The organism is Patulibacter ginsengiterrae, assembly GCF_056269115.1.
In genome coordinates, this window is the sequence record NZ_JBWDOG010000004.1 from 115,344 (window position 1) to 228,713 (window position 113,370).

Here is a 113,370-nt window from a genome sequence, read left to right on the forward strand (position 1 = left end):
TGAGGGCGTCCACCCCGTCGGGATGCAGGGCGAGCGCCTGGTCCGCGACGGCACCGGCGGTGTAGTCGACGACGTCGGTGGCGCCCAGTTCGCGCACGCGGTCAGCGCTCACCGGAGAGGCCGTCGCCACCACCCGTGCACCTCGCTGCGCCAGCAGCTGCACCGCGAACCGGCCGACGCCACCCGACGCCCCGTTGACCAGGACGACCTGTCCGGGCTGCGGATCGACCCCGTCGACGAGCGCCAGCGCCGCCCCGGCGGCCAACGGCAGCGCCGCCGCCGCCACGAAGCTCAGGCCCTGGGGCTTCGGCGCCACCCCGGTCGCAGGCAGGACCGCGTACTCCGCGAGCGTCCCGGCCTCGAAGGGCGGCGTGAAGGGGACGTGGGCCAGGACCTCGTCGCCGACCGCGACGTCTTCGACGCCGTCGCCGACCGCCTCGACCACGCCCGAGACGTCGCGCCCGAGCACCAACGGATACCGATGCTCCATGAACGGCTCGAGCATGCCGGCCGCGATGTGGTTGTCGAAGGGGTTGAGGCCGGCGGCCCGGACGCGGATCAGGACCTCACCGACTGCGGGGGTCGGGACGGGCAGGTCGGCGAGGGTCGCCGCCGAGCCCGAGGCGGGAACGAAGTAGGCGCGCAAGAGAGGCTCCGGTAGTCGCGAGGGGGGACGGGTCAACCGTAGCAGTACTTGAAACTTCAACAACAGAATGGTGCCTTACCTTGTCGTCATGGAACCCACGACGAGCGCCGGGGCCGAGGGCCGGCCGAGCCGGACGCCGGTGGACGCTGCGGACGACGACAACGCACCGCGGCTGCTGAACGCCGAGGAACGCGCGGCCTGGCGGTCCGTGGTGGAGATCATGTGCGCCCTGCCACGCGCGCTCGACCAGCAGCTCCAGCAGGACGCCGACCTGACGTTCTTCGAATACATGGTGCTCTCCGTGCTGGCGCAGCGCGAGGACCGGACCATGCAGATGAGCGACATCGCCTTCGGCGTCTCGGCCTCGCTCTCCCGCCTGTCCCACGTCGTCGCCAAGCTCGAACGGCGAGGCCTACTGCGCCGGGCCCGGATGCCGGGTGCGGGTCGACGGACGAGCGCCACGTTGACCGACGCCGGCCACGAAGCGGTCGTCGCCGCCGCGCCGGGACACGTCGCCACCGTACGGAACCTCTTCATGGACGCCACCGAGACCGACGACCTGGCGATGCTCAGCCGGATCGGCGACGGGGTCGCCCGACGCATCGATCCCGGGCGCCCGGGCATCCACGACGCCCCGCGCTGATACCGGGAGTCGCGCCCCAGGCGTCCCCCGGTGGCCCGACGACACGCGGTCCCTCCGGCCACGCTGCGACGTGCGGCGAGTCTCGCCGGCAGCGGGGCCGCTCACCCGATGCGGAAGCTGACCTTCTTCGCCGCACTGCGGTTGCCGGCGGCGTCGGCCGCGCGGAGCGTCAGCGCGTAGGACCCCGACCGCAGGGCCTTCTTGCCGATCCGCCCGCTGAAGGCGACGCGGTTGGCTCCCTTGACGCTGCGGCGCGTGAGCGTGCCGACGGCCCGGGCGCTGCCGGAGCGTGCGACCGAGATCGTGACGGTCGCCGGTTCGCTGAGCGTGTACCGCACGGTCGTGCCGCTCGACCGCTTCTTGCCTGCGCCCGCCGACGCCTTCGCGCGGCCGACGGTGAACCGCTTCGCGCTCAGGCCGACACGGCTCAAGGCCGGCTTGGTCGTGTCCGCGACGCGCGGGGGGACGACGGCCGGAGGATCGACCGACGGCGGGAGGACGACCGGCGGGACGAGGACCGGCGGGTCGAGGACCGGCGGAACGAGGACCGGCGGGTCGACCTGCGGCACGGCGATCTCGAACGTCCGGGCGCTTGCCCCGACGTGGCCGATGTCGTCGTTCTGCGTGGCGACCGCGGTGTAGGTGCCGGCGGCGAGCGGGAACGGCGCCGTGGCCGTGAAGGCGCCGCTCTGCCCGTCGCGGGTCGCGTCGATCGCCGTGATCAGCTGACCGGCCGCGGAGCTCCCCGCGTGGACGGCGATCGTCACGGTCGGATCGTCCCCGACCGCCGTGCCGGCGCTCCCGGCGAACGTCGAGAGCGCCGGCGCCACCGCACCACGCACGGCGGCGAGCGTCACGGCGGGCGCCGTCGTGTCGACGGTGAACGTCCGCGGCGCCGACCGGCCGACGTGCCCCACGTCGTCCGACTGCGATACCTGCGCCGTGTAGACCCCGTCGCCCAGCGGCGCGGCGTCGACCGAGTACGCGCCGGCGCCGTCGAGGGTCCCGTGCAGCGTCCGCAGCACGGACCCCGAGGCCGATTCGCCGGCGTAGATGCGCACGTCGACCGCGGCCGCGTCGCCCTCCGCCTTGGTGCCGGTGCCGGCGAACGTCGGCGTGGTGTCGTCGGAGCGTGCCGCGCTCGGCGCGGTGAGCGTGGGCGCGGGGGCCTGCCGGTCGATGCGGATCCAGATGGCCGAGGTCGCGGCCACGTTGCCGACGTCGTCGGGCTGTTGAGCGGCGATCCGGTACCGCCCGTCGCCGAACGGCAGCGCCGCCGCGAACGAGAAGGCGCCGGTCGTGCCGTTGCGTGAGCCGCTGAGCGTCGTGACCAGGGCGTAGTTCTCGTTGCGCACCTCGACTTCGACGGTCGCGGCGTCGCCGGTCGCCGTCCCGGCGACGCCCGCGAAGGTGGTCGCGGCGTCGGTCAACAGGAGCCCGTCGGCCGGCGACGTGAGCGACAGGCTCGGAGCGGTGTGGTCGATCGCGATCGTCCGCGCGGTGCTGAGGCCGACGTTCCCCGCCCCGTCGACCTGCGATGCCTGCAGCGTGTAGGTGCCGTCTCCCAGGCTCCCGATCCTCGTCTCCTGCCATGCGCCGGTGGCCGCGTCGCGGGTCGGTGTCAAGGTCGAGACGGGTGTACCGCTGGCCGCCGCTCCGGCGTAGACCTTGATCGTCAGGGCGCCGTCACCGAGGGCGGTGCCGCTGGTTCCGCTGACGGTGAACGGGTCCTTGACCCGCGACGGCACCGAAACGCTCACGGCCGGCGCGACCGAGTCGTTGAACGACACCGCGACGCTGGCCGCGCCGGAGGTGTCCGTCCCGGCGGTGCCGCCCGACGGCACGAGGTTGGATCCGCCGCCGCCACCGGCGCCACCGCCCCAATCGGTCACACGCGTCAGCCCGCCTCCGCCACCTCCGCCGTTCAGTCCTCCTCCTCCGCCACCACCACCGGCATAGAGGTAGCCGCCGGTCTGCACCAAGTTGTATCCGCCGCCGAGTCCGCCGCCGTTGTATCCGCCGTAGCCCTTCACGACGACTCCGGGTGCTTCCCAGTAGGCGCCCGCCCCGCCGATGCCGAGCCCGCCGGCCTGACCGGCCTCCCCGTTGGTCGGGGTCACGCGCGGATAGCCGGCGGTCCCGCCGGCGCCGGTGCCCGCGGGCACACCCGCGGCACCGCCGCCCGAGGCCGTCCCCCGGGGGTCCGACACCGCCGCCTGACCCGGCTGCGCACCGGCGCCGCCGTTGCCCATCATCGGATCGCTGTCGCCGATGACCCCCCGCCCTGCACCGCCACCGCCGCCCGCGACCAGCACCCGCCGATCGGGCGAGAGCCCGGCGGAGACCGGGGCCGTGCGGACGTCCGACGCGCCGCCGCCACCGTTGCCGTAGTCGCCGGGGCTGCCGTTGCCCCCGACCACCAGGTACCGGATATCGCCCGGCTGCACCGCGAGGCTGCCGGACACCCGCGCACCGAAGCCGCCGAAGTTGCGGGAGGTTCCTCCGCCCTTGCCCCCGACGGCGACCACCTGCAGCGAGGTGACCCCGTTGGGGACGGTGATCGCGTGTTCGCCTACCTGCTGGAACGTGACGGTGTTCGTCCCGGCCGAGGCCTGTCCGGCGCCGCAGAGCAGCAGGATCGCGGTCGCGGCGGCGATCGGCGTGACAAGAATCGTCGTGCGCACGACAGGGGTCCTTCGGGCCATGGGGCGGATCCGTGAACCCTACGCACGCCCCCGCTCAACACAAGGGGCCTGGGCCCCCTGTTCGCCAGGCCGCGACGAACCGCCGTTCGCGCACGATCCCGACGGGAGCCGGTCCTGCGGAACGCGCTTCGTGCTCGGCGAGCGCAGCGTGGGCGAGCTCCGTGCGCCGCGGTGAGAGGCCCGCAGGAAGAGGGACCCCCGGACCGCCTCGCGTACGCTGTCCTCGTGGCTGCACCCGCACGAGCATCGAGCGCGCCAGCCGTATGAGCTGGCCCCGTTCCGAGGAGGCGAAGACCGCATGCTGCTCGAGGACTACGGATTGATCGGCGATACGCAGGCAGCGGCGTTGGTCGGCCGCAACGGCTCGATCGACTGGCTCTGCCTGCCGCGCTTCGACTCCGCGTCGTGCTTCTCGGCCCTGCTGGGCGACGCGCGGCACGGGCGCTGGCTGCTGGCTCCGGCCGGCGAGGTCCGCGGCTCGCGACGCCGCTACCGGCCCGGCACGCTGGTGCTGGAGACCGAGCTCGAGGTCGAGGGCGGCGTCGTCCGCCTGATCGACTTCATGCCGCGGCGCCTGGACGGCCCGCCCCGGGTGATGCGGATCGTGGAGGGCGTGCGCGGCCGCGTTCCGATGCGGATGGAGCTCGCCCTTCGCCCCGACTACGGGTCGCTCGTGCCGTGGGTCGAGCCCGCCGCCGACGGCGCCGTCGCGACCGCCGGACCCGACGGCTTCCGCCTCAGCACGCCGCTGCCGCTGCGGATCGACGACGGAATGGTCGTCGCCGAGTTCACCCTCGTCGAGGGCGCACGCGAGCGGCTGACCCTGACCTGGCACCTCTCGTACGAGCCCACCCCACCGGTCGAGGACGCCGACTCCGCCCTCGCCCGGACCGCCGCGTGGTGGCGCGAGTGGAGCGGCCGCTGCGGCTACGAGGGGGCCTACCGCGACGAGGTCCTGACCTCGCTGATCGCGCTGAAGGCGATGACGTCCGAGACGACCGGCGCGCTGATCGCCGCGCCGACCACCTCCCTGCCCGAGGAGCTCGGCGGGGTGCGCAACTGGGACTACCGCTACTGCTGGCTGCGCGACTCGGTGCTTGCGCTGGAGGCCCTGCTCGACGCCGGCTACCGCGACGAGGCGCTCGCCTTCCGCGACTTCCTGCTGCGAGTCGGCACGGGCGAGCCGGGTGCCCTCCAGATCATGTACGGGATCGGTGGCGAGCGGCGGCTGAGCGAGTTCGAGCTGCCGCACCTGCCGGGCTACGAGGGGTCGCGGCCGGTGCGCGTCGGCAACGCCGCGTCCGAGCAGTTCCAACTCGACGTCTACGGCGAGGTCGCGCACGTGATGATGGTCGGCGCCGAGGCGCTGGGCCGGGTCGAGCCGCGACTCTGGCCGCGCTGGCAGGCGACCGTCGAGCACGTCGCGAAGATCTGGCGCGAGCCCGACGACGGGATCTGGGAATCCCGCGGCGAGCGCCGCCACTACACCTACTCGAAGGTGATGGCGTGGGTCGTCCTCGACCGCGTCCTGCGGATCGCGGAGCGGTTCGGACTCGATGCCCCGATCGACCACTGGACACAGGTCCGGGACGAGATCCACCGCGAGGTCTGCGAACGCGGGTACGACTCGCAGCGGCGCACGTTCACCCAGTACTACGGCTCGCGCGAGTTGGACGCGAGCGTCCTGAACATCCCGCTCGTCGGCTTCCTGCCCGGCGACGACGAACGCGTGACGGGGACGATCGACGCGGTCACGCAGGAGTTGGGCCGCGACGGCTTCGTGTCGCGCTACTCGACCGCGCAGACCGACGATGGCCTGCCCGGCGGCGAGGGCCAGTTCCTCGCCTGCTCGTTCTGGCTCGTCAGCGCGCTCGCCCTCAACGGCCGCGTCACCGAGGCGCGCGCCCTGTTCGAGCGGCTGCTCCGCTTGGCCAACGACCTCGGCCTGCTCGCCGAGGAGTACGACGTCGCGCGACAGCGGCAGGTCGGCAACTTCCCGCAGGCGTTCAGCCATCTAACGCTGGTCCTCGCCGCGCGGGCCATCACCCGCGCGGAAGCCGGCGCCCGGCAGCCCCCGGGCACGCTCACATGAGCCCACCGACACGCCCACGCGCCTTGGCGTTCGGCATCGTCAGCGGGCCGCCCGGCCGATGACGCTGCTACTCGGCGATCGTCTCGCCGGAGCCACCCAACTCCGCGGGGAAGTCCTTGAACTTGGGGAGGCCATCCTTCATGGGCAGCACCGTCGACTCGTAGTTGACGTGCACCCCGGCGACGAACGGAAACTCGGGGATCGTCGCCGCGTAGAGGTCGACCAAGCCCCACTGGGGGTGCCGCGTCATCAGGTGGCCGCCGCAGGCCTTGCACCACTGCCGATAGCTGCGCTCGTTGTTGTGGTATTCGCCGATCTGGTCCTCTCCCGCGGTCACCTTGATCGCCTCGGGCTTCCAGAGCGTGAACGCGTTGACCGGGCTGGCGGACCAGCTCCTGCAGTTGGCGCAATGGCAGTAGCCGACCCCTTCGGGATCGCCGGTGGCCTCGATCGTGACAGCGCCGCAGAAGCACTGCCCGTTGAAGGTCTCTTCGTTCTGACTCATCGGTGCCCCATCCGCTCGAGGTCTCGTGGCGCTAACGTGCACGCCGTACGCGAGACTCCTCGTCGGCGACCAGCAAGTCAAGTCGAACTTCGTGGTGCAGTTCACGAGGTGCCGTAGTCAGGGCCCTCATCGTGCTGACGAGGATGATGAGGACTGCGACGCTGTCGACGACAGCGTCGAGCATCGTGACCGATGCAACGCACGCCGATGCCTCGCCGCCCAACCACCCCCAACTCGCCACCGCGCAACCGCCGGACATCCTCGGACCCGAAGGGCGTCCGGGCTCGCCTCTCTGCCCCCGAGCACGGTGCGCATCGAGCAGCTTCGCATGCCTGCCACGGAGCCCTGGTGGTCGGCGGCTTGGGTCTCGGACTTGTCGCGCGTGGACCCCTCGAACAGCTCGGCACGGGAACGGCCGACGCGCCCGACATCGGCCTCGTGCTCGCGGCGCTCCCACTTCTAGCGCTGGCGGTGTACTTCGTTGCCTACGGGATGCGCCTGGACCGCTCGCTCAGCGAGGCACCGAAGTGGCGCTGGACCGCGGCCTTCCTGCTCGTCTGCGCGTTGGCTCCCTTCGATCAGCTTGGCTCGTACGGGCTGGCGATCAACCTGGCGATCGGATCGGCAGCAGCAGGTGCGATCTACGCGGCTCAGCTGGCGGGACCGGTGAGGCGTCGTCGTCGCGGCGACGCGCCGGGGTCGGCGGCCGGGGACGATGAGCGCTGACCAGGCCCGCCAGTCGAGAGCCCGGCGGCCGCGTCGGCGATGTGGCGCCGGTCGAGCGCCCGCCGCTGTCCCTCCGCCTCCGGTCCTCGCGCCCGCCCCGGATCGGGCGGGCGCGCCGCAGGTGGAGGAGCCAGCGACCCCGGTGTCAGAGCACCTTGGCCAGGAACGATCGGGTTCGTGGATGCTTCGGTCCGTCGAGCACGTCCGCCGGCCGCCCGCGCTCGACCACGATCCCGCCGTCGATGAAGACCACGCTGTCGGCCACCTCACGCGCGAAGCCGATCTCGTGCGTGACGACGAGCATCGTCATGCCGTCGGCGGCGAGCCCGCGCATCACGTCGAGGACCTCCCCCACCAGCTCGGGATCGAGCGCCGAGGTCGGCTCGTCGAACAGCATCAGCTTCGGCTTCATCGCCAACGCCCGGGCGATCGCCACCCGCTGCTGCTGACCGCCGGAGAGCTGCGACGGATAGGCGTCGACCTTGTCGCCGAGACCGACCCGCTCCAGGAGCTCCCGCCCCTGCTCGGCCGCCGCGGCCCGGCGCGTGCCGCGGACGCGGATCGGCGCTTCGATCACGTTCTCCAACGCCGTCATGTGCGCGAACAGGTTGAAGCGCTGGAAGACCATCCCGATCTCCGCCCGGTGGGCGGCGACCTCGTGCTCGCGAAGCTCGTGCAGTCGCCCACCCTGCTCGCGGTAGCCGACGAGGACGTCGTCGACCGAGAGCCGCCCCCCGTCGATGGTCTCCAGGTGGTTGACGCAGCGCAGGAACGTCGACTTGCCCGAGCCCGACGGGCCGATGATGCAGCAGACCTCGCCGGCGGCGACCTCCAGGTCGATGCCCCGCAGGACCTGGGTCGACCCGTACGACTTGACCACGCCCGCGGCGCGAACGCTGCCGGTCATCGGACCGGCTCCGGCGAGCTGGACGTCCGGGAGAGCGCTCGGCGCAACGGCCCTGGCGGTCGTGCGTTCCGCGTCGTGCGCCCGAAGCGCTGCTCGAGGACGTGCTGGCCGACGCTGAAGATCGTCGTCAGCAGCAGGTACCAGAGGCTCGCCGCGATCAGCAGATCGACGACGAGGAAGTTGCGGGAGTAGATCGACTGGGACTGCGTGAGGAGGTCGTGCGCGCCGATCACCGACACCAGCGACGTGTTCTTGAGCATGTTGATGACCTCGTTGCCGGTCGGCGGGACGATCACGCGCATCGCCTGCGGGAGCACGATCCGGCGGAGGATCGTGGTCCGGCGCATCCCGAGCGCCTGCGCCGCCTCGGTCTGGCCCTCGTCGACGGCACCGATGCCGCTGCGCACGATCTCCGACATGTACGCCCCCTCGTTCAGCGCGAGGCCGAGCAGGGCGGCGACGAACGGCGTGATCGCGGCGTTCGTCGAGACGCTGAGCCCCCCGATGCCGAGGTGCGGGAAGACGAGCGCGAGGTTGAACCAGAGGATGATCTGGACCAGCAGCGGCGTGCCGCGGAACAGCCACACGTAGAGCTGCGAGATCCGGCGCAGGACGTAGTTCTCCGACAGGCCCATGACCGCCGACACCACGCCCAGCACGATCCCGAGCGTCATCGCCGCGACGGTCAGGCCGATCGTGATCCAGACGCCGGAGATGATCCCCTCGTAGGTGAAGGCCTGCCGGACGACGCTCCAGTGGATGTTGTCGTTGGTGACGATCGCCATCACCAACGCGACGAGGACGGAGACGGCGACGAGCGCGCCGACCATCCGCCCCCAGTGCCGGACCGGCACGGCGGCGATCTGGTCGGCGGCTGGGACCGGGGGCGGCGGGCCGTCGCCGGGGGCGACCGGCGCCACGTAGTGCTGCTGGATCGACATGCTCATTCCGTCCCCTCGTTCACGGTCGCCCGCGAGAGCGCGACCTTTTCGATCCCGTAGCGCGCCAGCAGGTGGCGGTAGCCGCCGTTGTCCATCAGGCGCTGGAGCGCCGCGCGAACCGCCTCGCGCAGCTGCCGCTGCGACTTGTCCACGGCGATGCCGTGGAGCGAGTGCTGGAACGGGGTGGGCAGGATGTCGAACCCGGCCCCGCCCGAGGTACGCGCCGTGTAGACGGCCACCGGGTAGTCGGTCACGTCGGCGGCGGCCCGGCGGGTGCGCACCTGCAGCTGGACGTCGGCCTCGGCCGGAAGCGCACTGATCCGCATCGGCCGGCTGCCGCACTCGCGGCTCTTGCGCCGCACCCAGTCGAGCTGCGCCGTGCCCTTCTGGGCCGCGACGGTCCGTCCGCAGAGGTCGCTGATCTGCTTGATGCCGTCGGGGTTGCCCTTGGGCACGAGCATCCCGAGCTGGTGGACCTGGAAGTAGTCGATGAAGTCGACCGAGCGTTGACGTTCGACGGTGTCGTTCATCCCCGCCATGACCAGGTCGAACCGCCCGGACTGCAGCGCCGGCACGAGGCCGTCGAACGCGACCTGGGAGAACCCGGTCCGCAGGCCCAGCAGCTCGCCGATCGCCTGGCCGACGTCGGGGTCGAAGCCCTCGATCGACGAGCCGTCGTCGCCGATGAACTCGAAGGGCGCGTAGCTCGCGTCGGTCGCGACCCGCAGCGTGCCGCGCTTGCGGACGTCGGCGGGGACCATCGCGGCCAGCTTCGGGTCGAGCTGCTGGCGGACGAGGGCCTTGCCGGGACCGGCGTCGTCCTTGGTCCCGAGGTTCGCGCCGGGGAACGTCGACGTGCCGCAGGCGGCCAGCGAGACCGCGAGCACAGCGCCGATCGCGCCCGTGAACGTTCGTCGGACGAGGCGCCCGGGGAGCTGCTGCGAGCGCGGCTTCTGGTCGCGTCGGGGCCCCGGTGCGAGGCGTGTCGGGCTCATCGTCGACCCCCGATCGCCGGCGCCGTCGACGGCTGCCGGTTGCGCGTCAGTAGGTCGTCGATCGTCTCCCGGCGGACCACCGGGCGGACCCGACCGTCCCCGACCAGCAGGACCGGCGGCCGGCAGGCGCCGTTGTAGTTGTTGGACAGCGAGTAGCAGTAGGCCCCGGTGACCGGGACGACGACCACGTCGTCGCGCCGGGGGCGCGACAGGAGCGCGTCGCGGACCAGCAGGTCGCCGGACTCGCAGTGGCGGCCAACGAGGTCGAACAGCTCCTCCGGACCGTCGGAGTCGAGCACCGACGGGGTGAAGCGGGTGCCGTACAGCATCGGCTCGAGGTTGTCGCCCATGCCGCCGTCGACGGCGACGAACGACCGGGGGCCGTCCTTGACCACGACCACGGAGTAGAGCGTCAGGCCCGCACGGGCGACCAGCGAGCGCCCCGGCTCGATCATCAGCCGGACGTCACGACCCAGATGCCGGTGCACGGCCTTGGTCAGGTGCTCGGCGTAGGCCTCGATGCTCGGCGGATGCTCGCCGGTCGCGTAGGAGACGCCGAGCCCGCCGCCGAGGTCGTAGACGTCGAAGCGCCCCAGGCCAGCGATCGCCGCCACCGCCTGCTCGAAGGGCTCCAGCTCCAGGAGCTGCGAGCCGATGTGCGCGTGCAGGCCGTCCAGCCGCAGCAGCGACTGCCGACGGATCCGCGCGATCGCCTCCGGGGCCTGGGCCAGCGGCACGCCGAACTTCGACGCCGCCTGGCCGGTCGCCACGGCCTCGTGGGTGGAGACCGAGACCTCCGGGATGACCCGCAGGAGGACCGGCTGGGGACGTTCGACGAGCCGCGCCAGCGCGTCGATCTCGTCGAGCGAGTCGATCACGATCCAGCCGACCCCGGCCTCCAGGGCCGCGATCAGGTCGGCATCGGTCTTCGCGTTGCCGTGCAGCAGCACGTGCGCCGGGTCCGCCCCGCCCGCCAGGGCGATCGCCAGCTCGCCGGCCGACGCGACGTCGCAGCCGAGGCCTTCCTCGCCGAAGAGCCCGATCACCGCCGAGCACGGAAGCGCCTTGGAGGCGAAGTGGATCGCGGTCTCGGCGTGGTGCGCGGCGAAGGCGTCGCGGTACTCGCGAGCGGTCGTCCGCAGCTCCAGCTCGTCGAGGACCAACGCCGGGGTCCCGTGGTCGCGGGCGATGTCGGCCAGCGCGCAGCCGCCGACGAGCAGACGCCCGTTGGCGTCGTGCTCGGCGCTGCGCGGATAGAAGTCGATCGCCTGGGTCACCGTGCGCCTTCCGCCTGATCGCCCACGACGCGGCCGTGGGCCGATGGGCCAAGATCGCTTCTCATTGGAGACTTCATCAACACCATGTCGCTCGTCGACCACCTGTCGTCCTGAGGCCCGAAACTCCGATTGAGATTCGAGATTTGGGGCAGTATCTGCCCCCGATCGACCGGACGCAACGGAGGAACGTGAATCGATTGTCGACCGGTCATTAGAGGAACCTCTAACCAGATCTGGGGTCGTCGAGCGCACCGGCGTCAGCGCGTGGCGATGGCGTACGCCTTGGCCAGCTCCTCCCAGATCGCCACCCCGGGGCTCCCCTCGACCGCCTCGCGGTTGGTCACGACCATCAGCGTCACGCCTCGCGCCCTGTCGGTCGCCCCCATCGACGTGAAGCCGCCGTAGGTCCCCGCGTGGCCCTGCCAGACGCGGCCAGCGACCGGGGTTCGGTAGGTCGCCATCCCGTAGGTGCTGTCGTCGGAAGCGCCGCGCAAGGCCATCGACTGGGGCGTCGGCGTGATCATCTTCCTGACGGTGGCGGGCCGCAGGAGCCGGTGCTCGACGAACAACGCGTCCAGGAACCGGGCGCCACCCAACGCGGTGCCGGCGAACATCCCGTCCCCGAACGGCAGGCCAGCCACGTCGGTCGGGATTCCGGTGGCGCCGGAGCTGGTGAAGTAGTCGGTCAGCCCGCCATCGCGCTCCGCGGTGTAGCCGTGGGCGAAGCGGCGGAAGGTTCCCGGGGATCGCTCGGCGGTCACCAGGCCCTTCGCCGCCGATCGACCCGCGCCCTGCCGCTGGAGGACCCGCCGGAGGTCGCGCTCGAGCGCCCGGTCTCCTCCGGCCACGTTGCTGAGCACGCGCGCCAGGATGATGAACCCGGTGTTGGAGTACTCGTAGCGCTTGCCCGGGTCCACCGGCATCCGAATGCCCGGCGCCAGCATCGCGAAGGTGAACGGCCGGTTCGGATCGTAGTGCGGCTCCTCGAACAGGGGAGCGGTCTCGCGCTCGCCGTACAGATCGGGGTAGCCCGCGGTGTGCGTCAGCAGCATCCGGAGCGTGACGACGTCCGAGCCCGGCACCTGCTTGCCGAGATAGGCCGAGATCGGCTTGTCCAGGGCCAGCGCTCCCCGCTCGACCTGACGCAGGGCGTACGTGGTCAGGATCGTCTTGCCGAAGCTGGCGTAGGAGAACACCGTCGCATCGGTGACCGGCGCGGCCGGCTTCTCGACCGCCTTGCCGGAGCTCGCCGACCAGATCACCTTGCCCTTGCGCATCGCGACGGCCTGGGCGCCGGGGCGACCAGCCTTCGCTGCCGCGGCGGCGAACGCCGCATCCAGGGCCCCCGCAACCGAGCGCCCGCTGTTCGAGGGCGCCATCGTGGCCCCAGCGGGGGCGCTCGATGCGCCCGCCGCGATCCCGAGCGCCACCAGGGGCACGGCCATTCGGAGTCGTTTGATCATCGCTGTTCCTTCTGTCTGGGAGTTCGGGGTGATGCGTTCGGCAGGCCGGGGATCTGGCGCTCTCCGTTGACGGGGAGCGCCTTCGAGCGGAGCTCCGGCACCCGCATCGCTCCCGCCCGCCCTGAGCGGGCGGGAGCAGGTGGTCCTGGTGGTGGGTCGCCGACCGAGGTCAGCGGACGAGCACGACCGACTTCGCGGCGGCACGCAGGCGGGGATCGCCGCTCACCCGCACCTCGATCGCCCCGCGCGCCCCGCGCTTGGCGCTGGCCTTGACGCGCACGCCGACGAGCCGCTCGGCCCTGCCCCCGGGCGAGAGCCGCCCGATCCGGACGCAGGTCCCGGAGAGGAACGTCGCCGCGCGCCGCGAGGGCCGTGTGCAGACGCGCACGTTCGTCGCCACCGCGGTCCCCCGGTTGCGGACCACGACGCGCAGCTTCGCGGTTCCGCTACGGCGAGCAGCGACCGTGCTCGACGGGCGCGAGACCGACAGCTTCGCCGTCGCCTGCTTCGGCGAGCCGGGGCTGGGTCGGGCGGCAGGGGCCGGCGGACCGGCGGGGCCGGGAGGGCCGGCCGGGCCCGCGGGCCCCGTCGTCGTGGGCGTCCCGGGAGTCTCGACGACGTCCTTGGCGTAGGCGCCGCGCAAGGCGACCTGCTCGCCGACGCGCAGGGTGACGGTCGTCTGCCCGTCGGCGGCGAGCGGGTCGTGGTCGTCGATGGTCAGGACGAACGGCTGCTCGGCGCCGTCGGCGGTCCGGCCGAGGCCGGTCACGCTCGTCCAGCCCTTCGCCGTCTGGAGCCGACCGAGCGCCGTCGACGTGAGCGTGAAGCCGCCCTCGCGGGACACGTGCACCTCGCCTCGCGCCGCTGCGGCTCCCGCCGGCTGCTCGAGGGAGAGACGCAGCCGGGCCGGGCCCGCGCCACCGGCCGCGACCGTGCCGTTCGCCTGCGCCGAGAGCACCTCGCTCGCGGCGTTCATCGGCCGGTTCGGCATGTTCGACTCGCGCTTCAGGGCGAGGCCCGAGTGGGCGTTGGTCGGCTCACCGCCGGCCAGCGCCAGCGTGCCGTTGACGAAGACCCACTCGACGCCCTTCGCGTACTGCTTCGGCGCGACGAAGGTGGCCGTGTCGATGATGGTCTCCGGATCGAAGACGGTCACGTCGGCCCGCATCCCGGGGGCCAGGAAGCCGCGATCGACCATCCCCACCATGGTCGCGGGCAGGCCCGTCATCTTGCGGATGCCTTCCGCCCAGGTCACGTAGCCGGCGTCCCGCACGTAGCGGCCCAGGAAGCGCGGGTACGTCCCGTATGCCCGGGGATGGGTCTCCGTCTCCTCCGTGACCCCGCCGTCCGAGGAGATCGCGAGGTACGGATCCTGGAGGAACGCCTTGAGATCCGCCTCGCTGCCGATGTGCATGACCGCACTGACCGCGCCATGGTCCTCGAGGACGCGCATGACGGCCTCGCCGATCGAGACATCGCCGTACTCGGCCATGAAGTCGGCGATCGTCTTGTTGCTCAGGGTCGGCATCGCGACGTTCGTGGGCACGCCCACGTCGGCCTTCACGAAGTCCGAGACCTCCTTGTTGATCTTCGGGCGCAGCGCCGGATCGGCGAACCGATCGAGCATCGCGGCGAAGCCACCGTCCTGCGCCCACGCCGGCACGTAGAAGGCGAGGCCGGTCTGCGCGGCCGTGTACGGATAGACGTCGCCGCCGGCGTGCGTCCCGGACTCCCGGGCCTGCGCGAGCAGGCGGAGCGTGCTCTCGCCCTTCCCCCAGTTGAGCGGACCGGCCACCTTCATGTGGGTGACCTCCGGCATCAGGCCGGACTGCCGACCGATGTTGAGCACCTCGTTCGTGGAGTGCATGACGTAGTCGGTCTCGTCACGGATGTGATCGCTGAACATGGTGCGCCAGGGGCCGGCGGCCTTCACCACGTCGATGACCTCGTCGGTGCGCGAGTAGAACGCCGGCGTGTACCCGAGCCCGCTCGAGACGCCCCAGGCGCCCTGCTCCATCGCGGACGAGATCCGGGAGCGCATCGCGCGCTTCTGGCTCTCGGTCGGCCGTTCGTCGCTCTCGCCGACGACGTCCTCCCAGACCGTGTTGAACCCGACGTACGGCGCGACGTTGATGCCCTTGTCGGCCGTGCCGAGCCGCGCGAGCTGCGCGGCGATCTTGTCGGTGCCGCCGCCGTCGGGACCGAGCGTCTCGGTGGTCACGCCCTGCGTCAGCGCGCTCTTCGCCGCCGCCAACGGAGCACCGGTGTCGGTATGGGCGTGGACGTCGATGAACCCGGGCGTCACGTAGGAGCCCGCGGCGTCATAGCGCCGCTTGGCCGAGACGCCGTCGAGGTCGCCGATCGAGCGGATGTACCCGTCCTTGATGCCGACGTCAGCGCGACGACCGGGCGCTCCGGAGCCGTCGAACACGGTGCCGCCGTGGATGATCACGTCGAGGCCCGGTCCACCGTCCGCGTTGGACGCCGCCGTCCCGACGCCGATCGAGACCGTGGCGAGGGCGGCGCACAGGACGCCTCCCAACAACCGTCTGTCGTGTAGCAATCGCATCTCTAACTGCACTCCCTCGTCGTGCACCGTCGCTCGCGCCCCAGGGGGCGGCACGCGGTGCCGGTGTGTACTGCCCAACCCCGTTGGCGGGCTGACTCGCGCATCCGGAGCGGTCTCCCCTGCTGCCAGATGCCGAGCACATGCCGGACGCTCGGCGACGCGAGCCGGGGGCCGCGCACGCGCGACCCCTGGTTGGAGGAAGATCCAAGTGCTCGCACGGAACCATCGGCCGACATTGGCCGACCATCGCCCCTTCCCGTTCGCGGGTCAACGTGGAAAGATGCAGACCTCGCGTCAGTATCTTTAGAGGATCCTCTAGTGCCACTCACCGTCGCCGACATCGTCACGACCCCCGCGCTCGCGCTCGAAGTGCTCGCCGCAGGGGACCAGCAGCGCGTGGTGCGCTGGGTGCACGCGACCGAGCAGCTCGACCCGACCCCGTACCTGCACGGCGGCGAGGTCGTCCTCACCGACGGCCTGTGGCTCGAGGGCGCCGACTGCGCGGCGTACGTCCATCGGCTCGCGGAGGCGGGCGCGGCGGCGCTCGGCTTCGGCCTGATCGACGGGCGGCCACCGCCGCCGGCCGTGCTCGTCGACGCCTGCAGGGCCCACGGGCTCACGCTCTTCGCCGTCCCCGTCCAGGTCCCGTTCCTCGCGATCTCGGAGCAGTTCGTCGAGAACGTGGTCCACGAGCGGGAGGAGCCGCTCCGCCGGACCGTTCGCCGAAGCGAGCTGCTCCTCGACGCCGTCTCGGGCGACGGCGGTGCGGGACGCGTCCTCGAGGTCCTCCGCGCCGAGTTCGAGACCGACGCCTGGCTGTGCGACCGAAGCGACCTCGTGCTCGCGGGCGCCGCCGGCAACCGCGAGGCGCCCCCGTCCGACCCGACGCCGATCACCGGCGGCTGGCGGCGCTTCGACGTGCCGGTGCCGACCGGCACCACGCCGGCGACTCTGGTCCTGCGGACCGGCCCGCACCCGGCGGCCGTCGACGAGGACGCGGCGATCCAGCAGACGCTCGCCGTCCTCGGGATCGACGCCGCCCACCGCGAAGCGCTGCGGCAGACCCACCGGCGGTTCGCCGCCGAGCTCTTCGACCTCGCCCGCGAAGGCGAGTCGGAGGCACCGCGCATCGCCCGGCGCCTCCGCGACCTCGGAATCGACCCCGACGCCGGACTCGTCGCGATCGTCGGCGACGGACCGGGGGCCGAGGCCGCGCTGCCCGCGTTCGAGCACGCGCTCGAACGGATCATCTCGCCGGCCGTCGCGACCGTACGCGGTGGCCGGCTGCTCGCCGTCGCGCAATGCGACCCCACAGGACCGCCCCCGGGCCTCGGGGCCGCGCTCTCCGCCGCCCTCGGACCGCACGCCGCGATCGGGATCGGGACGCCGGTCGCCCACTGCGCGCTGCTCGACGCGAGCCTCGGCGATGCCCGTCGTGCCTGCCGTCTCGCGCACCTCCGCCAGGACGGCCGCAGCGACGCCGTGGCCGCCGAGCTCACCTCCCACGCGGGCCTGCTGGCCCAGCAGGATCCCGATGTGCTCGCGCAGTTCTGCGCGGGCCTGCTCGATCCACTCGTGGAGCACGACGCCGCTCGCGGCTCGGAGCTGCTGCCGACCCTAGCCGCGTTCCTCGCCTCCGGCGGCCACTGGCAGGAGACCGCCGACCGGCTCCACGTCCACGTGAACACGCTGCGCCATCGCCTCTCCCGGGTCGAGGCGATCACCGGCCGCCGGCTCGGCGACCCCGACGACCGCGTCGACTTCCACCTCGCGCTCCGCGCACGCCGCTGACCGCACGCGAAGGCCCGTTCGGGTCGGCACGGACGCCTTCGGGCGGCACCCCGACGGGGTCGCGTGGCCACGTTCAGGGCTCGAAGAGGCGGAAGAGCCGGAGCCCGGCGCTTGCCTCGCGCAGGCGACCCCAGCGGTGGTGGAAGCGGCGGCGCGTGCGGGCGGGCGGCCAATCCTCGTCGAGGAGCTCGGGCGGGAGCAGCGGGTCGGCGTGCATCGCGCGGGTGAAGAGCTCGGCGAGCTGGAGCGCGATCGCGACGTCGTCGACGACGGGCGAATCGTCACGGGCCTCGCGTGCGTCGAGCTCGTCGAGGGCCGCCGCCAGGGGCTCGTACCCGGCGCGGATCTCCGCCAGCGGCCACAGGGTCGCCGCGATCGCCGGCGCGCTCTCGGCCCCGGGAACGCTGAGCGTGCTGGTCTCGACCAGGGTGTGCTCCGGCACCGTGCCGAGGATCGCGGTGAGATCCTCGCGAAGGTCGTGGGGGCTGAGGTAGGCGCCGGGAATCAGCGCGACCGCGCCGAGCGCGGTGAGGGCCTGGCGGAGCGCGTCGCGCTCGGCGCGTCTGCTCTCGGCGATCGAGAACAGGACCACGCGCCAGTGCCCGTCCCAGCGGATCAGCCCCTCGTCCTGGGCCTGGGAGAAGCCGACGTAGCCACGCTCACGCGCACTGCCCGCCCGCGCGTTGGCGCTGAGGGCCAGGCGGCCCTTGCGACCGCGCCCGGTCTGCGTCAGCTCGTCGGCCGCCTCCATCCGGCGGATGGCCAGGCGCACGGGCTGGTCGGACAGGCCGACGGCTCGGCCGACCGCGTAGACGAGGTCGAGGTCGGCGGTGCCCGCCGCGTCGAAGCACGCCTCGATCACGGTCCTCGGGGCGACGGTGGTCGTCTCCAGGACGCTCATGCTCTTCCCCATTCGTCAGTCCGCCCCGTGATCTCGCGTGTCGGTGCGGAAGCGTACGACCCAGCACGCGCCGCCATCGCAGCGCCGCCGATGACGCTCATCGCGGACGCTCAGCGACTCTCCCACGGGTAGCCGTGCGCGGTGAACGCCGATCCGATCGCGTCCTTCCCGCCCTCGACATCCTCCGCGAAGAGCGTCCGCCCCTCCGGCGACTCGATCACGACCTTGCCCTTCTTCCGGTAGACCCCGCCGACCTGTGCCCGGGCGATCACCCGGGTGTCGTCGCCCTCGACGATCGTGATCTCCTCGTCCGTGATCCGCAGGTCCGGGCTCTCGTAGGTGATCACGAAGGCGACCACGAAGCCCACGGCGGCAAGCACCAACGGGCGACCCACGACCATGATCGGCGCGTCGAAGGAGGCGAGGAAGTCGACCACGCCGGAATAGGGGAACGAACGGCCTTCCGCTAGCTGGCCGATCCACGGAATCACGAACCCGAGCACCGCGCCCACCACGCTGCCGAACAGCCAGACGACCAGCTTGGTGCTCTGGGGCATGTAGAGGCGGGACTCGCGCACGGTCGCGGCGGTCGAGCCCCCATCCGCCTCTTCTCTCGTGTTGCTCACGCTCGTATCATAGGCGATCGCAATCGTCGCCGCCCAGGCTGCTGCCGGCGTCGCCGCAGACGTCAGTCCTCGTCGCGCGAGGCCTCCGCGACGGGCGCGGCCTCGGCGGCGAGGCCGGTGTTGAGCGTCTCGGTCACCATCCGGGCGACGGCCTGGGCGCCGCCGACGCCGGGGAAGAACGTGTCCAGGGTGCCCTCGCGCCAGAGCGTGACGGCACCGTGGACGGTCGACCAGCACGTCAGCGCGAGCGCGGTCTCGGAGTGGTGCCGGCCCCAGCCGGTCGCGCGCGCGGCGACGATCTCGTCGAGCAGGACCCCGAAGGCACCCGCGCGCGCCTCGGCGAGGTCCGGATCATCCGCATCGAGCAGCTCGGGCCGGAACATCACCGCGAACAGCGCGGGACGTTCCTTGGCGAAGACCATGTAGCCCACACCGTGCGCGGCGACGCGCTCGGCGGGCGTCGCATCGGAGGGGATCCGCCGGCGCGCCGCGAGCATCCGTCGCTCGAGCGCACGGAAGCCCTTCGCCGCCAGTGCCGTGAAGAGGCCGTTGCGGTCGCCGAAGTGGTGCCCCGGCGCCTGGTGCGAGACGCCGGCGCGCCGGGCGATCGCGCGGAGGCTGACCGAGCCGACGCCGTGCTCGTCGACCTCCGCCTCGGCGGCGACCAGGAGCGCTTCGCGCAGCGGCGTGGGCGTGCGCGGCTCCGACATCGCGAACGATCGTACCCGGGCGTGACTTGACAGTGTCACATCCCTGCGACTAGCTTGACACTGTCAAGTCGACGGCGGCGCCGAGCGTTCCTCGGACCGCCGACGTTCATCCGAGAAGGAGCGTCCCGATGTCCCTCAGCCAGCTGTTCGAACGCTACGACGACGCCTGGGCGCGTCGCGACCTCGACGCGATCGTGTCGCTGCACAGCGACGACGGCGTCTTCCACCTCCACGCCGCGGGCGAGCCGGCGAGGGGCCGGGAAGCGGTGCGCGCGACGTTCGCCGCGGTGCTCGAGCAGTACCCGGACCTGCGCTTCGAGCGCCGCGACGTCCGCTTCGGCGACGACTTCATCGTCTTCGAGTACGTGATGCACGTGCGGGGCATGAGCATGGACGCGATCGACCTCTTCGTCGTCGCCGAAGGGCTCGTGGCCCGCAAGGACACCTACCTCGACGCCACCGTCCTCGCTGCGCTCCAGGCCGCCGCCTGAGACCGGCGCGCCGATCTCTCGACACCGATCCACGAAAGGTCACTCATGAAGACCCTCAAGCACGGCGCAGTCGCAGCCGCGATGGCAGCGGCGTCCCTCGCGATGCCGGCGGCCTCCGCGTCCGCGTCGGTCACGCCGGACCCCTACGCAACCGCCGTGGGCAGCGGCAGCTTCACGGGGGACTCCGACGTCGGCTCCTCCACCTGCACGCTCGCGAACCTCGTCGCGGAGGCCCACGGCACCCGGCGCGGCGCCAACGTGAAGATCCGCGGATTCGACGCCTCGTGCGTCGGCGTCATCACCGCGGCGAGCTACGACAGGAGGATCCGCCTTCGCATCCGGAACGGCGCGGTCACGGGCACGATCTCGATCGTGATCACGAACGTCCTCGGCGGGCAGTGCCGCTACGCAGGGCCGGTGGCCGGGACGATCGCGCGAGGCGCCGACACCGTGTCGGCGGCGGGCACCGTCAGCTTGCGCCGAACGCTGATCGACCCGTGCGCACCGGACTCGAACGCCAGCCTGATCGTGACCTTCCCCGGCGCCAGCTTCAACTGGTGATCCCCCGGCTCGCCCGCCGCTCGCGCTCCCCTCGTCAGCGGCGGCGAAAGCCGCGGTCCGGCGCGGGGTCGAGCGGGCTCGGCGGCAGGCCCGACGGCGGGTCCACGAGGTTGTAGTCCGACGGTGCGATGTCGTTGGGCGCGTCGGGATGGAAGAGCGCCGCGAGCAGCTGGGCCTGGCCGCGGCCGACGCCGAGCTCGCCCATGCCGCCGTTGTACATCCGGATGCCGGCGGACTCGCAGTGCGCGTACAGGCGGCTGAGCTCCTGCAGGCGCCCGACGCGGCAGGGCTTGACGTTGACGATCCGCACCTCGACGGGCAGGGCGCCGATCGACTCGACGCTCGTGATCGGCGCGTCGTAGGAGACGCGGTCGGCGACCGGCGCGAGCAGCTCGAGCACCGCCGGGTGGTCGTGCGGGTCCTCGAAGACGGCCTGGGTGAACGTGGCCAGCGTGCGTTCGTACATCGCCAGCAGCGCCGCCTCGTCCTCGACCTCGAGGCCGTACTGGCCCTTGAAGTCGATCGTCGCGACGCCCTCGACGGCCGCCACGCGGTCCATGATCTCCTGCGTCCACGACGGCACGACGTCGAGCTTGAAACCGACCGTCGGCTGCGCCGCCCGCCGGTTCGCGACCTTGTCGATCTCCGGCGGATCGCCGAGCCCGAACGAGTTGACGAACGTCACCGGCCGCGGCGTGCGGCCGAGGACCTCGGGCAGGCTCGTGCCCGCCTGCCGCAGCGCGAGGTCGAGCGCCGCGGACTCGAACGTCCAGCGCCGCCAGTTGCGCTCCAGCTCGAACTCGGGCGGCTCGGGCCACATCTCGATCGCGCCGACGTGGGCGAGGAAGCCCGCGAGCGTCTCCCACTCGCCGGTCAGCGGGAAGTCGGTCGCGCGCAAGCTCTTCTGGGCCTCGGGCATGCCGACCTGCTCGCCGATGCCCTCCTCGCCCCGGCCCCGCAGCCGCAGCTGCGTCGTCGAGTAGTCCTCCATCCCGGTCGGGCCGCTCGGCACGAGCGCCTCGAACGAGGACGACTCGATCGCGATCGGCAGGTTCTTGACGGCGGTCCAGAGGTCGGTCATGAGCAAGTCCCGGTAGGTCTCGGTGATCGGCTGCACGGGTGACCCTATGCGGTCGCGGGCGGTTGGTTCCGGGTTCGCGGCAGGGCGGGGCCAGATCTCGCCACGGTGAACGTCACGCGCATGACGCCGCTCGGCGAGGAGACGGCCTCGACCTCGCCGTCCTGCTCGAGGCCCTCCAGTCCGTCCCAGAGGCGTACGCCTCGGCCGAGCAGGATCGGGACCACCACGACCTGGATGGCGTCGATCAGCCCGGCCGCGAGGGGCGTCGGCTCGCGCTAGTCCTCCCGCTGCGACATGTCGCCGGTGGCGGGCGTGCCGTCGGCGAGCGCGTAGCGCAGCCGCACGATGCCGTTCGGTGAGGTCACGGCAGGCTCGCTGAGCGTCAGGTTGGCCGGCGTGGCGCCGCCGGCGAAGACCTTCTTGCCGGTGCCGAGCACCAGCGGGTGGACCCAGAGCGTGAGCTGGTCGAAGAGTCGCTCGGCGAGCAGCGTCTGGACGAGGTCGAGGCTGCCGATCACGTGCACGGCCTCGTGGCGGTCGCGAACCCCGCGCACGGCGCTGGCGAGGTCCGGGCCCAGCAGCGTGGAGCCCGCCCAGTCGAGCTTCGGGTCGCGGCGCGAGGCGACGTACTTCGGCACCCGGTTGAAGAGCGTGGCGATCGGGCCGTCCTGATAGGGCCAGTACGCGGCGAAGATGTCGTAGGTCTTGCGGCCGAGCAGCAGCGCGTCGAGGCCGACCATGCCGGCGAGGACCTGCTCGCCGGCGACCTCGTCGAGCAGCGGCGCCTGCCAGCCACCGAAGCGGAAGCCGCCCTCGGGGTCCTCCTCCGGCCCGCCCGGCGCCTGCCCGACGCCGTCGAGCGTCGTGAACAGATCGATGTGGATTCGTCCCACGATGGTTCCCCTTCGGTCGGTGGCGCGTCGCGGCCTCAACGCACGGGTCTCGTGCCGCTCAGACGCTTGGCGCGCCGAACTCATCGCGATCCGCCCCGGGAATTCGCAGCGCGACCGGCAAGCGACTCCCGGGGAAGCCTGAGACCCCCGTTGGCTCGAGCCCGGCTCGCCCCGCGACCCGAGCCAGGGCCTTCAGCGGCCGCCGCTCACGCAAGCCATCCGGCGCTCGATGCGGAGGTCGCGGACGCCCCGTAGCGGGCCACGCGCATCAGCCGAACCAGTCCACGAGCAGGGGCGCGCCATCGCGCCAGTTCCGGATCGGTTCCTCGGAGGAGCGCTCGATCAGCTCGATCAGCAGGCCGCCGGGGCCGCGGTAGTAGCCGAACCCCCGCTCCCCGTCGGCCGTCAGCAGCACCTCGGGCTCGTAGCCGCCGGCACGGGCGCGGGCGGACGCGGCGGCGAGGTCGTCGACCCAGTAGCCGATGTGATGGATGCGGTGCTCGCCGGGCGCCACGCCCCACAGCGTCTCCTCCCCGCCCGCGATCAGCTCGAGCGGCGGGTTGGAGTCGACCGACCACGCGACCTGGAGGTCTACCGGTAGGAGCCCGGAGGGCTCGCCGGGAGCGTGCAGCTCCAGCGGGCCCATCCGCAGCATCTCCGAGAAGCGCCAACCGAAGGCGCTCGCGTAGTGCTCGATCGCGCGCTCGAGATCATCGACCACGACGCCGATGTGCGAGATGTCGTCGAACATCGCTACTGCAGCTCCTGCGTCGGCGCCGTCGCGTAGTCGACGACCATCGTCTGGGCGGTCGCGTTGTTCTCGCGCGCCATGTAGTAGTGCAGCCGGGCGTCGGCGACCAAGGCGAACTCGCCGTCGTCGGTGTAGCCGGCGACCGGGCCGTCCATCATCGCGAACATCGTCGTGCCGTTCGGCGAGTACGGCGTGTGGATCTCGCCCGCGGTCTCGCAGGTGTAGGAGCCGGCGTGCCCCTGGTCGCTCTCGTCGTAGTAGAAGCCGCCCTCGATGATGTATGCCTGCACGTTCGAGACGTGCCAGTGCGGCGACGCCTGGGCGCCCGGATCGACCTGGAGGATCAGCGTGAAGGCGCCGCTGACGAGGTTCACGTAGAGCAGCTTGTAGCGCGTGCCCGGCATCAGCCAGTCGGTCCAGGGGATCGTGTCCGGATCGATGAACTCCTTGCGCGTGCCCTTCGGCGTGATGCCGGGGTTGGTCATCCAGAACAGCGGGTCGTACTTCGTAGGGGTCGACATGCTGCGGTCCTTTCGTTGGGGTGTGGGGTGCGGTTGATCAGGCGGCGGCGGTGCCGCCGTCGACGGTGCAGAGGCCGCCGTTGCCGAACGACGCCTCGGAGCCGAGCAGCGAGGCGACGATCGATCCGACCTCGTCCAGCCGGCCGTCGTGGCGCACGAGCTCTCGGAGGTGGCGGCGAACGTGAGGGATCGGCAACGCGAACGGGGCCGACTCGCCCGCAGCTGCGTTGGGCGCGAAGCACGCGCCGGCTCCCGTTGCCGTGCGTGCACGGCGACTCGTCCTGTTGGCCATCGTCCCTCTCTCCTCCCTGCTTGGACCCGACCGACGCTAGGCGCCGGAGGAGGGGCCGCGCAATGGCCCGAAGGTGGAAGCAGGCGGCTCTCAGCTACGGAGCGATCGGCTTCTCAGCCGCGTTCCACGCGATCGCGAGCTGGGTGCGGCTGCTGCAGCCGTAGGCGGCCAGCGCCTTCGTGATGTGCTTCTTGACCGTGTCCGGGCTGATGAAGAGCGTCTCGGCGATGGCGCGATTGGGGTATCCGGCGGCGACCAGGCCGGCAACCTCCGCCTCGCGCTTGGAGAGCTCGTGGCGCGGCGCCCCGCGGCGCGCAGCCTGCAGATGGAGGCGCAGGACGCCGGCGAGCGGACCGCTCAGCAGCTGTGCCGCCAGCACGTCGTGGGCGTCGAAGCGGCCGGCCCGATCGGCGAGCAGGCCGATCAACGCGTAGCCGCCGGGACCGGCGTCGAGGGCGATCGCCAGTTCGTCGTGGATCCCTTGCTGGGTCAGGAACTCGCGCACGTAGCGCACGTCCTCTGGGCCTGCCGGCGCTGGCAGCTCGCAGAGGCGCACCGCCGTGCGGTCGCGATAGAGCGGCGCCACGCTCCCTCGCGCGAAGATGTCGTTGCGCCAGTAGCGGCCGCAGTAGGCGTCGACCATCTTCGCGGCTCTCCCCGTCACGACCGGGTCGCGGTCCTGAAAGGCGTCCTCCAGCGAAGCGCCGACGAAGAACGTGAGGTCGCGACAACCGAACGCCTCCGAGATCGCGTCGAGCGTCACCTCTCGCAGCTCCCGGAGATGGTTGGCCCGCGCCGCCGCCTCGACGACCGCAAGGGCGCGACGGTAGTCCCCGAGATCGGGGACGAGAGCGGTGGCCCGCGGTCGAGGACCCGAGACCTTCATGACGGCACCGTACTCCCGCACCAACCGCAGAGCAACAGGGCGACGGCCCGGTGCGGGTCCGCCCAGCGACGGCTAGGGTCGATCGAATGCCGCGCACCACTCGACCGGGTCGACGTCCTTGAAGGGCGAGCGACTGCTGGCCAGCCGCACCGAGGAGCTCAGGATCGCGATGGAGGGCGTGCCCCGCGCGTTCGCGTGCTGCGAAGCGCTCAACCGCCTGCCCTACGCCGACCAGGACGCGATCCGCAGCGCCTGGTCGGACCTGACAGGCCGACCGGCCCCCGAGGGCTTCCGCCTGGTGCCCCCGGTCCACAGCGATCAAGGCGTCCGGCTCCGCCTCGGCACCAACGTGTTCATCAACCACGGGTGCACGCTGAACGACATCGGGGGGATCGAGATCGGCGACGACACCATGATCGGGCCGAACGTCAGCCTGCTCACGAGCGGCCATCCCACGGCGGTCGCCGAGCGTCGTGCCGGCATCACGGTCGCGCCGATCTCGATCGGCGCCAACGTCTGGATCGGCGCAGGCGCGATCGTGCTGGGCGGGGTCACCGTCGGGGACGGTGCCGTCGTGGCCGCCGGCGCCGTCGTCAGCCACGACGTCCCGCCAGCGACCCTCGTCGCCGGCGTGCCCGCTCGAGTGCTGCGCTCCCTGAGCTGATCGCTCGCGCCCGACGCGGTCATCGCCGAGACGTTCGCGCTGGTCCAGGCGAAACGGCACGAGCTCCCGTCGGCGATTCCTGAAACACCATGTTCAATAGACTTTTGGAGGATCGAGGGAGAGCGAGACGTGAGCAGTCCGAGACACGACAGCGAGCTGTTCGAGCAGTTCGCGCGAATTGGCAAGGCACTGGGGAACCCGAAGCGACTCGAGCTGCTGTACCTGCTCGCACAGGGCGAGCGGACCGTCGAAGCGCTCGCCGCGACGGCCGACCTCGGCATCACCACGACGTCGGCGAACCTGCAGATCCTCAAGCAGGCCCGCCTCGTCACGACCCGCCGCGAGGGCGTGCGGATTCACTACTCGTTGGCGGGCGATGACGTGGGCCAGCTCTTCGTGCTGCTGCGCCGCGTCGCCGGTGCGCATCTCGCCGAGGTCGAGCCGGCCTGGCTCGCGCTGCTCGGGATGGACCGGGCCGAGGCGGCCGAGCTCGAGGCTCCGGAACGCGAACGGGAGGAACTGCTCGAGCGGGTCCGCGACGGGGCGACGGTCCTCCTCGACGTCCGCCCCGGAGCCGAGTACGCCGCCGGGCACATCCCCGGCGCGCTGTCGATGCCGGTCGGCGAGCTGCCCGGCCGGCTGGAGGAGCTGCCCGCCGACGCCGAGGTCATCGCCTACTGCCGGGGCGAGTACTGCGTGATGGCGTACGAGGCCGTCGTGCTGCTGCGCCGGCACGGGCGCCGTGCCTTCCTGCTCGAGGACGGGCCGCTCGAATGGCGACTCGCGGGCCTTCCGGTCGCCGACGCGTCGGACTGAGCGACCACTCCGACGCGCGAGCGACCCGCTCTCAGCGGTGCGTCTCGGCGAACGTCACCCGCACGCTCCCGAGCCCCTCGAACCGGGCAACGACCCGCTCGCCCGGCTCCGCGGCGAACGGCGGGGCCGCCGCGCCCGTGAGCAGCACGTCCCCGGCGCGCAGGCGCTCGCCCGCGGCGTCCAGCAGGTCCGCGATCGACCGGACGACGTCGACGACCTCGCCGACGACCGCCGCCGGGTCCGCGTCGCGGGCGTGGCAGCGCGTCTGGCTCTCCACGCTCAGCCGCACGCCGTCGGTCGCCCCGCCCGCGTACGCGGTGTCGAAGCTCCCCAGCACGGCGTGCCGGTGGAAGAAGCCGTTGGCCAGGAAGTCCTCGACGTCATCCGGGCCGTGGGGCCCGTCGAGGTCGACGAGCTCGATCGCCGGCGCGAGCGCGTCGATCGCCGCCGCTGCCGCCGCCGCGTCCTGTCCGCCCGGCAGGTCCGCCCCCATCCGGGCGGCGATCTCGACCTCGACCAGCGGAGCGCCCCATCCAGCGACCGAGACCTCCGCCCCGGAGGCGAGCAGCGAGTCGTCGTTGAGGTACCCCGCCAGCGGGCCGCTCGTGCCGATCGCCTGCATCGCGGCCGCGCTGCCGAAGCCGGCCTTCCAGCCGAACGACCGCGCTCCGGCGGCATGCGCCTCCCGGCGCGCCGCCAGCTGACGCTCGAGTCCGCGGCGGACCCGCGGGTCGCCGTAGGGGCTCGAGAGGCTGGACCGGCTAGGCACGAGCGATCACGTCGAGCTCGACGCGGGCCCCGAGCGGGAGGGCGGAGACCTCGACGGTCGTGCGTGCCGGGAACGGCGCGTCCAGGTGCTCGCGGTACGCCTCGTTCATCGCCGCGAAGTCGCTGAGATCGTCCAGGAAGACGGTGATCTTGAGCACGTTGGCCATCGCCGACCCCGCCTCCTCCAGGATCGCGCGGAGGTTCCGCATCGCCTGGTGGGTCTGGGCGGCGACGTCGGCGGCCACGAGCGTCCCGGAGGCCGGGTCCAGCCCGAGCTGCCCGGCGACGTAGACCACGTCCCCGCCGATCACCGCCTGCGAGTAGGGCGCTCCCTGCACGGGTGCCGGCGCGGCCTCCGTCTGAACGACGCGAAGCGTCGACTTCTCGGTCATGAACGATCCTTCCGGTGGTGACGGTGGTGTCGATGCTGCCGCGACCGCCGGTACCTCGGCGGTCGCGCGCACGACGTGGAGCGAGCATTCCAGCGTCCCGCGCCGCCGGCCATCGCACGTTCGGAGGAGCCCGACGCGCTCAGCCGAGGACGCCCTGCCGGCGAGCCTCGCGGACCGCCTCCGCGCGCGAGCTGGCCCCCAGCTTGCGGAAGACGTTGCGGGCGTGGGTCTTGGCCGTCGTCTCGGAGATCCCGAGGGTCAGGGCGACCTGCTTCATGCGCGGACCCTGCTCCATCAGGCCGAGCACCTCCCGCTCGCGCGTCGTGAGCGTCTCTCCGGGCCCGAGGCCGGCGTCGCACGGCGCCCGCAGCGTACGTCCCCCGTGCAGCGTCGAGAGGACGATCGGCAGCCAGCGGGTCGCGTCCACCCGCGGGACGTACCCGGCGACCTCGGCCCGCGCGGCCGCCGCCCGGTTCTCGACCGTGTCGTGGCTGGCGACGACCAGCAGCGGAGCGCCCGGGTCGCGAGTCCGGAGCGCTCCGGCGAAGCCGTCGATCCGCACCCCGCCGAGGTGGTCGTCGCAGATCACGACGTCCGGGGGCTCGGCATCGAGCGCGGCCCCCGCCTCGGCCAGCGTCGAGACGACCCGCGTCGCCGCGCGCGTCGTCCTCTCCGCGATCCGAGCGAGGCCGTGCCCGATCAGGGGGTCCTCGTGGCAGAGCAGCACCCGGGGGCCCGCAGCCGACGGGGCGCTCAGCAGCAGCTCGGCCACGGTCCGCTCCGCCCGTTGGAGGGCGGCGAGCGTCGCTCGCGGCTCCGCGTCGCCCGCGTGCGACGAGAGCGTGACCGCGCCGACGACGATCTCGCCGAGGTGGATCGGCACCGCCGAGCCGGAGCGGAAGCCGGCGGCGAGCAGCACCTCGTCGACCGGCCGTTCGAACCCGGGCACGGCGGCCAGCCGCGCGGAGGGGAACGCACGACCTTCGGCGGCCGCGAGCATGCGCGAGGACGATTCGAGCGGCAGCCGCGTCCCCGCGACGAGCAGGCTGGCGCCCGCGCTCGCCATGACCTCGAACGTGCGATCGCGATGGTCCACGCGACAGATCGAGAGGCGCTCGACGCGGAGCCCGCGCCGCAGCACCTCCGCCAGCAGCGCGATGTCCCCGGCGAAGGGCCCGCCGATGCCGCCGAGCTCGATCGCGGCCTCGACGTTCCCCGCGGTCGAGGCACGTCCGTCGACCCTGACGGGGCACGAGGCCGGTACCGGCGCGGACGTCCAGGCCGGCCGGCTGGAGATCGCCGTTATCCCTTTATCCAAGTATTTCAAGAATAACCTGTGGCGTGGTCGCCGTCAGTCGGTTGGCGGGCCCGCTGCGCACGCAGCGACGTCCGCCCTCTATCCCAAGCCCGAGGGCCCTCCGAGGAAGGCGACCGAGACGAGCAGGTAGGCGGCGACGACGGTCACCAACCCCGAGAACCCGCGTGCCAGCGCCCGCTGCGGCAGGCGGCCCGCGATCGCCGACCCGACGAGCGCGCCGACGACGCACGTGCCGGTCATCGCCAGGACGACCTCCGCGTTGACGCCACGGCCTGCCGCGAGGTGCGTGACGAAGCCGAAGACCGCCACGCCGGTGACGATGGCCAGCGACGTCCCGACCGCCGCGCGCATGCTGAAGGCGAGCCCGAGCGCGAGCGTCGGCACCACCAGGAAGCCGCCGCCGACGCCGAAGAAGCCCGTCGCCACGCCGACGGCGGCCCCCGCGAGCAGGTTCCGTCGCCACTGGAGCGGCGGGCAGTTCGTGCCGCCGGCCGTCGGGCCCGCGTCGACCGCGGCCGCATCCGGCTTGCGCCAGGTGGCGCGCGCCGCGGCGAGCATCACCAGCGCGAAGCCGGCCAGCAGCAGCGAGCCGCTGACGGCCCCGGAGGCCAGCGTGCCGACCACGATCCCCGGCACCGCCGCGGCGACGAAGAAGCCGACGTGGCGCCAGCAGACGCGGCCGGCTCGAGCGTGCCCGAACGTCCCGGCGATCGCGCCGGCGGCGACGACCAGCAGGGCACCGGTCGTCGCCTCCGGCACGCTCTCGCCGAGGACGTACACGAGCACGGGGACCGCCAGCACCGAGCCGCCGCCCCCGAGGGCCCCGACGGCCAGGCCGATGGCCAGGCCGAAGGGCAGCGCCAGCAGCGTCACCGCGAGTCCTCGGGAGTTCCCGGCCGCTCGATCGGCCAACCCTGCTCCGTCCACAGGGGAACGCCGCCGTCGACCACGTGGAGGACCTCGCGGACACCGAGCCGCCGGAGGAGGCCGGTGGCCACCGCCGCGCGCTGGCCCGAGCCGCAGATGACCGCCACCGGCCGGCTGGGATCGAGCCCCGCGGGCAGCGCGTCGATGTCGTGGTACGGCCGGTGGATCGCTCCCGGCAGGTGGCCGGCGTCCCACTCCTGCTGCTCCCGGACGTCGAGCACCTGCAGCTCGTCGTCGTCCCGCGACCAGCGCTGGTGCAGCTCGTCCACGGCCACCCGCTCGACCCGCTCGACGTCGAGTCGCTCCTCGCGCCAGGTGGTCATCCCGCCGGCGAGGAACCCGGCGATCGAGTACAGGCCGACCGCCCCCGCGAGGCGGGCCGCCGCGCGGGCCTCCTCGTCGTCGCGGCCGACGAAGACCAGCGGCCGGAGCGGCTTGGTCAGCCACGCGAGCTTGGAGCCGAAGCCGGCCCGGCGGACGGTCACGCAGAGCGCCCCCGGGATGTGGGCGTCGTCGAACTCCAGCTCGGTCCGCACGTCGATCACGAGCGCCCCGTCGGCCGCGGCCCGCACGACCTCGCGCGGGGTCAGCGGAGGAGCGTCGACGACGTTCCCCGCCAGCGGCCCCCGATTGAGCGCGACGATGTTCTGGAAGTTCGGCGGCTGCGGCCCCAGCGTCGACGTCGTCCGCCGCACGAACTCGTCCTCGTCGGTGATCTGCAGCAGCTCCTGGTTGGCGCGCTCGAAGCCGATCGTCGAGGAGACCTTGAGGTCCATCCCGGGGCCGCCGCAGAGCGAGCCTCCGAGATGCCCGGGCCAGACCTCGGTCGTGTCCGGCAGCGCGAGCAGCTTGTCGTGCAGCGAGCGGAAGATCCCCCGCGCGCCCTCCGCCTTCTCGACCGCCAGGTCGGGGCGCGCGATGTCGCCGACGAACAGCGTGTCACCGGTCAGCACCGCCCACGGCTGCTCGTCGCGCGCCGTGTCCACCAGGGCGAAGGCCGTGTGCTCGGGCCGGTGGCCGGGGGCGTGCAGGGCGCGGACGACCAGCCGGCCGAGCCGCAGCTCCCAGCCGTCGTCGAACGGCTCGTGCGGGTAGTCCGGCGCCGCGAGCCGGTGGACGTGGACCGTCGCCCCGGTCGCCTCGACCAGTCGGCCGTGCCCGGAGACGTGGTCGGCATGGTTGTGCGTCTCGAGCACGTGCCGGATCTCGACGCCGAGATAGCGGGCGAGCCGCAGGTACTCGTCGATCTCGAGCTTGGGATCGACGACGGCGGCGACTCCGGCCTGCTCGTCGCCGATCAGATAGGACGCGCAGCCGAGGTCGTCGTGCGTCACCTGTCGGAAGATCATCGGATCGTCAGCTCCTTGGTCCTGCTTCGAACGGTCATCGGCTAGCGCTCGACGGGGAGTCCGCGGGTCGCCCACTCGCTCCAGGACCCGGGGTAGAGCCGGGCGTCCTCGCGTCCGAGCCGCGCCAGCGCGAACAGGACGACGCACGCCGAGACGCCCGAGCCGCAGTAGACGGCGATCTCCTTGGCGCCGAGGATGTCGTCGCCGAACGTCAGGTCGCCGAGGAACGGCACGTTGATCGCGCCGGGGATGTGCCCGGCGACCGGATCGATCGGCTCGTTCTCGCCGCGGTAGCGCTCGGGGGCGCGCGCGTCGATCAGCACCAGGCCGGGATCTCCGATCCGCGAGAGGACCTCGTCCGCCTGGATCGTGTCGTTCGGGCGCAGCGCCGGCTCGAACGGCACGGCGAGCGGCCGCTCGTCGCCCTCCCGGAGGTCGCCCGCCCACCGCTCGAGCCCACCGTCGAGCACCGCGCAGTCGCGGTGCCCGAAGTGGCGCAGCAGCCACCACAGGCGCGCGGGCCCGGCGTTGGCTCCGCCGTCGTAGGCGGTGACCGTGATCCCGTCGCCGATCCCCGCCGCCGACGCGTCGCGAGCGAAGTCCTCGGCGGTGGGCAGGGGGTGGCGGCCGTTGTCCCCCGTCTTCGTCCCCGAGAGCTGCGTCTCGAGGTCCAGGAACGACGCGCCGGGGACGTGGCCGCGCTGATAGGCCGCCCGTCCGTAGCTGCCGTCGGCGAGATCGAAGCGGCAGTCGACGAACCGGTGGACCACCTCGGGCGCCCCGTCGACGGGGCTGGACGACGGCTCGTTCCGGCTGGGCTCAGCGGATTCGCGTGTCGGACGCAATTTTCTTCTTCCTTGGATCTATGGAATAGTCGCCACGATGGTCGCTCATCGACGCGTCATGCGGAAGGCCGCTGCCCCCACCGACTGTCATCACGGAACGTGATGTCGATGCTCGATCCCGAGCAGCTGCGCTCGTTCGTCGCCGTCGCCCGGCACGGCAGCTTCACCTCCGCGGCCCGGGCGCTCTCCGTCCGGCAGTCGACGGTCAGCCAGCGCGTACGGCGCCTGGAGGCGGCCGTCGCCCGGCAGCTGTTCGTGCGCGACACGCACTCCGTCACGCTGACCGCCGACGGTGAGGCGATGCTGGGCTTCGCGAGCTCGCTGCTGGAGATGCAGGAGACCGCGATCGACTACTTCGCGGCCTCCCAGCTACGCGGCAGCCTGCGTCTGGGCGCCTCGGAGGACTTCGTCGCCACCGAGCTGCCGGAGATCCTGCGCCGGTTCCGCCGGAGCCATCCGCTCATCGACCTCCAGCTGACCGTCGCCCTCAGCGGCATGCTGCACGAGCAGCTCGAGCGGCACGAGCTGGACGTCGTCCTCGCCAAGCGTCGCGGCGGCGGCACCGACGGGCAACGGCTCTGGCGCGAGCAGCTGACCTGGATCGGCGCCCCCGGCATCGAGCTGCCGGTCGCGGAGCCGCTTCCGCTGGTGTGCCTGCCTCCGCCGAGCGTCACCCGCGAGCTCGCCCTGGCGGCACTGGCCGACGCGCGCCGGCCGTGGCGCGCGGTCTGCACGAGCACGAGCCTCAGCGGCATCACCGCGGCGCTCACGGCCGGCCTGGGGGTCACCGCGTTCGTTCGCGGCCTGGTGCCGCCGGGCACCGAGGACCTCGCGGGCCGCCCGGGGCTGCCGCCGCTGGAACCGGTCGAGTTCGTGCTCCGGCGCCATCCCGCCACCGACCGCAGCGCCCAGCGGGAGGTCGTCGACGCCCTGGTCAACGCGATCGTCGCGAACGCCCACGAGCTGCGCTAGCCCGCCTCCGACGGGGCCGCCTCGTCCGAACGTGGTATTGCGGCAGGACCCCGACTCGGACGACGATCGATCGCACAGTCACCGAAACGAGGAGTGAGTATGGGACTTGAAGTGAAGGTGCTCGATCTGGGCGACTTCGTGCTCGACGCGGGCGCGCTCGTGCTGGGGCACGAGATGGGCCGTCCGACGACGATCCCGACGTTCGGCTTCCTGATCCTGGGCGGCGAGAAGCCGATCGTGGTCGACACCGGGTTCCGCAGTCCCGAGACCATGACCGAGAAGCTGGGCATGGAGTCCTGGTGGCGCGACGGGCAGGGCCTGGAGCCCCAGCTGGCCAAGTACGGCCTGACGGTGGAGGACATCGGCATGGTCCTCCTGACCCACCTCCACATCGACCACTCGGGACGGGTCGAGGCGTTCCCGATGTCGACGCCGGTGGTCGCCAACCGCCGCGAGATGGAGCACTCGGTCTCGGGCCTCTCGATGATGGGCTCGATGTACCCCGCCGACGCGATCAAGCATCTCGTCGATCGCCTGCACACGCAGGACGCGCTGCGCCTGCTGGACCTCGAGATCACGGGCCCGGTCGAGGTCGCCCCCGGCGTGTGGTGCGAGGCGGCCGGCGGACACACCGAGGGCTCGATGAACGTCCTGGTCGACACCGACGCCGGACGGGCCGTGATCTGCGGCGACGTGCTGCAGTCGATCCACCACCAGCTGATCGAGCCGCACCTGCAGACCATGTACATGGACCCCGCACCGATCGGCCTGGCGCACAACTCGAAGCGCCAGGAGAAGGCCGCGATGACCAAGACGCTCGGCTCCGGACGGTTCATGCTGCCCGGCCACGACCGCGGCGCGGTGATCGAGGGCGGGCGCGTCGTCGGGCGCCTGTTCGACTCGGTGCCCGGTCCGACGATCGCGAACGAGGACTTCCCGGGGCCGCTGAGCAGCGACTTCGCCGAGGGCGTCCAGGGGAACCCGACCCCCGCCTGAGCCGTCGGGCTCGTCCGACCCCGGGACGGCCACGGCCGCGACGGTCGGACAGCGAGCAGTTCTCTGGTGCCGGCCGGCCGACCGAACGTCGGCCGGCCGGCCCAGCCAGGTCATCACCCGTCTACGAGGGAGCTTTCGTGACCCGTTCCACCGAAGGACCGCCGATCCACGAGGCGCCGCTGACGCGGCGTGCCGTGCTCGGCGGAGCAGCCGCCGGCGTCGCCGCCGGCGTCCTCGCGACGTCGACCCCGGCGTCCGCACGAACCAGACGTCCCTCCGCGGAGGTGCGGACCGAGCAGGGCCGGCTCGCCGGACGGCGAACCGAGGACGGCCTCGCCTTCCTCGGCGTCCCGTACGCGGCGCCGCCCGTCGGCAAGCGTCGCTTCCGCTCGCCGGAGCGGCCGCTCGGGTGGCGCGGCGTGCGCGACGCGCTGCACCCAGGACCGGCGGCGCCGCAGATGATCCCCGCACCGGTGTCGTGGATCTACGACCCCGGGTCGCTGGTGTCGACGAGCGAGGACTGCCTGACCCTGAACGTGTGGACGCCGGGCACGCGCGGCCGGCGACCGGTGATCGCCTTCGTCCACGGCGGGGCCGGTCGCTTCGGCAGCGGCACGGTCCGCGGCGTCGACGGCGCGCGCATGGCTCGCGACGGCGACGTGGTCGTGGTCACCATGAACTACCGCCTCGGGGCGCTGGGCATGCTCTCGCACCCCACCTGGAAGGACCCGCGCACGGGACTGACCGGCAACTGGAGCTGGCAGGACCTGCAGGCCTCGCTCGAGTGGATCAAGCGCAACATCGCGGCGTTCGGCGGCGACCCCGGCAACGTCACGATCTCGGGCGAGTCGTGGGGCGCGATCGCGGCGCGCGACATCTCGATCCAGCCGAGCTCCCGTCACCTGGTCGACAAGGCGATCGCGTCGAGCGGCCACCTCAGCTTCGCGCAGTCTCCGGAGCAGGCCGCGCGCTACACGGAGCTGCTGGCCCGCCGCCTGGGCGTGAGCGTCGCCGGCCTGCGCCAGGTGCCGGCGACCACGCTCCACGCCGCCGAGCTGGCCCTGGCCGGAGACCGTGCCGCGACCGGAGACGCGCGGCTCGGGCTGATCGTCGACGGCAAGACCGTGCTGGGACCGCAGTTCGGGACTCCGTCGCGGTCGATGCCGCTGCTGATCGGCACCACCCGCAACGAGTCCTACTGGGACTACAAGCTGTTCGACCCGTCCGGCCCCCAGATCAACACGTCCGTCGCCCCGGCGGACGAGGCCGCGCTGCTGCCCGCGATCGCCGCCGCCCTCGCCGCGAACTACCCGCCCGGCGTGCCGGTTCCCGAGCCCGCGGCGGTCCGCGACATCTACCGGTCGGCGATGGATGCTCGGCGCCAGAGCAGCGTGGCGCCCGAGCTCATGATGGAGGTCAGCACCGACGTGGTCCGCCGCGCGCAGTCGCTCGACTGGGCGGCGCGCCACACCCGCGACAGTCGCGCGTCCGCCTACGTCTACGAGTTCGCGGAGCCCCTGGCCGCGCCCGGATTCGGAACGCCGCACGCGATCGACGTCCCGTTCGTCTTCGGCACCTACGGCAGCCGCTTCATGCGCGCGCGCCTGGGAAGCGGTCCGCAGGTCGCCGCGGCGTCGCGGAACCTGATGCGGGCGTGGACCCGGTTCGCGCACACCGGCGACCCGAGCGGGGGCCGGCTTCCGAAGTGGCGCCCCTACGACGTCAAGCGGCGGGAGGTCGCGGTGATCGGCGGCCCGGAGGCGAACACCATCGCCCACGGTCCGCGTCACGATCAGCTGCGGGCGATGGCGGTCTTCCTCGAGTCCTGAGCCGGACGCGGGCGCACGACGGCCCGCGTCCGCCCGGCGCCCCGGGCCCTACCGCACCGACGGCTTCCTGGGCTGGAGCACCCAGAAGTACGCGGGCTTCTGGGCCTTCGCACCCGTGGTGCTGACCGCCTGCACGAGGACCCGGTAGCGCCCCGGCTCGAGGGTCGCGGAGCCGATCAGCTGCTTCAGGCTGAACGTGCGGGCCCCCGCCCCGACCGAGACGGTGGTGGCGAGCACGCGTCCCTTGGCCGCCGCCGTTGGCGCGGCGGCCCGGGCCGCGGGAGCACCCGCACCGCGCACGCTCACGTAGTCGCCACCAGCCGGCACCGCTCTCGGGCACGTCTTCCGGGTGCTGCTCGACTGCTGGCCCCGCCGCTGTTGCAACGTGAACGTGACGCGCGACGGCGCGCTGACGGTGTAGCCGACGGTGACGTTCCTCCGGGCGCCCTTCACGGCACCCAGGCAGTGCGTCGCGGTCAGCTTCGAGAGCGTCACGATCGACGGAGGCGCGGGTGCGACAGGCGGGGCAACGACGGGCCCGGCCGGCGCGACGGGCGCGACGACGGCCACGTTCTGGCTCGTGCTCACGGATCCCGCGTAGGTGTTCGCCGCGCCGTCACCGGAGTAGGTCGCGGTGACCGGATAGGCCCCCGTGCTCGCGTACGCGACCGTGCAGGTCGCCGTGCCGTTCGAGAGACGCTGGGCCGCGCACTGGGCGGTGGCCGGGCTGCCGGCTCCGTCGTCGAACGCCACCGTCCCCCCGTCCGGGGCGGGCGACACCGTCGCCGTGTAGGTCACCGATGCGTGCTGCCCGACCGCTTCCGCCGACGTGACGAGTGCGGTCTTCGTCGCCTGCAACAGGTAGGCGCCGATGCCGCAGTTGCCCCCCGCCGCGGGCACCAGGCCGCGCTGGTCGGAGATCGAGCAGGCCGCGGACACGCCGCCGACGGCCACGGGCAGGTCGAAGTCCGGCGGCACGACGGCGAAGGCCGGGTTCGCCAGGGTCGTCAGCGGGTTCGAGCTGTTCAGCAGCGCGAGCGTCCTGCTCGGCCCGCCGTTGTTGGCGAGCCCATGGGCGAGATACGCGTCGAGCGCCGCGCCGTAGGTGGACGCTCCGTAGGCGGTCGTTCCGCTGTGACTCCCGGTCCCCGGCGAGCTGGACGAGACGCAGGTCCCGTCGCGGTCGAGGTTGTAGCCGCCGTCGACGATCGCCGCGTCGACCGGATTGCACGCGTCACCGGAGGACTGCGCGGCGATGATGCTGGCCGCAAACGTCACGTTCGCGTTTCCGGTGGCGAGCGCCGCACCGCTACTGCCGGTGTTGCTCGCGATCGTCGAGGCCTGAACGGTGAGGGTCCCGAGGTTCGCGAACCCCCCGCCCAGGGCTCCGGAGGTGTTGCCCGCGATCGTCGAGCTGCTGACCGTCACCGTCCCGGTCGGCTGCACGTTGATCCCGCCGCCGTTGATCGGCGCATCGTTGTTGTAGAGCGCCGAGCGCAGGATCGTGGCGGGCCCGCTGCTGATGATCGCGCCGCCACCGACACCGGTGGCGGTGTTGTGCGAGAACGTCGAATCCTCGACGGCGAGCGTGGCACCGTAGAGGTTCGCGATCGCCCCGCCGTTTCCCGCGGTGTTGCTCGAGAACGTCGAGTTCTTGACGGTGAGCGTGCCACCGTTCTCGATCGCGCCCCCGAGCCCGGCGGTCGATCCGAACTCGAGCTCGAGCCCGTCGATCGTCACGTTCGACGCCGGGCCGACCGACAGCAACCTCACGGCCTTCTTCCCGTTGAGGGTCGGGGTGCCGCTCTCGGCTTCGAGCGTGAGGCTCGGGCCGGCAAACGTGATGCTGAGGGCCGTCGGGCTCGGCGCAGGCAGCAGGTAGTTGCCTCGCGCGAGCCTGATCCGCACGCTGTCGGTGACCGGCGCCGCGTTCGCGTTCGTCACCGCGGTCGCGATCGCGCAGGCGTCAGCCGGCGAGCTGCAGTCGGCGATGCCGGTGTTCGAAGGTGCGGCGTACAGGCTGGTGGTCGCCGCCTGGGCCGGCGTCGCCAACCCGGCGAGCAGACCGAAGCCGCCGAGAGCGGCGATGCCGACGACACGGACAACGCGTCCCTGCGCCCTCCTCGGTATGCGCTGCACCTCTGGTCGCCAAGACCAACGGTCGCTCGTCGACATCCCGGATTCGTGCCCCATAAGACTCCTCGTAGACGGCGCAGCGCACGGTATCAGTGGGCAGGAGAGCCCCAGTGAATCCGGTCGGCGAACCCGGTGCGCGATCGCGGAGGAGCACGCAAGCGACACCGGCGACCTCAGCGTGGCTGCCCGACGCTCTCGAGGATCCGTCGGAGCGTGTCGAGGTCCGCGGCGTCGAGCGCGCTGAGCCCCGGCGGCGGGGTGCTGAGGATCGCGTCGGCGCGCCGCGCCATCTGCTCGCCCTTGCGTGTCACCTCGACGAGCTTGGCGCGCCGGTCGGTGGGGTGCGGCCGCCGGCGCACGAGCTCCAGGGATTCGAGGTCGTCGACGAGCACGGTCGCGTTCGGGGGGTCGATTCCCAGCGCCGCGGCGAGCTCGCCCATCGCCATCGGCTGGCGCGCGAGCCGCCGCAGGGCCCGGGAGCGGCCGAAGCTGATCCCGAGCTCCTCCGCGACCTCGCGCTTCCTCCCGTGGTCGAGCACGAGATCGCTGACGAGCAGCCAGACCTCGCGCGCAACGTCCTCCGAGGCGGATCCGCTCATACCGGCCCGAGTCTACGCGGGCAGTGCTTCCGGATTGAGCGCCGCCGCGGTCCGCCGGGCCGACGCCTGGGCTCGGCGGGTGGTGGCCGTCAGTCCGAGGACGATCACGATCGCCCCGGCCGCGGCGAGGGTCCACCACCCCGGGTGGCTGGCCGACGGCAGGTCGGCCCGGACCGACGCCCCGAGGTGGGAGGTCACGATCGCCCCGACGACGGCGACGCCGAGCGTCTGACCGAACTGCCGGGAGGTGGTGGCGATCGCCGAGGCGACGCCCGCCTGCGCACGGGGCATCCCGGACACGGCCGCGTTGGTGATCGGGGCGTTGATGGCCCCGAAGCCGATCCCGAAGATCGCGTACGCCGCGATCAGCCACGCGAACGGGGTCTCCGCGTCGGTCGTGGTCAGCATCGCGCAGGCGATCGCGATGCAGACGCCGGACGCCACGAGCGGCAGCCGGGGACCGCGACGACCGACGATCCGCCCCGACAGGGGCGACGCCAGCACCGTCATCGCCGCCATCGGCACGGTCGCCAGCCCCGCGCGCATCGGCGAGAGGCCGCGGACCTCCTGGAGGTAGAGCGTGTTGAGGAAGAGGAACCCGCCGAACGCCGCGAAGCCGGCCACGGCGATCGCGATCGAGGACGTGAAGGGGATCGACCGGAAGAACCGCAGGTCGACGAGCGGCTCGTCGCGGCGGGGCTCGTAGCGGAGGAGCGCCAGGAGCGCCGCGGCGGAGGCCGCGAAGGCGCCGACGATCACCGGCGAGAGCCATCCGCGGCTCGGCGCTTCGATGATGCCGAACGTGAGCGTGGCCAGCAGCACGATCACCAGCAGCTGACCGACCGGATCGAACCGGCGCGGCCGTGGCGCTCGGGACTCGGGGACGAAGCGGAGGGTCAGGAGGATCGTGGCCAGCCCGATCGGGAGGTTGATCAGGAAGATCGCCCGCCAGCCGATCGCGGACACGAGCGTGCCCCCGACGATCGGGCCGAGCGCCATCGAGACGCCGAACACGGCTCCCCACACGCCGACCGCCTGGGCGCGCTCGCGCGGCTCGGTGAAGGTGTTGGTGATGATCGCCATCGCGACCGGGTTCATCATCGAGCCGCCGACCGCCTGGAGGACCCGCGCCAGCACCAGGACCTCGACGCTCGGCGCCAGGCTGCACAACAGCGACGCCAGCGAGAACACGGCGAGGCCTGTGACGAAGGTGCGCTTCCGGCCGAAGCGGTCCGCGGTCGACCCCGCCAGCATCAGCAGGCTCGCCATCACGACGGTGTAGCCGCCGACCGTCCATTGCAGCCCGGAGAGGCTGGCGTCGAGATCCGCCTCGATCGAGGGCAACGCCACGTTCACCGCGGTGATGTCGAGCCCGACGATGAACAGGCTCAGGCAGCAGATCAGCAGGACGCCGGTCTTGCGTCTCCCGCCGAGCTGCTCCGCGCTGGCCGCGGGCCCGCTCGGCGGTCGGCCCTGGAGATTTCCTTGCCACTTCATAACTATTATGATGACATAAGCAAACCGGGCCGCGAACGATCCCGGCGTCGAGGCGACGCCCGTCAGGCCACGACCCGAATCGACTCACCGGCGCAGGCGGCGAAATCCAGGGTGCACGCCGGGGGCCAGGCCCTGCTCGTCGGCGAGCTGCCCCAGCAGCGCCACGAGCCGTTCGCGCTCGCCGGCGTCGATCCCGGCCGTGAACGCCCGCTCGTGCTCGGCGGCGACCGCGGCGAGCCGAGCCAGCAGCTCGCGGCCCGCCGCGGTCAGCGAGAGCGCGTAGTTGCGCCGGTCCGCCGGATCGCGCTGACGTTCGACGAGCCCGCGACCCTCGAGGTCGTCGATCAGGGCGACCAGCCGCGGGGCGTGCATGCCGAGCGCGTCGGCGACCGCACGCTGACTCTCCCCCGGCGTCTGCGCGAGGCGGCGCAGCACCCCCGCCTGCGGCGGGGTGAGGTCGAGCGGCTTCAGTCGCTCGGCGAAGGCCGCCGCCGCATGGGCGCCGAGCTGGGCGAGGAGGAACGCCACTCCGCCGATCCGGGCGGGCCGCTGGTCGTGGGAATCGGCCGGGTCGGTCACCGCCCGAGGATACCGTTCGGTGTAATCGATACAGGTTGTAATCATTACTGCTAGGCTCGATCTATGAGCACCTCACTGACTGGCCGCGTCGCGATCGTCACCGGCGCCAGCCGGGGCATCGGCGCCGCCACTGCCCGCACCCTCGCCGACGCCGGCGCGGCCGTCGCGCTCGCCGCCCGCGACGCGTCGGCCCTCGAGCGACTCGCCGCCGAGATCAACGCCGCCGGCGGCACCGCCCTGGCCGTCCCGACCGACGTCGGCGATCCGGCCGCGGTCGAACGGATGGTCGCCCGCACCGTCGCGGAGCTCGGCCGCCTGGACATCGCGATCAACAACGCCGCCGGCGGCGGGCACCCGCCGACCCCGCTGACCGACGTCGCCGTGGAGGACTTCGACAGCGCGATCGCGATCAACCTCCGCGGGACGTTCCTCTGCCTCAAGTACGAGATCGCCGCGATGCTCGAGCACGGCGCGGGCGCGATCGTGAACATGACCTCGACCGCCGGACTCGAGGCCGTCGGCGGCCTCGCCGGCTACGTGTCGAGCAAGCACGGCATCGTCGGCCTCACCAAGGTCGCCGCGCTCGAGTACGCCGCCCGGGGCATCCGCGTCAACGCCGTCGCACCCGGCCCGATCCTCACCGAGCAGCTCGAGCGCGCCGGCGAGGCCGCGCAACAGGGAGCAGCGCAGGCGATGCCGATGCGACGGGTCGGCCGCCCCGACGAGGTCGCCGCCGTCGTCGCCTGGCTCAGCAGCGACGCCGCGTCCTTCGTCACCGGCACCGTCGTCCCGATCGACGGCGGCAAGCTCGCCGGCATGGCCCCGTTCGCGCGCCAGAGGCCCAGCGCCACCTGAGCCGGCAGATCGCCCCAGCCCGAAGCGGACCACGGTCCACTTCGGGTGCTAGGATCGCTCCATGGACCGCATCGGCTTCCTCTCCTTCGGCCACTGGGGGCGCAGCCCGGGCTCGATGACGCCGACCGCCGGCGACGCGCTGAAGCAGTCGGTCGAGCTGGCCGTCGCCGCCGAGGCGCTGGGGATCGACGGGGCGTACGTGCGCGTCCACCACTTCGCCCGGCAGATCTCCTCGCCGTTCCCGCTGCTGGCCGCGATGGCCGCCCGCACCAGCCGGATCGAGCTCGGCACCGGGATCATCGACATGCGGTACGAGAACCCGCTGTACATGGCCGAGGCCGCGGCGACGACCGACCTGCTGGCCGACCAGCGGCTCCAGCTCGGCATCAGCCGCGGGTCGCCGGAGCCGGCCCTGCGCGGCGCCGAGGCGTTCGACCACGTTCCCGCCGCCGGCCAGAGCGACGCCGACCTCGCCCGCGAGCACACCGACCGCTTCCGCGCCGCGATCGCCGGCGCGGGCGTCGTCGACTCCAACCCCGAGATGGCCGGCACCGGGATGCGGCTCGCGATCCAACCGCAGGCGCCCGGCCTCGCCGACCGGATCTGGTGGGGCTCGGGCAGCCGCGACACCGCCGTCTGGGCCGCCCGGCAGGGCATGAACCTGATGAGCTCGACCCTCCTGCTGGAGGACACGGGCGTGCCGTTCGACCAGCTCCAGCTCGAGCAGATCCTGCTCTTCCGCGAGGCCTGGGGCGAGGCCGGCTGGGAGCGCACGCCGCGCGTCTCGGTCAGCCGCAGCGTGCTGCCGATCACCACCGACGAGGACCGTCGCTACTTCGGACGCAGCGGTGGCAGCGACCAGGTCGGCGTGCTCGACGGCGCACTCTCCCGCTTCGGCAAGACCTACTCCGGCGAGCCCGACGCGATCGCGGAGGAGCTGCGCCGCGACGTCGCCGTCCGCGCCGCCGACACGCTGCTGCTGACCGTCCCCAACCAGCTCGGCGTGGAGTACAACGCGCGGATGCTGGAGACCATCGCCCGCGACATCGCCCCCGCGCTGGGGTGGACGCCGAACCTCGTGGGGTAGGAACGGGCTCCCTGCGCGACCGCGCCCGGGGGCATGCCCCCGGGCGCACGTCAGGCGGCGAGCAGCCGCTGGGCGGTGAGCGAGCCGGCGACCCCGCTGGGCTCCAGCCCGCACGCGGCCTGGTAGCGGCGGACCGCGTCGGCGGTCGGCGGGTTCCAGGCGCCGGTCGCGGCGGCCGCGGGCAGCAGCCCGAGCCCGACGAGCCGGGCCTGGGCGTCGGCGGCCGGGATCGCCGGGACGGCGTCGGCCGACGACGCGGCGCCCGGCAGGAGCGCGACGGCGAGCAGGCGCGCCGACCCGCGGGGGCGCCGACGGTGCAGGTGGAGCGGTTGGGCGATGGTGCTCATGGTGCGCTCCATCCTTCGCCCCGGCCCGGACGCCATGCAAGCGAACGTGCGTTCGTGTCGCGATCGCCGTCGTGAACGGCTGGCCGGCAGTCCGCTGACGAGGCCCGCGCCGAGCCGCCACGGGCCCGACGCGCCCCACGAGGGCCGCCCTCCGACCCCGCGCCTATCTTGTGGCCATGGAGGCCCCGTGACCGTCGCCACCCGACCGCTCGCCGACGCGCGGGTGCTCGCCGTCCACGTCGGCACGGTCGGCAACCTGCCCTACCGCGACCGCACGATCCGCAGCGCCTTCCGCAAGCGCGAGGTCGTGGGCCCGATCGAGGCCACCGCGGAGGGGCTCCGCGGTGACGAGCAGGGCGACCGCCTCAAGCACGGCGGTCCCGACAAGGCCGTCTGCGTCTTCCCAACCGAGCACTACGCCGACTACGAGGCGCTCCTCGAACGGGCCCTGGAGCGGCCGGCGTTCGGCGAGAACCTGACCGTCTGCGGACTCCGCGAGGAGGACGTCTGCCTCGGCGACCGGCTGCTCGTCGGGACCTCCGTCTGCGAGGTCAGCCTGCCGCGCAACCCCTGCTACCGCCTGGGTGCCCGCCACGGCACCACGGAGATCGTGCTGGCGATGGAGCGGAGCGGCCGGACCGGCTTCTACCTCCGCGTGCTCGAGGCCGGCCAGGTCAGCGCGGGCGCCGAGATCTGCCTGATCGACCGTCCACACCCCCACGCGACCGTGGCCGAGGCCAACCGGGTCATGCACCGCGACAAGCGGGACGGGCCGGCGATCGACGCCCTGCTCGCCGTCCCCTCGCTCGGTGGCAGCTGGCGCCGGACCTTCGAGCGCCGGCGCACCGCCGGCGAGGTCGAGGATCCGGCCCGCCGCCGCTACGGCCCGCTGGGCGAGCCCCCGCGGGACCCGCCGCGACCGGCCTGACGCCGGGAGCGCCTGGGGGCAACCCTCCTCCGCGAGCGGAGCGACTCAGCCGCGCGGGACGTGGCGGCCGTGCAGCATCAGCGGGTTGCCGTCGGGGTCGACGAAGAAGGCCATGTGGCAGACGCCGGTGTCGGTGATCGGGCCGAAGAACGTCACGCCCTTGCCCTCTAGCTGCGCGCGCATACCGGCGACGTCGTCGGTGTGCAGCGCGACCGCGTTGGTGTTGGCCTGGAACTCGCGACCGACGGAGACGGGGTCCCAGATGCTCAGCGTCGTGCCGCCGAGGTCGAACTCCGAGAACGGCTTGCCGACGGTGTGCGGGGACTCCTCGAGGCCGAGCGTGTCGCGGTAGAACGCCCTCGCGCGGTCGTTGTCCTGGGTCGGGATGGGGACGAAGTCGATGCGGGTGATGGAAGGCATGCTGGGAACCTATGGCGCAATGCGGCCGACACCTGTCCGCATTGACGCTCGTTCCCACGACCTTCCCCACAACGTCACGCCGGGGTCACAGCGCGGCCACCGCCCGGACCTAGCGTGACCCAGACGATGATTCCCCCTCTGTTCCGCGCCTCGCCGAGACGGCTGATCGCGCTCCTCGTCCTCGCCTGCGTCCTGCTCTTCGCCCCGGGCGCCGCCACCGCCACCGCCGCCGACCCGCCGGCCGACCGGTCGAGCTTCCTGCTCCCGGTCCTCCCCGACACCCAGTTCTACTCCCGCTACGCGACCGCGGAGTACGAGAACCTCTTCGCCCAGCGCTACGGCAGCGAGCCGTTCGACACGCAGACCACGTGGCTGGCCGCGAACCAGAAGACGCTGAAGATGCCGTTCGTGACCCATCTCGGCGACATCGTCGACCGCACCAGCAAGGTCGACGAGTGGAAGGTCGCCGATGCGGCGATGAAGCGGCTCGAGGCCGCGAAGCTGCCGTACTCGATCCTCGCCGGCAACCACGACGTCGGCCCGAACTACACGACCTGGTTCCCGACCTCGCGCGCCGCCGCGCAGGCGAGCTTCGGCGGCCGCGACGCCAGCGGCTACAACGAGTGGCACACCTTCACCGCCGAGGGACGGACGTTCCTCGTGCTCGCGCTCTCGTGGGCCGCCTCCGACCAGGCGGTCCAGTGGGCCCGGCAGGTCATCGCCGACCATCCGACGCTGCCGGTGGTCCTGACCGGCCACGAGTTCATCGGCGTCGCCGGTGACGGGGTCTCCGCCGAGGAGACCGACTACGGCAAGCGGATCTGGAACGACCTGATCCGCGACAACGACCAGATCTTCCTGACGCTCAACGGGCACTTCCACGGAGCGACGCACCTGCGGAAGACCAACGACTTCGGCCACAGCGTCGACCAGATCCTGCTCGACTACCAGATGGCGTACCAGGGCGGCAACGGCTACCTCGGGCTGCTCGAGTTCGACTTCACGCACGATCGCCTCGAGTCGACCGTCGTCTCTCCGTGGGTCCGGTTGAAGCCGAAGGACACGCTGATCCCCCGCTACGACCTCGCCGTCCGTCCCGGCACGCACGAGAACCTGCGCCTGCCGATCGCCTGGAACGAGCGCTTCTCCCGCTTCGCACCGCCGGTCACGCCGGCCGCGCCGTCGCACGGGTCGCTGCTCGACCGCGCGAAGGCGATCGTCCGCGACGGCTACGAGGAGTCGGGCGAGGAGAGCTCGGCCCCGGCCCACGACGCCGACGACTACCCGAAGGTCGCGGGCACCCGCGCGCACTGGCGGTTCGGGGCCGGGAGCGGCCCGGTCCGTCCCGGCGAGACGGTCCGCGACATCGCCGCGGGCAACGACATGACCCGCGTCGCGCTCGACGCAGACGGGGCCAACGGCGCCCAGGTCGAGGACGTGCGCCGCAGCGACGACCACGCGTTCCTCTCCTCCGACCCCGGCAGCATCTGCTTCGACAACACGAAGAAGAGCCCGGCGCGGATCAGCTACCTCCGGACCGCGGCCGGCGCACCGGTCAACGCCCAGACCTTCCCCAACGGCTACACGATCGAGTCGTTCGTGAAGATCGACGACAGCTGGACGCCGGGCGGCAACGCCTGGATGGGCGCGCTCACCCGCGACGGCCGCCGCGGCGACGTCGCCGGGCTGAACCCGGGCGATCCGGACGAGCCGGTCTTCACCTTCGCGATCTCGAACCTGCGCGAGGTCCAGTGGAACGCGGCTTCGATCGACCCGCCGCGGGAGTCGAGCAACTGGTCGGGCGAGATCATGACCGGACGCTGGCTGCACGTGGCCACGGTCAACGACCCGAAGACGAAGACGACGACGCTGTACGTCGACGGGGCACCGGTCCTGCGCAACGCGATCGGCAGCGTCGGGCTCGCGTCGGCGGGCAAGCCGTGGCGGATCGGCTCGGCGACGTGGGAGGGCAAGACCGCCGACGGCTGGCTCGGCTGCATCGGCGAGACCCGGATCGTCGACCGGCCGCTGGCCAGCGACCAGTGGCTGACCGCGCGGACGTACGTCGCGCCGCCGGTCGACCCTGCGCCGCCGGTCGGCCCGGAGCCGGAGTCCCCGAAGCCGCAGGATCCCTCGGTGCTCGCCCCGGCGCCGCTGCCCGGTCCGACGCTGCCGAGCCGGAAGCTCCCGGCGGCGAAGGCGAAGACGGTCCGCGCCACCAGCGTCACGCTGCGCGACCGGGCGATCCGGGTCCGCGTCACCGGTGGCGGGACGGTCCGGGTGGCCCTGCGCCGCTGCACCGCGGGCAAGAAGTGCGCCACGCGCTCGACCCGGAGCTTCTCGCGCAAGCTCAGCCGGGCGGGCACGGTCCGGATCGCCGTCCCGCCCAGCGTGCGGGCCGGGCGCTACCGCGTCGACGTGACCGTCCGCGCCGGCGGCACCACGACGAAGCGCTCGCGGATCGTCCGGATCACGCCCCGCCGGGCCGCCTAGCCGCGCCGCCCCGGATCACGCCGAAGGGCGGACCGGGGCCGGCACGACCGGAACGGAGCCCCTGCGCGAGCGGGGGCTCCTGCGTTCCGGAGGCCGACGACGCGGGCGGGGAGCACGGTCGCGCCCGTCTCTCCCCCGCCCTACTCCGTCGGAGCGACCTTCGTCGCGGGGTCCCCGTCGACCGCCGCCGCGAGCCGCGGCTCGGCCTGCTTCAGCAGGTAGGGGCGGCTCAGCGGGCTGTTGAAGCCGAGGGCGCCGGCGAACGCGTCGGAGGACGTGACGGGGATCACGCGCCCCTCCTTGACCGCATCGAGCTTCGCGTAGAGCGGGTCCTTCAGCAGCCGCTGGGGGTCGTCGGAGATCAGCACGAGCACGTCCTGGTCGAGCACGTCGAGCCGCTCGCGGCTGATGTTCTCGATCCCCGCGCCCTTCGGCGTGTTGAACCCGAGGTCGGAGAAGAACTGCTGGCGCAGGTCGCTCTCGGCCAGGTTGAAGAGGTTGCCGCCGCCCTCGAACGCGACGGTCAGGGTCTTGCCGTTGAACTCCGGGTGCCGCTGCCTGGCCGCGTCGAACTGCCCGTTGACGTCGGCGAGGATCTGCTTCGCCTGGGCCTCGCGTCCGAGCGCCCGGCCCGTCTGCAGCAGCTGGAGGCCCCACGGGGTCCCGCCGGCCGGCGCGTTGCCGGCCGGCACGACCGTCGGGGCGATCTTCTCGAGCTTCTCGTAGCCGCTCTCGTCGACGAACGAGTAGATCCCGAGGATCAGGTCCGGCCGCGCGCCGGCCAGGCGCTCGTAGGCGATCTCCTCGCCGCCGACGAGCGTCGGGACCGGGTCGCTGTTCGCTCCCGGCGCCCAGGGACGGGTCTTGTACGGGAACGACCCGATGAACTCCCGCACGGCGACCGGCTTGACCCCGAGCGCCAGCGCGAAGTCCTGCTCGTTGAAGCCGACGGTCGCGACCCGCTCGGGCGCGCTCGGGATCGTCACCTTCCCGAACTCGTGCTCGATCGTCACGGGGAAGGCCCCGGAATCGGCGGAGGCCGTGGTCGAGGTGGTCGAGGGGGAGTCGTCGGATCCGCAGGCCGCGAGCGCGAGCGACGCGACGGCGGCGAGGAGAAGGGCGGGCAAACGCATGAAGGGCACCCTAACGACGAGTTCGCGTCGGCGGATTCCCGCGCGCCGCCGAGCCCCTCCGGCGATGGGCGGCAGCGGCCGACCCCGGGGCGGCGGCCAGCGGCGGATCGCCGTGGCCGGCCACATCCCGGACGGCGCCGGCCGACGCGGCGTCAGCCGTCGACCGACGCCGCCAATCCCTCGTCGACGGTGCTCTCGCCCGCCGGCACCGCCGCCGCGATCCGGAGCGCCTCGATCAGGTCGCGGTAGAGGTCGTCGGTCGCGAGCAGCTCGTCGTGGGTCCCTCGCGCCCGCACCCGGCCGCCCTCGAGGACCACGATCGCGTCGGCGTCGACGACGGTCGAGAGCCGGTGCGCGATCGTCAGCACCGCCCCCTGCCCGGCCCGGCTGCGGATGCAGCGGTGGATCGCCGACTCGGTCAGTGCGTCGACCTGCGCCGTCGCCTCGTCGAGCAGCAGCAGCTCGGGCGCGCGCAGGATCGCCCGGGCGAGCGCGATCCGCTGGCGCTGTCCGCCCGAGACCGAGCTGGCCGAGAGCGGCGTGTCGAGGCCGTCCGGCAGCTCGTCGACCATGCCGGCGAGCTGGACCTCCTCCAGCACCCGCCGCAGCTCCTCGTCGCTGGCGTCGGGGTGGGTGAAGGTCAGGTTCTCCCGGATCGTGCCGGGCACGACCGGCGACTCCTGCTCGACGTAGGCGATCCGGCGCCGGACCTCGTCGCGGGTCAGCTCGGCGTAGGGCCGGCCGTCGAGGCGCAGCTCCCCCGCCTCCGACTCCAGGAACCGCAGGATCAGCGACATCAGCGTCGTCTTGCCCGCGCCCGACGGTCCGACCACCGCCACGTGCCCGCGGCGGGGGATCCGCAGGTCGACGCCCGCGACCGCCGGGGCGGCGTCGGGGGCGTAGGCCGCGGTCACGCCGCGCAGCTCGAGGATCGCGTCGGCGTCGACGTCGCTCCCGGCCTCGTTCCGCGCCGGCGCGACGGCGCCCTCCTCCAGCTCCAGCCGCTCGGTGTCGCGGATCCGCTCCGCCGCCGCGAAGCCCGACTGGAGGGCGGTCATGTTCTGGGTCAGCTCCATGATCGGGCCCATCAGGCCGAACGCGTAGAGCAGGAACGCGATCAGGCTCGAGACCTCCATCGCCCCCTCGCTGACCCGCCAGGCGCCGAGGCCGAGGATCACGATGATCGCGGCCTGGAGTCCGGTGAAGGCGATCGACCAGGCCAACGCCTCGCGCCGGACGGCCCGGATGCCGTAGTCGGCGGACGCGTCGGCGTCGGCCATGATCCGGGCGGCGATCCGCGCCTCCGCCCGGCTCGCCTTGACGGTCCGAATCGCCCGGATCGTCCCCTCGAGCGTGCCGCCGAGCCGGCCGACGTGCTCCTGGGCCTGCTCCTGGGCCCGGGCGATCCCCGGCATCAGGGTCAGGAAGAGCACCGTGACGATCGCCAGCGCCGCGAACGTCGTGCCCAACAGCACCAGGTCGAGGACGCCCATCAGGATCAGGCTGCCCACGAGCATCACCGCGCCGTTGACGAGGCCGATCAGGCTGGAGGACGCGGCCTCGCGCAGGAGCACGGTGTCCGAGGTGACCCGGGTGACGAGCTCGCCGGGCGGCCGGGCGGTGATCGAGGCGACGTGGGTCCGCAGGTAGCGGCCGACCATCGAACGGCGCGCGCCGAGCACGATCCGCTCCCCGACGCTGCCGAGCAACGTCCATTGCCAGAACCAGATCACCGCGCCCCCGAGCGTGAGGGCGCTGAGGACGAGGATCGGCGCGAGCAGCGACTCGGAGCGCCCGAGCGCGTCGAGGATCCACTTGGTGATCATCGGGCTGGCCAGCCCGGCGGCCGAGGCGGCCATCGCCAGCGCCAGGCCGAGGGCCAGCGAACGGCGGTGCGGCCGGGCGAAGCCCCACAGGATCGCGAGCCGCGGGAAGCGCCCGCTGGCCGCGGCGTCGACGGAGCCAACCGGAGTCGAGCTGACCTTCTTCGGATCGGTCATGCCACGAAATGTAACACCACTGTCCCAATATCTGGATTCGCGGTAACATACAACGACCCCATGACCGAGACCGAGACAGCGGCCCGCTCCCGCACCCGCCGAGAGATCGTGAGCTCGGCGCTCGACACCCTCGCGCAGGACCCTGGCGCCTCGCTCGCGGGCATCGCGACCGCCGCCCAGGTCAGCCGGACCACCGTCCACCGGTACTTCGCCGAGCGGTCCGACCTGATCGCGGCCGTCGCCGACGAGACCGTCAGGCAGGTGATCGCCGCCACCGAGCGCGCCCGGCTCGAGCGCGGCCCGGTCCCCGACGCGCTGGCTCGGCTCTGCCGCGAGTACTTCGAGCTGGGCAGCGTGCTCACCGTCCTCTTCAACGAGACCGTCGTGATCCCCGACGAGGAGTGGGCGCGGCACCAGACCGTCCCCGAAGGCGCGCTCGCCGCGGCCGTCGCGCGTGGTCGCACCGATGGGACGATCGGCGCCGACCTCACGGCCGGCTGGATCGAGCAGCTGCTCTGGGCGCTGCTCTACGCCGCCTGGAACTACGCCCGCGAGCAGGACCTCCCCCGGCACGAGGCGCTCGACCTCTGCCTCCGCAGCCTCGGCAAGGCGATCGCCGCCTAACGGCGCGTCGCACGCCAACGGCCTCCAGAAGCTCGTCTACGACGTGGTGCGGTAGCGCCGAGCACTGGCTCGACTCAGAAGAAGAGGCGGTTTGCCGCGCTTCCGCCGATGAACCAGCCGAGGACGCCGAGCAGCCACGGCATCGCGGCCGACGCCTGGGTGCCCAGCCAGGATCCGAGGCGCTCGAGGGTCGCCTCGGCGCGCCGCCCGACCCGCACGCGGAGCGCGAGCAGCGCCGCCCCCGGAAGGCACATGACGACGACGTAGCCAACGAGAGCCGCGCCTCGGCCCGCCGACGAGGCCGGGGCCGTGCTGAGCACCCCCACCGCCCCGAGGTAGGGCGCCATGGTCGCCAGCTCGACCAGGCCGGCGGACAGCGCAAGAGCGACCGTCCCCCGTGTCGTGTCGACCGCGCGAAGGCGCTGCTCCCATCTCGCAATCGCCGGAAGGCGGACCTCGCCCCGCCCACGGCTACGGGGGCCTACGAAGAACGACGCGCCGAACAGCAGGGCACCGATGCCCAACTGCACCCAGAGGAACGTCGACGAGCTCCCCACCTCGCCGACGACGGGAAGCAGCGCCTGAGCGCCGGCCAGGAGGACGAGCCCGACGCCCAGGTAGAACGTGGCGAGGGACCCCAGATAGACCAGCACCCGGCCCGGCCGAACGTCGGGAGACAGCAGCATCACCACCGGAATCACCAGCGTGCCGATGCTCAGACTGTCCAGCAGGGCAAGCCCAACCAGCCCCACGAGCCCCGATGACTCCACTCGATCCCCTTGATAGAACGGTTGTGCTGCCAAAACGTAGCAGAACGTCCGTGCTAAAAAGGAGTGGTGCCGAAGCTCGTCGACCATGCAGAACGCCGGGTGCAGATCGCCGAGGCGGCCTGGACGGTGCTCATGCGGGACGGCCTCCCGAAGACGACGGTCCGCTCGATCGTCGCCGAGTCGGGACTGTCGAGCGGGGCGATCCGCCACTACTTCTCCTCGCAGGACGAGCTCCTCCACTTCGTCGAGGCGCTCGTGATCGACCGCGTCAGGCAGCGACTCACCGCCGTGATGAGCGACGACCGGATCGGCCCGCTCGAGCGCGCGAGGCGGCTGTGCCAGGAGCTCCTCCCCCTCGACGAGACCCGAGCCACCGAGGTGACCGTCTCCGCGGCGATGTCCGAGCGAACGCGCCTGGACGCACGCCACCGCCGCTACCGGCGGGAGCAGTGGGAGGGGATCCGGATGACCACCCGTACCGTGATCACGCTGCTCGCCGGCCCGTCGCCGAGTGCGCCGCCGGCCGAGACCGCCCTCCGAGAGCGACTCGCCTCGCGCCTCCACCTCATCCTCGATGGCCTCGCCGCGCAGTACGTCTTCTACCCAGGGCTCCTCAGCGCCGCCGTCGTGAACCGCGAACTGGACGACGCGATCGACGACATCCGCGCAGCCCTCGCCGCGCAGCCGGAGGCCCCGGCCCGGCGACCGCTCTGACACGATCCGCCTCCATGCCCGTGCCCCAGACGCGCGCCGACCTGACCGCCGCGGTTCGCCGCGCGCTCGACGGCCTCCAGCACGAGCTGGACCGGGTCGCCGACGCCGGCGCCGCCGAGCTGCCGTGCGTCGACGCCTGGTCCGTGAAGGACGTGCTCGCCGTCCGCGTGGCCTGGGCCGAGATGACCGGCGACTGGATCGAGGCCGGTCTACAGGGCGAGAACCCTCCGACGCCCGCCCCCGGGTACACGTGGCGCCAGACCCCGGCGCTCAACGCCGAGATCGTCGCGCGCGAAGCGGCGACCACGCTCCCGGTCCTGCGCGACCGCCTCGTCGCCGCGGTCGACCGGGTGCTCGCGCTCGCCGACCAGCTGAGCGACGAGGACCTGCTCGTCCCCGACCGCTTCGCCTGGACCCGCAGCTGGACGATCCTGCGCTGGATCGCCGCGAACACCGACGCCCAGCAGACCAAGGCCAGGAGCATGATCCGCCGGGCGCTGCGGGCCGCCGCCACCGACGGCGAGCAGCCCGCCGGGACGACGTAGGCCGCGAGCTACGCGGCCGCAGGCGCTTCGTCCCCGCCGCCCTCCGCCTCCGCCACCGCCACCGTCGGCAGCCTTCGCGTAGCCCACAGCGACAGCAGCGCCGCCAACGCGACCCCCCCGAGCGAGAGGCGCAGCGCTTCGAGCTGCGCGTCGCCGTAGTCGGCCGCGACCGCGCTCGCCTGGTCCGGGGTGAGGCCGCCCTTCTCGGCGGCGCTCTGGACCGAGGCGACCGGCACGATGTCGATGCCCTGCTCGGCGTTGGCGGCGATCTGCTGGCGCGCGGCGGCCGGGACCGCGGGGTTGTCGGTGATCCGTTCGCTGAAGCCGGTGGCCAGCGAGGCGAGCAGGACCGCACCGATGATCGCCGTGCCGAGCGACGACCCGAGGTTCTGGGCGGTGCCCTGGAGCCCACCCGCCTCGCTCGTCTGCGTGGGCGAGACCGACGACATGATCACGTTCCCCAACTGGGACGCGAGCAGCCCGGCGCCCGCCCCCATCAGGGCCAACGCGACCTTGAAGCCGGTGACGTCGAGGGTCGCCTCGAGCGTCGCCAGCATCACGACCGCACCGATGCTGAGCGCCACCAGCCCGAGCTGCGCGACGATCCGCGGCGAGCGCCGGCCGGCGATCCGCGGGCCGAGCAGCGCGAAGACGAGCATCGCCACCGACAGCGGCAGCAGGCGCTTCCCGGTCTCGAACGCGCTGAAGCCGAGCACCACCTGGAGGTACACCGGGATCACGAAGAACGTGCCCATCAGGACGAGCTGCTGCCCGACCAGCGTCGAGAGGCCCGCGCGCAGACGCGGGATCCGCAGCAGTCCCGGGTCGAGCAGCTCGTCCCGCCCGAGACGCGAGCGACGGTCCTCCCAGACGACGAACGCCGCGAGCAGCGCGAGTCCCGCGAGGATCATGAACGGCACCACCGAGAAGCCCAGCGGCGTGATCTCGGTACCGCCGATCGTGGGCGGCGTGCGCGGCTGGACGAAGCCCCACACGCTGCTGCGGAGGACCGCGAAGACGATCAGCCCCAGGCCGGCCGACGACAGCGCGACGCCGCCGAGGTCGAGCTTCGGGCGTCGCTCGGCGACCGGCGCGCGGGCGATCTGCCCCCGCACCAACAGGATCAGGACCACGACGACGGTCTCCGCCGCGAACACGTAGCGCCAGCTGAGCTCCGTCGTCACCCAACCGCCGATCAACGGTCCGGCGGCGACCGCGATCGCCGCTATCCCGCCGAGCAGGGCGTAGGCGAGCGCGCGGTCGTGACCTTCGTAGGTGGCGGCGGTCAGCGCGGCGATCGCGGGGATCACGAGCACCGCGCCGAACCCCTCGACCCCCGACCAGCCGATCAGCAGGACGGTGAGGTTCGGGCTCAGGGCCGTCGTGAGCGAGCCGACCCCGTAGATCGCCAGACCGATCGCGAAGGCCCGGTTGCGGCCGATGATGTCGCCGAGCTTCGCGCCGAGCAGCATGAACGCCGCCATCACGAGGGTGTACATCGTGATCGCCGTCTGCACGCCCTGGATCGTCGTGTCGAGGTCCTTGACGATCTGCGAGATCGCCACGTTCATGACGCTCGAGTCGAGCACCATGACGAACTGGGCCGAAGCCAGGATGAGCATCGGGAGCCACTTGCGCACGAGGATCGGCTCCTACCCTCCTTCACGGCCGGGCGCCCTCGGTCCGCATCGTTCGGCCGCTCCGCGGGTTCGAGAGGGTGTCGTCCCGTCCGTCCCGAGGCTCATGTGCGTCCCACCCTCCCTTGTTCCCGTCGCCAACCAGGCCGCCGTTCGCCAGGCCGCCGTTCCCGTCCGGCTCTCGCCCTGCCGCGCTGCCCACCCGGCGGCGCGCTGCGCTCGGTCGCCTGCACGCTGGCCGCGGTTCTGACGGTCCTCGTGCTCGGACCTGCCGCCGGCCCCGCGGCGGCCGCCGCCCAACGCCCAGCGAGCTCCTCCACGACGCCCGCCAAGCGGGCCTGCCAGCGGGCCGCGCTCGGCGCTCGCGGCCACCGGACGTTCGCGAACGCCACGCCCGCCAACGACCCTGACGGCTCACCGCCGGTCTGGCGTCGTCGCGGACGCACCTTCACCGGGGTCGCCGGCCACCGTGAGCGCGACCGGTACCGGCTGCGGGTCTGCAGCATCTCGGCCGCCGAGACCGAGCAGCAGCATCGCTCGGGGCTGGCCGCGACGCGCACGCTCCTCAGCCACGGGGCGACCGTGACCGTCGGCCGTCGTGCGCGCGTCACCGATGCGGTCGTCAGCGATCCGTGGCTGACCTGGGCGACGACCGCCGCCGGGCAGGCGGGCCTCCGGATCCACCGCCGCGCGATCGCCGGCAACCGGCTCACGACCCGCCGCTTCCGCGGGCGACTGCTCGCGCTCGCCACCACGACCGACGGCACCACGGTCCTCAGCACGGTCGAGCGGGGTCTCCAGCGGATCTACCGCTGGCGGACCGACGGCCGGACCGACAGCCTGATCACCCCTCGGGAGGTGCGGTTCGGCCAGAACCACCGGCTCGAACAGGAACCGGTCCACGTCCAGCTCTGGGACCCCGACACCGTCCGGCTCGCCCCACCGGCGGTCCGCCCCTACGACGACACCTACACCCCGCTCTCCGCGGGCAGCCTCGTCGCCACCTCGCGGACGACGCCGTGCCAGCGGTGGCCGGAGCCGGACGCGCTGCCCGCGGCGCGGGCCTCGACGTCCGACCTGCGGGCCACCATCACCGACAGCGGAGCCTGGTCGCGCCGGGCCAGCTACGACGAGCCCTACTGGGCCACCGCCTCGTCGGTCTCCCGTCTGGAGGTCTGCGACGCCCGAACCGGGAGCCGTCTGCTCGCGGTCCCGGCGGGCTACGACACCGCCGACAACGACGACGCGGGCCTGGACAGCGTCACGATCGCCGGCGACGCGGTGCTCGCCCGCGGGGGATACGCGTCAGGCAACACCGGCTCGGGGTCGATGGCCGGGCCGCTCGAGATGGGATTCGTACGGGGACCGGAAGCCGGGAGCTGGCGTCAGGTCGAGGGTCGGAACATCGCGACGCTCGACGCCGCCGCCTGGGTCGACGGCGACGCGGTCTGGGTCTCGGACGCACTGGGCACACGCACGGTCGCCGCCGTGCCGGAAGGGTTCCGCGGCCTGCGGCTGGCCGAGGCGACGTTGACCGTCGTGGCGACGGCCGGCGACCAGCGGATCGCGCTCTCCCCGCTGCCGCGAGCACGAGTGGCGGGCGATCAGCTCAGCCGCTCGACCTTCAGCTTCGGCATCTGCACGGACCAGTTCGCCTCCTACTGCCCGGACCCCGCGGCGGTGAGCGGCACGCCGACGGGGCCCTGAAGCCCGCCGAGCAGGGCACCGCCGGGGCGCTGGCGCGCGCTACTCCGGCGGCTTGGCGAACTGCCGGGCCGACCCGCGGAGGTGGCTCGTCATCTCGCTGGCGGCGCGCTCGGGGTCACGGTCGGCGATCGCCTCGACGATCGCGCGGTGCGCACGCAGCGACTCGGCCGGCCGGCCGGCGATCGACAGCGACGCCGCGCTGGTGCGGTCGACGGCCTCGCCGAGCACGGCGAACAGCTGCGCGATCAGCGGGTTGTGCGCCGCGTCGACGATCGCCCGGTGCAGCAGCGCGTCCGACGAGGTCCCGTCCTCGCCCGCGGCCACGCCGGCGGACATCGCGTCGATCGCCCGCCGCATCGCCGCGAGGTCGGCCGGCGTCGCGCGGGTCGCGGCCAGGCGCGCCGCGTGGACCTCGATCCCCTCGCGTGCCTCCCAGACCATCGGGTGGTCCGCCTCGACGTGGAGGACCTCCAGGGCCAGCGTCGGCACGATCTCGTCGGCCGGGCGCATCAGGAAGGCGCCGTCGCCGTGGCGCACGTCCACCAGGCCGATGCTGCGGAGGCTGGCGAGCGCTTGTCGCACCGAGGTCCGGCTCACGCCGAGCCGAGTCGCGAGATCGCGCTCGCTCGGCAGCCGGTCTCCCGGGTCGAGCCGCTGCAGGACGATCAGGTCGCGCAACCGCTCCGCGATCTCCTCGTAGAGCGGTGCGCGCCGCACGGGGGCCAGGTCTGCCACGAGCACAGGATAGAGGCACAGCTTGCGGTCTAGTGGTCCAGCCAGTAGGTTCGTCCCCGTGATCGCCAGCACCTTCGAGCTCTTCCGCCCCGGGATCGGGCCCTCGAGCAGCCACACGGTGGGGCCGATGCGGGCGGCTGCCGCGGTCGCAGAGCGGCTGGGCGAGACGCTGCTCGACGAGCTCGAGGTGACCCTGTTCGCCTCGCTCGCGCTGACCTGCCGCGGCCACGGCGTCGACCGGGCGATCCTGGCCGGACTCGCGGGGCACGATCCCGAGACCGTCGATCCCGCGCTCGTGCTCGAGATCGGCGACGACCCGTTCGTCGCCGTCGGCGAGACCCTGCTGCCCCGCACCCGCTGGAAGCTGGTGCTCCAGCCGAAGCCACTCGCCGACGGCCACCCCAACGCGATCCGGTTCGTCGCCCGACGCCCCGACGGCTCCGTCGCGCTCGACGCGGTCTTCCGATCGATCGGCGGCGGGTTCGTGACCGAGGACGGGGCCCGCGAGCCGGAGCGCCCGGCGCCGGCGGTGAACTACGCCTCGGCCGCCGAGCTGCTGCGGGCCGCCGACGAGCGCGGCACGATCGCCGATGTGGCCGCGGCGAACGAGGCCGTCTGGCGCGCGCCGGCCGAGACGGAGCGCGGCCTGGCGCGGATCGTCGCGGTGATGGACGAGAGCATCGAGCGGGGGCTGACCGTCGACGGCGTGCTGCCGGGCGGACTGCAGGTGCGTCGCCGCGCCGCCGCCCTCCGCCGCGACCTCGGCGACGGCCCGACCCACGCCTCGGTCTTCGAGTGGCTGGCGGTCTGGGCGATGGCGGTCAACGAGGAGAACGCCGCGGGCGGGCGGATCGTGACCGCGCCGACGAACGGCGCCGCCGGCGTCTTCCCGGCCGTCCTCCGGTACGCCCGGACCGTCGCCGGGGCGGACGACGAGGCGGTCCGCCGGATGCTCCTCACCGCCGGCGCGATCGGCGCCCTGGTGAAGCGCAACGCGTCGATCTCCGGCGCGGAGGTCGGCTGCCAGGGCGAGGTCGGCTCGGCCGCCGCGATGGCCGCGGCCGCGCTCGCCGAGATGCTCGGCGGGACTCCGGCCCAGACCGCCAACGCCGCCGAGATCGCGCTCGAGCACCACCTCGGCATGACCTGCGATCCGATCGGTGGCCTGGTCCAGGTGCCCTGCATCGAGCGCAACGCGATGGGCGCCACCAAGGCGGTCGCAGCCGCGCGACTGGCGCTCCGCGGTGACGGCCACCACGTCGTCTCGCTCGACCAGGTGATCGACGCGATGCGCCAGACCGGGCGCGACATGCGCGACGAGTACAAGGAAACCGCACGAGGAGGGTTGGCCGTCAGTGTCCCCGCTTGCTGAGCACCCACTTGCCGATCCCGAGGCCGTCGCGCGTCCGCGGACGCCCCGGCGCCGCGCCCGCCTGACCGCCCCCGAGATCCTCGCCGCGATCCGGCGCTGGCACGACCTCCACGGCGAACCGCCGTGCATGGCGGACTGGGATCCCTACCGGGCCCGGACGACCGGCCAGGAGTGGCGGATCGCCCGTTACGACGCCGGCGACTGGCCGAGCGCGAAGTCGGTCCGCAACCACTTCGGCCGGCTCTCCGAGGCCGTCGCCGCGGCCGGGCTCGTCCCCCGCCACCAGGGCCAGCAGCGACCGCGGCCGGAGCTGGCGCTGAGCAACGAGATCCAGGTCCACCTCTCGCACCTCCGCCGTGCGCGCGAGGGCTCGGTCGACTTCGACCACGTCGCCCGCGCGATCCGGGAGCTGATCGCGGCCCGCCAGTCGCCGGACCCCGACGACCTCCGCGCGGCGCTGGTCGACCTCGCCGCCACCGCCCTCGGTTGCGCCGAGAGCCTCGACGCCGGCCCCGACTCCGAGGCCGACGCCAGTCCGTCCGCCACTCCCCCGCCGACCACGAGGACCGCAGCATGAGCCTGCCCGCCGACTACTTCACCGCACCGCTGTCCGCCGTCGACCCCGAGGTCGCCGCGGCGATCGGCCGCGAGCTGACCCGCCAGCAGGACACGCTGGAGATGATCGCCTCGGAGAACTTCGTCCCGCAGGCGGTCCTCGAGTGCCAGGGCTCGGTCCTGACCAACAAGTACGCCGAGGGCTACCCGGGACGGCGCTACTACGGCGGCTGCGAGCACGTCGACGTGATCGAGCAGCTGGCGATCGACCGCGCCAAGGCGCTGTTCGGGGCCGAGCACGCCAACGTCCAGCCGCACTCGGGCGCCCAGGCCAACGCGGCGGTCTACCACGCGCTGCTCCAGCCGGGCGACCGGATCATGGGCCTCTCGCTCGCCCACGGTGGCCACCTGACCCACGGGATGAAGCTCAACCTCTCCGGCCGGCTCTACGAGATCGTCGCCTACGAGGTCGACGAGCAGACGTCCCGGATCGACATGGACGAGGTCGCCCGGATCGCCCGCGAGACGCGGCCGAAGATGATCGTCGCCGGCTGGTCGGCCTACTCGCGGCAGCTCGACTTCCCGCGCTTCCGCGAGATCGCCGACGAGGTCGGCGCCCTCCTGTTCGTCGACATGGCCCACTTCGCCGGCCTCGTCGCCGCCGGCCTGCACCCGAGCCCGGTGCCCTACGCCGACGTCGTCTCGACCACCGTCCACAAGACCCTCGGCGGCCCCCGGTCGGGGATCATCCTCTGCCGCGAAGAGCACGCCAAGAAGATCAACAGCGCCGTCTTCCCCGGCCAGCAGGGCGGTCCGCTGGAGCACGTGATCGCGGCCAAGGCGGTCGCGCTGAAGATCGCCGCCAGCGACGAGTTCCGCGAGCGCCAGCAGCGCACGATCGACGGTGCCCGCGTCGTCGCCGAGCAGCTGCTGGCCGCGGGCGGCGGCCTGAACGTCCTCACCGGCGGCACCGACGTCCACCTCGTGCTGGTCGACCTGCGCGCGACCGCGCTCGACGGTCAGCAGGCCGAGGACCGGCTCGACGCGATCGGGATCACCGTCAACCGCAACGCGATCCCCTTCGACCCGCGCCCGCCGATGGTCACCAGCGGCCTGCGGATCGGGACCCCGGCGCTGGCCACCCGCGGCCTCGGGACCGACGACTTCCGCGAGGTCGGCGGCCTGATCGGCGCCGCGCTCGCGGCCGCCGAGACCGAGTTCGCCGCGCAGCGCGACGAGCTCGCCGCGCGGGCGAGCGCCGTCGCCCGGCGCTTCCCGCTCTACCCGGACCTCGGCTGAGCGGCCGCGTCCCAGCAGCCGTCGGCGGTGCGGTCGAGCTGGTGCTTGGCGATCCGCTCCGACGGCGTGCGCGGCAGCTCGTCGGCGAACGCCCAGTAGCGCGGCAGCTTGAAGCCGGCCAGCCGCTCGGCGGCGAACGCCCGCAGCGCGGCGGGGTCGGCGGCGGCCCCCGGCACCAGCTGGACGACCGCCTTGACCTCCTCGCCGCGCAGCTCGTCGGGGACCGCGAGCACGGCCACCGAGGCGACGTCCTCGTGGGTCGCGAGGACCGCCTCGACCTCGGCCGCGGCGACGTTCTCGCCGCCGCGCCGGACCATGTCCTTCAGGCGTCCGACGAGCCGGTACGCGCCGTCGGGCTCGCGAACCGCGACGTCGCCGGTGTGCAGCCAGCCGTCGCGGAGGACCAGCGCCGTCTCCTGCGGGCGGTTCCAGTAGCCCTGCATCACGACCCCGCCGCGCGTCACCAGCTCGCCGGGCTCGCCGTCGGCCAGCGGTCGGTTCTCGGCGTCGACGATCCGCGCCTGCTTGCCCGGCACCGGTCGGCCGATCGTGCCGCGGCCGACGCTGTCGTGGTCCTCCAGCCGCGCGGCGAGGTCGACGCCCGACTCGGTCATCCCGTAGGCCTCGCGCCACGGCACGCCCCAGCGGCGCTCGAACTCGGCGTGCAGCTCCGGCACGATCCCCGAGCAGGAGACGAGCCGCAACCGGTGCTCGCGCTCCGCCGGATGCTCCGGCTGGCGCAGCAGCAACAGCGGCATCGTGCCGATCAGGTACGCGACCGTCGCCCCGCTCTCGGCTGCCGACGTCCAGTAGCCGGAGGCGGAGAAGCGCGGCAGGATCACCAGCGCGCCGCCGCTGCGGATCGCCGCCGCGGTCATCCACTGCGGGTCCATGTAGGTGAACGGCTGCGCGGCCAGCAGCACGTCTTCGGCGCCGAGCGCGAACAGCTCGCCGCAGCGCTCGGCGACGTTCAGCCAGTAGCCGTGGCTGAGCATGCACGCCTTCGGGAAGCCGGTCGTGCCCGAGGTGTACTGCAGGTTCAGCAGCTCGTCCGCCCCCGGCGGGGGCCCGGGGAGCGGCGTCGTCGGTGCGACCGCCAGCGCCGGCTCCAGGCTCGCGGCGTGCTCGACCGGCAGCTCCGGCGCCGCCTCCGCGATCCGCGGCGCCAGCTCCGCCGTCGTCAGCGCCAGCCGGGCTCCGGAGTCGTGGACGACGTGCGCGAGGTCGCTGCTGCGGTAGCCGACGTTCGCCGGCACCGCGATCGCCCCGAGCTTCGCCAGCGCCAACCAGGCGAGCGGGTACTCGAAGCCGTTGGGCAGCATCAGCAGGACCCGATCGCCGGGCTCGATCCCGCGCGTCGCCAGCACGTGCGCGAGCCGATTGCTGCGCTCGTCGACCTCGCGGTAGCTCAGCGAGACCCCCTCGAAGCGCAGCAGCTCGGCGTCGGGTCGTTCGCTCGCGCGCTGCCGCAGCAGCTCACCGAGACCGGTCATGCCTGTCCTCCGTCGGTCGCCAGATGCCGGTCCAGCCACGCGAGCGTGTGCTCGAGCGTGTCGCGCAGCTGCTCGCGCTCGCACCAGTGGTGGAGGCCGCGCGCGTAGAGCACCAGCTCCGCCTCGCCGCCGGCCGCGGTCAGCGCCGCGTGCAGCTCGCGCGACTGATCGGCCGGGGCGCAGGGGTCGTCCGCGCCGTGCAGGATCAGGGTCGGCGCGAGCGGACCGGCGGCGCGAGCGACCGGCGAGCGCGCGACGTCGAGGCCCTGCGGGTCGGACCCGTCGAGCCGGTCGTCGCCGAGATAGAGCGCGGCGAAGGCGGGGATGTTCGTCGTCCGCGCGAAGCTGCGCCAATCGGCGACGCAGGCGTAGGGGATCGCGGCGGCGAAGGCGTCGGAGCGGGCGACCGCCCACGCCGAGAGGTAGCCGCCGTAGGAGATCCCGCTGATCGCGACCCGCGCAGCGTCGACGGTGCCGGCGGCGACCAGCGCCGCGACCCCGCTCAGCACGTCCTGGAAGTCCTCGCCGCCGACGTCGCCGAGGACCGCCTCGACGAACGCCGGGCCGCGCCCGGTGCTGCCGCGGGGGTTGGGCAGCAGCACCGCGTAGCCGGCGTTGCCCGCCGCGAGCGCGAGCCCGTAGACGCCCAGGGCGTAGTCGAACGTCCACGCGTTCGCCGGGCCGCCGTGGGGGCAGACCAGCAGCGGGAGCGGCCCGGCGGGAGCGACGTCGGTGGATACGGGGACCGGGGGGCGGAGCAGGATCCCCTCGATCTCCTGCCCGTCGCGGGCCGACCAGGCGAACCGCTCGGCGCGCGGCACGACGCGATCCGCCAGCGACGCGTTGACCGTCGTCAGCGGCATCCACCCGGCGCGGGCGCCGTCGTTCCCGCGCAGGTCCAGCAGCGCCAGCTCCGGCGGCTCGCCCGGGGCCGCCTTCGCCGCGAGCAGCCGGTGGCCGTCGGCGCTGGCCGCCACCGCCGCCGCACTCATCCGCCCGAGCGTCGCGGGTTCGCGCCAGAGCTCGGCGACCGCGCCGTCGGAGGCGATCCGCAGGCAGTGCGTCTCGAGGCCGACCGGACCGGCGCCGAGCAGCGCACCGTCGTCGAGCCAGCGCAGGTCGGCGAGGTCGTGCTCGGGGGCGAGTCGGCGGGCGCCGGCGTCGGCGGCGACGTCCGGGTCGACCGCGATGACGGTCGTCGTCCCCGCGACCTCGCCGCGGTCGCTCGCGAGTCCCTCGACGAAGGCCGCGTGGCGGCCGTCGGCCGAGATCGCCGGCGACTGCAGCTGCCGCTCGGGCACGTGCAGCGTCCGCTCGCGTCGGGCGTCGAGGTCGAGCAGCGCGATCCGCGCCGCGTACCAGTCGTTCTCGCCGGCTCCGTCGGAGACGACGGCGACCGCGTCCCCGGCCCCGTTCCAGTCGACCTCCCAGACCGCCAGCCCGGCGGGGCCGACCTCGTCGGTCGCCCCGTCCTCCAGGCCGACGCGGTAGAGCCGCCGCCAGTCGTCCGACCGCCGGGCGCGTAGCTCGGAGCCTTCCGCCGCCGGTGTCTCCCCGACGGCGAGCACGAGCAGCTGCGACCCGTCGCGCGACCAGAGGATCCGCTCGATCGAGCCCGGGACCCGCCCGACGGCGACCACCGGCCCGTCCACCGGGAGCGCGCCCGGCGCACGACCGCCCAGGTCCACCACGTGCAGCGCCGTCCGGCCGCTGCCGGCGCGGTCGGAGGCGAACGCCAGCCGGGTGCCGTCGGGCGCGAAGCACGGCCGCGCGTCGCGGCCCGGCCCGCCGGGCAGCTCGCGGGCGGCGGCCCCGCCGACCTCCCCGACCCAGACCCGAGCGGCCGGCCGCTCGCCACGCTCCGCGGTGCTGGCGGAGACGACACAGGCGACGCGGCGACCGTCAGCCGACAGCTCGGCGTCGCCGACCAGCCGCAGCGTGAGCAGCTGCTCGACCGTCAGCCGGCGATCCAGGACGTCGCTCATGCCCGCACTTTCAGCTTGCCGAGCCAGTTCTGGTTGTAGTAGTAGGGCGTGAAGCCGTCGTAGACGAACTTGTCGCTGAGCGCGATCGACGTGTCCTGCCACCACAGCGGCAGGTACGGCAGCTTCTCCCCCGAGATCCGCAGGACCTCGGCGAGCGCCTTCGTCCGCGCCGCCTTGTCCGTCGTCTTCGCCTGCGCCTCGATCAGCCGGTCGACGACGGGATCCTTGAAGTTGGCCGTGTTGAAGCTGTTCGGGGCCGCGGCCGAGCTCGGGTAGATGCCCTGCGGGAAGTTCGCCGGGTCGACGTAGTCGGGCGAGAGCGTCATGTAGTTGAGGCCGAGGTCCTTGTGCGCGTAGAGCGCCGCGACCCAGGTGTTCTGCGGGACCTCCTTGACCCGCAGCGTGATCCCGATCGGCTTCAGCGCCTCGCTGAGGCTGACCAGTGCGCGCGAGACCGACGGCGCGTTGCTCGGCACCGTGATGTCGGCCGAGAACCCGTCCGGATGCGCCGATCGCGCCAGCTCCTTCTTGGCCGCCGCGATGTCGAAGGCGTAGTCGGGGATCGCGGCGTAGATCCGCTTGACCTCCTCCGGGCTGGCGAGCTGCGCCCACGCCTCGGGGGCCGGGATCGCGTTCGCGACCCGCCCGTGGCCGGCGAGGAACGCCTTCACGTAGCCGGCCCGATCGGCGGCGTGCGCGACCGCCCGCCGCACGTGCAGGTCGTTCCACGGCGCCTGGCTGAGGTCGAACGAGAGGTAGACGACGTTGAGGCCGGGGACGTAGGCCGTCTTCGCCGAGCGGATCCGGTCCCAGTTCTTCGACTGCAGCGGCGGGAACTCGAAGAAGCCGTCGATCTCGCCCGCGCGCATCGCCAGCAGGCTCGCCTGCGGGTCCTCGATGTACTTCAGCGCCGCCTTGGCGACCCGCTGCTTCTCGCCCCAGTAGCGGTCGTTGCGCTCCAGCGTGATCTGGGTGTCGCCGGTGAACGAGGTGATCCGGTAGGGCCCCGTGCCCATCGTGTTGACCCGTCGCCCCGGGGCGCCGAGCTTGCTGCCGAGCCGCTTGCCGAGCGCCTTCGGCGTCACGAAGCTGAACGTCGGCACGTACTGGAAGAGCGGATCCGGCCGCTTCATCGTGACCGTGACCTCGCGCTCGCCGGTCGCCCGCACCGACTTGACGTTGGCGTAGAAGATCCCGATCTGGGAGCCGACCTTCGGGTCGACGTGGCGCTGCATCGACCAGGCCACGTCCTCGGCCGTCAGCGGCGTCCCGTCCCAGAAGACCACGCCCGACCGCAGGCGGTAGACGTAGTGCAGCGGGTCGGGCTGCGACCACGACTCGGCCAGCAGCGGTTGCAGCTTGAGGTCGTCGCCGATCGTCAGCAGGCCCTCGAGCCCGAGCGTCATCACCATCGTGCCGTAGGTGACGTAGCCGGTCGCGATGTCCAGCGTCGGCGGCGGCGTCCCTAGCGCCCAGGTGACGGAGTCGATCGGCGCGTCGGTGCCGGCGGCGCCGACCCCGTTGTCGACCGTCGTCGCGACGCGCGTGGCGCCGCCGGAACCGCTCGAACCGCCGCCGCAGGCGGCCAACAGCCCGGGCAGCGCCAGCAGCGCGCCCCCGGCCGCCGCCCGTCGCAGCACGTCGCGGCGGGTGGTCCCGCCGTCCCCCCGCTCGAAACTCGTAGCGTTGCTCATCGCAGCCTCTCCCCTGAGGTTCCTCGTTCAGCACGGAACGCCGTCGCTGCGGCCGCCGCCTCGGCGGAGCTGCCGCAGGCGAGCATCGCCGCGACCTCCCGCCCGTAGGCCAGCTCCAGCTCGTCGTCGGTGACGGCGTTCAAGACGGATTTCGCGGTCGCCAGCGCGTGCCGCGGCTGCCCGGCGAGCCGGGTCGCCAGCGCGCGGGCGCGGTCCGGCAGCGCGGCGGCCGTGACGGTCTCGTTGACCAGCCCCAGCTCGCGGGCCCGGGCGGCGCCGAAGCGCTCGCCGAGCAGCACCAGCTCGCGGGCCCGCTGGGCGCCGAGGGTGCGCACGAGCGACGCGGACGAGCCGCCGCCGATCGCCAGCCCCATCGGCACCTCCGGCAGCCCGAAGACGGCGTCGTCGGCGGCCACCACGAGATCGCACGAGAGCGCCAGCTCGAAGCCGGCCCCGAGCGCGTAGCCGTGGACCGCAGCGACGCTGGGCACGGTCGCGCGCAGGATCCGGCTGACCACCTGCATCCGCTCGAGGTGCTCGCGGACCTCCGCGTCCGGCATCGTCGCGGTCGAGCCGACGTCGTGGCCGGAGCAGAACGACGGGCCGCTGCCGCGCAGCAGCAGCGCCGCCGCGCCCTCGCGCTCGGCCGCCGCCAGCGCCTCCAGCAGCCCGACGACGAGCCCGACGTCGACGGCGTTGTGGCGGTGCGGGCGCCGCAGCTCGATCTCGGCGACGCCGTCGTCATGCAGGGTCCAGCCGACCGAGGCGGTCATCCCGTCACCACCGGCAGCTCGACGTACGACGGCCGGGCCGCCTCGCGGTGGATGGCGTACTCGACGTCGCCGTCGGCGGGCAGCAGCTCGAAGTGGCTCGCGTCGGTGCCGCCGAGCGCGATCCGCAGGCGGTGGCCGGCGCGCAGCAGGACCGAGGTCGGCAGCAGGTCGAAGCGGACCGTCTCGACGACGCCGGGCGCCATCGGCCGCGCGTCGGCGCGGGCGAAGCTGCGCGGCGTGCGCAGGACGCGGTGGGGCGCGTCGTGCTCGGCGACCGCGCGCGTCGCCAGCCGCAGGTGGCCCTCGGTCACGTGGGTCACGCGCCCGTCCGGGGCGACGTCCTCGAGGTAGGCGACGAGCGTGCCGTCCTCGCGCGTGGAGCTCAGCTGGAGCGTCAGCACGACCGTGCCGGCGACGTGGGTGTCGCTCTCCAACGGCGGACCGGTCCAGGTCAGCAGACGGCGGTCGGGCTCGGCGCGGTCGGGGTAGACGACGTTGCCGCCACCGCTGACCTGCGTCCCCCAGCGGCTCTCGGCGCCGGCCGAGGCGAGCGGATCGGGGCGGAAGCGGTCGGCCGCATCGGTCTCGGGCGGGACGCCGCGGGCCAGCTCGCCGTCGGCCCGCAGGTGCCAGCGGACGGCCACGGTGCCCGGCAGCGGCCAGCTCGTCGTCGTGCGCCAGTCTCCACGCGCGAGCGTGTAGTAGTGCAGCGTGCGGCCGGGGCGCGGCGCCTCGCCGCGCTGGACGTAGCGGTCGAAGAACTCGCGGATCCGCTCCAGCAGCTCCGGCTCCTCGAAGTCGGTGCGCTGGTCGGCGGGCTCGAACGGGTCGGTGGTGAACGTCGCGCCGTGGTTCCAGGCGCCGATGTACGCCTCCTGCGGGACGTCGAGCGTGGCGAACCGCGCGAGCGAGCCGTTGGCGGTGCCGGCGTCGAACCAGCCGGCGGCGGTCAGCATCGGCACCCCGGCCCGCTCCGTCGCCTCGCGGTGGGCGAACGGCGAGCGCTCGATCCAGCTCCAACCGGGCGTGACGTCGTCCTTGAACGGCGTCCGCTCGACCGCCCCGCGCATGTCGGCGCTGGCCTGGTGCTCGCGGACGGCGGCGTCGCGCAGCGCCGGCCCGTCGGGACCGTCGACCGGGGTCGCGACGACCGCGTCGACGGCGAACTCCATGCCCTCGTCCGCGAGCGCCGCCATCTCCTCGACCGCGCCGTCGATCCCGTCCAGCGCGCGGGTGAAGTGGAACCAGCTGTCGGCCATCAGGCGGTTCTTGACCCCGCCGGGCACGATCAGGTCCTCGTAGATGTCGTAGTCGGGGAACAGCGGCGCGACCGCGCGCAGGTGCTCGTTGCCCAGCGACGCCATCAGCTCGGCGGTGTTGCCCTCGTAGGATCCGCCGTAGGCGCCGGCGCGCCCGTTCGACCACGGCTGGGCCGCGATCCAGTCGAGCACGTCGCCGTAGTCGCGCAGCTCGGCGTCGGACAGCTCGGCGCTGCGGGACCCGAACGAGGCCCCGCTGCCGCGTCCGTCGACGAGCACCAGCGCGTAGCCCCAACCCGCCCACAGCCGGGCCTCCGCGAGGCAGCGCTGACCGCTGCGGTCGCGGTCGCGGTGGTAGCGGGTGGCCCGCACGACCGCCCCGATCCGGTGGCCGTCGGGCCGGTCCGACGGCAGCCAGAGGTCGATCGCGATCCGGGTCCCGTCGGCGGCGGTCACGTACTGCGAGTGGCGGCGCGGGTCGGGCATCGGATCGCGGTCGTCGTTCGGGGTCGTCGTGGGGCTCATGAGACGTCGAGCGAGACCGTCTCGCCGCCGAGGGTGCCGGTCGCCGTGCCGCGGCCGTCGGCCCCGAGCTTGATCCGGAGCTGGCCGGCGAGCACGCCGCCGCCGCGCAGCCGGACGGTCCCGGCGACGCCACCGGTCTGCTCGTCGAGCCCCAGCGTGCCGGAGACCCGTGCGCCGGAGACGATCCGCACGCCGTCCAGCGTGACCTTGCCGTCGTCCCCCGCCAGGTAGCGACCGCCGCGCAGGCCGGACGCGCCGTCCCAGGCGTCGATCAGGTCGTGGGCGTCGGTGAGGTCGGCGACGGTCAGCAGCACCAGCCCGAGCGCCTTGCGCTGCTCCGGGGTCCCGCTGCCGCTGCTCGGCACGATCCCGGCCGGGCGCAGCGGCGGGCTCGTCACGAACTCCGGCGGGGTCCCGGTGCCGGCGCAGGCGCGGAGGTTCGCCTTCAGGGTCTTGACGAAGCGCAGGCCGAGCTGCGCGCCGCAGGCGGAGTCCGACGGCGTGTGGCCGACGTTCGGGACCTCGGCGAAGCGCCCGTGCGGGAACTGCGCGGCGGTCTGCCGGCCCATCGAGCTCGGCGTGTTGGTGTCGAGGTCGCCCGAGAGCACGAGCACCGGGACGTCCGGCATCGCGGTGCCGGCCGGCAGCGGACGCCCGGCGGTCGGGTCGTTCGGCCACTCGATGCAGGTGTCGGCGCCCTCGATCCCGCTCTCGGTCCAGGCCGCCGGCGAGACCGGCAGGAAGGCGCGCGCGTCGAGCGCCCCGAGGGCGGCGGCGTAGGCGGCCTTGCGCGCCGGGATCGGGTCGGAGAAGGAGTAGACGCGCGGGTAGTCGTGGCAGGAGATCGCCGCGTTGGCGGCGCTGCTGAAGCTGCGGAGGACCTGCGGGTCCTGGCTGCGCAGCAGCGAGAAGAGCGCCAGCGAGTGCTCGTTCAGCCGCTTCAGCGGGGCGAGGTCGCCGGCCAGCGCGCTGTCGACGGCGGACGGGATCCGGCCGAAGACGGAGGCGTCGAGCGGGGCGTAGAGCAGCGACGCGATCGCGCCCTCGCCGAGCTCGTACGGGACCAGGTCGCCGCCGACGCGGACGGTGGTGGCGACGGGGTGCTCGCGCAGCTTCGTGGCGAGGCGGGCGGTCCGCCGCAGCACGACGTTGCCGTCGCACTTGCCGGTGCGGGAGCACTCGAGCCGGATCGCGCGGCGGGCGGCGGCGATCTGGTCGCGGCCCCACGGGTCGAAGTCGATCGGGTTGGCGCCGCTGAGCACGACCGAGCGAACCTGCGCCGCGTGCCGGGCCGCGTAGACCGGCATCAGGTAGGTGCCCCACGACTCGCCCCACAGATCGAGGCGGTCGATCCCGAGCGCCGCGCGCACGGCGTCGAGGTCGTCGGCCGCCTCGACGCTGCCGTAGCCGGCGATCTTGGCGCCGAGCTGGCCGCCGCAGGCGCCGGTCGCCGCGGTCGCCGCCGCGGCCGGGCCGAAGACCAGCTCCGGCGAGAGCGCGGCGCACGAGAGCACCTGCGACTGGCCGGTCCCGCGGACGTCGACCAGCAGCAGGTCGCGGTGCTCGCGGAGCGGCGCGAAGAGGCCGCCGGCGAGCTCGTCACCCTGGGCGATCGTGGCCCCGCCGGGGCCGCCGGGGTTGTACGCGACGGTCCCCCGCGACGGCGCCGCGGCGTCCTTGCGGGTCACCAGCGCGAACGCGACCTCGGTCGTCCCGAGAGCCGGGTTCGCCCGCACCAGCGGGACCGTGATCCGGCCGCACTTGGCCGGGACGGTGATGCCCTGACAGGGGCCGTAGGCGACGTCGCCGACCGCGGCGACGGCGGACGGCGCGGACGGCAGCAGGGCGGCGAGCGCCAGCAGCAGCAGGGCGGCGAACCGGCGGCGCGGACGGCGCGGCGGGAGCGTTCGTTCGGTCATCGTCCGATTCTCGGAGCCGCGGCCCGGCGTCGCTTGCAACACCCGGCGGAAGCCGGAGCGGTCGCCTCAGACATCCGATGCGCCGTTCGTCGCGGCCGCCAGCCAGGCCTCGTCGCCGCGCGGGATCGAGTCGACGAGCGCGCGCGTGTAGGGGTGCTGCGGACGGTCCAGCACCGCCGCGCAGGCTCCCTCCTCGACCAGCTTCCCGTGCCGCAGGACGTAGACGCGGTCGGCGATCTGGCGCACGACCGCGAGGTCGTGGGTGATGAACAGGTAGCTGACGCCGAGCTGCTCGCGGACCCCGGCGAGCAGGTTGAGGACCTGCGCCTGGACGGAGACGTCGAGCGCCGAGACCGCCTCGTCGCAGACGATCACGCGCGGTTCGGCCGCGAGCGCGCGGGCCACCGCGACCCGCTGTCGCTCGCCGCCGGAGAGCGCGACCGGCTTGCGGGCGGCGTAGGCCGCCGGCAGCCCGACCTGCTCGAGCAGCGCGGCGGTCCGTCCCGCCACGTCGCGCATCCGCGGGTCGTGGACGAGCAGCGCCTCGGTCAGCGTCGCGCCGACCGTCCGCAGCGGGTTGAGCGTCGAGTACGGATCCTGGAAGACCATCTGGATCGTCCGCCGCAGACGGCGGCGGTCGGCCCCGCTGAGCGCCTGGTAGTCGCTCGCGTCGATCCCGTCGATCAGCAGCGAGCCGCGGCTCGGCCGCTCCAGGCCGAGCAGGCAGCGCCCGAGCGTCGTCTTGCCCGAGCCCGACTCGCCGACCAGCCCGACGCTCTCGTTCTCGCCGACCTCGATCGAGACCCCGTCGAGCGCGGCGACGCGGCGCTCGCCGCGGCCGCCGCCGAAGACCTTCTCGATCCCGCGGGCGACGACCAGCGGCGTGGCCCGATCCGCGTCGGCCGGCTCGGCCACCGCGTCCAGCACGACCGCCCGGCGGGCCTGCAGGTCGGGCGCGACCTCCTCCGCCCGGACGCACGCCGAGTGATGGCCGGTCGCGACCTCGCGCAGCGCCGGCGTCGCCTCGCGGCAGCGCGGCTGCGCCCACGCGCAACGGTCGGCGAAGGCGCACGCCCCCGCGACCTCGTCGGCCGACGGCACCGATCCGCCGATCGCCGGCAGCGTGCCGAGCCGGCGGTCGCTCGGCGGCTCGCTCAGCAGCAGGCCGAGCGTGTAGGGGTGCTGCGGCGCGGACTCGACGTCGTGCGCGGAGCCGTGCTCGAGCACCGATCCGGCGTAGAGCACCTCGACCCGGTCGCAGGTCGAGAAGGCCACGCGCAGGTCGTGCGTGATCAGGACCAGGCCCATCCCGCGCGCCTCCTGCAGCTCCTTCAGGCGCGCGAGGATCTCCTTCTGCGTGGTCGCGTCGAGCGCGGTCGAGGGCTCGTCGGCGATCACCACCTCCGGATCGCGGGCGAGCGCCGCGGCGATCCCGATCCGCTGCCGCATCCCGCCCGAGAGCTGGAACGGGTAGGCGCCGGCGACCGCCGCGTCCTCGATCCCGACCTCGGCCAGCCGCCGGACCGCCTCGCCCCGCCGCGCCCGGCGGCTGAGCCGTCGGCCGTCGCCGTCGCGCAGCAGCTCGGTGATGTGGTCGCCGCAGCGCATCAGCGGGTTGAGCATCGTGAACGGGTCCTGGAAGATCAGGCCGATCTCGCTGCCGCGGACCGCCGCCAGCTCGCGCGGGCTCAGCGTCAGGAGGTCGCGTCCGCCGTAGCGGACCTCGCCCTCGGCGCGGACGCCCGGCGGCAGCAGGCCGACGATCGCGCGGGCCGTCATCGACTTGCCGCTGCCGGACTCGCCGACGATCGCGAGCGCCTCGCCGCGGGCCAGCTCGACATCGACGCCGTGCGCGATCGTGCGCTCCGCGTCCCCGCGGCCGGCGGCGATCCGCAGCCCGCGGACGCGCAGCAGCGGCTCCGTTGCCACCCGGTGCGGCGTTTCCTGCAGGACGTCGTCGGTCATCGGGACCTCCCCCGCTCGGCGAGCTTCTCGTAGGACCAGTCGCCGATCAGGTTCATCGCGACCGCGGTCAGGACCAGCGCGATGCCGGGGGCCAGCGCGGCCAGCGGGTTGTCCTCGATCAGCGCGAGGTTGTCGCTCAGCATCCGGCCCCAGTCCGCCGCGCCGGGCGCGACGCCGAGCCCGAGGAACGACAGCGCTGCCATCGTCACCAGCGCGTAGGCGAAGTTGAGGAAGCTGTTGGCGACGATCAGCGGCAGGATGTTCGGCCAGATGTGGCGGTACAGGATCCGCCGCCGCGAGAGGCCGAGCGTGCGCGCCGCGTCGACGTACGGCAGGCCGCGCTGGGCCAGCGTCGCGCCGCGGACCAGCCGCACGTCGGCCGGCGCGATGAAGACGATCAGGATCGCGACGGCGACCAGGTAGCCGCCGCCGAGCACCCCGACCAGCACGATCGCGACGAGCAGCGCCGGCAGCGCGTAGAGGAAGTCGGTCAGCCGCATCAGGCTCGCGTCGCGCCAGCCGCCGCGGTAGCCCGCGGTCAGGCCGAGGACGGTGCCCAGCAACGACGAGCCGAGCACGATCAGGGCGGGGCCGACGATCGCCGAGCGGGCGCCGGCGATCAGCCGCGAGAGGATGTCGCGGCCGGAGTCGTCGGTCCCCAGCAGGTGGCTCCCGCTCGGGGTCTGGAGGCCGCCGACGAGATCCTGCGCGTCCGGCTCGTGCGGCGCGATCAGCGTGCCCAGCAGCGCCCAGACGAGCACGACCGCGAGCACCAGCATCGCCAGCAGCACCAGCAGCGGCGGCCGACCCGGGAGCCGACGGCGGCGCGACGTCGGTGCCACGTCCGGACGGGGCTGCTCGTGCAGCGGTGCGGCGGCGCTCATTCCGCCCCCTCCCCGAACGCGATCCGCGGATCGGCGATGGTGTAGAGCACGTCGACCAGCAGGTTCAGCAGCACGATCAGCGCCGCCAGCAGCAGCACGACGCCCTGCAGCACCGGCAGGTCCTTGTTCTGCACCGAGCCGATCAGCAGCGTGCCGAGGCCCGGCAGCGAGAAGGTCGTCTCGACCAGGATCGTGCCGGTCAGGACGATCGCGACGACGGTGCCGGCGGCGGTCAGGATCGGCAGCAGCGCGTTGCGCAGCGCGTAGCGCAGGAGCACCCGCCGTTGGGGCACGCCGCGGGCCAGCGCGAAGCCGACGTAGTCCTGCTCCAGCACCTCGGCGACGGCGGTCCGCGTCACCTTGACGACGATCGCCATCGCGGTCAGCGCGAGCGCGACCGCCGGCAGCGTCAGGTGCCAGAAGCGATCGGCGAAGCCGGACCCGGCACCGTAGGCGGGGAACCAGGCCAGCTCGACGGCGAAGACGTACAGCAGCACGACCCCGGTCACGAACGCCGGCGTGCTGATGCCGACCACCGAGGCGCCGACGACGGCCCGGTCGACCGCGCTGCGGCGGCGGACCGCGGCCCAGACCCCGAGCGGGACCCCGGCGCCGATCGCGAGCACGAAGGCGTACCCCGCGAGGTAGGTCGTGACCCCCAGTCGGGTGCCGATCACCGAGGTCACGCTGCGGCCGTTCTTGGTCGAGTCGCCGAAGTCGAGCTGGAGCGCGTCGCGCAGCCAGATCCAGTACTGCTCGACGAACGGGCGGTCGAGGTGGAACTGGGCCCGCAGCTGCGCCAGCAGCTCGGGGCTCGTCGGTCGCGTTCCCAGCAGCGCCTGCTCGGGGCTGCCCGGCGCGATGTAGATCAGCGAGAAGATCACGAACGAGAGCAGCAGCAAGAGCAGCGCGCCGATGCCGATCCGGCGCGCGACGAAGCCCACCAGGCGTCGCCCTCTCACCCGTTCCCCCGTCGCTGCTGCGTCATCGTCACGTCGAACTCCACCGTCTCTCCACCTTCGTGCGAATCTCACACTACGGTCCGCCGCGCCCCCTTCACGTACTACGTCTGATGCATCGATGGCCTCCGCGACGCATCACCTGATGGACCCTCGCGGGGCTTAGACTTCCGGCATGCACGCGCAGGAGAGCACCGTGGCGCAGCCCGCCTTCGGCCACGCCGCCGAGCTGGCGCTCGCCCGGGACGGGCCGGCCCTCGGCACCCGCCTGCAGGAGATCGCCGACGAGGCCGCGCAGGAGCTGCAGCGGCAGGTCGCGATCGACGACCGCCAGATGCGACTGCTGGCGCACACCGAGCACGACGCCGCCGTCGACGGCGTGCGGCTCGCGTCGATCCTCAAGCAGGAGCTGCCCGCCGCCCTCTTCACCTGGCTCGATGCGCACCACGTCGCGAGCGCCCGCCATCCCGTCCGGCTGCCGCCGAACCCGGACCCGGAGCTGGAGATGGACGCGCGCGTCTGCGCGCCGATCCGCTACGGCGACCACCTGCTCGGCTACCTCTGGCTGACTGACCGCGACGAGAGCCTCGCCGACGCGGCCCTGGAACGGATGGAGCGGTTCGCGGCCGAGGCCGGCGTCGCCATGTACCGCGAGCTGCTGCTGCGCGACCTCGACCGCAGCCGCGAGCGGGAGCTGATCCGCGACATCCTCTCCGACAGCGACGACGTCCGCGCCCACGCCGCCCAGCAGCTGGTCGAGCTGGAGATCGTCGAGCGCGACGGCCCGGCGGTCGTGCTGGTCGCGTCGACCGCGGAGACGGCCGGCGGCGAGCCGCTGCGGACCGCGCTCGACGTGGCACTCAACCGCGTGCGCCGGCAGCTCGCGCCCCGCAACGCACTGCATCTGCTGCGGCCCGACCACGCGCTGATGGTCGTCTCCTTCAGCGAGCCCAGCGTCCGCCGCCACGGCATCGCCGCGCTCGCCGGCCAGGTCCGCGACGAGGTCGCGGCCAGCCTCGAGGCCCCGGCCGGGGCGGTCCGCGTCGCGATCGGCAGCCGCGTCGACGGGCTCGCGCACACCCGCGAGTCGTACGAGCAGGCGCTGCGAGCCGCGAAGGTCGCAGTGCTCGTCGGCGGCCGCTTCGGCGACGTCGTCTCGTGGGAGGACCTCGGCATCTACCGGCTGCTGGCCGAGCTGCCGCTCGACGCGATGAGCACGCGGGTGATCCACCCCGGGCTGCGCGAGCTGCTGGCGCGCCCGCAGACGCACTTCCTCGTCCACACGCTCGAGGCGTACCTCGACCGGGCCGGCGACGCGCAGGTGACCGCCGCCGCCCTGTTCGTCCACCGCACGACGCTCTACCACCGGCTGCGCCGGGTGGAGGAGATCGGCGGCTTCAGCCTCGCCGACGGCGAGGAGCGCCTGGAGCTCCACCTCGGGCTCAAGGTCGCGCGGCTGCAGGGCTTCAACTGGTCCGACGTGGAGGCACCCTGAGGCCGCAGGCGCCTCCACCCGCCCGGCTCAGCCGAGGATCCGCGCGTCCCCGAAGCCGGCCTCGAGCGTCGCCCCGGTCGCGAACCGCTCCGGCGTGAACTGGTCGAGCCCGACGTCGTGGCCGCTGCCGGTCACGAGCCCCGCGATCTCGCGGCCGAGCGCCGGCGCGAGCTTGAAGCCGTGGCCGCTGGTGCCGGCGGTGACGAAGATCCCGTCGCCGACCGCGCCGATCACCGGCTGCCAATCCGGGCTGACGTCGTAGAGGCTGCTCCAGCCGCCGGCCGGCTCGGTCGCCTCCAGCCCCGGGACGCGAGCGATCGCCGACTCCGCGATCGCCATCGCCTCCTCGCCGCCGACGTCCTCCTGGTAGTCGTCGGGGTCGACCTGCTCCTCCGCCAGCAGGCTGCCGAGCCCGTACTGCTGCGGCCCTTCCGGCTTGAGGTAGTAGCCGCCGCGGACGTCGCCGAGCACGTACGGGATCTGCGGCACGTCGCCCCAGCTGAAGGTCGCCACGAAGTGCCGCTCGACGATCAGCGGCAGCGAGACCCCGACCTGCGCCAGCAGCGGCGACGTCCACGGGCCGGCGGCGATCAGCAGCCGCTCGACCTCGATGCTCCCGCCGTCCGCGGTCCGCAGCACGGCGCCGCCCTGCGGGCGCTCCGCGATCTGCGCGACCGCCGTGCGCTGGAGCAGCTCGACCCCGTGGCGTCGTGCGTCCTCCACCAGCGCCCGGGTCGTCCCGACCGGGTCGGCGTGACCGGCTCCGGCCTCCCAGACCGCCCGCTCACCCTCGCCGACGACCAACCAGGGGTGCTCGTCGGCGAGCCGGTCGGCGCCGACCTCGGAGACGTCGATCCCGAGCGTCCGCAGGTGGGCGACGAGCGCGTCGAGCGGCGCGCCGCCGTCCTCCGCCCGGTGCAGGTAGAGCATCCCGGTGCGGACGAAGCCGGCGTCACCGCCGCCGGTCAGGTCGTCGAAGTGCCCGAACGACTCGATGCTCTCGTGCGCGATCCGGGCCAGGAACGGATTCGTGTAGCCGGAGCGGCAGACGGCGCTCGAGGCGCCGGTCGGGCCGGACGCCGGCGTCTCGCGCTCGATCAGCACGGTCCGCACCCCGGCGCGGCCGAGGTGGTGCGCGACGCTCGCGCCGTAGATCCCGGCGCCGATGACGCCAACCTCGTAGCTGCTCATGCAGGACTCTCCCCTAGGTCTTCGAGTTGTGAAAGAAGCGCTTGTGCGACGGTCACCGCGTCGCCTTCGACGACGACGTCAGCGAGCGCGCAGAGGTCGGCGTGGCGGTCGCGATTGACGGCGATCACCGTGTCGCTGTCGCGCATGCCGACGCGGTGCTGAACGGCCCCGGAGACCCCGAAGCCGAGGTACAGCCGGGGCGCGACGGCGACGCCGGTCTGCCCGATCTGGCGGTCGAACGGCAGCCAGCCGAGGTCGACGACGGCGCGCGTCGCGCCGAGCGCCGCGCCCAGCGCGTCCGCCAACCGGCGGAACAGCTCCACGTGCTGCGGCCCGCCGATCCCCCGGCCGACGCAGACGACGATCGCGGCACCGGCGAGCGGCAACGGTCCCTCGCCGGCGGGTCCGGCGGCGAGCGGCGCGGCTCCGGCGCGGGTCAGCAGCACCAGCGGGCCGCCGGCGTGCGCGATCCGCTCGACGAGCCGTCCCTCGCCGCCGTTGACGAGCCGGCGCACGACCAGCCCGCCGGGTTCTGGAGCCACCGACTCGACCGACCAGACGACCCGCGCGCCGGCCGCGACCGCCAGCCAGCCGGCGAGGTCGCGGGCCGACTGCGAGCCGTCGAGCAGCACCACGCTGTCGGGCCGCAGGGCCTCGGCGACGAGCGGCGCGACCCGCTCGATCGGCCAGCCGAGCGCCGGCAGCACGGTCACGTCGGCGTCCGGCGTCGACGGCGGCAGCACGGCGAGCAGCGGCGCGGCGGCCTCGCGATCGGCGGCGATCGCGACGTAGGCGGTGGTCAACGGCGCGACCACGGGCACGGACGACGGGGCGGAGGAGTCGGCGCTCATCGCCGGCCTCCGGCCTGGTCTCCGGTGGCGGCGCCGGCCGCGGCCAGCAGCTCGTGGACGCCCTCGTCCCCGGCCACGACGCGCGACGCGCGCGGCCGCGGCGGCACAGCCTCGACGGCGACGACGCCGGCGCTCCAGCGGCCGGGGCGCCCGTCGAGCAGCTCGTCGGCGGCGACTTCCGCGACCTCGGCCCGGCGGGCCGCGATCACCGCGGACAGGCGCGGGTTGCGCGGCACGATCGCGCCCTCGCCGAACGAGACGACCGCGGGCAGCGCGACCGCGACCTGCTGGGTGCCGTCGCCGGTCGCGCAGCAGGCGTCGAGCGCGTCGTCGCCGACGGCCAGCTCGCGGGCCCGGCTGACCAGCGGCCAGCCGAGCGCGGCGGCGACCGCGCCGGGCACGACGCCGCCGGAGCCGTCGTAGCTCTCGGAGCCGAGCGCGACGAGCGTGGCGTCCGTGCGGCGGGCCGCGGCCGCCAGCAGCAGGGCGACGGTCGCGACGTCGAGATCGAGGTCGCGCACAGGGCCGGGGTCGATCCGGAGCAGCTCGGAGCAGCCGCGCGAGCGGGCCGCCCGCAGGGCGACCAGCGCGGGCGCCGCGCCGATCGAGACGGCCGTGACGCCGCTGACGGCACCGGACTCCAGCGCGCTCGCCGCCCACTCGACCGACAGCTCGTCGATCGGGTCGAGCCGGTGCTCGGAGGGCGACTCGAGCCGGCCGTCGGCGGCGATCCGCACGAGCGGAGCGCCGAGCGCGGCGGGCTTCACGGGGACGAGGACACGGGGCACCCGGCAACCGTAGGTCAGCCCCAACGGCCGATCGTGCTTCGCCTGCTCGATCCTCGGCGGGCACGATTCGTCACCTGTTGCGCCGCTCCCGGCGGGCGATCGGCGCGGACGGTGGGCGGCGGTCAGCGGCCGACGGGCGGCGCGGCCGACTCCTGAGCGTCGGGCCCGACGACCGTGCGGTAGCGGCCCGGGTCGGTCGCGCCCTCGGTGCCGAACAGCAGCGCACGGGTCGTGAGACCGAGGCCGAGCGCCCCGCGCAGGGACTCGCTCGCGGTCGCGGCCCGCAGACCGGAGAGCCCCGCGGCCCCGCTCTCGCCGGCGACGACGCCGCTGCGGGCGAGGTCGCGCATCGCCTCGTGGACGTCGTCGTCGCCGACGGTGACGACCGCGTCGAGACCGTCGCGCAGCAGCGGCCAGGCGACCGGCGACGGCGTGCCGCAGTTGAGCCCGTCCATCGACGAGCGGTGCGGACCCGGGACGGTGGTCAGCCCGCCAGCCTCGAGCGAGGCCAGCACGCAGGCGGCATCGTGCGGCTCGACGCCGAGGATCCGCGCCGGGCGCGCACGGTCGGCGCGCTTGTAGTGGGCGACCGCGGCGGCCGCGAAGGCCCCGACCCCCATCTGCACGACCACGACGTCGGGTCCGCCGTCGCCGCGCGCGGCGAGCTGCTCGTCGGCCTCCTCGAAGATCGTCTGGTAGCCGTCGAGGACCCAGCCCGGGATCTGCTCGTAGCCCGGCCACGAGGTGTCGGAGATCACCAGCGTCCGCTCGTCGGCGGTCGCCGCGGCGGTCCGCACCGCCTCGTCGTAGTCGACCGGCAGCACGACGACCTCGGCGCCCTCGCTCTCGATCGCTCGGGCGCGGGCCGGTGCGACCGCGTCGGGCACGAAGATCCGCGCCTCCAGTCCCAGCCGCCGCGCAAGGGCGGCGACGGCCCGGCCGTGGTTGCCGTCGGTCGCGCAGGTCAGCGTCAGCGACGAGCCGGCGACCGCATCGCGCAGCTGCTCGAAGGTCTCGGCGCGCTCGACCCCGGGGCGCAGACGCAACGCCCGTGCGAGCGCCCACGAGGCCCCGAGGATCTTGAACGACGGCAGCCCCAGCCGGGCCGACTCGTCCTTGAGATCGACGGCGCCGAGGCCGAGCTCCGCCGCGAGCGCGTCGGCGGCGACGAGCCGGCTCGGGCCGTAGTCCGGCATCGAGGCGTGGAAGCGGCGGGCGTCGCCGCCCCTCGAGGAGGCGGTCGCCGGGGACAGCGCGGGTCGCGCCTGCGGGTTGACGAACGCGACCATCAGCCGCGTGGGGTGGCGTCGCGGGATCCTGTGGGCATCCCGCGAGGCTAGGCTGCGGGATGCCCAGCGACGGGCTCGTCCTGTTGCGTCCTCGGGGCCGCCGCTTCGACGGATGATGCGGCGTGGACCGGCACGACCGGACCGGCGGCCCCAGCCTCGCCGCGGGGCGAGGCGGAAGCGCGCCGGTCGGTCCCAGCCTCAGCCCGCGACGCGGATGAGCTTCTTGTTCACGAACTCGTCGGCGCCGAACCGGCCGAGCTCGCGGCCGAAGCCGGAGCCCTTGACGCCGCCGAACGGCAGCTCGGCGCCCTCGGCGCCGACGGCATTGATGAAGACCATGCCGGCCTCGATCTGGTCCGCGACGCGCAGGGCCTGATCGCGGTCCGTCGTGAAGACGTAGGACCCGAGGCCGAACTGTGTGTCGTTGGCGAGCGTCACCGCCTCGTCCTCCGACGCGACCCGGTAGACCGAGGCGACCGGGCCGAAGAACTCCTCCTTGTAGGCGTCGTTGTCCGGCGTGATCTCGGTCAGGACGGCCGTGTCGAAGAAGTTGCCGTCGCGTCCGCCGCCGGCCACGAGCTTCGCGCCCTGCTCCACCGCCCGCCTGACCTGGTCCGCGAGGTTGTCCGCGGCCTTCGCCGAGGAGAGCGGCCCGAGCGCCGTGTCGGCGTCGGCCGGGTTGCCCGGCTCGATCTTCGCCAGCGCGGCGGTGAACTTCTCGAGGAACGGCTGGTAGAGGTCGTCGACCACGATGAAGCGCTTGGCCGCGTTGCAGGCCTGTCCGCCGTTCTCGAGGCGCCCGCCGACGGCCGACTCGACGACCGCGTCGAGGTCGTCGGCGGCCAGCAGGATGAACGGATCCGAGCCGCCGAGCTCGAGCACGACCTTCTTCAGGTTGCGGCCCGCGATCTCGGCCACGGCGGCGCCGGCGCGGGCGGAGCCGGTCAGCGACACGCCCTGCACGCGGGGGTCGGCGATGACCGTCGCGATCTGGTCGTTGGTCGCGTAGACGTTGATGTACGCGCCTGCGGGCAGACCGGCGTCGTGGAAGATCTGCTCGATCGCCGCGGCGGACTCCGGGCACTGCGGCGCGTGCTTGAGCAGGACCGTGTTGCCCAGCAGCAGGTTCGGGCCGGCGAAGCGCGCCACCTGGTAGTAGGGGTAGTTCCACGGCATGATCCCCAGCAGGACGCCGAGCGACGAGCGGCGGATGAACGCCGAGCCCTCGCCGTCGAGCAGCTCGATCGGCTCGTCGGCGAGCAGGGCGTCGGCACGGTCGGCGTAGTACTCGTAGATCGCGGCGCTGAAGTCGACCTCGCCGACGGCCTGCTCGATCGGCTTGCCCATCTCGCGGCCGATGATCTCGCCCAGCTCCTGGCGGCGCTCGGCGTGGAGCTCGCCGACGCGGCGGATCACGGCGGCCCGCTTCTCGACGGGCTCCTTGCTCCACCCCCGGTGGGCGGCGTGCGCGCGGCCGATCGCCGCGTCCAGCTGCTCGTCGCTGATGGTCGGATACGTCTTGATCGTCTCACCCGTGGACGGGTCGACCACTGCGTACTCGGTCATGGGATTCTCCCTGGTCCTGGATCACTCGGCCGCGGGCGCGGCGGATCCCCTGAAGCACCGTCTCGGGAGGCCCCGAGACGGGCTCTTCGAACAGCCTAGCCCCCGCCCGCCCCCCTGGTTCGGGTTTCCACGAAGCGGATCCGCGTCGCCGGAGTCCCGCTCAGCCCCGCAACAGCTCGAGCAGCGCGTCGCCGTGCTTCTCGAGGAACGAGTTGCCGATGCCCTTGATCGCAAGCAGCTCGTCGGGAGTCGTCGGCTGCCGGCGGATGACCTCGCGCAGCGTCGCGTCGGTCGCGACCGTGTAGGCCGGCTTGCCGTCCGCGCGTTCCCGGCGCCACGCCTTCAGGGGCGCCATCTCGTCGTCGCTGACCGGCCGGCCCTCCTCGTCCGCGGGCGCGCTCTTGGAACGAGCCGCCTTGACCTGGATCGGCGGCAGCCAGTCGACGGGGTCGTGGACGTCGCAGCAGCGGCCGAGCGGGGCACCCTCTTCCGGGTCCCCGAAGTGGTCGAGCAGCTGGCGACGGCGGCAGACGTGGTTGTCGCCGGAGGCGTACTTCTCGATCGAGCGGTAGGCCTGCCAGCGGCGATCGGTCGCCGCGCGGCACATCTGGGCGATCCGCCCGTGGTCGACGTCGCCCGGCAGCACCCGGACCCGCAGGCGTCCGCCGGCGCCCGGCTCCAGCGCGATCGCGCCGGCCCGCTCGGCGACGGCGAGCGCGATCCGGTCGCGATCCTGCCCGGCGTCCGCCTCGACCTCGCCGTCCGGTCCCGCCTGGGCCCGCAGCCGCCCGACGAGCGCGCCGACCTGCTCGACCGTCACCTCGGCCTCCTGGATGAAGCGGACCAGCCGCCCGAGGTCCGACCGCGACGCGAGCAGCACCGCCCGCGCGAGCGCACCGTCGCGGCCGCCGCGGCCGGCCTCCTGGTAGTAGGCCTCCAGCGAGGCCGGCAGCGCCCAGTGCCAGACCGAGCGGACGTCAGCCTTGTCGACGCCCATCCCGAACGCGTTGGTCGCCACCACGACCTCGGCCTCTCCACGCATGAACGCGTCCTGCCGGCTCGCGCGGACGTCCGCGGACATTCCGGCGTGGTACCCGACGGCGGTCACGCCCGCCGCCACCAACAGGTCGGTGACCTCCTCGGTGCTCTTGCGGGTCCCGCAGTAGACGACCGCGGGGCGATTGGCCGGGTCCGCGACCCCCGCGACGAGCGTCGCGCGCTTGCGGGCGACGGAGCCCTGGCCGTCGAACGGCAGCACGTCGAAGGAGAGGTTCGGCCGGTCGAAGCCGGAGCGCACCCGGGTGGCGTCACGCAGCGCCAGCCGCCCGACGATCTCCTCGGCGACCTTCGGCGTCGCCGTCGCCGTGCAGGCCATCACGGGCGGGTGCCCGAGTTCGGCGATCACCGACGACAGCCGCAGGTAGTCGGGCCGGAAGTCGTGGCCCCACTCGCTGACGCAGTGCGCCTCGTCGACGACGAACAGCGCGATCGCGCGGTTCCGCAGCGCCGCGCGGAAGACCCCCGACGCGAACCGCTCGGGAGCCGCGAAGCAGACCTTCGCCGTGCCGTCCCGGATCTCGTCCAGCGCCCGGCGGTTGGCCTCGCCGTCACCGCCCGAGGCGAGCATCACCGCCGGATGGCCGAGGTCGGTCAGGCGCGCGCACTGGTCGCGCATCAGGGCGATCAGCGGCGAGACCACCACCGTCAGGTCCTCGCCGGCCAGCGCGGGCAGCTGGTAGCAGAGGCTCTTGCCGCCGCCGGTCGGCATCACGACCAGCGAGTCGCGGCCGTCGAGCGCGGCCTGGACCGCCTCGCGCTGGCCGGGGCGGAACGACTCCAGGCCGAGCAGGTGCAGCAGCGACTCGGGCGTGACGTCGCCGAGCGGCCGGCGCTCGGGCGCGGGGCCCGGCGGGGCGCCGCTCGGCGCGGGGCGATCGGCGCCGCGAGACGCCTCCGTGGCCCAGCCGTCGGCGGGCGCGGACCAGGCGCCCGGGTCGCCACCGTCGGCGTCCTCCTCCGCGCCCTCGATCGACGCCAGGTAGGCGAGGTACCCGTCGTCGTCGGACGGACTCGCGGGTGCGGGCGGCGCGGCGGGGTCGGCGGGAAGATCGACCGGAGCGGCGGGAACGACCGGCGCCGCGGAGGTGGCCGGCGCCGGCGACCCGGCCGGCGGCAGGTCGAAGAGCGACGGACGCGCCGCAGCCTCCGCGGCCGCCACGCGATCCGCGGCGAGCTTCGCCAGCGGCGTCAGCGCGGCGCGCTCCTCGGCGTCCAGGGCCTTCCATCCCGCCCGCACCGCATCGAGCTCCGCCGCGGCGCCGGGGGCAGCGGGATCGGCGAGGACGGCGGCGATCCGGATCAGCGCGTCGTGCACCCCTGGAACGTAGCCGGCTCGAGGCCTCGGCCGGTCCCTCGCGGGCGGCTTCGTGCCCGGGTCCTCGCCGACGATCGGCGCCCGCTACCCGGCGGATCCGGGTCTGCGACCGTCGAGACGGCAGATCCGCAGCGGCCCGAACCGCCCCTCAGGCCCCGGATGCCGGGCCGGCGTCAGACCGTGACGGAGCATGACCGCAGCGAGCGCCGCCCCCGCCCCTGGCGCTCCAGAAATGGCATGCGCCGTCCAGTCTAGATTTGCACTCCAGGTTTCTGGAACACCAGCCGGTACAGCCAGAACGCACGTGCGTGAGCGCTGTACGCCCCCGCCAGGAGAGAACCCGATGTCCAGGACCACCGCCGCCCGCGTCGCGCTGCTCGCGCTGGCATGTGTCACCAGCAGTCCATCCACGGCCTCCGCCGCCACGGTCACGGTTCAGCCGTCGCCAGCCGAGGCCCGCAGCTTCGCCACCACCAACGGCGGCTGGACCAGCGCCGTCGACTACAACGGGCTCGTCTGCATCCCGGGCGTCACCTGCCCGGCCGCGACGCCCAGCTACCAGACGACCAACGGCGCGGGCGGGGCCGGCGACGGCTACCTCCGCAACAGCTTCGGGACGCTGCTCGGCGTGCTGTCGACCACGACGATCGCCTGGAGCTCGCCGTCGTTCGTCGCCCCCGCGGCGACCACCTCGGCCAACCTGAGCGTGAAGCTCCGGCCCCAGATCGCGAGCCTGCTGGCGATCGGCAGCGTCAAGCTGACCGCGTCGCTGGTCGACGTCGCCGACGGAGCGCAGACGACCACGCTCCCCGACGTCCCACTGACGATGCCGTCAGCCTCGTTCGGCACGATCAACCTGACCGTCCCGCCGAGCGCCGTCGTCGCCGGTCGCAGCTACCGGGTCCGCCTCGCGGTCTCGCTGACCACCGCCGTCTCGGCGGTCACCAGCGGCACCGTCGACGTCGACGACGTCGCCCTCACGCTGACCGACGCCGTCCCGCCCAGCGGGCTGACCGCGACCGTCCCGCCCAGCGGCCCGGCGCGCGTCACCGGGAGCGCCAACGCGGAGGGTCAGAGCACCGACGTGACCGTCGACTACGGCCTCACGACCGCCTACGGCTCGACGACGACCCCCGTCACGCTCGCCGGCGCCACGAGCGGCAGCCAGCCGTTCTCGATCCCGCTGGCCGGCCTGACCCCGGGAGCGACCTACCACTACCGCGTCAACGCGACCAACGCCGACGGCACCGTCCGGACCACGGACGCGACCTTCGTCGCCCCGTCGGCCCCGAGCACCGCCGTCCCGACGGTCTCCGGCGCGGCGACCGCGGCGACCCGAACCGTCACCTTCACCCGTGCGGCGGACGTGACCGCCGCGGTCGTCGAGCTGCTCGACGGCGACGACACCCTGATCGACAGCTTCCCCGACAGCGACGGCGACGGCTCCGTCAGCGTCACCCTGCCTGCCGACGGCAACTACGCGGTTCGCGTGGTGCGGACCAACGACGCGGGGCTCAGCTCGACCAGCGCCGGCGTCCCGCTGGCGCTCGACCGCACCGGACCCGACGTCTCGGGCCTCGACCTGACGGTCACGCCGGCGAGCTCCTCCGACGACGAACGCTCGGTCTCCTTCACCCGCCCGGCCGACGCGGCGACCGCCACCGCGCAGGTGATCGACGTGAGCGACCTGCCCGTCGGCCTGCCGGTCACGGTCACCGGCGGCACGGCGACCGTCACGCTCGGCGCCGCCGACGGCGCCTACCGCGTCCGCCTGACCCTGGCCGACCCGAGCGGCAACACGTCGCAGGCCACCAGCACTGCCGTCACGCTCGACACCGCTGCCCCCGACGCCGGCCCCGCACCGACCGTCACCGGCGCCGGGAACGACCGCGATCGCAGCGTCACGTTCACGCGGGCGCCCGACGCGACCACGGTCGTCGTCGAGCTGCTCGACGGCAGCGGCGTGATCGGCACGTTCCCGGTCGCCAGCGGCGTGACCACCACGATCAGCCTGCCCAACACGGACGGCAGCTACGGCGTGCGCGTCAAGCAGACCGACGCCGCCGGCAACAGCGCAACGTCGCCCGCGACGGCGATCGTGCTCGACCGCGTCGCGCCCGACGCCGGGCCGGCGCCGACCGCCAGCGGCGAACCCGACGATCTGGTCGTCACGTTCGTGCGGGCCCCGGACGCGGTCAGCGCGACGATCGAGGTTCGCGACGCCGGCGGCACGCTCGTGGTCTCGGTCCCGGTGCCCAGCGCCAACAGCGCTACTGTGCGCCTGCCGGCCGCCGTGGGCGAGTACACGATCCGGGTCGTCCAGGTCGATGCCTCCGGCAACAGCAGCGCGAGCCCCGACCTGGCCGTCGAGCGGGCAGCCGCCGCGAAACCGGTCGGCAACCCGCCGGTCGCCGATCCGCCGAAGCCTCACGTCGCCGATCCGCCCAAGCCGCGGGCGATCGACGAGCCGGCGCGCTGCAGCAAGCCCTCGCTCGTCCTGACCAAGGTGGCCTTGCGCAACGGCCGGGTGCAGGTCAGCGGCTGGACCGCCGCCGGCGCCGGCACGAAGGTCGAGATCGTCGACCGCTCCCAGAAGCGGGTCGGCACGGCGACCACCGGCGCCTCCGGCCGCTTCACGGCCGTCGTCCCTGCACCCCGCTCGGCGACGCAGCGCAAGGCGCTCGGCTACCACGCTGTGGTCGGCGGCAAGCGCTCGATCGGCCTGAAGCTGCGCGCCGCCAACGCGCTGATCAGCGTCGTCCGCTCGGGTACGACGGTCACGCTCCGCGGCCGGGTCGACCTGCGGCGCGTCGGGGCGATCAAGGCCGTCGACGCGATCGGCGGCACCGGTGACTGCCCGGGCACGACCACCGGCTTCAAGCCGCTGGGCGCACCGACGATCGACCGCCGCACCGGCCGCTACACGCTGCGGGTCAAGGCCGCGGAGGGCGGGAGCCTGATCGTGCGCACCCGCGTCACGGGCGCCCGGACCCGCGCCCGCAGCGGCTACCTCGTGCGGTAGCCCACCAGAACGGCTGGCGTCACGTCGCGCACGTGACGCCAGCCGCCGCCGGGGCGCCCAACCTCCGCGGTCCGACGCCCCGGCCTCCTGCGGCCGTCGCCGTGGCGGGGGACCTACCCCGCCGCGGCGAGCCCCTCCAGCAGGACCACCTCGACCAGCGCTCCCGCCGGCAGCTCGTGCTCCGGGGGGACGATCGCCAGCGCGTCGGCCTCCCCGAGCGACCCGAGCAGATGCGAGGCCTGGCCGTCGAGGATCGTGACCGCGAGCGTGCCCTCAGCGGTCGTCGCGACCGTCGCGCGGCGGGCCGCGGTGCGCCCCGGCAGTCCGGTCGTAGCCGCCGTCAGCCGGGCCCGGACCGGCGTCCGAGCGGGCCGCTGGAGCGCGGCGTCGAGCGCGGCCCGGACCAGCAGCGTCGCCGTCACGAAGACCGACGCCGGGTTGCCCGGGAGGCCGAAGACCGGCCGGGCGCCGCGGCCCGCGTCGTCGGCGGGCAAGCTCCCCAACCAGGTCGGCTTGCCGGGCTGAAGCGCGATCCGGAACAGCTCCTGGCGGGCCCCGAGCTGTTCGAGCGCCGGCCGGACGTGGTCGTGGGGGCCCATCGAGAGCCCGCCGCCGATCACCACCAGATCACCGGTTGCCGCCGCGATCGCCTCACGCGTGGCGTCGCGATCGTCGGGCAGGCCGATCGTCTCGGCGAGCTCGCCGCCCCACGCGCGCACCAACGCGGGGACCACGACGCCGTTGACGTCGTGGACCGCCCCGGGCGGCAGCTCGGCGTCCGGCCCGGCGCCGCGGACGACCTCGTCACCGGTCATCAGGACCGAGACCCGCGGTCGCCGCCGGACGAGCACGTGGGTGTAGCCCGCGCCGGCCAGCGGCGCCAGTTGGCCTGGCCCGATCCGACGGCCGGCGGCCACGATCGGCGCGCCGACGGCGAGGTCGGTGCCGGCGGCGCGGACGAACGCCCCGGCGGCGACCGCCGCGGAGAGCCGCACGCGACCGTCGTGCTCGGTGGTCTGCTCGTAGGGCACGATCGCGTCGGCCCCGTCCGGCACCACCGCACCGGTCGCGATCCGGATCGCCTGACCGGGGGCTACGGCGCGCTCGGCCGGAACCCCCGCCCGCGACTCGGCCACGATCGGGAGCACGACCGGCTGGTCGGCGGTGGCCCCGGCCAGGTCGGCCGCGCGAACCGCGAAGCCGTCCATCGCCGAGCTGGCGAAGCCGGGCAGCGCCCGGCGAGCGAGCACGTCCTCGGCGACCGTCCGGCCGATCGCCTCGAGCAGCGGCAGCCGTTCCGGCGGCAGCGCGATCGTCGCGCCGAGCCGGCGAGCCGCCGCGACCGCCTCGTCGAGCGGCGTCAGGACCGGCACGCTCATCCGCCGATCGCGCTCATCGGGCGCTCCGGCGGCCGGAACCCCGGCTTGTGCATCTCGTGGCCCCACTGCTTGTCCCCGACCGCACGCCGGATCATCGCCACCAGCTCCGCGTCGCTCGCGCCGGAACGGATCGCCCCGCGCAGATCGGTCTCGTCGTGCGAGAAGAGGCAGGTCCGCAGCTGCCCGTCAGCCGTCAACCGGATCCGGTCGCAGTCGCCGCAGAACGACTCCGAGACCGAGCTGATGAAGCCGACCTCACCACCGCCGTCGCGGAACCGGAAGACCTGCGCCGTCGACGACGGCACCCGCGGCAGCACGTCGACCGCCCACCGCGCACCGATGATCGCCCGCAGCTCCTCACCCGTCAGCACGTCGGTCGGGGTCCAATTGCCCTCGGCGTCGAGCGGCATCACCTCGATGAACCGCAACTGCAGCTCCTGTTCCCGCGCGAAGGCGACCAGATCGACCGCCTCGTGCTCGGTGATCCCCCGCAACGCGACCGCGTTGAGCTTGACCTCCACCCGGTCCCGGTACGGACGCAACGCCGCCAGCCCCCGCAGGACCTTCGGCAGCACGTCACGACGGGTCAGCTCCGCGAACCGCTGACGGTGGACCGTGTCGATCGAGACGTTGACCCGCCGGAGCCCGGCGGCGACGAGCGCCTCCGCGTGGCGATCCAGCTGCACGCCGTTGGTCGTCATCGAGATCTCCTCGATCTGCGGCACCGCATCGATCCGCGCGACCAGCTCGGCCAGACGCGGACGCGCGAGCGGCTCGCCGCCGGTCACGCGGACGGTCCGGACCCCGAGCCCGGCGAGGACCTCGACCAGCCGGATCGTCTCGTCGTCGCTCAACCGCTGGTCCTTCGGCAGCCACGCGAGCCCGCTCTCCGGCATGCAGTAGGTGCAGCGCAGGTTGCAGACGTCGGTCACCGACACCCGCAGATCGCGGATGACCCGCCCGAAGCCGTCCATCAGCGGCGCCTCCGGGGCCACGGTCGTAGGATCGGCGCGATGCCCGCCGCTCCGCCTCCCGTCGTGTGCCTGGTGCTCGCCGCGGGCGAGGGGCGCCGCTACGGTGGGCCGAAGCAGCTCGCCGAGCTCGCCGGCCGGCCGCTGCTGGAGCACGTCGTCGCCGCCGGACGCGCTGCCGACGGCGTCGACGCGCTGATCGTCGTGCTCGGTGCGCGGGCGGACGTCGTCGCCGCGGGCGCCGGACTCGAGGGCGTCGAGGTCGTCCGCTGCCCGGACTGGCAGGAGGGGATGAGCGCCTCGTTGCGGACCGGCCTGCGGACGGCCCGCGCCCGCGGGGCCGAGACCGTCGTCGTCCTGCTCGCCGACCAACCCGGCGTCCGTCCCGCCGCGATCGAACGCGCGCTGGCCACCGACGGAGCGCTCGTTCGTGGCGTCTACGGCGGCCGACCCGGGCACCCCGTCGTGCTCCGCGGGACCGCGATCGACCGGATCGCTGCCGGTTCCGACGAGCAGCGCCGAACCCTGATGCGGGGGGCGATCAGCGTCGAGCTCGGCGACCTCGGCGGTGGCGACGACGTCGACCGGCCCGAGGACCTGGCCCGGCTCCGGCGGACCCACGAACAGGACTGACGACTGCTTCCCGCGGTTACCCATGGTCGCCGGTCCGGGTCAGCCGGCGCTCGCACCAGCGGAGGGTCCCGGCGCCGATCGCGTTGACGAGGAACGACGCTCCGCCCGTGATCTCGGTCATCCGCAGATCGTCGCAGGCCCGCTCGCAGGCCTCGCGCCGCCCGGTCACGGCCGCCCGCCAGCGGTCGCGGTCCACGGGTGGCAGCCGGCCACCCGGTTCGGTCTGGCGGTGGGCTCCGCCGGGGTCTGTCACGCGGATCATCAGCGTTCCTCTCGGCGCGGGTTCGGCGCTCGACGGGGGTCGGAGGGACACAGCTCGCTGCTGGTCAGCGGCGCCACGCTAGCACCGCCCTGTGGGTGTCGGGAAAGGAATTCGCGGCGGCTCCGGCCGTCCCAGCGAGGAGCGGACGGTCGCCGCCAGCTCGTCGGGTCGCTCGACGACCACGTGGGCACCGGCCGCGCGGAGCTCGGCCGGCGTGCCGTAGCCCCACGCGACCCCGACGGCGACGGCACCGTGGTCGCGGGCCGCGCGCATGTCGCTCCCGCGGTCGCCGATCATCGCCGCCGTCTCGGGAAGGCCGAGGCCCGCGAGCGCACGCCCGAGCGTCTCGCTCTTGGTCTCGTGCTCGGCGCCCGCCCCCGGCCCCTCGACGACCGCGAACGCCGGGCGCAGGCCGAGCCGCTCGACCAGCGGCTCGGCGAACCGCAGCGGCTTCGTCGTCGCGATCCCCAGCGGCATCTCGGCCCCCAGCTCGCGGACCGCCTCGGCGATCCCCGCGAAGGCGCGGGTGTCCTCCAGCGACGACGTCCGATACAGCTCCCGGTAGTCCGCGATGCAGGCGGCGATCGCCTGCTCGTCGCCGTCGTCACCGAGCAGCGTTCGGAAGACCTCGTGGAGCGGCGGCCCGATCAGGGCCGCACGCTCCGAGGCCGGGTGCGGCGGACGCCCTCGTCGGACCAGCGCGTGGTCGACGCAGCGTCCGACGGCGAGCGCCGAGTCGGCGATCACCCCGTCGAAGTCGAACACCACGGCCCGCTGAGGCCGCTGCCGTCCGTCGCTGTCCATCGCCGCACCGTCGCGCATCCGCCGCTCTCCGTCAATCGCCGCGCTGCTCGAGCGCGGGCTCGTGGGTCGGGGGTGTCGGGACCGACGCGTTCGTAGCCGCGACCACGCCCGGCGCCACTCCGGCACCAACCGTCGCCGGTCCGGCCACACTGCCCGCCGGGACATCGCCGTCGACCACCGGGGCGGCGTCCGTGACCGGTACGCGCGCCCCGCGATCGAGCAGCCCGAGCCGGAAGAACGCGTAGTAGAGCGTTCCGGCCGTGCCCGCGCCGAGGATCCACGAGATGTCGAGGCCGTCGAGCGCGCGGGCGATCGGCCCCTGCAGCGGCCCGATCATCCCGTAGAGGCCGCACCAGGCCATCACCAGACCGGCGGCGAACGCGACCATCGCGTACCAGTTGACGTCCTGCCACCAGTGCTCCGAGCGGTCGACGTAGAGCCCGTCGATGTCGATCTCCTGCCGCTTCACGACGTAGAAGTGGATGAACATGATCGCCGCCCAGGCGCTGCCCCAGGCGACCAGCCCGGAGAGCCAGTTGTTGACCTGGGTCGCCAGGTCGTCGGCCCAGATCAGGTAGACCGCGAAGAGGCTGCCGACCACGCCGATCCCGAACGCGAGCACGCTGCGCCGGACCCGCAGGTCGAGCGAGAGCGCCGACATCGTCGTCGAGTAGATGTTGATGATGTTGGTCGCGATCGGCCCGTGCAGGACCAGCAGCAGGACCGGGATCGTCAGCGCTCCGGCGTTGTTGACGATCAGGACCGACGGGTCGGCGCTGTCGCCGCTGGTCGCCAGCGCGGCGCCGAGCGCCCCGAGCCAGAGGACGGGCACGAACTGGCCCGCGGCCGCCGCCAGGAACAGCCGACGGCGCGGCACGCTCCGGGGCACGAACCGCGAGTAGTCGGAGGCATAGGCCAGCCAGGTGATCCCCCAGCCGATCCCGATCGCCGTCATCAGCCACGACATCGCGGTCAGCCGCTCATGGCCGGAGACGGTGCCCGCCGCCCCGATGTCGACCGTCGAGCTGGTCGCCGCGACGACCGTCATCGCGAGCACGACCAGCAGGGTCGGCGGCACCGTCCAGCGCTCGAACACGCGGATCGCGCGGAAGCCGATCGCGGCCAGCGAGACCTGGCCGAGCATGATGATCACGACCAGCGCGACCTTCATGCCGGCGCCGGTCGAGAGCCCGACCTTCTCCAGCAGGCTGGAGCTGATGTCGAGCACGATCCAGGTGTTGAAGCCGACCCAGCCGGCGGCGATCACGCCCTGCAGCAACGCGGGCAGGTACGCCCCGCGGCGCCCGAAGGCGCTCCGCGAGAGGACCATCTGCGTCACCCCGGTCCGCTGCCCCATCAGCACGAAGAAGCCGAAGACCGTGACGCCGATGGCGTTGCCCACGGCCAGGACCAGGACGGTGTCCCAGAAGCCCAGCCCGAGCACGATCCCGAGCGCACCGAGGATCCAGTTGAGCGGGGCGATGTTCGCTCCCGCCCAGATCCAGAACTGACTCAGTGCCGTCGAGTCCCGTTGTTGCTCGGGTACCGGGGCGATGCTGTGTTGCGGCTCATCTGCCGCTTCCGCGCCGAGCGCGGAGTCCCTGGCCGTAGCCATATCTCTCTCTCCTCTTCCCCTGCATGGCGAGCCGCTCGCCCCGGCCGTCAGGCCGGAACGTCGGCCCAGATCCCACCGTCGCGTCCGCCCACGACCCGGCCGCCGCGGATGCTGCGGCGGCGGCCCGGCTCGTTGCGGAGCACGTCGACGATCGAGCGCTCGGCCAGGACCACGAGGTCGGCCGGCTGCCCCTCGGCGATCCGCGGCCGCGGACGGCCGAGGACCTCGAAGCCCCGCACGTTCGTCATCTCGAACCCGGCCCGGACCTCGTCGTCGGTCCGCAGACCGCCGGACAGGCAGGTCAGGAACGCGGTCTCGACCGGGTCCATGCGGTTGAACCGGTACCAGATGTCGAACATGTTGTCCGAGCCCGCCGCGACCGGAACGCCGGCGTCGAGCAGCTCCGCGATCCGCGACGAACCGCGGTTGACGGGCGTCCGGCCCGGTCCGCCGAGCATCTGGAGGTTCGCGACCGGCAGGACGGTGACCCGGATCCCGGCGGCGGCGACCTTCTCGATCACGCGCCGCGCCTCGTCGTCGGGATAGACCGCCAGCGCGCAGCAGTGGTCGGCGTTGACCCGGCCCTGGAAGCCCCGCTCGAGCGTGAGGTCGGCGAGCATCTCCAGCGTCTTCAGCTGCGGGTCGTCCATGTAGTCGATGTGGAGGTCGACCGGCCGGTCGAACTGCTCGGCCAGGTCGAAGACCGTCTCGATGTGCTGCCGCTGGTCGGCCTCCGACGCCTCGAACTCGGGCAGGCCACCGACGACCTCGGCGCCCATCCCGAGCGCCTCGACGAGCAGGTCGCGGGTCGGCGGGTCGCAGACGATCCCCTCCTGGGGGAAGGCGACCACCTCGACCTCGATCAGCCCGGCGAACCGCTCCCGCGCCCGCAGGACCCCTTCGAGCGAGACCAGGCCGGTGAACGAGTCGACGTCGACCTGCGCCCGCAGCAGCCCGGTGCCGTGGGCGACCGCCCGGCGCAGCGTCGCCGACGCCCGGGCCTCGACGTCCTCGACGGTGAAGGCGGTCTTGACCTCCCGAGCCCGATCGAAGGCCTCCTGGGCGCTCGTCGCCCCGAGCAGTCCGCGCGACAGCGTCTTGTCGAGGTGGAAGTGCGGGTCGACGAACGGCGGCACGACCAGACCGCCCTCGGCGTCGAGCCGCTCGTGGCCGGCGGGATCGATCGACGGCGCGACCTGCGCGATCGCGCCGTCCGCCAGCAGGATGTCCACCGGCCGGGGATCGTCGACCGTCGTGCAGTTCGTAAGAAGCAATGTCATGTTCGCTGACCGAATCCTTAGTTCCGCATCAGAATAGAATCACCGCTCAGCGTACGTCAAGTCGAATAGGCGTTTGGTGTCTCGGGCTGACGACGGCACGAGCGCGGGCGCAGGTGGGGTCAGGCGCATTGGGCGTCGGCCGTAGGTGGCGTCGGCCGCAGGCGGTGCGGGCGCAGGCGGTGTCGGCCACAGGCGGTGCGGGCGCACGTGGGGTCATCTCGCGTCGCGCTTCTCGCTCTGGGGTCATTTCGCGTCGCTATTCGACGCGAAATGACGCCAGGACCTTCGGACCGACGCGTCGTGACCCCAGAAGCAGCGAGGCGAGCTCGCGGGGAGCCGGGACCCCCTGCCTCCGCCGTGCACCCGCCCTGCCTCCGCCGTGCACCGGACGACGCGCAGCGGGCCGCCCCGCGCAAGCCGCCACGGCGAGGCTCGCTCGGCCGGCGTCGAGCGCCCTCCACGGGCCCGCCCGGGCAACCGCCGTCCGCGGTCCCGCCGGGCAACCTCGTTCACACGCTGTATATAGACGCGCGCACGCGTGCGAGACGAGAGACGTCCGCCCGGACGGAGCGGGCGGGCGCTCAGCGCTCGACCGTCTTGACCTGTCCCGGCCGACCGACGACCAGGCCGAGCAGCAGCATCGGGACGAGCCCGGCGAGCATCAGCACGACCGGCGCCCGCCAACCGTCGGTCAGCCCGTGGAGCAGGCCGAAGGCGAACGGCCCGAGCGCCCCGAGCAGGTAGCCGACGGTCTGGGTCCGGACCGAGAGCACGGTCGCCCCGTCGGCGTCCGCCGACCGCAGCACGATCAGGGTCAGGGCGATGCTGATCCCCGCGCCCTGCCCGAGGCCCATCACCGCCATCCACAGCAGCGGGGCCGCGCCGGGATCGACCAGCATCCCCACCCATCCGAGTCCCCAGAGCACGACCGCGAGGACCGTGAACGAGGTCTGCCGCGCGGCCCGCGCCGCCAGCACCGGCACCACCAGGCCGCTCCCGACCCCGACGAGCTGCGTCACCGCTAGCAGTCCCCCGGCCGTCCCCTCGCTGAGTCCCCCGTCGACGAACACGCTCGGCAACCAGGCCGACGCCGCGTAGAACTGCGCACACTGGAGGGCCATGAACGCCGGCAGCGCCCACCCCACCGGGTGGCGGACCAGCCGGCGGCGAGCCGCCCGCAGACCGGGCGCGACCGCCGTCCGCCCGCGCCACGCCCACGCGCAGATCACGGTCGCGACCGCCGCCGGGACCGCCCAGAGCGCGAGCGCCCCCTGCCAGTCGCCGCCGATCCCGTCGCGCAGCGGCACGGCCGTCGCCGCCGCAAGCGCCGCACCGCCGTTGAGCGCCACCATGTACAGGCCCATCGACACACCGATCCAACGGACCGGACCGGCGCGGATCACCGCCGGCACCAGCACGTTCGCCACCGCGATCGCCGCTCCGCACACGAGCGCGGTCGCGAACAGCAGCGGGACCCCGCCGAGCGCCCGCAGGCCGAGCCCCGGAACGAGCACCGCGACGGCGACGATCAGCGTCCGCTCGCGTCCGAACCGCGCGGCCAGGCCCTCGGCGGCCGGTGCGAACGCGCCGAAGCAGAGCACCGCGAGCGCGCTCAGGATCCCCGCGGTCGCGCCGGACATCCCGGTATCGGCGCGGATGTCGTCCAGCAGCGGGGCCAGCGAGACGACGGCGGGCCGCAGGTTGACCGCCACCGCGACGACCGCCAGGACCGCGGCGACGGCGGCGACCGTCGGGCGGCGGCCGGCCGGGGCCCGACGATCGGTGCGGCCGTCGACCTCCGGGCGAGCGGCAGCGGTGCCGCCGGAGCTCATCGCAGCAGCCCGGCGGGGCGGTCCACGAGCGGCGCGGCGTCGCCGCGGCCGTCCTCGCGGATCGCGCCGACGGCGTCCCGCAGCGGCACGCCGCGGCGGCCGTGGCGGTGGGCCACGATCTCGGCCAGGACCGAGACCGCGGCCTCCTCGACCGTCGTGCCGCCCAGATCGAGCCCGCAGGGGCCGTGCAGCCGCCGCAGGTCGGACTCGGTCGCGCCCGCCTCGCGGAGCCGCTCCAGCCGGTCACGGGTGGTGCGACGGCTGCCGAGCGCCCCGATGTAGCCGGCCTCGGTCGCCAGCGCCGCGAGCACGGCCGGGACGTCCAGCTTCGGGTCGTGGCTGAAGACGAGCACGGCATCGCGCGCGCTCAGCCGCCGCGACGCGATCGCCTCCGCCGGCCAGGCATCGAGGGTCTCGGCCACGTCGGAGAACCGACTCGAGCGCAGGAAGGTCGTCCGCGGGTCGGCGATCGTGACCTGGTAGCCGAGCGGCCGCGCGACTCGTGCCAGTGCGGCCGAGAAGTCGATCGCGCCGATGATCAGCATCTGCGGCGCCGGCGCGTGCACGGTCACGTGGACGCGGATGCCGGCGTCGGCCGTCGCCCCGTCCGCGCCGTAGCGCCGCAGCACCGAGCGCCCCTGGGCCAGCAGCCCGCGCGCGTCGCGCCCGGCGTTCCGGGCCAGCAGCGGCAGGCCGTCGACGCCGCCGAGCTGCTCCCGCTCGTCGACGTAGAGCGACGCACCCGCGTGCGGCCCGTCGAGGACGACCGCCAGCGCCGCGGAACGCCCCGCCACGACCGCCCGCAGAGTGGCGGCGAGGATCTCGCGGTCGTCACCGTCCAACGTCCGCAGCAGCACGTGGACCGTGCCGCCACAGGTCAGCCCGACGCTGCCCGCCAGCTCGTCGGAGACCCCGTAGCGCAGGACGATCGGCGGACGCCCGTCGGCGAGGCTGCGGTGGGCCTCGTCGACCAGCGCCCCCTCGACGCACCCGCCGGTGATCGAGCCCTCGACGTCGCCCGCCTCGGACACGTACATCGTCGCTCCGAGCTCGAGCGGGGCCGAGCCGTCGACGGCGATCAGCGTCGCCGTCGCCAGCCGCCGGTCGTCGGCGATCCAGTCGAGGACCGTCCGCGCGCTCCGCTGGGCGGCACGCTCGCTCATGCCCTCAGCTCCGGGCCGTCGGCAACCGACGCATCGGTGACGGTCCACGACCGCGCGGCCGACCGTCGCGGGCCGCGCGCCACCTCGGGCAGGGCCTCGACGGCCCGCCTGAGGCTCGGGAGGTCGCCCGCGCCCCGAAGATCGTCGAGGTCAGCCAACACGGCCGAGAGGGTACGCGAGACCGGCCGGAACCGGGGATCGAGCGCCAGCGGCGTCCACCAGACGACCCGCTGAGCGAGTCCTGCGAGCCGCCGGACCCCGCGGACGGCAGGCTGCGGATCGCCGCGCTCGAGGCCGTCGGAGAGGATCACGACCAGCGCGCCGGTGACCGCCGCCGCGTGCTCGGGGGCGGAGGCCAGCCACCACAGCGCCGGCCCGATCCGGGTGCCGCCGTCCGCGTCGGCGACCGTCGAGGCCGCCGTCCGCACCGCGATGTCGACGTCGGCGATCCGCAACGGCCCGGTCAGCCGGGTCAGCCGGGTCGCCAAGGCGAAGACCTCGACCCGGTCGCCGGCGTGTTGGACGCGGTGCGCGAAGCGCAGCATCTCCGGCCACCACTCCCGCTGCGATCCCGAGACGTCGACGACCAGCACGATCGGACGCGGCCGGGTCCGGCGGCGCCGCCAGTGCAGCTGCACGATCTCGCCGTCGTTGCGGACGGCCTCGCGGACGCTGCGGCGGACGTCGAGCACGCGGCCGCGTCGCGCCGGGCGGGTCCGGCGGGCCACGACCGTCGGCAGCGCCCGCTGGAGGCTGCGGTCGAGGGCGCGCAGCTCGGCCCGGACCGCGGCGTCGGCCGCAGCGATCGTCCGCCCCCGGACGCCCGGCTCGTGCGAGGCCCGCCGCCCGGTCGCCTGCTCGGGCACGCTCGCCCGGCCGGCGGAGGGCGGCTCCTGGACGCCCGCCACCGTTCGCGGAACGACCACCGGCGGCGGCTCGTCCTCGCGGCCGGTGGCCCAGCGGGCGAAGGCCTCGTCGTAGGCCGCGAGCTCGCGCTCGTCGGCGACCAGGGTCACCCGTCCGTGCCAGTAGAGACGCGCGATCGTGGCCGGCGGCGCGTCGGCCAGCGCCCGCAGGAACCACTGCTGCCGCTCGACGCCCGGCCGGATGCCGACGGCGGCCAGCTCGGTGACCAGCCCGAGCACCGGCCCGGCGGCCCGCCGCTGCTCGAGGACCGTCACCGCGAGGCCCCCGCGACGGCACGCTCGGCGTCCTCGCGCAACAGCTCGAGGTCGTCGCGGTCCTTGACCAGCAGGCCGAGCGAGCGCTGGAGCGCGTCGGGCCACGGCGCCCCCTCGCGGGTCAGCAGCTCGACGCCGCGGGCCCACTCGAGCGTCTCGGCGATCCCGGGCCGCCGCAGCAACGGGCGCTCCCGCGCTCGTCGGACCGCGTCGACCAGCGCGGAGACCGCCCGTTCCTCGAGGCCGGGCACGCGGGCGCGCAGGATCGCTCGCTCGCGCGCGGCCTCGGGCAGGCCGATCCAGTGGTAGAGGCAGCGTCGCCGCAGTGCCCCGTGCAGCTCTCGGGTGCGGTTGGAGGTCAGGACCACGATCGGCGGCGCGCTCGCGCGGATCGTGCCCCGCTCCGGGATCGTGACCTGGAAGTCGGCGAGGAACTCCAGCAGCAGCGCCTCGAACTCGACGTCGGCCCGGTCGACCTCGTCGAGCAGCAGCACGGTCCGCGGGGCATGGCGGACCGCCGTCAGCAGCGGCCGCTCGCGCAGGAAGCGGTCGTCGTAGACGTCGACCGGCGGGGCGGCCCCCGGACCGGCAGCCGTCGCCGCCCGCGCGTGCAGCAGCTGGCCGACGTGGTCCCACTCGTAGATCGCCTGGCTGCTGTCGAGCCCCTCGTAGCACTGCAGCCGCACCAGCTCGCGGCCGGTGAGGGTCGCCAGCAGCCGCGCGACCTCGGTCTTGCCGACGCCGGGCTCGCCCTCGAGCAGCAGCGGCCGCCCGAGGGTCAGGGCGAGGTGGATCGCCGTCGCCAGGCCCTCGTCCATCAGGTACCCGTGCGCGGCCGCGTCGCGGGCCAGCCCGTCGATCGTCGGGGTCGCCGGATCCTGCCCGCGACCGCCTCCATCCGGGGACCGGCCCGCGGCGCTCATCCCGCGTCTCCGCTGCGCGGCGGGCGGCGCTCGCCGACCCCCGCGACCGACTCGATCGCGTGGGCCAGCTGGAGGACCTCCCAGTCCCGCTGGTGGCGACCGATCACCTGCAGACCGACCGGCAGCCCCGTCTCCGAGAACGCGAACGGGACCGACGCAGCCGGCAGTCCGGTCGCGCTGATCCGCGTGCACGACTGCATCCAGTCGATGTACGACGGCGTCGCGGTGCCGGCGATCGTGGTCGGGAACGGCAGCTCGACGTCGAACGGCAGCACCTGGACGACCGGGGCGAGCAGGAACTCGTAGTCGTCCATCAGGGCCCGGGTCCGGTCCCAGAGCGCCGACCGCAGCTTCTCGGCGTGGGCGATCTCCGGCCCGCTGAGGGCCCGGCCCTCGGCGATGTTCAGCACGACGTCCGCACCGAGCTGGTCGCGGTCCTCGTCGTAGTGGCGTCCGAGGATCAGCTCGAACAGCCACGCCCGCCAGACCCGGAAGGCCTCGTCGGCCCCGGTCATGTCCGGCTCGACCTCCTCGACGACGCAGCCGAGCGTCTCCAGCACGCTGCGCTGGGACTCGAGCGCAGCGGTCACCTCAGGCTCGACCGGCAGCCCGCCGAGGGTCTTGCTCCACGCGACGCGGACGCCGCGGAAGTCGCGGTCCAGGCGCCCGAGGAAGCGGTCGCCCGACTCGTCGAGCGCGATCGGCACGCGCGGGTCGGGGCCGGCCATCGCCGCCAGCATCAGTGCGACGTCGGCGACCGTCCGCCCCATCGGCCCGTGGATCACGTACGGGTGCCACGGAGCCGGCGAGGGATGGACCGGCACGCGCCCGGGCGAGGTCCGGATCCCGACGACGTTGCAGAAGCTCGCCGGGTTGCGCAGCGAACCGCCCATGTCGGTGCCGTCGGCCAGCGCGACCATCCCGCTGGCCAGCGCCGCCGCCGCCCCGCCCGAGCTGCCCCCGGAGGTCCGGGTCAGGTCGTAGGGGTTGCGGGTGGCCCCGAACAGCGGGTTGTAGGTCTGCGACCCGGCCGCGAACTCCGGCGTGTTGGTCTTGCCGAGCGTGACCGCGCCCTCGTCCTTCAACCGCTGGATGCTGAGCGCGTTGGTCTTCGGCACGTGGTCCGCGTAGAGCGGCGAGCCGAGCGTCGTCCGGATCCCGGCCGTCGCGGTGAAGTCCTTGTGCGCGACGGGCAGGCCGTGCAGCAGGCCGACCGGCGCCCCGATCCGCAGCAGCTCGTCGGCCCGCTGCGCCTCACGGCGAGCGAGCTCCGCGGTCAACGTCACGATCGCGTTGATCTGCGGGTTCTCCCGCTCGATCACCGCGAGGTGCGCCTCGCACAGCTCGACGCAGGAGACCGCCCGCGTGCGGACCAGCTCGCGCTGGGTCGTGGCGGGGGCGAAGCTCAGCTCCGCCCCCACCGTCTGATCGACCGAGGTCATCGTTAGTCCAGGAAGGCGACGCAACGGCACATGGCCGCCTCGCCGTCCATGAAGCGCCACGGGAAGGTCCCGAAGGTGATCCGCTGGTCGAGGACCTTGTCGATGTCGCCGCCGAGGTTCTCGACGTGGATGATGTCGTGCGGGAACAGGTCGATGTGCATGACCTGGTAGTCCGCCTCGGGGAAGACCTCGTCGAGGCTCTTGCCGAGCTTCTTCTCCGCCTTGACGGCCTCGTCGGCGCGGAGCTTGCGGATGATCGTGTTCATCGGGTGGTCGGCCGAGCCGGCGTCGACCGCGATGTACCGGACGCCGCGCTCGATGCACCACTCGGCGAAGGCACGGCCCGGACCGGGGTGCCGCGTGAAGTAGCGGGTCTCGTCGCTGAGGCTGCGGTCGGTCCAGTTCTCCGGGTAGTACTTGTGGTACCCGGTGTGGATGACCAGGATGTCGCCGCGCTCGATCGTGATCCCGGTGTCCTTCTCCCACTGCTCGAAGTGCTCGGGCGTGTAGACCTCGTAGTCGCCGAGGCCCATCCGCTCGAGGTCGACCACGCAGGCCGGACCGACGAGCCAGTCGACCGGCATCTGGCCGATGAACTTGCCGCTGGACTGGAAGTGGGCCGGCGCGTCGAGGTGGGTGCTGACGTGCATCGTCGTCAGCAGCTCCTGTCCGCCGCCCTTGTCGAAGGCCAGCCGCTTGATCCAGCGGATCTGCGGCCCGAGGTAGCCGGCGAAGGCCGGCGAGTGCATCGAGAAGTCCTGCGAGAGGTCGAGGACGTTGGAGTAGTTGATCATCTGGTGGTTCCTGTGCGTCGTGTTGTGCGGACGATTGGGGGAGGCGGCCGTCGGTGAAGGCCGCGGGTGGGGCGTGGCGCCCCGCCCGCCGGGGCGAGCCGGGGGCGCCGCGCGCCGGGGGCCGCCAGCGGGCCCTGGCTCAGACGGCCGCGGGCTGCGGTGTCGCCGTGGGCGGCGGCGCGCTGTCGGCGACCGCGACGGCGGTCGGTTCGAGGTCGACCCGGTCGACCGGACGGCCGGACGGGCCGCGGGAGAGGACCTGGTAGACGGCGATCGTCGACATCGCGCCGAGCGCGACGCCGGCGAAGGTGTAGTCGCCCCAGTTGAGCGTGTAGTTGCCGGCGCCGATCAGCAGGCCGATGCCGGCGGTCGAGAGGTTGACCGGGTTGCTGAAGTCGACGCCCGCCTCGACGTAGATCCGCAGGCCGATCACGGCGATCAGGCCGAACAGCACGGTCGAGACCCCGCCGAGCACGCCGATCGGGATGCTCGAGATGACCGCCCCGAACTTCGGGACGAGGCCGAGGGCGATCGCGATCACGCCGGCGATCCAGTACGCCGCCGTCGAGTAGATCCGGGTCAGGCTCATGACGCCGATGTTCTCGGCGTAGGTGACCGTCGCCGAGCCGCCGAAGAGACCGGAGAACATCGTGCCGAGGCCGCCGCCGATGAACGACTTGCCGATGTAGGGGTCGAGGTCGCGGTTGGTCATCGAGCCGACGGCCTTGACGTGGGCCGCGTTCTCGACGAGCACGACGAGGATCACCGCGGGCACGATCAGCAGGACCGCCCGCATGTTGAAGCTCATCACCGTGAAGTCGGGAAGCCCGAGCCAGGCGGCCTCGCGGACGCCGGTGAAGTCGACCTTGCCGGCGATCACCGCGGCGACGTAGCCGACGACCACGCCGACGAAGATCCCCAGCCGCGAGAAGAAGCCGCGCCCGAAGACGCTGACCAGCAGGACCGTGCAGAGCGTGATCATCGCGATCCCGGCCTGGGCGGTGAACTGGTCCTTGGCGACCGGCGCGATGTTGAGGCCGACGAGCGCGACGATCGTGCCCGCCACCACCGGCGGCAGGAAGCGGCCGATCACGTTGTAGCCGACCCGATCGACGATCACCCCGATCAGGGCGAGCGCGACGCCGGCGAAGAAGATCCCGCAGAGCGCGGCGGCCATGCCGCCGTCGGTCTTGGCGGCGACGATCGGGGCGATGAACGCGAAGCTCGAGCCGGTGTAGGACGGCACCTTGTTCCGCGTGACCAGCAGGAAGATCAGGGTGCCGATGCCGGAGAAGAAGAGCGTCGTCGAGACCGGGAAGCCGGTCAGCAGCGGCACCAGCGTCGTGGCGCCGAACATGGCGATCACGTGCTGGGCGCCGAGCCCGCCCATCCGCGGCCAGCGAAGACGCTCGTCGGGCTTGACCACCTGGCCTTCTTCTACTCGTGTTCCGTCCCCGTGCAATTTCCAAGTGGCCATGCGATCTCTCTCCCGTGATATTCGCTTAGCGAACACGTTGTTCTTTCCACGCAGAGAGTATTCCTAACGCGGCACGCGCGTCAAGCCCGATTCGCAGCCGATGGCCGGAACCAGGGAGCGACCGGGGACGCGAAAGCGCCCGCGGCAGCGGGCGCTCAGGGCAGCGCGAAGCGCCCCGGAGGGCGCGAAGGACGACGTCGGGACGGCGGGGCGTCGCGCGCCCCGGCCGTCCCGACGTCCGGGCGATCAGGCCAGGGTGACGCCGACCTCGTCGAGCAGGCCGAAGATCCGGTTCGGCGAGAGCGGGGCCTCGGTCACGCGCACGCCGTGCCGACGCAACGCGTCCTGGACCGCCGAGGAGAACAGCGAGGGGACGGGGATCGCGCCCGCCTCGCCGACGCCCTTCACGCCCAGCTCGTTGAGCGGGCTCGGGGTCTCCTGGTGGTGCATCTCGACCGGCGGCACCTCGGTCGCGTACGGCATCAGGAACTCCATGAACGAGGCGTTCTGGAGCTGCCCCTGCGCGTCGTACTGCATCTTCTCGTAGAAGGCCCCACCGATCCCCTGGGCGATCCCGCCGAGGACCTGGCCCTCGACGACCGTGGGGTTCATCATCACCCCGCAGTCGTGGGAGCAGACGTAGCGCTTGAAGGCGACGTCACAGGTCCCGGGATCGATCTCGATCACCGCGGCGTGGACGCCGCTGGCCCAGGTGGCCCCGGGCGGGCTGTAGTAGCCGTCCGCCCGCAGACCGGGCTCCTCCCCCAGCGGCAGCGCCAGGTCCGCCTCCTGGTGGGCCGGCGCGAACTGGGTCGCTGCCTTGGCGTCCTCGTCGAACGCGTAGCGCAGCGGGTTCGAGGCGATCGCCACGTCACGCAGCGAGACCGCCCGCCCCGGGGCGCCCTTCACCATGATCTGCCCGTCCTCGATCTCGAGGTCCTCCGGGTCGGCCTCGAGCATGTTCGACGCCAACCGCAGCGCCTTCTCGCGGACCTTCGTCGCCGCGACCTGGACCGCGTTGCCGCTGACCACGCCGGCACGGCTGGCGAAGGTCGCGACCCCCCACGCGAACTGGCCGGTGTCGCCGGCCACGAGGATCACGTCCTCGGGCCGGACCCCGAGCGCGTCGGCGGCGATCTGGGCGAAGACGGTCTCGTGCGACTGCCCCTGGGTCGAGAGCGCGATCGCGACGTGGACCTTGCCCGTGATCGGGTGGACGTGCACGCGCGCGCCCTCGTACGGCCCGAGCCCGGTGCCCTCGACGTAGACGGCGAGCCCGAGGCCGAGCAGCCGCCCTTCGGCCGCCGCGGCCTCCTGCTCCTCCGCGAAGCCCTCGTAGCCGATCCGGTCGAGGACCTGCTCGAGCATCGAGCCGTAGTCGCCGCTGTCCATCGTCACCGTGTTGCCGTCGGCGAAGAGGATCCCGTCACGCGACCAGGGGAACTCGTCGGGGGCGATGAAGTTGCGCCGGCGCAGCTCCATCCGGTCGATCCCGAGCTCGTCGGCCAGCCGCTCCATCGCCATCTCGAGCGCCAGGCAGGCGTGCGGACGCCCGGCCCCGCGGTACGGGCTGACCGTGGTCGTGTTCGTGTAGATCGCGTCGAATCCGACGTCGATGTTCGGGATCCGGTACGGCCCGGCTATCTGCCCCGCCGCGACCTGGGCCACGGCGATCCCGTACGGGATGTACGCGCCGGTGTCGTGCAGGAAGCGGTCGCGGAGCCCGATCACGGTGCCGTCCGCGCGCGCGGCCAGCTCGATGAAGTGGACCTGCTTGCGCTCGTGGTTGGAGCCGACGAAGTGCTCCTGGCGGTCCTCGGTCCACTTGACCGGCTCGTCGAGCTGGATCGCCGCCCAGGGGATCAGGACCTCCTCCGGGTAGAACATCATCACCTTGGTCCCGAACCCGCCACCGGTCTGGGGCGTGATCACCCGGACCTTGCTCTCGGGCAGCTGCAGCAGCGAGGCGAGCCCGCCGCGGATCGAGACCGGGGCCTGGGTCGAGTCCCAGACGGTCAGCTCCTCGTCGCGCGCGTTCCAGCGCGCGACCAGGCCGCGGCCCTCCATCGGCATGCCCGCGCTGCGCTCGATCGAGAACCGCTCGCTGATCACCACGTCGGCCTCCGCGAAGGCGGCGTCGGGATCGCCGACGACCTGGCGGTTGCGGCAGGCGAGGTTGCCCGGCACGTCGGCGTGGACCAGCGGCGCGCCCTCGCTCGCCGCCTGCTCGAGGTCGACGATGATCGGCAGCGGCTCGTAGTCGATCTCGATCAGGTCGACCGCGTCCTCGGCGACGTAGCGATCGGAGGCGACGACCATCGCGACCGTCTCGCCGACGAAGAAGACCGTGTCGCGGGCGAGCGGCAGCTGCGTCCGCGGCTCGGTCAGGTCGGGGTGCGGGATCAGCAGCGGCAACGGGCGATCGAGCCGGCCGAGGTCAGCCGCGGTGTAGACCGCGACCACGCCGGGATGCGCCTTCGCCGCCGTGGTGTCGATCCGCTTGATCCGCGCGTGGGCGACGTTCGCGCGGAGGAACGCGGCGTGGACGGCTCCGCGGTCGTCGACGTCGTCGACGTAGATCCCCTCGCCGCGCAGCAGCCGCGGATCCTCGATCCGCGGGACGCGGGTGCCGAAGCTCTTGGTGGTCATCGTGCTCCTCCCTCCGGGCGCGGTTCGGGATCGCCGGCGTCGGCCGCGGCCAACCGCTCGGCCGCGAGCCGGATCGCCGCGACGATCCCGGCGTAGCCGGTGCAACGGCAGAGGTTGCCCGCGGCAGCCGCGCGCAGCTCGTCGTCCGTGAAGTCGGTCCGCCCCCGCTGCTCGTCGAGGAAGGCGCTGACCGAGACGACGAAGCCCGGGGTGCAGAAGCCGCACTGGAGCCCGTGGCAGTCCATGAACGCCTGCTGGACGACGCTGAGCGTGCCGTCGGACGGCGACAGGCCCTCGATCGTCACGATCCGCGCGCCCTCGCACTGGGCGGCCAGCAGCAGGCAGGCCCGGGCGGTGCGCCCGTTGACCATCACCGTGCAGGCGCCGCAGACGCCGTGCTCGCAGCCGACGTGGGTGCCGTGGAGATCGAGCTCGTGGCGGAGGAAGTCCGACAGCAGCCGGCGGGCCGCCGTCCGCTTCGAGATCCGGCGACCGTTGACGACCATCGTCACGTCGACGACCGGCTCACCGCTGCCGGCGAGGTCGACCTCGACCTCGCCACCGTCGGGCTCGTGGTAGGTGATCTGCATCAGGAGTCCTTCGAATCGGAGGGGCGGGCTCGGGCGACGGCCTCGCCCAGCGCACGTGCGGTGAGGGTCCGCACCAGGGAACGGCGGTAGCCGACCGAGGCCTGCTCCTCGTCGACCGCGTCGACGAGTCGCTGGGCCGCTTCGCCGGCCTCGGCGAAGTTCGCGGCGGTCGGCTGCTGGCCACGGAGCCCGTCCTCGGCGGCGCGGGCCCGGATCGGGGTCGGGCCGATGCCCGAGTAGGCCAGTCGTGCCCGGGCGATGCTGCCGTCGCCGGCCAGCGACACGACCGCCGCCACCCCGACGATCGCGTAGTCGCCGTGGCGGCGGGCGAACTCGACGAAGCTGCTGCCGCTCGCCGCCGGAAGGGTCGGGTAGCGGACCTGCGTGAGGACCTCGTCGGACTCGAGCGACGTGGTCAGGTGGAAGACGAACAGGTCCTCGGCCGTGATCGTGCGGGCCCCGCCGGTGCCGTGGACCTCGACCTCGCCGTCGAGCGCCGCCAGGACCGCCGGCATCTCCGCCGAGGCGTCGGCGTGGGCGAGGGTGCCGCCGACCGTGCCGCGGTTGCGGATCACGGGGTGGGCGACGTTGACCAGCGCCTGGCCGAGCAGCGGGCAGGCGGCGATCGCGTCGCGGTGGCGCTCGAGCGCGCCGGAGCGGGCCATCGCCCCGAGCCGGACGACGTCGGGCTCGACGCTGATCGTGTCGAGCCCGCGGACCGCGCTGAGGTCGATCAGCGCGGCCGGGCGGGCGATCCGGAAGTTCAGCATCGGGACCAGGCTCTGGCCACCGGCGAGCACCGAGGCCTCGCCGTCGTAGGCCGCCTTGAACGCGACGGCGTCCTCGATCGTGGCCGGCTGGACGAACTCGAACCGTGCCGGCTTCATCGGGTCCCCCCGGGCACCGGACGGGCGACGCGACGCTCCGCGAACGCGGTGGCCACGGGCGTGGCCTGCGGGATCTGAATGCGCACTGCTCTCCCCCTCCCGAGCGAATCGTATTCGCTCAACGAACGTAATGTTCGCTATCCTACCTCACGATGAACCAGGGTCAAGATTCCACCCCCACACCGTCCCCGTCCCCCGTCGCCGCGACCGACACCCCGTCCCCTCCCGCCCGCTACTCCGACCTCCGTGGGGTCGGCCGGGCGATGGCGATCCTCGAGGTCGTCAGCGAAGCGCCCCGGCGCGCGAAGGAGATCGCGTCCGCGCTGGACCTCAAATGGACGACCGCGTACCGCACGCTCGCCCACCTCGAGGAACAGGAGTACCTCCGGCGCGACCCGAGCACCAACGAGTACGCGATCGGTGCGCGGCTCTACGCGCTCGGGCTGGCGTATCTCCGCGACCACGCGCTGCTGCATCTCTCGCAACCACACCTCGAGCACCTCGCGCACACGCTCAACTGCGTCGCGCAGGTCAACGAGCGGCAGGCCCAGCAGGTCCTGACGATCGCCCTCGCCGAGGGCCCGTCGCGGATCCCCAAGACCTCGGCGGGCTTCACCTTCCCGCTCGGCATCGCCGCCAAGGGCCGGCTGCTGCTGGCCTTCGCGCCCGATGAGGTGATCGAGGAGACGCTCTCCCAGCCGCTGCCCGTGCTCACGCCGAGCTCGACCACCGATCCCGAGCAGATCCGTCGCGAGCTCCAGCAGATCCGCGAAGCGGGCTGCGCGGTCACGTCGGACGACCTCCAGATCGGGGTCGGCTCGATCGCCGTGCCGATCCGCAACCGCGACAACGAGGTCTGCGCCTGCGTGTCGCTGGTCGTGCCGTCGGCCCGGCTGGCCGACGACGCCGACCGCGAGGAGCTGCTCGCCGGCGCCCGCCAGGCCGGCCGCGCGCTCTCGATCGGGATCGGCTGGCTGCCCCGGCAGTGACGACCGCCGAGGGCCTGCGCTTCGCGCGCGTGTAACACCAAGGAACGCAGAAGCACGGGATCGGCGGCCCCCGACCGTGGTCGGGGGCCATCGGCGTGCGGGATCGAGGAGCCCGTCGAAGAGCTCGACGGACGCCTAGAAGTGGAACTCGATCCGGCGGCCGCTCCGTGCCGGTGCCGAACGCGGTGCCACCCGACGGCCGAGCAGCAGGCCGATCAGGAAGCAGGCCACGACCGCGACGAGCGTCGCCGGGGCCGGGACCGTGACCAGGTCGCGCAGGGCCGAACCGGCGTCGAACGCGTCCTCCTCGGCCGGGGCCGGGGCCGGGGCCGCAGCGCGTGCCGCTCCGGGCGTCGGCGGGGCCGTCGACGACGAGCCGTTCTGCTCGCCTGCCGCAGGGGTCGCCACGGCCGCGGGGTCGCGGATCAGCTCCTGCTGCAGACGCTCGGCGAACTGCCCGATCATCCGGTCGGCGATGCCCTGCATCATCGAGCTGCGGCCGCCGAACTGGGCCAGCCGTCCGCCGACCTCCAGCTCGGTGCCCATCACGACGCGGGTCCCGCCGGCATCCGGGCTCAGCGAGGCCGTGATCGTCGCCTCGGCGCTGCCCGCGCCGCGCGGGTCGGAGCCGCTGCCGCTGAGCACGATCCGGCCCTGCTCGGCGTCCGCCGACTCGACCGCGATCCGGCCCTCGTAGGCGGCCGCGACCGGACCGACCTTGATCCGGAACCGGCCCAGATGGCCACCCGTCTCGTCCTCGCCGACGATCGTGGCGCCCGGCATGCACGGTGCCACCTGCTCCAGGTCCGCCAGGACACCGAAGACCCGCTCGAGCGGGGCGCTGACGGTGAATGCGTTCTCGATCCTCACACCACTGCTCCTTGCTGCACGTCGACTGATACTTCCACAGAGACGATCCCCCGGATGATCCCCAGACGCAGGAGGTCGTCCGGCGCCAGGCCGTGGACCTCGGCGACCTCCGCCGCCCGCTCGGGATCGCGGTGGAGGATCGCGGCCGCGCCCTCCGGAGCGATCACCGAGAAGTAGCTCGACGGCACCGCCCACAGCGCGCCCGGCGCGGCCAGCGCGATCGCGCCACCCGATCCGCCCTCGCCGATCAGCAGCGAGGTGACCGGGACCGCCGCGTCGGCGAACGCCGCGAGCGTCGCCGCGATCGCCGTACCGAGCCCGGCCCGCTCGGAGACCGCGTCATTGCGCGCCCCCGGCGTGTCGACCAGCGTCAGGACCGGCAGCGACCAGCGGGTCGCCAGGTCGAGCAGCCGCTGGACGGTGCGGAAGCCGGCCGCCGTGGTGGCCGTCCCCCGCTGGGCGGCGAACGCGATCGGCTTCCCGTCGCGGAGGCCGATCCCGGCGCGGATCCCCTCGTCGCGACCACCGACGCGGTCGCCGGAGATCTCGACCGTCTCGCTGAAGTAGGCGGCCAGGTACGCGTCGGCCCGCGGGTGCTCCGGACGGCGGGCGCGCTGGACGGCGGCCCAGCCGGCGACCGGCTCCTCGGCCCCGGGCAGCGCCGCCGGCGGCTCGCAGGCCTCGAGCGGCCCACGCGACTGCGACAGCGTCCGGATCCAGCGCTCGACCAGCGGCGCCAGCTCGTCCTCGCTGACCACGGCGTCGATCGCCCCGGCCGCGAGCTTGCCCTCGGCCGTGAACGCGGTCGCGTCGTCGGCGGCCACCTGCTCACGGCTGCCCGCCGGGGCGACCCCGGCACGGACCCGCGGCCCGGCGAACGCCACCGTCGCCCCGGCGACCGCGATCGCCACGTCGGCGGCCGAGGCCAGCGAGGCCCAGACCCCACCGGTGGTCGGGTGCCGCAGCACGGCGACGTGCGGCACGCCCGCCTTGCGCAGCCGGGCGACGGCGCCCGCGACGGCCTGCATCTGGATCAGCGAGCGCATGCCCTCCTGCATCCGCGCGCCGCCGGAGGCGACCAGCGACAGCAGCGGCAGGCGCTCGACCCGGGCGTGCTCGATCGCGGCCACGATCCGGCTGCCGGTCGCCTCCCCCATCGAACCGCCGAGGAAGGCGAACCGGAAGTCGATGACGACGACCGGCACACCGGCGACGGAGGCGGTGCCGCAACAGACGCTCTCGTCGACGCCGGTCCGCTCCCGCGCCCGCTCGAGCTGGCCGGCGTAGCCGGGGAACTGCAGCGGGTCGGCGCTGACCGGCTGCCCGCCGAACGCGACGAAGTCCGTGACCCAGCCGACGTCGATCGCCGTGCTCATGCGACCGCGCTCGCGACTTCGGCCCGGATCTCGTCGGAGTGCTGCCCGAGGGTCGGCGGCGCCCGGTGGACGATCGCGTCGCTGGCCCCGAACCGCAGCGGCGGCCCCGGCAGCTCGATCGAGCCGAGAGTCGGGTGGTCGACGGCCACGACCAGGCCCTGCTGGCGGACCTGCTCGGTCGCGTAGACCTTGTCGAGCGTCTTGACCTCGCCCGCGGGGATCCCGTGCTTCTCGAACTCGGCGGCCCAGTACTCGGCGCCGTGCTCGGCGAACGCCTGCTCGATCAGGCCCTGGAGGACCTCGCGGTGGGCGACGCGGTCGCCGTTGCTGACGAAGCGCGGATCGGCGGCCTCGATCCCGACCAGCGGGGCGAACCGGCGCCAGATCGCGTCGTTGCCGACGGCGATCACCAGCGCGGCGTCAGCCGTCGGGAAGAGACCGTACGGGCAGACCGTCGGGTGGTGGTTGCCCGCCGGCTCCGGGACCTCGCCGGCGACGAGCCAGCGCGTGCCCTGGAAGGCGTGCGTGGCGATCTGACCGGCCAGCAGCGAGGTCGAGACGACCTGTCCGACGCCAGTCGTCTCGCGCTGGTGCAGCGCGGCGAGCACGCCGTAGGCGCCGAACATGCCGGCCATCAGGTCCGCGATCGGCACGCCGACCTTCGTCGGCTGGTCGGCCGACGGCCCGGTGTAGCTCATCAGGCCACCCTCGGCCTGGAGGATCTGGTCGTAGCCGGTCCGCTCGGCGTCGGGGCCGTCGGGACCGAAGCCGGTGATCGAGAGCGTCACCAGCCGCGGGTTCAGCTCGGCGAGGGCGTCCGCGCCGAGGCCGAGCCGCTCCATCACGCCGCCGCGGAAGTTCTCGATCAGGACGTCGGCGTCGGCGATCAACGTCCGCACGAGCGCCAGGTCCTCGTCGGCCTTGAGGTCGGCGACCAGGCTGCGCTTGTTGCGGTTGGTCGACAGGAAGTAGGTGCTCTCCTGCTCGCCCTCGGGACCGACGAACGGCGGACCCCATTGGCGGGTGTCGTCCCCGGCGCCGGGGCGCTCGATCTTGACGACGTCGGCACCGAGGTCGGCCAGCATCATCGCGGCGTAGGGCCCGGCGAGGACCCGCGAGATGTCGACGACCTTGATGCCCGTCAGCGGCGGCGGGACTGCGTGCTCTCCCATGCGTGCTCCTAGCTCCTCGAACCAACCGCCGCCATCCGGCCGCGGTCTAAATTGGTCGAGCCAGTGTGCCATTGCTCCATTGAAACGTCAAGCCATTGATGCGGAACCCCGAGCGTCGAGCCCGGCGCGTAAGCTCGGAACGTGCCCCCCGACCCGACCATCGAGCCGATCCGGCGCGCGCCGCTGTACCAGGAGGTCGCCCAGCGGGTGCGGGCGATCATCGAGCGGGACGACCTGCGGCCCGGCGACCGGCTCCTGCCCGAGCGACAGCTCGCCGAGCTGCTCGGGGTCAGCCGGACCTCGATCCGCCAGGCGCTCGCGGCGCTGCAGGCGGTCGGACTGGTCGACATCCGCCACGGCGACGGCGTCTACCTGCGCAGCGCTCCGCACGACGTGCGTCCCGAGATCGACGCGCAACTGCACTCCAGCGACGGGGTCCTGGTCGGCGTGATGGAGGTGCGCGAGGCGCTCGAGGTCCAGATCGCCCGGCTCGCCGCCGCCCGCCGGACCGACGCCGACCTGACCGCGCTGCGCGACGCGATCGGCTCGATGGAGACGGCGATCGAGGCCGGCCGCGACCCCGCCCCCAGCGACGAGCGGTTCCACGCCGCCCTCGCCGCGGCCGCCGGCAACGCGATGCTGCTCGACCTGATGCACCAGATCGCCGAGCCGATCGCCCTCACCCGCCGGGCCTCGCTCGCCCGCCCCGACCAGTCACGACGGTCACTGACCGGCCACCAGCGGATCCTCGACGCGATCACCGCCGGCGACCCCGACGCCGCGATGACCGCGATGCGCGAGCACCTGCTCGCGGTCGCCTCGCCCGCCCCCGCCGACGCCGACTGACCGGCCCGCCCCGGCTGACGCACGGGCACCGGCGGTCGCGGTCGCTCCGGGCGGATCGGGCACCGGACGAGCGCCCGTGGTCCCACCGATGCGGGGCCCGGCACCAGCGCCTACGGTCGGCCCATGCGCCGCCCATGCCTGCTCGTCGCCCTGGCCGTATCCGCCGTTCTCGGCGCGGCCGCGCCCGCATCCGCCGCGATCACGCTGACCTACTCCGGCACCACGATCGGGATCAGCGGAACCGGCGACAACGTGACCTACGTCGGCTTCGCCACCACGTACTCGCCCGCCGGCACGGTCACCATCCGCAACAGCACCGGGGTGACGAACGCGACCGGTGGGGCCTGCGCCCAGGAGACCACCGTCCTCGGCACCAGCTTCCACTGCCCCGCCGCGGCGTCGACCGTGCAGGCCAGCTACGGCGGGGGCAACGACCGCTTCGTGCTCGAGGCCGTCTGCATGCCGTCCACGACCGTCGCCCTCGGCGACGGGAGCAACGGCTTCGAGCAGAGCTGGACCAGCGAGTGCCCGTCGGACACCGTCGCCGCCGTGACCGGGGGCAGCGGGCCGGACCTGATCGCCGGCGGGGCCGGCCCCGACACCCTCACGGGCGGTGGCGGCAACGACGAGCTCCGCGGGGGCGGCTCCAACGACACGATCGGCGGCGGCGACGGCAACGACCGACTCCAGGGCGACGACGGCGACGACGGCGTCCGCGGTGGAGCCGGCGACGACCGGCTCGGGGGCGGCGACGGCAACGACGCGATCGACGGCGGCGACGGCAACGATCTGGTCGGCCAGGACGATCCGAGCTCCGGGGCGGACGACCTGCGCGGCGGCCCCGGCTACGACGAGGCCTGGTTCTCCTCCCACGCCTACGGCATCGCCGTCACGCTCGACGAGCAGGCCAACGACGGCGTCCCCGGCGAGGGCGACAACGTCCACGGCGACTTCGAGCGGTACGTCCTGAGCCCGGGCGACGATGTCTTCGTCGGCTCGCCGGGACGCGACGTCGTCGACGGCTGGAACGGCAACGACGTCCTCCACGGCGCCGACGGCGACGACGAGCTGGTGACCGGTGGCGGCAACGACCAGCTCTTCGGAGAGGGCGGCACGGACCTCCTGATCGCCGGTGCGGGCGACGACGCCGTCGACGGCGGACCCGGCCGCGACTCGCTCTTCGGCGACTACCGCGAGTGCAGCGTCTACAGCTGCCCGGCCGGCGCCGACCGGATCTTCGCCCGCGACGGCGAGGTCGACACGGTCAGCTGCGGCGCCGGGGCCGACATCGCGCAGCTGGACGACGTCGATGTCACCTCCGGGGACGGCTTCCAGACCTGCGAGAGCATCGACCGCAGCGCGCCCCGGGCGGGTGGCCCGGGCGCCCCGGGCGGCTCGCCCGCCGGGGGCGCGCCGGCGACGCAGGCCCCGTTCTCCGGAGCGAAGCTGAGCGGCGCACGCCGCCGGCTCACCCTCCGGCTCACGCTCCCCCGGGCCGCCACCGTGTCGGTCACCGTGACCCGCCGCGGCGCCCGCAAGCCGCTCGGCCGGATCACCTACAAGGCCAAGGCCGGACGCTTCTCCCGCACGATCCGGAGCGTCCGCGGCAAGCGACTCCGGCGCGGCACCTACCTGGTCGTCGTCAAGGTCGGCGCCCGCACCCAGAAGCTGCAGGTGAAGATCCGCTGACCCGCGGGGCGGCCGGTGGCCGATCCACGGGGGTCACCGCCGCTCAGATCACGCCGTAGTGATCGAGCAGCTGCCCGATCGCGGTCTTCTCGACGTACTTCTTCGCGAACCCGGGGACCGGCAGCTGCCTGCCGTCGCGCAGGTAGTGCGCCGACTTGAGCAGCTCGCGCACGTCGTAGATCGAGCCGAAGACCTCCGGCACCCCACGCTCGACGTCGAGCAGCTGGTAGACGGCCTCCATCGCCGTCCGCACCGAGTACTCGGTGGTGAAGATGCAGTCGCGGGTCGACTCGGCGAACTGCCCGATGAAGGCGAGGTTCTGCACGCCCTCGGGCACGACCTGCGGGCGGTCGTCGCCGTTGCGGGGCAGGAAGAACGCCGTGATGAAGGGCATCATGCACGGCCGCGTGATCGCCCCAGAGGCGGCCAGCTCGTCGATCTCGTCGAGCGGCACGCCCATGTGGAAGAGCCACTCCCGCGTGATCTCCTCGCCGGTGCAGTCGCGCAGCGGCTTCTTCACGTAGTCGCCGGGAACGTCGGTGAACAGGCCGTAGAACCAAACCACCGTCTGGTGGTCTGGCTGGGCCTTGAAGTGCGGCTGGCGGTTGACCGTCCAGCTGAGCAGCCACGCCG

97 protein-coding genes and 1 pseudogene (2 of these 98 running past the window's edge) are annotated in these 113,370 nt (G+C 73.5%); 28 read left to right on the plus strand and 70 right to left on the minus strand.

Features of this window, described 5'->3' with window-relative positions; all coding sequences use genetic code 11:
• Positions 1-646 carry the 5' portion of an NADP-dependent oxidoreductase gene (locus tag ACVUH9_RS08405; protein WP_475755824.1) on the minus strand. The gene continues 302 nt to the left of window position 1, outside the view, so 646 of the gene's 948 nt are visible here — the first part of the coding sequence; the start codon lies at positions 644-646; the stop codon falls past the left edge of the window.
• Between the two features lie 88 nt (positions 647-734).
• Here ACVUH9_RS08405 and ACVUH9_RS08410 point away from each other — a divergent pair, with 88 nt between their 5' ends.
• On the plus strand, positions 735-1,289 hold the full coding sequence (locus tag ACVUH9_RS08410; RefSeq protein ID WP_475755826.1) for a MarR family winged helix-turn-helix transcriptional regulator: 555 nt from the start codon (positions 735-737) through the stop codon (positions 1,287-1,289).
• Between the two features lie 101 nt (positions 1,290-1,390).
• On the opposite strand, the gene ACVUH9_RS08415 is transcribed toward ACVUH9_RS08410, so the two are convergent.
• Complete coding sequence (locus ACVUH9_RS08415; RefSeq protein WP_475755828.1) at positions 1,391-3,973, minus strand: Ig-like domain-containing protein; 2,583 nt, start codon at positions 3,971-3,973, stop codon at positions 1,391-1,393.
• Positions 3,974-4,292: 319 nt separating this feature from the next.
• Here ACVUH9_RS08415 and ACVUH9_RS08420 point away from each other — a divergent pair, with 319 nt between their 5' ends.
• Positions 4,293-6,086, plus strand: coding sequence for a glycoside hydrolase family 15 protein (locus ACVUH9_RS08420; protein ID WP_475755830.1), 1,794 nt, complete (start codon positions 4,293-4,295; stop codon positions 6,084-6,086).
• Positions 6,087-6,153: 67 nt separating this feature from the next.
• On the opposite strand, the gene ACVUH9_RS08425 is transcribed toward ACVUH9_RS08420, so the two are convergent.
• Positions 6,154-6,591, minus strand: coding sequence for a GFA family protein (locus tag ACVUH9_RS08425; RefSeq protein ID WP_475755832.1), 438 nt, complete (start codon positions 6,589-6,591; stop codon positions 6,154-6,156).
• A 348-nt stretch (positions 6,592-6,939) separates the two neighbouring features.
• On the opposite strand from ACVUH9_RS08425, the gene ACVUH9_RS08430 reads away from it, so the two are divergent.
• The gene (locus ACVUH9_RS08430; RefSeq protein WP_475755834.1) at positions 6,940-7,317 is read left to right on the plus strand and encodes a hypothetical protein; all 378 of its coding nucleotides are present in this window, start codon (positions 6,940-6,942) and stop codon (positions 7,315-7,317) included.
• A 145-nt stretch (positions 7,318-7,462) separates the two neighbouring features.
• On the opposite strand, the gene ACVUH9_RS08435 is transcribed toward ACVUH9_RS08430, so the two are convergent.
• The 6 genes from ACVUH9_RS08435 to ACVUH9_RS08460 form a co-directional block, all read right to left on the minus strand.
• Positions 7,463-8,224 (minus strand): amino acid ABC transporter ATP-binding protein, encoded by a 762-nt coding sequence (locus ACVUH9_RS08435; protein ID WP_475755836.1) that lies wholly within the window; start codon positions 8,222-8,224, stop codon positions 7,463-7,465.
• Complete coding sequence (locus ACVUH9_RS08440) at positions 8,221-9,171, minus strand: amino acid ABC transporter permease (protein ID WP_475755838.1); 951 nt, start codon at positions 9,169-9,171, stop codon at positions 8,221-8,223. The genes ACVUH9_RS08435 and ACVUH9_RS08440 overlap by 4 nt, the downstream gene beginning before the upstream one ends.
• Complete coding sequence (locus ACVUH9_RS08445; RefSeq protein WP_475755840.1) at positions 9,168-10,160, minus strand: ABC transporter substrate-binding protein; 993 nt, start codon at positions 10,158-10,160, stop codon at positions 9,168-9,170. The genes ACVUH9_RS08440 and ACVUH9_RS08445 overlap by 4 nt, the downstream gene beginning before the upstream one ends.
• Positions 10,157-11,437, minus strand: a complete 1,281-nt coding sequence (gene lysA / locus ACVUH9_RS08450) for a diaminopimelate decarboxylase (protein ID WP_475755842.1) — start codon at positions 11,435-11,437, stop codon at positions 10,157-10,159. Before lysA ends, ACVUH9_RS08445 begins: the two co-directional genes overlap by 4 nt.
• A 257-nt stretch (positions 11,438-11,694) precedes the next feature.
• Positions 11,695-12,900, minus strand: coding sequence for a serine hydrolase domain-containing protein (locus ACVUH9_RS08455; protein ID WP_475755843.1), 1,206 nt, complete (start codon positions 12,898-12,900; stop codon positions 11,695-11,697).
• A 169-nt stretch (positions 12,901-13,069) separates the two neighbouring features.
• Complete coding sequence (locus ACVUH9_RS08460; protein WP_475755845.1) at positions 13,070-15,442, minus strand: N-acyl-D-amino-acid deacylase family protein; 2,373 nt, start codon at positions 15,440-15,442, stop codon at positions 13,070-13,072.
• A 345-nt stretch (positions 15,443-15,787) separates the two neighbouring features.
• Between ACVUH9_RS08460 and ACVUH9_RS08465 the strand changes: the two genes are divergently transcribed.
• Positions 15,788-17,260: a helix-turn-helix domain-containing protein gene (locus ACVUH9_RS08465; RefSeq protein WP_475755847.1), complete on the plus strand. Its 1,473-nt coding sequence runs from the start codon at positions 15,788-15,790 to the stop codon at positions 17,258-17,260.
• Between the two features lie 73 nt (positions 17,261-17,333).
• Here ACVUH9_RS08465 and ACVUH9_RS08470 read toward each other — a convergent pair whose 3' ends face one another.
• The 3 genes from ACVUH9_RS08470 to ACVUH9_RS08480 all read right to left on the minus strand — a co-directional run bounded on the left by ACVUH9_RS08470 (position 17,334) and on the right by ACVUH9_RS08480 (position 19,497).
• Positions 17,334-18,161, minus strand: coding sequence for a PaaX family transcriptional regulator C-terminal domain-containing protein (locus ACVUH9_RS08470; RefSeq protein WP_475755849.1), 828 nt, complete (start codon positions 18,159-18,161; stop codon positions 17,334-17,336).
• A gap of 110 nt (positions 18,162-18,271) precedes the next feature.
• Complete coding sequence (locus ACVUH9_RS08475; RefSeq protein WP_475755851.1) at positions 18,272-18,787, minus strand: YqeB family protein; 516 nt, start codon at positions 18,785-18,787, stop codon at positions 18,272-18,274.
• A gap of 62 nt (positions 18,788-18,849) precedes the next feature.
• Positions 18,850-19,497, minus strand: coding sequence for a TetR/AcrR family transcriptional regulator (locus ACVUH9_RS08480; RefSeq protein WP_475755853.1), 648 nt, complete (start codon positions 19,495-19,497; stop codon positions 18,850-18,852).
• A 128-nt stretch (positions 19,498-19,625) separates the two neighbouring features.
• Between ACVUH9_RS08480 and ACVUH9_RS08485 the strand changes: the two genes are divergently transcribed.
• Together ACVUH9_RS08485 and ACVUH9_RS08490 are read left to right on the plus strand one after the other, a co-directional pair.
• Positions 19,626-19,988 carry a nuclear transport factor 2 family protein gene (locus tag ACVUH9_RS08485; protein ID WP_475755855.1) on the plus strand — a complete coding sequence of 121 codons (363 nt, stop codon included), beginning with the start codon at positions 19,626-19,628 and terminating at the stop codon, positions 19,986-19,988.
• Positions 19,989-20,033: 45 nt separating this feature from the next.
• Positions 20,034-20,549 carry an autotransporter gene (locus ACVUH9_RS08490; protein ID WP_475755857.1) on the plus strand — a complete coding sequence of 172 codons (516 nt, stop codon included), beginning with the start codon at positions 20,034-20,036 and terminating at the stop codon, positions 20,547-20,549.
• A 34-nt stretch (positions 20,550-20,583) separates the two neighbouring features.
• On the opposite strand, the gene ACVUH9_RS08495 is transcribed toward ACVUH9_RS08490, so the two are convergent.
• From ACVUH9_RS08495 to ACVUH9_RS08520, 6 genes and pseudogenes are all read right to left on the minus strand, one after another.
• Positions 20,584-21,666: a hypothetical protein gene (locus ACVUH9_RS08495; protein WP_475755859.1), complete on the minus strand. Its 1,083-nt coding sequence runs from the start codon at positions 21,664-21,666 to the stop codon at positions 20,584-20,586.
• 8 nt (positions 21,667-21,674) lie between these two features.
• Positions 21,675-21,890, minus strand: a pseudogene (locus ACVUH9_RS08500) (hypothetical protein); the annotation flags it as partial.
• A gap of 15 nt (positions 21,891-21,905) precedes the next feature.
• Positions 21,906-22,523: a dihydrofolate reductase family protein gene (locus ACVUH9_RS08505; RefSeq protein ID WP_475755861.1), complete on the minus strand. Its 618-nt coding sequence runs from the start codon at positions 22,521-22,523 to the stop codon at positions 21,906-21,908.
• 268 nt (positions 22,524-22,791) lie between these two features.
• Positions 22,792-23,274, minus strand: coding sequence for a VOC family protein (locus tag ACVUH9_RS08510; protein WP_475755863.1), 483 nt, complete (start codon positions 23,272-23,274; stop codon positions 22,792-22,794).
• 2 nt (positions 23,275-23,276) lie between these two features.
• Complete coding sequence (locus tag ACVUH9_RS08515; RefSeq protein WP_475755864.1) at positions 23,277-23,795, minus strand: 2,4'-dihydroxyacetophenone dioxygenase family protein; 519 nt, start codon at positions 23,793-23,795, stop codon at positions 23,277-23,279.
• A gap of 386 nt (positions 23,796-24,181) precedes the next feature.
• Positions 24,182-24,850: a helix-turn-helix transcriptional regulator gene (locus tag ACVUH9_RS08520; protein ID WP_475755865.1), complete on the minus strand. Its 669-nt coding sequence runs from the start codon at positions 24,848-24,850 to the stop codon at positions 24,182-24,184.
• A 292-nt stretch (positions 24,851-25,142) separates the two neighbouring features.
• On the opposite strand from ACVUH9_RS08520, the gene ACVUH9_RS08525 reads away from it, so the two are divergent.
• Together ACVUH9_RS08525 and ACVUH9_RS08530 are read left to right on the plus strand one after the other, a co-directional pair.
• Complete coding sequence (locus ACVUH9_RS08525) at positions 25,143-25,637, plus strand: DapH/DapD/GlmU-related protein (RefSeq protein WP_475756113.1); 495 nt, start codon at positions 25,143-25,145, stop codon at positions 25,635-25,637.
• 129 nt (positions 25,638-25,766) lie between these two features.
• Positions 25,767-26,453, plus strand: a complete 687-nt coding sequence (locus ACVUH9_RS08530; RefSeq protein WP_475755867.1) for an ArsR/SmtB family transcription factor — start codon at positions 25,767-25,769, stop codon at positions 26,451-26,453.
• 31 nt (positions 26,454-26,484) lie between these two features.
• Here the strand turns inward: ACVUH9_RS08530 and ACVUH9_RS08535 are convergent, their stop codons facing one another.
• From ACVUH9_RS08535 to ACVUH9_RS08560, 6 genes are all read right to left on the minus strand, one after another.
• The gene (locus tag ACVUH9_RS08535) at positions 26,485-27,222 is read right to left on the minus strand and encodes a fumarylacetoacetate hydrolase family protein (protein WP_475755869.1); all 738 of its coding nucleotides are present in this window, start codon (positions 27,220-27,222) and stop codon (positions 26,485-26,487) included.
• Positions 27,215-27,613 (minus strand): Rid family detoxifying hydrolase, encoded by a 399-nt coding sequence (locus ACVUH9_RS08540; protein WP_475755871.1) that lies wholly within the window; start codon positions 27,611-27,613, stop codon positions 27,215-27,217. Before ACVUH9_RS08540 ends, ACVUH9_RS08535 begins: the two co-directional genes overlap by 8 nt.
• Before the next feature lie 139 nt (positions 27,614-27,752).
• Complete coding sequence (locus tag ACVUH9_RS08545; protein WP_475755872.1) at positions 27,753-28,931, minus strand: LuxR C-terminal-related transcriptional regulator; 1,179 nt, start codon at positions 28,929-28,931, stop codon at positions 27,753-27,755.
• Positions 28,932-29,009: 78 nt separating this feature from the next.
• The gene (locus ACVUH9_RS08550; RefSeq protein WP_475755874.1) at positions 29,010-29,804 is read right to left on the minus strand and encodes a sulfite exporter TauE/SafE family protein; all 795 of its coding nucleotides are present in this window, start codon (positions 29,802-29,804) and stop codon (positions 29,010-29,012) included.
• Entirely contained in the window at positions 29,801-31,207 is a 1,407-nt protein-coding gene (locus tag ACVUH9_RS08555) for an MBL fold metallo-hydrolase (protein WP_475755876.1), read from the minus strand. The genes ACVUH9_RS08550 and ACVUH9_RS08555 overlap by 4 nt, the downstream gene beginning before the upstream one ends.
• Positions 31,208-31,248: 41 nt before the next feature.
• Complete coding sequence (locus ACVUH9_RS08560; RefSeq protein ID WP_475755878.1) at positions 31,249-31,977, minus strand: sulfurtransferase; 729 nt, start codon at positions 31,975-31,977, stop codon at positions 31,249-31,251.
• 183 nt (positions 31,978-32,160) lie between these two features.
• Here ACVUH9_RS08560 and ACVUH9_RS08565 point away from each other — a divergent pair, with 183 nt between their 5' ends.
• The 3 genes from ACVUH9_RS08565 (at position 32,161) to ACVUH9_RS08575 (ending at position 35,849) form a co-directional block, all read left to right on the plus strand.
• Positions 32,161-33,024: a LysR family transcriptional regulator gene (locus tag ACVUH9_RS08565; protein WP_475756115.1), complete on the plus strand. Its 864-nt coding sequence runs from the start codon at positions 32,161-32,163 to the stop codon at positions 33,022-33,024.
• 99 nt (positions 33,025-33,123) lie between these two features.
• Positions 33,124-34,020 (plus strand): MBL fold metallo-hydrolase, encoded by an 897-nt coding sequence (locus ACVUH9_RS08570; RefSeq protein ID WP_475755880.1) that lies wholly within the window; start codon positions 33,124-33,126, stop codon positions 34,018-34,020.
• A gap of 137 nt (positions 34,021-34,157) precedes the next feature.
• Positions 34,158-35,849: a carboxylesterase/lipase family protein gene (locus tag ACVUH9_RS08575; RefSeq protein WP_475755882.1), complete on the plus strand. Its 1,692-nt coding sequence runs from the start codon at positions 34,158-34,160 to the stop codon at positions 35,847-35,849.
• A 48-nt stretch (positions 35,850-35,897) separates the two neighbouring features.
• Here the strand turns inward: ACVUH9_RS08575 and ACVUH9_RS08580 are convergent, their stop codons facing one another.
• From ACVUH9_RS08580 to ACVUH9_RS08595, 4 genes are all read right to left on the minus strand, one after another.
• On the minus strand, positions 35,898-37,901 hold the full coding sequence (locus ACVUH9_RS08580) for an Ig-like domain repeat protein (RefSeq protein ID WP_475755884.1): 2,004 nt from the start codon (positions 37,899-37,901) through the stop codon (positions 35,898-35,900).
• Between the two features lie 257 nt (positions 37,902-38,158).
• The gene (locus ACVUH9_RS08585) at positions 38,159-38,584 is read right to left on the minus strand and encodes a MarR family winged helix-turn-helix transcriptional regulator (protein ID WP_475755886.1); all 426 of its coding nucleotides are present in this window, start codon (positions 38,582-38,584) and stop codon (positions 38,159-38,161) included.
• 12 nt (positions 38,585-38,596) lie between these two features.
• Positions 38,597-40,081: a DHA2 family efflux MFS transporter permease subunit gene (locus tag ACVUH9_RS08590; protein ID WP_475755888.1), complete on the minus strand. Its 1,485-nt coding sequence runs from the start codon at positions 40,079-40,081 to the stop codon at positions 38,597-38,599.
• Positions 40,082-40,165: 84 nt separating this feature from the next.
• Positions 40,166-40,660 (minus strand): MarR family winged helix-turn-helix transcriptional regulator, encoded by a 495-nt coding sequence (locus tag ACVUH9_RS08595; protein ID WP_475755890.1) that lies wholly within the window; start codon positions 40,658-40,660, stop codon positions 40,166-40,168.
• A gap of 63 nt (positions 40,661-40,723) precedes the next feature.
• On the opposite strand from ACVUH9_RS08595, the gene ACVUH9_RS08600 reads away from it, so the two are divergent.
• Both ACVUH9_RS08600 and ACVUH9_RS08605 read left to right on the plus strand, forming a co-directional pair.
• Complete coding sequence (locus tag ACVUH9_RS08600) at positions 40,724-41,515, plus strand: SDR family NAD(P)-dependent oxidoreductase (RefSeq protein WP_475755892.1); 792 nt, start codon at positions 40,724-40,726, stop codon at positions 41,513-41,515.
• A 61-nt stretch (positions 41,516-41,576) separates the two neighbouring features.
• Positions 41,577-42,602 (plus strand): LLM class flavin-dependent oxidoreductase, encoded by a 1,026-nt coding sequence (locus ACVUH9_RS08605; protein WP_475755894.1) that lies wholly within the window; start codon positions 41,577-41,579, stop codon positions 42,600-42,602.
• Positions 42,603-42,652: 50 nt separating this feature from the next.
• Here the strand turns inward: ACVUH9_RS08605 and ACVUH9_RS08610 are convergent, their stop codons facing one another.
• On the minus strand, positions 42,653-42,949 hold the full coding sequence (locus tag ACVUH9_RS08610) for a peptidoglycan-binding domain-containing protein (RefSeq protein ID WP_475755896.1): 297 nt from the start codon (positions 42,947-42,949) through the stop codon (positions 42,653-42,655).
• 187 nt (positions 42,950-43,136) lie between these two features.
• On the opposite strand from ACVUH9_RS08610, the gene ACVUH9_RS08615 reads away from it, so the two are divergent.
• Positions 43,137-43,877: an MOSC domain-containing protein gene (locus ACVUH9_RS08615; RefSeq protein ID WP_475755898.1), complete on the plus strand. Its 741-nt coding sequence runs from the start codon at positions 43,137-43,139 to the stop codon at positions 43,875-43,877.
• Between the two features lie 45 nt (positions 43,878-43,922).
• Here the strand turns inward: ACVUH9_RS08615 and ACVUH9_RS08620 are convergent, their stop codons facing one another.
• Positions 43,923-44,297 (minus strand): VOC family protein, encoded by a 375-nt coding sequence (locus ACVUH9_RS08620; RefSeq protein WP_475755900.1) that lies wholly within the window; start codon positions 44,295-44,297, stop codon positions 43,923-43,925.
• Between the two features lie 126 nt (positions 44,298-44,423).
• Here ACVUH9_RS08620 and ACVUH9_RS08625 point away from each other — a divergent pair, with 126 nt between their 5' ends.
• Positions 44,424-46,790 carry a LamG-like jellyroll fold domain-containing protein gene (locus tag ACVUH9_RS08625; RefSeq protein ID WP_475755902.1) on the plus strand — a complete coding sequence of 789 codons (2,367 nt, stop codon included), beginning with the start codon at positions 44,424-44,426 and terminating at the stop codon, positions 46,788-46,790.
• A gap of 140 nt (positions 46,791-46,930) precedes the next feature.
• On the opposite strand, the gene ACVUH9_RS08630 is transcribed toward ACVUH9_RS08625, so the two are convergent.
• Complete coding sequence (locus ACVUH9_RS08630) at positions 46,931-47,923, minus strand: iron-siderophore ABC transporter substrate-binding protein (RefSeq protein ID WP_475755904.1); 993 nt, start codon at positions 47,921-47,923, stop codon at positions 46,931-46,933.
• A gap of 152 nt (positions 47,924-48,075) precedes the next feature.
• Positions 48,076-49,923 carry an ABC transporter ATP-binding protein gene (locus tag ACVUH9_RS08635; protein WP_475755906.1) on the minus strand — a complete coding sequence of 616 codons (1,848 nt, stop codon included), beginning with the start codon at positions 49,921-49,923 and terminating at the stop codon, positions 48,076-48,078.
• A 60-nt stretch (positions 49,924-49,983) separates the two neighbouring features.
• Here ACVUH9_RS08635 and ACVUH9_RS08640 point away from each other — a divergent pair, with 60 nt between their 5' ends.
• Positions 49,984-50,547, plus strand: coding sequence for a TetR/AcrR family transcriptional regulator (locus ACVUH9_RS08640; RefSeq protein ID WP_475755908.1), 564 nt, complete (start codon positions 49,984-49,986; stop codon positions 50,545-50,547).
• Between the two features lie 74 nt (positions 50,548-50,621).
• On the opposite strand, the gene ACVUH9_RS08645 is transcribed toward ACVUH9_RS08640, so the two are convergent.
• Positions 50,622-51,404, minus strand: a complete 783-nt coding sequence (locus ACVUH9_RS08645; RefSeq protein WP_475755910.1) for a GAP family protein — start codon at positions 51,402-51,404, stop codon at positions 50,622-50,624.
• On the opposite strand from ACVUH9_RS08645, the gene ACVUH9_RS08650 reads away from it, so the two are divergent.
• On the plus strand, positions 51,384-52,031 hold the full coding sequence (locus ACVUH9_RS08650; protein WP_475755912.1) for a TetR/AcrR family transcriptional regulator: 648 nt from the start codon (positions 51,384-51,386) through the stop codon (positions 52,029-52,031). The genes ACVUH9_RS08645 and ACVUH9_RS08650 overlap by 21 nt on opposite strands.
• 14 nt (positions 52,032-52,045) lie before the next feature.
• The gene (locus ACVUH9_RS08655) at positions 52,046-52,576 is read left to right on the plus strand and encodes a ClbS/DfsB family four-helix bundle protein (protein ID WP_475755914.1); all 531 of its coding nucleotides are present in this window, start codon (positions 52,046-52,048) and stop codon (positions 52,574-52,576) included.
• A gap of 8 nt (positions 52,577-52,584) precedes the next feature.
• Here the strand turns inward: ACVUH9_RS08655 and ACVUH9_RS08660 are convergent, their stop codons facing one another.
• The gene (locus ACVUH9_RS08660) at positions 52,585-54,216 is read right to left on the minus strand and encodes an MFS transporter (protein WP_475755916.1); all 1,632 of its coding nucleotides are present in this window, start codon (positions 54,214-54,216) and stop codon (positions 52,585-52,587) included.
• Positions 54,217-54,471: 255 nt separating this feature from the next.
• Between ACVUH9_RS08660 and ACVUH9_RS08665 the strand changes: the two genes are divergently transcribed.
• Positions 54,472-55,920 (plus strand): hypothetical protein, encoded by a 1,449-nt coding sequence (locus tag ACVUH9_RS08665; protein ID WP_475755918.1) that lies wholly within the window; start codon positions 54,472-54,474, stop codon positions 55,918-55,920.
• 39 nt (positions 55,921-55,959) lie between these two features.
• On the opposite strand, the gene ACVUH9_RS08670 is transcribed toward ACVUH9_RS08665, so the two are convergent.
• Positions 55,960-56,655, minus strand: a complete 696-nt coding sequence (locus ACVUH9_RS08670; protein ID WP_475755920.1) for a FadR/GntR family transcriptional regulator — start codon at positions 56,653-56,655, stop codon at positions 55,960-55,962.
• Positions 56,656-56,713: 58 nt separating this feature from the next.
• Here ACVUH9_RS08670 and ACVUH9_RS08675 point away from each other — a divergent pair, with 58 nt between their 5' ends.
• Genes ACVUH9_RS08675 through glyA form a run of 3 tightly spaced genes read left to right on the plus strand, consistent with a single transcriptional unit; the run spans position 56,714 to position 59,881 of the window.
• A complete protein-coding gene (locus ACVUH9_RS08675; protein ID WP_475755922.1) occupies positions 56,714-58,027 on the plus strand; it encodes an L-serine ammonia-lyase in 1,314 nt (437 codons plus the stop codon).
• Positions 58,011-58,604: a hypothetical protein gene (locus ACVUH9_RS08680; RefSeq protein ID WP_475755924.1), complete on the plus strand. Its 594-nt coding sequence runs from the start codon at positions 58,011-58,013 to the stop codon at positions 58,602-58,604. The genes ACVUH9_RS08675 and ACVUH9_RS08680 overlap by 17 nt, the downstream gene beginning before the upstream one ends.
• Positions 58,601-59,881, plus strand: coding sequence for a serine hydroxymethyltransferase (gene glyA, locus ACVUH9_RS08685; RefSeq protein WP_475755926.1), 1,281 nt, complete (start codon positions 58,601-58,603; stop codon positions 59,879-59,881). The genes ACVUH9_RS08680 and glyA overlap by 4 nt, the downstream gene beginning before the upstream one ends.
• Here the strand turns inward: glyA and ACVUH9_RS08690 are convergent.
• The 9 genes from ACVUH9_RS08690 to ACVUH9_RS08730 form a co-directional block, all read right to left on the minus strand.
• Positions 59,863-61,374 (minus strand): AMP-binding protein, encoded by a 1,512-nt coding sequence (locus ACVUH9_RS08690; RefSeq protein ID WP_475755928.1) that lies wholly within the window; start codon positions 61,372-61,374, stop codon positions 59,863-59,865. The genes glyA and ACVUH9_RS08690 overlap by 19 nt on opposite strands.
• Positions 61,371-63,359, minus strand: coding sequence for a S9 family peptidase (locus ACVUH9_RS08695; RefSeq protein WP_475755930.1), 1,989 nt, complete (start codon positions 63,357-63,359; stop codon positions 61,371-61,373). The genes ACVUH9_RS08690 and ACVUH9_RS08695 overlap by 4 nt, the downstream gene beginning before the upstream one ends.
• Positions 63,356-65,053: an ABC transporter substrate-binding protein gene (locus tag ACVUH9_RS08700; RefSeq protein ID WP_475755932.1), complete on the minus strand. Its 1,698-nt coding sequence runs from the start codon at positions 65,051-65,053 to the stop codon at positions 63,356-63,358. Before ACVUH9_RS08700 ends, ACVUH9_RS08695 begins: the two co-directional genes overlap by 4 nt.
• Entirely contained in the window at positions 65,050-65,826 is a 777-nt protein-coding gene (locus ACVUH9_RS08705) for an enoyl-CoA hydratase/isomerase family protein (RefSeq protein WP_475755934.1), read from the minus strand. The genes ACVUH9_RS08700 and ACVUH9_RS08705 overlap by 4 nt, the downstream gene beginning before the upstream one ends.
• On the minus strand, positions 65,823-67,610 hold the full coding sequence (locus ACVUH9_RS08710; protein WP_475755936.1) for a CocE/NonD family hydrolase: 1,788 nt from the start codon (positions 67,608-67,610) through the stop codon (positions 65,823-65,825). The genes ACVUH9_RS08705 and ACVUH9_RS08710 overlap by 4 nt, the downstream gene beginning before the upstream one ends.
• Positions 67,607-69,529 (minus strand): alpha/beta hydrolase, encoded by a 1,923-nt coding sequence (locus ACVUH9_RS08715; protein ID WP_475755938.1) that lies wholly within the window; start codon positions 69,527-69,529, stop codon positions 67,607-67,609. Before ACVUH9_RS08715 ends, ACVUH9_RS08710 begins: the two co-directional genes overlap by 4 nt.
• 66 nt (positions 69,530-69,595) lie before the next feature.
• The gene (locus tag ACVUH9_RS08720; protein WP_475755939.1) at positions 69,596-71,494 is read right to left on the minus strand and encodes a dipeptide ABC transporter ATP-binding protein; all 1,899 of its coding nucleotides are present in this window, start codon (positions 71,492-71,494) and stop codon (positions 69,596-69,598) included.
• Entirely contained in the window at positions 71,491-72,378 is an 888-nt protein-coding gene (locus ACVUH9_RS08725) for an ABC transporter permease (RefSeq protein WP_475755941.1), read from the minus strand. The genes ACVUH9_RS08720 and ACVUH9_RS08725 overlap by 4 nt, the downstream gene beginning before the upstream one ends.
• Positions 72,375-73,322: an ABC transporter permease gene (locus tag ACVUH9_RS08730; protein WP_475755943.1), complete on the minus strand. Its 948-nt coding sequence runs from the start codon at positions 73,320-73,322 to the stop codon at positions 72,375-72,377. The genes ACVUH9_RS08725 and ACVUH9_RS08730 overlap by 4 nt, the downstream gene beginning before the upstream one ends.
• 190 nt (positions 73,323-73,512) lie before the next feature.
• Between ACVUH9_RS08730 and ACVUH9_RS08735 the strand changes: the two genes are divergently transcribed.
• Positions 73,513-74,832 carry a helix-turn-helix domain-containing protein gene (locus tag ACVUH9_RS08735; RefSeq protein WP_475755945.1) on the plus strand — a complete coding sequence of 440 codons (1,320 nt, stop codon included), beginning with the start codon at positions 73,513-73,515 and terminating at the stop codon, positions 74,830-74,832.
• Between the two features lie 27 nt (positions 74,833-74,859).
• Here the strand turns inward: ACVUH9_RS08735 and ACVUH9_RS08740 are convergent, their stop codons facing one another.
• The 6 genes from ACVUH9_RS08740 to ACVUH9_RS08765 all read right to left on the minus strand — a co-directional run bounded on the left by ACVUH9_RS08740 (position 74,860) and on the right by ACVUH9_RS08765 (position 82,891).
• Complete coding sequence (locus ACVUH9_RS08740; RefSeq protein ID WP_475755947.1) at positions 74,860-76,023, minus strand: NAD(P)/FAD-dependent oxidoreductase; 1,164 nt, start codon at positions 76,021-76,023, stop codon at positions 74,860-74,862.
• Complete coding sequence (locus ACVUH9_RS08745) at positions 76,020-76,874, minus strand: electron transfer flavoprotein subunit alpha/FixB family protein (RefSeq protein WP_475755949.1); 855 nt, start codon at positions 76,872-76,874, stop codon at positions 76,020-76,022. Before ACVUH9_RS08745 ends, ACVUH9_RS08740 begins: the two co-directional genes overlap by 4 nt.
• Positions 76,871-77,662 (minus strand): hypothetical protein, encoded by a 792-nt coding sequence (locus ACVUH9_RS08750; protein WP_475755951.1) that lies wholly within the window; start codon positions 77,660-77,662, stop codon positions 76,871-76,873. Before ACVUH9_RS08750 ends, ACVUH9_RS08745 begins: the two co-directional genes overlap by 4 nt.
• Before the next feature lie 122 nt (positions 77,663-77,784).
• Positions 77,785-78,951 (minus strand): diaminopropionate ammonia-lyase, encoded by a 1,167-nt coding sequence (locus ACVUH9_RS08755; RefSeq protein WP_475755953.1) that lies wholly within the window; start codon positions 78,949-78,951, stop codon positions 77,785-77,787.
• 198 nt (positions 78,952-79,149) lie between these two features.
• A complete protein-coding gene (locus ACVUH9_RS08760; protein ID WP_475755954.1) occupies positions 79,150-80,517 on the minus strand; it encodes an NAD-dependent succinate-semialdehyde dehydrogenase in 1,368 nt (455 codons plus the stop codon).
• Between the two features lie 160 nt (positions 80,518-80,677).
• Positions 80,678-82,891 (minus strand): RecQ family ATP-dependent DNA helicase, encoded by a 2,214-nt coding sequence (locus ACVUH9_RS08765; RefSeq protein WP_475755956.1) that lies wholly within the window; start codon positions 82,889-82,891, stop codon positions 80,678-80,680.
• Between the two features lie 343 nt (positions 82,892-83,234).
• Between ACVUH9_RS08765 and ACVUH9_RS08770 the strand changes: the two genes are divergently transcribed.
• The gene (locus ACVUH9_RS08770) at positions 83,235-85,913 is read left to right on the plus strand and encodes an Ig-like domain-containing protein (protein WP_475755958.1); all 2,679 of its coding nucleotides are present in this window, start codon (positions 83,235-83,237) and stop codon (positions 85,911-85,913) included.
• A gap of 113 nt (positions 85,914-86,026) precedes the next feature.
• Here ACVUH9_RS08770 and ACVUH9_RS08775 read toward each other — a convergent pair whose 3' ends face one another.
• Positions 86,027-87,292, minus strand: coding sequence for a molybdopterin molybdotransferase MoeA (locus ACVUH9_RS08775; RefSeq protein WP_475755960.1), 1,266 nt, complete (start codon positions 87,290-87,292; stop codon positions 86,027-86,029).
• The gene (gene moaA / locus ACVUH9_RS08780; protein WP_475756117.1) at positions 87,289-88,266 is read right to left on the minus strand and encodes a GTP 3',8-cyclase MoaA; all 978 of its coding nucleotides are present in this window, start codon (positions 88,264-88,266) and stop codon (positions 87,289-87,291) included. The genes ACVUH9_RS08775 and moaA overlap by 4 nt, the downstream gene beginning before the upstream one ends.
• Positions 88,267-88,305: 39 nt before the next feature.
• Between moaA and ACVUH9_RS08785 the strand changes: the two genes are divergently transcribed.
• Positions 88,306-88,896, plus strand: a complete 591-nt coding sequence (locus tag ACVUH9_RS08785) for a nucleotidyltransferase family protein (protein ID WP_475755962.1) — start codon at positions 88,306-88,308, stop codon at positions 88,894-88,896.
• A 16-nt stretch (positions 88,897-88,912) separates the two neighbouring features.
• Here the strand turns inward: ACVUH9_RS08785 and ACVUH9_RS08790 are convergent, their stop codons facing one another.
• The 14 genes from ACVUH9_RS08790 to ACVUH9_RS08855 all read right to left on the minus strand — a co-directional run bounded on the left by ACVUH9_RS08790 (position 88,913) and on the right by ACVUH9_RS08855 (position 105,795).
• Positions 88,913-89,158 carry a hypothetical protein gene (locus ACVUH9_RS08790; protein WP_475755964.1) on the minus strand — a complete coding sequence of 82 codons (246 nt, stop codon included), beginning with the start codon at positions 89,156-89,158 and terminating at the stop codon, positions 88,913-88,915.
• Positions 89,159-89,236: 78 nt separating this feature from the next.
• Positions 89,237-89,962: an HAD family hydrolase gene (locus ACVUH9_RS08795; protein WP_475755966.1), complete on the minus strand. Its 726-nt coding sequence runs from the start codon at positions 89,960-89,962 to the stop codon at positions 89,237-89,239.
• Between the two features lie 31 nt (positions 89,963-89,993).
• The gene (locus tag ACVUH9_RS08800) at positions 89,994-91,577 is read right to left on the minus strand and encodes a purine-cytosine permease family protein (protein ID WP_475755968.1); all 1,584 of its coding nucleotides are present in this window, start codon (positions 91,575-91,577) and stop codon (positions 89,994-89,996) included.
• A 47-nt stretch (positions 91,578-91,624) separates the two neighbouring features.
• Positions 91,625-92,857: an amidohydrolase family protein gene (locus tag ACVUH9_RS08805; protein WP_475755970.1), complete on the minus strand. Its 1,233-nt coding sequence runs from the start codon at positions 92,855-92,857 to the stop codon at positions 91,625-91,627.
• 581 nt (positions 92,858-93,438) lie between these two features.
• The gene (locus ACVUH9_RS08810) at positions 93,439-94,689 is read right to left on the minus strand and encodes an MFS transporter (RefSeq protein ID WP_475755972.1); all 1,251 of its coding nucleotides are present in this window, start codon (positions 94,687-94,689) and stop codon (positions 93,439-93,441) included.
• On the minus strand, positions 94,686-95,852 hold the full coding sequence (locus ACVUH9_RS08815) for an XdhC family protein (protein ID WP_475755974.1): 1,167 nt from the start codon (positions 95,850-95,852) through the stop codon (positions 94,686-94,688). The genes ACVUH9_RS08810 and ACVUH9_RS08815 overlap by 4 nt, the downstream gene beginning before the upstream one ends.
• Positions 95,849-97,033, minus strand: a complete 1,185-nt coding sequence (locus ACVUH9_RS08820) for a VWA domain-containing protein (protein WP_475755976.1) — start codon at positions 97,031-97,033, stop codon at positions 95,849-95,851. Before ACVUH9_RS08820 ends, ACVUH9_RS08815 begins: the two co-directional genes overlap by 4 nt.
• Positions 97,030-97,956 carry an AAA family ATPase gene (locus tag ACVUH9_RS08825; protein ID WP_475755978.1) on the minus strand — a complete coding sequence of 309 codons (927 nt, stop codon included), beginning with the start codon at positions 97,954-97,956 and terminating at the stop codon, positions 97,030-97,032. The genes ACVUH9_RS08820 and ACVUH9_RS08825 overlap by 4 nt, the downstream gene beginning before the upstream one ends.
• Positions 97,953-99,398: an amidase gene (locus ACVUH9_RS08830; protein WP_475755979.1), complete on the minus strand. Its 1,446-nt coding sequence runs from the start codon at positions 99,396-99,398 to the stop codon at positions 97,953-97,955. The genes ACVUH9_RS08825 and ACVUH9_RS08830 overlap by 4 nt, the downstream gene beginning before the upstream one ends.
• 2 nt (positions 99,399-99,400) lie before the next feature.
• Positions 99,401-100,192, minus strand: coding sequence for a cyclase family protein (locus ACVUH9_RS08835; protein WP_475755981.1), 792 nt, complete (start codon positions 100,190-100,192; stop codon positions 99,401-99,403).
• Positions 100,193-100,331: 139 nt separating this feature from the next.
• On the minus strand, positions 100,332-101,669 hold the full coding sequence (locus tag ACVUH9_RS08840) for a uracil-xanthine permease family protein (protein WP_475755983.1): 1,338 nt from the start codon (positions 101,667-101,669) through the stop codon (positions 100,332-100,334).
• 246 nt (positions 101,670-101,915) lie between these two features.
• Positions 101,916-104,318: an aerobic carbon-monoxide dehydrogenase large subunit gene (gene cutA / locus ACVUH9_RS08845; protein WP_475755985.1), complete on the minus strand. Its 2,403-nt coding sequence runs from the start codon at positions 104,316-104,318 to the stop codon at positions 101,916-101,918.
• Entirely contained in the window at positions 104,315-104,824 is a 510-nt protein-coding gene (locus ACVUH9_RS08850; RefSeq protein WP_475756119.1) for a (2Fe-2S)-binding protein, read from the minus strand. Before ACVUH9_RS08850 ends, cutA begins: the two co-directional genes overlap by 4 nt.
• Positions 104,825-104,907: 83 nt before the next feature.
• A complete protein-coding gene (locus ACVUH9_RS08855) occupies positions 104,908-105,795 on the minus strand; it encodes an FAD binding domain-containing protein (RefSeq protein WP_475755987.1) in 888 nt (295 codons plus the stop codon).
• A gap of 152 nt (positions 105,796-105,947) precedes the next feature.
• On the opposite strand from ACVUH9_RS08855, the gene ACVUH9_RS08860 reads away from it, so the two are divergent.
• Positions 105,948-106,784, plus strand: coding sequence for an IclR family transcriptional regulator (locus ACVUH9_RS08860; protein ID WP_475755989.1), 837 nt, complete (start codon positions 105,948-105,950; stop codon positions 106,782-106,784).
• A 135-nt stretch (positions 106,785-106,919) separates the two neighbouring features.
• On the opposite strand, the gene ACVUH9_RS08865 is transcribed toward ACVUH9_RS08860, so the two are convergent.
• The 3 genes from ACVUH9_RS08865 to ACVUH9_RS08875 are packed head-to-tail and all read right to left on the minus strand — an operon-like array spanning position 106,920 to position 110,202.
• Positions 106,920-107,654: an SRPBCC family protein gene (locus ACVUH9_RS08865; RefSeq protein WP_475755991.1), complete on the minus strand. Its 735-nt coding sequence runs from the start codon at positions 107,652-107,654 to the stop codon at positions 106,920-106,922.
• Positions 107,651-109,030 (minus strand): carboxyl transferase domain-containing protein, encoded by a 1,380-nt coding sequence (locus ACVUH9_RS08870; RefSeq protein ID WP_475755993.1) that lies wholly within the window; start codon positions 109,028-109,030, stop codon positions 107,651-107,653. The genes ACVUH9_RS08865 and ACVUH9_RS08870 overlap by 4 nt, the downstream gene beginning before the upstream one ends.
• Positions 109,027-110,202: a CaiB/BaiF CoA transferase family protein gene (locus ACVUH9_RS08875; RefSeq protein ID WP_475755995.1), complete on the minus strand. Its 1,176-nt coding sequence runs from the start codon at positions 110,200-110,202 to the stop codon at positions 109,027-109,029. The genes ACVUH9_RS08870 and ACVUH9_RS08875 overlap by 4 nt, the downstream gene beginning before the upstream one ends.
• Positions 110,203-110,343: 141 nt before the next feature.
• Between ACVUH9_RS08875 and ACVUH9_RS08880 the strand changes: the two genes are divergently transcribed.
• On the plus strand, positions 110,344-111,048 hold the full coding sequence (locus ACVUH9_RS08880; protein ID WP_475755997.1) for a FadR/GntR family transcriptional regulator: 705 nt from the start codon (positions 110,344-110,346) through the stop codon (positions 111,046-111,048).
• Positions 111,049-111,171: 123 nt separating this feature from the next.
• Entirely contained in the window at positions 111,172-112,737 is a 1,566-nt protein-coding gene (locus tag ACVUH9_RS08885; RefSeq protein ID WP_475755999.1) for a calcium-binding protein, read from the plus strand.
• Between the two features lie 43 nt (positions 112,738-112,780).
• Here the strand turns inward: ACVUH9_RS08885 and ACVUH9_RS08890 are convergent, their stop codons facing one another.
• Positions 112,781-113,370: the final stretch of an oleate hydratase gene (locus tag ACVUH9_RS08890; RefSeq protein WP_475756001.1), read on the minus strand. It continues 1,156 nt past the right edge of the window; only the last 590 of its 1,746 coding nucleotides appear in the window; its start codon lies beyond the right edge, outside the window — the gene reads right to left on this strand; it ends in the stop codon at positions 112,781-112,783.

Bases quoted from the DNA above. Each gene is read 5' to 3' on its own strand.
- ACVUH9_RS08590 (WP_475755888.1), bottom strand. From the start codon at position 40,081: ATGAAGTGGCAAGGAAATCTCCAGGGCCGACCGCCGAGCGGGCCCGCG.
- ACVUH9_RS08790 (WP_475755964.1), bottom strand. From the start codon at position 89,158: ATGATCCGCGTGACAGACCCCGGCGGAGCCCACCGCCAGACCGAACCG.
- ACVUH9_RS08485 (WP_475755855.1), top strand. From the start codon at position 19,626: ATGTCCCTCAGCCAGCTGTTCGAACGCTACGACGACGCCTGGGCGCGT.
- ACVUH9_RS08835 (WP_475755981.1), bottom strand. From the start codon at position 100,192: ATGATCAACTACTCCAACGTCCTCGACCTCTCGCAGGACTTCTCGATG.
- ACVUH9_RS08850 (WP_475756119.1), bottom strand. From the start codon at position 104,824: ATGGTCGTCAACGGTCGCCGGATCTCGAAGCGGACGGCGGCCCGCCGG.
- ACVUH9_RS08640 (WP_475755908.1), top strand. From the start codon at position 49,984: ATGACCGAGACCGAGACAGCGGCCCGCTCCCGCACCCGCCGAGAGATC.
- ACVUH9_RS08425 (WP_475755832.1), bottom strand. From the start codon at position 6,591: ATGAGTCAGAACGAAGAGACCTTCAACGGGCAGTGCTTCTGCGGCGCT.
- ACVUH9_RS08525 (WP_475756113.1), top strand. From the start codon at position 25,143: ATGGAGGGCGTGCCCCGCGCGTTCGCGTGCTGCGAAGCGCTCAACCGC.
- ACVUH9_RS08435 (WP_475755836.1), bottom strand. From the start codon at position 8,224: ATGACCGGCAGCGTTCGCGCCGCGGGCGTGGTCAAGTCGTACGGGTCG.
- ACVUH9_RS08635 (WP_475755906.1), bottom strand. From the start codon at position 49,923: ATGACCGATCCGAAGAAGGTCAGCTCGACTCCGGTTGGCTCCGTCGAC.
- ACVUH9_RS08470 (WP_475755849.1), bottom strand. From the start codon at position 18,161: ATGAGCGTCCTGGAGACGACCACCGTCGCCCCGAGGACCGTGATCGAG.
- ACVUH9_RS08720 (WP_475755939.1), bottom strand. From the start codon at position 71,494: ATGACCGACGACGTCCTGCAGGAAACGCCGCACCGGGTGGCAACGGAG.
- ACVUH9_RS08420 (WP_475755830.1), top strand. From the start codon at position 4,293: ATGCTGCTCGAGGACTACGGATTGATCGGCGATACGCAGGCAGCGGCG.
- ACVUH9_RS08695 (WP_475755930.1), bottom strand. From the start codon at position 63,359: ATGAGCGACGTCCTGGATCGCCGGCTGACGGTCGAGCAGCTGCTCACG.
- ACVUH9_RS08540 (WP_475755871.1), bottom strand. From the start codon at position 27,613: ATGACCGAGAAGTCGACGCTTCGCGTCGTTCAGACGGAGGCCGCGCCG.
- ACVUH9_RS08740 (WP_475755947.1), bottom strand. From the start codon at position 76,023: ATGAGCAGCTACGAGGTTGGCGTCATCGGCGCCGGGATCTACGGCGCG.
- cutA (WP_475755985.1), bottom strand. From the start codon at position 104,318: ATGACCACCAAGAGCTTCGGCACCCGCGTCCCGCGGATCGAGGATCCG.
- ACVUH9_RS08870 (WP_475755993.1), bottom strand. From the start codon at position 109,030: ATGAGCACGGCGATCGACGTCGGCTGGGTCACGGACTTCGTCGCGTTC.
- ACVUH9_RS08830 (WP_475755979.1), bottom strand. From the start codon at position 99,398: ATGACCTCGGTCGATCAGACGGTGGGGGCGGAGCTGAGCTTCGCCCCC.
- ACVUH9_RS08585 (WP_475755886.1), bottom strand. From the start codon at position 38,584: ATGAGCGGATCCGCCTCGGAGGACGTTGCGCGCGAGGTCTGGCTGCTC.
- ACVUH9_RS08490 (WP_475755857.1), top strand. From the start codon at position 20,034: ATGAAGACCCTCAAGCACGGCGCAGTCGCAGCCGCGATGGCAGCGGCG.
- ACVUH9_RS08745 (WP_475755949.1), bottom strand. From the start codon at position 76,874: ATGAGCGCCGACTCCTCCGCCCCGTCGTCCGTGCCCGTGGTCGCGCCG.
- ACVUH9_RS08600 (WP_475755892.1), top strand. From the start codon at position 40,724: ATGAGCACCTCACTGACTGGCCGCGTCGCGATCGTCACCGGCGCCAGC.
- ACVUH9_RS08875 (WP_475755995.1), bottom strand. From the start codon at position 110,202: ATGGGAGAGCACGCAGTCCCGCCGCCGCTGACGGGCATCAAGGTCGTC.
- ACVUH9_RS08565 (WP_475756115.1), top strand. From the start codon at position 32,161: ATGCTCGATCCCGAGCAGCTGCGCTCGTTCGTCGCCGTCGCCCGGCAC.
- ACVUH9_RS08625 (WP_475755902.1), top strand. From the start codon at position 44,424: ATGATTCCCCCTCTGTTCCGCGCCTCGCCGAGACGGCTGATCGCGCTC.
- ACVUH9_RS08700 (WP_475755932.1), bottom strand. From the start codon at position 65,053: ATGAGCAACGCTACGAGTTTCGAGCGGGGGGACGGCGGGACCACCCGC.
- ACVUH9_RS08445 (WP_475755840.1), bottom strand. From the start codon at position 10,160: ATGAGCCCGACACGCCTCGCACCGGGGCCCCGACGCGACCAGAAGCCG.
- ACVUH9_RS08795 (WP_475755966.1), bottom strand. From the start codon at position 89,962: ATGGACAGCGACGGACGGCAGCGGCCTCAGCGGGCCGTGGTGTTCGAC.
- ACVUH9_RS08605 (WP_475755894.1), top strand. From the start codon at position 41,577: ATGGACCGCATCGGCTTCCTCTCCTTCGGCCACTGGGGGCGCAGCCCG.
- ACVUH9_RS08735 (WP_475755945.1), top strand. From the start codon at position 73,513: ATGCACGCGCAGGAGAGCACCGTGGCGCAGCCCGCCTTCGGCCACGCC.
- ACVUH9_RS08515 (WP_475755864.1), bottom strand. From the start codon at position 23,795: ATGTCGACCCCTACGAAGTACGACCCGCTGTTCTGGATGACCAACCCC.
- ACVUH9_RS08885 (WP_475755999.1), top strand. From the start codon at position 111,172: ATGCGCCGCCCATGCCTGCTCGTCGCCCTGGCCGTATCCGCCGTTCTC.
- ACVUH9_RS08620 (WP_475755900.1), bottom strand. From the start codon at position 44,297: ATGCCTTCCATCACCCGCATCGACTTCGTCCCCATCCCGACCCAGGAC.
- ACVUH9_RS08855 (WP_475755987.1), bottom strand. From the start codon at position 105,795: ATGAAGCCGGCACGGTTCGAGTTCGTCCAGCCGGCCACGATCGAGGAC.
- ACVUH9_RS08480 (WP_475755853.1), bottom strand. From the start codon at position 19,497: ATGTCGGAGCCGCGCACGCCCACGCCGCTGCGCGAAGCGCTCCTGGTC.
- ACVUH9_RS08710 (WP_475755936.1), bottom strand. From the start codon at position 67,610: ATGAGCCCCACGACGACCCCGAACGACGACCGCGATCCGATGCCCGAC.
- ACVUH9_RS08800 (WP_475755968.1), bottom strand. From the start codon at position 91,577: ATGGCTACGGCCAGGGACTCCGCGCTCGGCGCGGAAGCGGCAGATGAG.
- ACVUH9_RS08570 (WP_475755880.1), top strand. From the start codon at position 33,124: ATGGGACTTGAAGTGAAGGTGCTCGATCTGGGCGACTTCGTGCTCGAC.
- ACVUH9_RS08775 (WP_475755960.1), bottom strand. From the start codon at position 87,292: ATGAGCGTGCCGGTCCTGACGCCGCTCGACGAGGCGGTCGCGGCGGCT.
- ACVUH9_RS08555 (WP_475755876.1), bottom strand. From the start codon at position 31,207: ATGATCTTCCGACAGGTGACGCACGACGACCTCGGCTGCGCGTCCTAT.
- ACVUH9_RS08725 (WP_475755941.1), bottom strand. From the start codon at position 72,378: ATGAGCGCCGCCGCACCGCTGCACGAGCAGCCCCGTCCGGACGTGGCA.
- ACVUH9_RS08610 (WP_475755896.1), bottom strand. From the start codon at position 42,949: ATGAGCACCATCGCCCAACCGCTCCACCTGCACCGTCGGCGCCCCCGC.
- ACVUH9_RS08840 (WP_475755983.1), bottom strand. From the start codon at position 101,669: ATGGCCACTTGGAAATTGCACGGGGACGGAACACGAGTAGAAGAAGGC.
- ACVUH9_RS08785 (WP_475755962.1), top strand. From the start codon at position 88,306: ATGCCCGCCGCTCCGCCTCCCGTCGTGTGCCTGGTGCTCGCCGCGGGC.
- ACVUH9_RS08815 (WP_475755974.1), bottom strand. From the start codon at position 95,852: ATGAGCGAGCGTGCCGCCCAGCGGAGCGCGCGGACGGTCCTCGACTGG.
- ACVUH9_RS08705 (WP_475755934.1), bottom strand. From the start codon at position 65,826: ATGACCGCCTCGGTCGGCTGGACCCTGCATGACGACGGCGTCGCCGAG.
- ACVUH9_RS08410 (WP_475755826.1), top strand. From the start codon at position 735: ATGGAACCCACGACGAGCGCCGGGGCCGAGGGCCGGCCGAGCCGGACG.
- ACVUH9_RS08645 (WP_475755910.1), bottom strand. From the start codon at position 51,404: ATGGTCGACGAGCTTCGGCACCACTCCTTTTTAGCACGGACGTTCTGC.
- ACVUH9_RS08690 (WP_475755928.1), bottom strand. From the start codon at position 61,374: ATGACCGGTCTCGGTGAGCTGCTGCGGCAGCGCGCGAGCGAACGACCC.
- ACVUH9_RS08810 (WP_475755972.1), bottom strand. From the start codon at position 94,689: ATGAGCTCCGGCGGCACCGCTGCCGCTCGCCCGGAGGTCGACGGCCGC.
- ACVUH9_RS08760 (WP_475755954.1), bottom strand. From the start codon at position 80,517: ATGACCGAGTACGCAGTGGTCGACCCGTCCACGGGTGAGACGATCAAG.
- ACVUH9_RS08715 (WP_475755938.1), bottom strand. From the start codon at position 69,529: ATGACCGAACGAACGCTCCCGCCGCGCCGTCCGCGCCGCCGGTTCGCC.
- ACVUH9_RS08860 (WP_475755989.1), top strand. From the start codon at position 105,948: ATGAACCAGGGTCAAGATTCCACCCCCACACCGTCCCCGTCCCCCGTC.
- glyA (WP_475755926.1), top strand. From the start codon at position 58,601: ATGAGCCTGCCCGCCGACTACTTCACCGCACCGCTGTCCGCCGTCGAC.
- ACVUH9_RS08455 (WP_475755843.1), bottom strand. From the start codon at position 12,900: ATGATCAAACGACTCCGAATGGCCGTGCCCCTGGTGGCGCTCGGGATC.
- ACVUH9_RS08630 (WP_475755904.1), bottom strand. From the start codon at position 47,923: ATGCGTTTGCCCGCCCTTCTCCTCGCCGCCGTCGCGTCGCTCGCGCTC.
- ACVUH9_RS08805 (WP_475755970.1), bottom strand. From the start codon at position 92,857: ATGACATTGCTTCTTACGAACTGCACGACGGTCGACGATCCCCGGCCG.
- ACVUH9_RS08655 (WP_475755914.1), top strand. From the start codon at position 52,046: ATGCCCGTGCCCCAGACGCGCGCCGACCTGACCGCCGCGGTTCGCCGC.
- ACVUH9_RS08825 (WP_475755978.1), bottom strand. From the start codon at position 97,956: ATGAGCGCCGCGGGCCGGTCCCCGGATGGAGGCGGTCGCGGGCAGGAT.
- ACVUH9_RS08510 (WP_475755863.1), bottom strand. From the start codon at position 23,274: ATGTTCGACGACATCTCGCACATCGGCGTCGTGGTCGATGATCTCGAG.
- moaA (WP_475756117.1), bottom strand. From the start codon at position 88,266: ATGGACGGCTTCGGGCGGGTCATCCGCGATCTGCGGGTGTCGGTGACC.
- ACVUH9_RS08770 (WP_475755958.1), top strand. From the start codon at position 83,235: ATGTCCAGGACCACCGCCGCCCGCGTCGCGCTGCTCGCGCTGGCATGT.
- ACVUH9_RS08440 (WP_475755838.1), bottom strand. From the start codon at position 9,171: ATGAGCATGTCGATCCAGCAGCACTACGTGGCGCCGGTCGCCCCCGGC.
- ACVUH9_RS08755 (WP_475755953.1), bottom strand. From the start codon at position 78,951: ATGGTCGCGTTCGTCAACCCGCAGGCGCGACCCGCGCTGTCCCCGGCG.